The organism is Paenibacillus sp. D2_2 (assembly GCF_031199965.1).
Classification (GTDB): Bacteria; Bacillota; Bacilli; order Paenibacillales; family Paenibacillaceae; genus Fontibacillus.
The window spans coordinates 2,000,590-2,115,932 of sequence record NZ_CP133605.1; the positions used below are offsets into that span (position 1 = coordinate 2,000,590).

Consider the following 115,343-nt stretch of genomic DNA (forward strand, 5'->3'; position numbering starts at 1 on the left):
TCTCGTACCATGGAGCTCTTACCTAACAGGTGTTTCAGGCAAGGACCCTGGCTATGATCCACTGCAGTTCATGATTGACGAGACTCATCGCCGCGGTATGGAATTTCATGCTTGGTTTAACCCGTTCAGGGCAAGCACGGATACCAATACATCCAAGCTAGCGAACAATCATGTGGCTAACAGTCATCCGGAATGGACCGTGAAGTTTGCTAATAAGCTGTATATCAACCCAGGGATACCGGAAGCGCGTGAACATGTTATCGATGCGATTATGGAAGTAGTGAACCGCTATGATATTGACGGAGTTCATCTGGATGATTATTTCTACCCCTCAGGGGAGACGAAGACGAGCCAGTTCGCTGATGACAGCACTTTTAAACAGTATAATCCTAAGAGTTTGAGCGATAAGGGAGACTGGCGGCGTGACAATATCAACGAGTTCGTGAAGGACTTAGGCAGAAGTGTTCATCAGGTGAAACCAAATGTATCCTTCGGCATTAGTCCTTTCGGGGTCTGGCGCAACAAGAGCACGGATCCAACCGGCTCGGATACGAAAGCTGGCATGACCGCTTATGACAGTACTTATGCGGATGTAAGAGCCTGGATACAGAACGGCTGGATTGATTATGTAGCACCGCAAATTTATTGGAGTCTGAGCTTCAATGTTGCTAAATACGATACATTAGTTGACTGGTGGGCGAAGGAGGTTGCAGGTAGCTCCGTGAAATTGTATATCGGTCACGCTCCATATAAGCTGGGGACCTCCGAAGCAGGCTGGAACAGTGCCCAGGAAATCATCAATCAATTGAAATACAACAGCGGCGTACCAGAAGTTCGCGGAAGCATCTTCTTCAGCGCCAAGGAACTTAGAAAGAATCCGTTAGGACTTATACCTCTTCTGCAATCATATTACGGTTTATAATTCTAGTCATAGAAACAGCCCTCATTAACATACATAAGCAGTAGACTTATGTATGGAATGGGGGCTTTTTTATATGCTGATCAACGGTGTATTTGAAGGAGGAGGCGTTAGGGGCATTTCGCTCGCAGGCGCAGTTCGGGCTGCAGAGCTCCATGGTAAGGAGTTTCATAAAGTTGCAGGAACGTCGGCAGGTTCTATTGTAGCTTCCTTGATCGCGGCGGGTTATGACGCTGAAGAGATGAAAGAGATTATCATAACGACGTCGTTCAACAAATTTCTGAAGCGGGCTCCTATTTTTAATATAGCGATCATCGGACCGGCATTGAGGGTGCTATTGAAGGAGGGCTTATACTCAGGCGAGGCACTAGAGAATTGGATCAGGCAAATATTGCTTAGGAAAAAGGTACGGACCTTCAGCGATCTGGAGAAGGGGCGGCTGAGGATTATCGCTTCGGATATTACCAGCGGTAAAATTCTTGTATTGCCGGATGATCTAGAGAAAATCGGCATTAACCCGAGCGAATTTGAAGTGGCACGTGCTGTGAGGATGAGCTGTAGTATTCCCTATTTCTTCGATCCTGTCTTATTAAGGCTGCCTCCTATGGAAGCGAAGGGCAAGACGTTTGCAGACCAGTTTCTCCATATTGTCGATGGCGGTCTATTGAGTAATTTTCCATTATGGTTGTTCGATCGCGAGAGCCTTAGGGCTGGGGAGAAGAGAATTCCGACTGTCGGCTTCCAGATGGTTGGCAAGAACAGCAACCAGCCCCATATTATCCGAGGCCCGTTCTCCATGCTGGAAGCTATGGTAGCAACGATGCTGTCGGCCCATGACGAACGGTATATTGAGCAGACCAATCGTTACCGGACAATAAAGATCCCTACACTTGGTGTTGGTACAACCCAGTTTAACATCACACAAGAAGAAAGCCTGCTGCTTTATGAATCCGGACTCAGATCCGGGGAGCGCTTCTTCAAAGACTGGAATACCCAGTATTATGAAGCACAATTCAAAAAGTATCAGCAGGCGAAATGAGATTAAAAAGTTCAATTTTGATCACGAAGTTATTCAAGGAATAATCTCGACATCGAATCTTGAATTCAACCGGGCCCTCCGGTGCTCACGTACCAAAAACGTACGCTCCACTCCTCAGTCCCTAGTTTCATCCAACCTTCTCGGTGCTGAAAATCGAACTTTTTAATACTTATTCTTAATTTAAACCTATCCCTTAATGGTATTTCGGCAAGTCATCATCATTTTTCCCTTTTTGACCCTCGATGACTTGAAAAGGATAAGCTTTGCGTTTCTGTCCGGAAGATGCCGAGCGGCGCTCTGCTGCTAATTTGGACATTGTCCGGGCGGAAGGCTTCACTTTAGGATTCTGTCTTCTATATTTGCGTGGAGGATACTTGTAGAGTAGAAATACGATCCCTACGATAAGGGCAGGAATGAGTATTCCCATCCAGTCCGTCGTCCCTCTGCCAAACAGTCCATCAATAATTCCAAAAGCTGCTAGCGCGATCAGAGCCCAAAATACGATGGCCTGTTTCTTCATATCTTCATCATCCTTTCACGGGATCTAGAGCGGAGTGACTCGGAGTTGAATCGAGAGCTCCTTCACGTTCAACCTGCGCATCCAGCTCGCGCATCCGGTTGAAGGAAGCGATCGATACTTCAAGCTGCTCCAGATTCGGTTCCTTGGTCGTTAACATCTGCAACCATAGTCCGGGATATCCAAGATAACGAAGGATGGGAATATCTCTCATCGCATTTGTGATTCGCAGCATTTCAAAGGATACACCGATAACTACAGGGAGCAGCAGAAGACGAATGTAAATCCGCTCCCATAGCGTATCCCAACTGAAGATAGGCAAGGAGTAGATAACGACTCCGATAATAACCGTCAAGATAATGAAGCTACTGCCACAGCGATAGTGCAAGCGGCTGTATTTCTGTACTTTCTCAGGGATAAGCTCTTCGCCGGCCTCATAAGCTGTAATAACTTTATGTTCAGCACCATGATATTGGAACAGTCTCTTGATCACAGGGGTCTGTGACATGATCCATAAATAAGCGAGTAGAAGGGCGATCTTGATAACTCCTTCAACGAGCGTATGCAATGTTTGATTATTAAATGCGTGCTGGAACAAAAATTGCTCGACAACCGCAGGGACAAGCGTAAAAATAACTTTTCCGACGATAAAGGACAGTACTCCGGCGACAGCAACGCCAAATATCATGCCCATAGAGAGTCCGGATTCTTCTTCTCCTTCTGCTTGGCGCGTTCTTCCGGTTCCATCTCGTCTTCTGCCATCGCCTCGGCCGAATAATTCAAGTGCTTTGAGCCCTTGGCACTGGAATCGACAATGCTGACCAGACCACGAATGAGTGGGATTTTACGAAGCTTCTTCACCCAGTTCTTATCTTGCTTTGGTACTTCCAGAAATGTAATTTCTCCATCCTTACGGCGTACTGCCGTAACATTAACGTGTTTACCGCCGAACATGACTCCTTCAATGACGGCTTGACCGCCGTAAATCGCGGGTTTTGATTCCTCAGGCAAATATTTCACCTTCCCTAAAGTAGTAATTGGTGTTATGCAAGTTTAGCTAGTCTCTCGATTCCGGCGGACGAAAAAAGTATAGGTCTAACTGGAATGATTCCATTGTAACGAAATTCGCGGTCAAATTCTAGTTAGTTTAGATTAGTGCCTTTTAAATTGCGCATACTAACCCACAAACTATTAATAAGTGTTCAAAAAGGTCAGTTATAATACCGTGATCAGTAGCGGACTTTTTGAATTACTTCTTGTGAGAGAAAGGAAGATGAAGTGTGGATCCAAAAGGCCATAACCCCAAGAACGGGACAAGTATTTGGATGTTTACATTGGAGGTTGGATTTTTCGCCGGATTGCTATGGGGAGGAATCAAAGGAATTTTTTATTTTATGCGCTTAACGACGGTCGTGCCCGGATATATGGGGGAGCCCTTTTTCAAGAGCCAGTTCTTGAAGAGTCAGCCGGGTATTATGCTGGGTGGGGCTTCTTCATCCTCTTCTCGCTTCTGGCCACGCTAGTGTACATTCTTCTCTTCCGCAAGCTTAGAGGCCCGTTGCCCGGGATTCTCTATGGCATTGTTTGGTGGGTAATTCTGTTCGTATGGGCAGGCCCATCCCTGCATCTGATGGAGCCACTTCGTAAGTTGTCAATGAATACGATCATCAGCGAATTTTGCCTATATCTGTTATGGGGTATGTTTATCGGTTATTCCGTAGCACATGAGTATACAGATGAGAGAAAACGTGAGCCTGAGGAAATGTCGGATAAGACCGGAAAGAATTCCATGAAGAGGCCGACGGAGAATCCTCAGCATTAGGGACAAAATGCTTCTCAATTGACTCCTTCCTATGTTAAAATTACTTTTGGTTCATGTTCGAAAAGTACGGGTAATCTCTTTTTGAACGGTATCGTTACTGGTTATATCAAAGGAAGGGTGATCAGCAATGTTAAACATTCTGGTGCTGAACGGGCCTAACCTGAATATGCTTGGTGTTCGTGAGCCGGGTATTTACGGCTCTGAAAGTTTAAGCGATATCGAGGTCAAGCTGAGTAAGCTGGCAGAAACGGAAGATTTGTCCCTCTCGTTCTTTCAATCGAATCATGAGGGTGAACTCATCGATAAGATTCATGCGGCTTACGGATCATGCGACGGTATTTTGATTAACCCGGGGGCACTTACCCACTACAGTTATGCGCTGCGTGATGCGCTGACTACGGTGAAGCTTCCAGTGGTCGAAGTGCATCTATCCAACATTCACGCACGCGAAGCATTTCGCCATCACTCTGTTATTGCTCCAATTGCAATTGGACAGATTTCCGGCTTTGGATCGTACGGATACGAGATGGGTCTGTTGGCTTTGAAGCGTCATTTAAGCAAGTAGTGAATGCGGGATACGCATGGATTTGCAAGAGAAAGCTGATATTAAGGAGAGTTAATTATGGTGAGCACACGTGTTACTCGGTTCCGCGAAGCAATGGTAAGCCATCAAGTGGAAGCCGTTTTAGTTACCGGTGATGTGAACCGCCGCTATTTGACGGGCTTTACCGGAACCTCTGGTTATGTCTTAGTTACGCAGCAGAAGGCTTATTTGTTAACGGACTTCCGTTACACTACGCAAGCGGCAGAGCAGGCCAAAGGGTTCGAGATCGTGAAGCATGCTCCGGTCGTTATTGATACGATTAAGGAACTGCTTGCGGCAGAACAGATCAGCCGGCTTGGATTCGAGGAGGACAACGTGGTCTTCTCGACATACCGCAGCTATGAGAGCGGACTCGCTCCTTGCGAGTTGGTTCCTGTCAAGGGTCTAGTTGAAGGACTGCGGACGTTCAAGGATGCTGATGAGCTGGCGATCATGAAGCAAGCAGCGGACTTGGCTGATCGCACATTCGTGCATATGCTGGATGTAATCAAGCCGGGGGTTACCGAGCAAGACATGGCGCTGGAGATGGAAATGTTCATGCGCAAGAATGGTGCGACTTCAAGCTCATTTGATACGATCGTTGCATCTGGAGTACGTTCGTCTCTTCCTCATGGTGTTGCTAGTGGCAAGATGATTGAGAGCGGAGACTTGGTGACTTTGGATTTCGGGGCTCTACTAGGTGGATATTGTTCGGATATTACCCGCACAGTAATGGTAGGTACACCTGATGATAAGCAACGTGAAATATATGACATTGTTCTTGAAGCTCAGCTACATACGCTTGAACATTTGCGGCCGGGCATGACTGGGCGTGAAGCTGACGCTCTTGCCCGCGATATTATCACTCGCTATGGCTATGGTGAACAATTCGGCCATAGTACAGGACATGGATTGGGAATGGAAGTTCACGAAGCTCCTAATCTGTCCATGAGAAGCGATACCGTTCTTCAACCAGGCATGGTTGTGACTGTTGAACCGGGAATTTATATTCCAGGATTCGGCGGAGTGCGAATTGAAGATGACGTTGTCATGACGGAAAATGGCAACCGACGTTTGACGGAATCGAGCAAAGACTTTACGATTATTTCGTAGATTAATTCTTTAACCTATTTGAGGAGGTTCTTCTAGTGATTTCAGTAAACGATTTTAAAACAGGCTTGACCGTCGAGGTGGACGGCGATATTTATACGGTGCTTGATTTCCAGCACGTTAAACCGGGTAAGGGCGCAGCATTTGTTCGCTCCAAATTGAAAAACCTCCGTAACGGTAACACCGTGGAGAAAACATTCCGTGCTGGTGAGACGATTGGACGAGCTTTGATTGAGAACCGCGACGTACAATATTTGTATGCGAGCGGCCAAGATCATGTATTTATGGATAACGAAACTTACGATCAATTCAGCTTGACGGAAGAGCAGCTTAAATGGGAACTTAACTTCCTAAGAGAAAATATGAACGTTAAGATCGTTAGCTATCAAGGTGAAATTCTTGGGATTAACTTGCCTAACAACGTTGAACTGAAAGTCGTTGAGACCGAGCCTGGAATCAAGGGCAATACAGCAACTGGTGCAACTAAGAATGCGAAGGTTGAGACTGGCCTTAACGTTCAAGTACCTCTGTTTATCAATGAGGACGACGTTCTGCTTATCGATACTCGCGAAGGTAAATACATTTCCCGCGCGTAGTTTTGCTGTCTGCAAGAACGGTGATATGCTATGTATCAATTATTACCTCTCCATCTATAAATAGGTGGAGAGTTTTTTTGTACATATATAAATACGGCCTAAAACAACGATAAGAATCGAATATTTCGAAGCTATGGTTGGCCTTTTATAAGCTATTTCTTAAATATGTCTATAAAAAACATTGACTTCATTCGGGTTTCCCGTATTATACTGTGTTAAAGCATTACTGAAGCAATAGAAATTAGAAATGAATGAGACAACGAAATTAAAGAGTGTTGGATATCAGGGAGGGAGTTAGTTTGGCTGTATATGTTATGAAATTCGGGGCAGCTCGGTAGGAGATACGGAGCGTATGAAACGTGTCGCCCGGCGGGTAGTCGAGAAGCAGGACGAAGGCCATCAGGTGATGGTTGTCGTATCGGCGATGGGGGATACAACCGATGAATTGATTGATCAGGCGAATATGCTCAGCCATAATCCGCCGCAGCGTGAGATGGATATGTTGCTGACGACAGGGGAGCAAATTTCTATTGCACTGCTGTCGATCGCTATCCATGAGCTAGGCCGCAAGGCGGTATCCTTTACCGGATGGCAAGCCGGATTCCGAACAGAAGCGGAGCATGGCAAGGCGCGTATTACGGATATTAAACCGGAGCGCGTTCAACAGGCTCTGAATGATGGCAATATCGTCATTGTGGCTGGTTTTCAAGGGATGACCGAAGAAGGAGAAATTACTACCTTTGGTCGCGGCGGCTCCGACACTACGGCAGTAGCTCTAGCAGCTGCGACGGCTGCGGATTATTGCGAAATATATACAGATGTTGATGGCATTTATTCGACAGACCCGAGAATCGTGAAGAATGCTCGCAAATTAAATGAAATCTCTTATGATGAGATGCTAGAACTGGCTAACTTAGGTGCAGCGGTACTACATCCGCGCGCTGTTGAATACGCCAAGCAGTTCCAGGTCCGTCTCGTTGTTCGTTCGAGCTTTAATCATAATGAAGGCACAGTTGTGAAGGAGGAAGCTACAATGGAGCAAGGTGTAGTGGTTAGCGGGATCGCTTATGATAAGAATGTGGCAAGAATTAGTATTCTGGGTGTATCCCATGTTCCAGGAGTTCTAGCTAAAGTATTCGGTTCTCTAGCCGATGCGAAGATTAATGTAGATATTATTGTACAGAGCGGTGTCCAGGACGGCAAGGCTGATTTCTCCTTTACGGTAGGACTTGATGATCGTGAGAAAGCACTAGAAGTGCTTAGCGGCATTCGTCCAGAAATTCCTTTTGATGACGTAACCTCAGAAGAGGAACTAGTCAAAATTTCTATTGTTGGAGCTGGTATGGTTAGCCATCCAGGAGTGGCCGCGGAGATGTTCGATGTCATCTCGAAGCAGGACGTGAATATCAAGATGGTTAGCACTTCCGAAATCAAGGTATCCTGCGTGATTGAAGGAGCCAAGGTGAATGAGGTCATTAAGGCATTGCATACAGCTTACGGATTGGATACAGAAAGCCAAGTATTCGTCGGAGGTCCACAAGATCGCCGCTAAGCTCTAATAGAGGTTATTCAATATATTAAGGTGAAAATAAAGTAGAAGTCGTATGACCGAGCAATCGGTTATGCGGCTTCTTTCTTTTTTAATAGTATATGTTCAAAAAGTTCGGTTTTCAGCACCGAAGCTTATGCTTCCGAGGTGCGTTTCTTCGAAACGCTTCAGTTGGATAAAGCTAGGGACTGAGGAGCGGAGCGTAGGCAAAACCTACGTGAGCACCGGATGGCCAGGTTGAATTCAAGATTCGATGTCGAGATACTTCTAGCTTCACTTCGTGATTTTTGAACAACCTCTAATAAATAGAGATATTCGGGCATATGGATAAGAGAGTGCGATGGTGCGAGAGGAGGTTCATATGCTTGCTTGATAAATTCGTAACTAGTATGTCGTTGATTCGGATTCTATCAGGAACGATTGAAATCATGGCGGCTCTGCTTATGCTAAGGCTGGGGCGCGTGGATAAGGCGCTGGCCGTCAATTCAGCCCTGGCACTCGTCGGGCCAACTGTGCTGATTGTGACGACTTCCATAGGGCTTGCGGGAATGGCGGATAAGCTGTCATGGGGGAAGATGCTATGGATTGCTATAGGTGTCGGTTGTCTCTTAATCGGTATTTTAAAAAAATGATAGATTTCCGGTCATAATCACCAAGTACAGGCATACACATGAGATATGACAAAACACAAATAGATAATAGAGGTTCTTCAATGTAAGGAATTTTGCACAGCAATAAGAAAGAGAAAAGGCTTTGGGGGTACGAGAATGGACCCAAACTGGTTAATGGTATTTCCCGACAAACTTCGGCACCTGCTACTTAAGCTACCTCCCTCTATCTTTGCAAGACTTGAGGAAATTCGTATCCGGGAAGGGCGTCCGCTAGAAGTCAACACGGGAGGGCGATACTACTTCCTTACTGCGGACGGAGGAATGACGCGTGATACTGGAGCTGCATTCCGACCAGACAAGCAGGATAGCTTACGTCTGCTGGATCAAATTACTAACCACTCCATGTACACGATGGAAGAAGAACTACGGCGAGGCTTCATTACGATTGCAGGCGGCCATCGAATTGGACTGGCCGGGAGGACGGTGCTTAGTGGCGGTAAAGTGGAACACATCCGTGATATTAGTGGATTTAACATCCGCATCGCTCGCGAGGTGTGTGGAGCTGCTGACCCGGTATTACCTCAACTTCTGGATTTCAAGCAGAACAGTGTGCTTCACACATTGATTCTATCCCCGCCCCAGCATGGGAAGACAACCTTGATCCGCGATCTTGCCCGGCAGATCAGCAGCGGAACATGGGGACATCCAGAAGCGAGATGGCCTGGACTGAAGGTAGGAATCGTCGATGAAAGATCAGAGATTGCCGGAAGCAGGAATGGGGTGCCAAGCTATGATGTTGGTCCACGGACCGATGTGATGGACGGATGCCCGAAGGCGGAAGGGATGATGATGATGATACGCTCCATGTCGCCTGAGGTGCTGGTGGTCGATGAGATTGGAAGGTTAGAGGATGCCGAGGCTCTGGCAGAGGCACTACACGCAGGAGTACGCGTGATCGCTACGGCGCATGGGTCAAGCCTCGATGACTTAAGCTCCCGACCGGCGCTCTCCAAACTGCTCCAATCAGGATTCTTCCAAATGTATGTCGTATTGAGACGTAGTGATCAAGGCTTGTCATTTCGGCTCTGGGATGGGAAGCGAAGAGGCGTTCCGCTCTATAATCCGGGAATGAAGGGTAGGGAAGCGGATGCTTAAAATGCTGGGTGCTGTGCTGGTGATAGCCGCCACAACATTGGCCGGATGGGTACAAGCAAAGCAATATGCAAGCCGGCCGAGGCAAATTCGTCGTCTGATCCTTGCGCTAAAAAGGCTGGAGACCGAAATTATGTATGGCTTCACACCGTTGCCTGAGGCGCTTGTCAGAATTGGCGAACAGAGTGGTGGCGCGGTAGGCTCGATCTTTCATTCAGCAGCGGAGAATATGAAGCCTCCTGATAATAGAACAGCGCAGGATGCACTGCAGCTAGCGATCGAGTCCGGCTGGAACACGACGGCAATGAAGAAGGCGGAACAGGACATTATGAGGCAGTTCAGTTATACGCTCGGGACTAGCGATCGCAAGGACCAGCTTGGACATATAGCCACAGCGGTCCGTCAGTTGGAGAGTGAGGAGCATGAGGCGCGTGAAGAGCAGAACCGTTACGAGAAGATGTTCAGAAGTCTAGGACTGCTGTTCGGCGTATTTATCGTCATTGTGATGTACTGAGAGCAGGCCATCTTATCCAATTGTCACCGGTGAAACTAATTGTGAGGTGCCATATCAATGAACATAGAAGTGAACGCAATCTTTCAAATTGCAGGCATCGGAATCATTATCGCCATGATTCATACGGTACTGAAGCAGATGGGAAAAGAAGACATGGCCCATTGGGTGACTCTGATCGGATTTGTTGTCGTGCTGTTCATGGTCATCCGCCTGCTTGATAATTTGTTCCAAGAGATCAAATCGATCTTCTTGTTCCAGTAGGTGAACGGCTGTGGAAATGATTCAGATCGTAGGAATCGGATTATTAGCAACGGTGCTGATCCTCGTTATTAAAGAGCAAAAACCAATGTTTGCCTTCCTGATTGGGGCAAGCACGGGTATATATATCTTCTTGTATCTGATTGGCAAAATTGGCGGAATTATTGATGTGCTAGAGCAACTAGCGGCTTCCTCTGGCGTGCAAATGATCTATCTGAAGACGATTCTCAAGATTATCGGCATCGCCTACATCGCTGAATTCGGAGCACAAATCGTTAGAGATGCCGGCAGGAGGGCATTGCTTCAAAGATAGAACTGGCTGGCAAAGTCATGATTATGGTTCTGGCCATTCCGATTATCAGCATTATTATCGAGACCGTCATCAAGCTGCTGCCGACATAGCTAAGGTGGGACACGAGATGAGACCAATACAATTGAGCTTTGCATATAGGACGATGATCCTTCTCGTTCTAAGCTTTGTAATCCTGTGGCCGATCCGCGTGATGGCTGAAGGGCCAGACAATGGCTGGATCGAAAGGCAGGCCGAGCAATTGCCAACGGATGAAGTAGAATCGTACTGGCAGAAGCTGATGAAGGACTATGGCGGATTTTTCCCGGATCAGAAAGTTCCCTCTTTTATGGACATGTTGGTTCAGGGGGATCAGGGATTCTCTTTGAAGACAGGCTTCCTAGGTCTGATGCGATATATGTGGCATGAAGTGCTGTACAACGGTCATATTCTCGTCACCATCGTACTTCTGTCGATCTTCAGCATGATACTGGAGACGCTGCAATCGGCATTTGAGCGCAAGCAAGTGAGCAAGGTTGCTTACTCGATCTGCTTCATGGTCATTCTAGTACTGGCGATCAACAGCTTCCATGTGGCGATTAGTTACGCCACCGAGGCGATTACCGGGATGATAGACTTCATGATGGCGATGGTTCCACTGCTGTTCACCTTGCTCGCTTCTATGGGAAATGTAGCGACGGTGTCAGTCACTCATCCGCTAGTCGTCTTTATGGTCCATACCGTAGGTACTCTCGTTCATACAGTAATATTTCCATTATTGTTCTTCTCGGCCGTTCTGCATATCGTCAGCACTTTATCAGACAAGTATAAGCTGACTCAGCTCGGTAATCTGCTTCGGACGATCAGTATGAGCTTGCTAGGCATCCTGCTGACTGTATTCCTCGGCGTTATATCGATCAAGGGAATCGCTGGTTCCGTCGTTGATGGTGTAACGTTGCGGACAGCAAAGTACTTAACCGGTAATTTCGTCCCGGTCGTCGGAAAGGTGTTCGCTGATGCCACCGACACCGTCATATCGGCTTCGCTACTTGTTAAAAATTCAATCGGTCTGGTTGGGGTCATTATCCTGTTATTCTTATGTGCCTTTCCGGCCATTAAAATATTGGTTCTAGCGTTAATCTTCAATCTATCTGCAGCGGTGATGCAGCCGCTTGGAGATACGCCGATTGTGACCTGTCTCGATACGATCGGCAAGAGCATGGTATATGTATTCGCAGCCTTGGCTGCAGTAGGTCTGATGTTCTTCCTGGCGATCACAATTATGCTGACGGCGGGAAATGTAACGGTGATGATGAGGTGAGGAATTGCGGTAAGGCGGTGAGGCAAGCATGAGCTTCTTAGGAGATTGGCTGAAGCAAATAATTATTATCGTTCTGTTCGCGGTCTTTATTGACCTGCTATTGCCTAATCGGGCGATGGAACGTTATGTCCGCTTTGTTGTCAGTCTATTGATACTGTTAACGCTAATCACTCCTGTTGTTCGCATCTTTACACCGGAAGCCAAGCAGAAGCTGGAGATCGCGCTCACGGATAACCTGACCAATCAGGACAGTCGGGATACGAAGCAGAGTACACAAGCGATTTTACGCCAAGGCGAGTTACTGAGGCAGAAGCAGGAAGCCGAAGCTCTGCAGTGGACAGCGGAGGAGGCGGCTAGGCAGATGAAGCAGTCGATTGAGCAGGAGACAGGTCGCCCCGTTAGCCGCGTCACCGTCAAACTTGTCAATGAGGATCAGGATTCTCACACACGCAGTTCTTCAAACCTCCCTGCACAGCCCAAACAGTTGGTTTACACTGCGGTCGAAGTAGTCATGGCTTCGGAGGGGCAAGCCGCAGAGAACGGTGAAGAGAATCGGGCAACAGAGAAAATAGCGGTACAGTCGGTCGATCAGGTGAAAATTGATGTCGACTTGAAATCCAGAACCTTGGCTGATCCTTCGAAGAGCAACCTTCCGGACGAACAGTCGAAGGCCGTAATGGCAGGCAAAGATAATTCCGTCTCAGATGATTCTGAAGCGGCTGCTGAGACTCTGAAGAAGACAAGTTCCGGGCTGGAGAAGCAGATCGAAGACTTGCTTGGCGATAGGTGGGGGTTCCCCGCGAATCAGTGACGATATCGATGCAATGATTATCATTTTTTTCTGGGGGTGAAGAGATGCCTGGGTGGTTTAAGAAGCTGGAGCAATGGATTGGTAAGGGAGGGGACGGCAAGAGAGCACAGTCCTTCCGACTAGTACTAATTCTTGGACTTGTTGGTCTGGCGCTGATGATCATATATTCCTTCGTGAATGTGAAAAAGATCGATTCTGGTGGGGATGGAGAGAGCCGCCGGTATTGCAGAACGTATCCGCTCCCGCTACTCCTGGAACGGAAGGTGATGGCCCTTTCGCTGAGATCGAGTATTCTCTGGAGAGTAAGACAAAAGAAATGTTAGAGAATATCGTCGGGGTAGGTGCGGTTGATGTGATGGTTAGTGTGGACTCAACGGAAGAAGTTGTTGTACAGCGCAATATTAAGGATACACAGGAACTAACAGACGAGACGGATAAAGACGGTGGCAAGCGCCATGTTACGCAATATACCCGTGACGGTCAGATCGTTACTTATGAATCCTCTGGCAATGAACAGCCGATTATTACGAAGAAGATCAAGCCTACGGTTCGGGGTGTCCTAGTTGTAGCGAAGGGAGCCGAGAACAAGACGGTCAAAGGATTAATTGTAGATGCCGTGGAGAAAGGGCTGAATGTGCCGGCTTATCGGATCTCAGTCGTACCCCGCAAGCAATCACAATGATAGGGAAGTTCAAAAAGTCCCCTTTTGATTACGAAGTAACTCAGGAAGCATACTCGGCATCGAATCTTGAATTCACCCGGCATCAAATCTTAAATCAATAAATTTTAAAAAATGATTAGGAGGAATTACACAATGAAATCGAAAAGACAGACGATATGGCTCGTATCTATGCTTAGCTTGATGGTAATCTTGTCGGCCTATTACTTGTTCACGGAGGACAGCTCAACCAAAGGAAAGAATACGGATGGTCAGGTAGCGTCGATGGATCAAAAAGGTGGAACACAAAATGGACTTAACACCTTGGATAATCAGGATGACATGGTTATTACAGAAGTAGATCCAGGAAAGTCGCAGGATGGTAGTCTTGCAACTGATGACAATGCTGTAGCGAGCACAGATGAAGGAACCAAGGGTGGCGCTGCTGATGATGGGAAGGAACCAGCGCAAAAAGGTAAGGATGACAAGAGCAAGGACGACAAAGGCAAGCAGCCGGAAAATGCAGACAAGTCGAAGGATAGCTCGGCCACAGAAAATACAAGTGATGAAGATGTGCTGAAGCAGCTTGAGTCGCAAGGAGTTTCAGGCTTAGACAATATGACGTCCTATCAAGCTCAACGCGCCAATAACAACAATAAGAAGTACGATGAACTGATGAGAACCATCAATGATGAATCCAAGACATTGGAAGAAGCAACGATGGCTCAGAAAGAACTAAGCGCTCTGGAGGAGAAAGAAGATAGAATTTACGACATTGAGGAGAAACTTCAGCAGCAATATTCCAATGCGATTGTTAAAGAGAACGGAGATAATTATCAAGTTCTCGTCGTCAGCGAGAAGCTGGAGGCCAAAGACGCCGTAAGTATTATGGACTTGGTCATTAAGGAACTTGGCGTATCCCAGGATAAAGTTAGCGTTCAATATGTTACTCAATAATGAAGAATCACTCGACACTAGAAACCAATTCTTGAGTTTGCAAAATAAGTGAAAATGCGCTAAAAAAGCTGAAATTACGGGAAATAAGATGAAGAGTCCAAGAATGCTTGGACTCTTTCCATTTTGATTGATTGTGATATAATACATAAAGTTATATTGCTGAATAAGGCCAAGGCTTTGCGAAGCTGAAGGAGTGATTATGAAGATGATGTTTAATTTGGATGAAATCAAAGAGTTGATTGAATTGGTGGACAAGACGTCCGTACATGAATTAGAGCTTGAAAATGAAGGCTCCAGACTTTGTATCCGTAAACCGGGTAAGAGTGAAGTGGTACATGTTCAGCCAGTTGTTGAATCTGCGATGATTCAACCTGCAGGAGCTGTATCCATCAATGCTGCAGCAGGCATTCCAGCCGCTGCTGCCGAGCCTGCGCCTGTCCAACCAGCCGAACAAGATTCGAATCTACATACTATCGTATCTCCTATGGTTGGAACGTTCTATCGCTCCTCATCCCCGGATGCTAATTCTTTTGTCAACATTGGCGACCGGGTTGGAGAGAAGACAGTCGTCTGCATTATCGAAGCAATGAAGCTGATGAATGAACTGGAGGCCGAAGTCAAAGGCCAAATCATCGATGTGTTGGTTGAGAATGGCCAATTGGTGGAATATGGACAGCCTCTCTTTTTGGTGAAGCCTGAGTAATTATGGCTGTATCATCTAGCTTTTCCAAGGAGGATGGAAGACTGTGAAATTTAACAAAATATTAATTGCTAACCGTGGTGAAATTGCGGTTCGAATTATTCGCGCATGTCGCGAGCTGGGTATTTCATCGGTAGCCGTATACTCAGAGGCAGATAAGGAGTCTCTACATGTTCGTATGGCGGATGAGGCCTACTGCATTGGTCCGACGGCTTCGAAGGACAGTTATTTAAATCTAACTAATCTGATGAGCGTAGCAACGCTTACTGAATGCGACGCCATTCACCCAGGCTATGGGTTTCTGGCGGAAAACGCCGATTTTGCTGAAATCTGCAGCTCGTGCAACTTATCCTTTATCGGTCCTTCTCCAGAAGCGATCACGAAAATGGGCGATAAAGCGGTGGCCAAACAGACGATGAAAAATGCCAACGTTCCGGTCATCCCCGGATCAGACGGTCTGATTGAGGACGTGGAGGAAGCCGTTATGATTGCTCGCGATATCGGCTACCCAGTAATCATCAAAGCGACCGCCGGCGGTGGCGGCAAGGGAATTCGCATCGCTGAGGACGAGTCATCTCTGATCCAGCAAATTACGACTGCACAGCAGGAAGCGGAGAAGGCTTTTGGCAATGCAGGTGTATATCTTGAGAAATATTCGACCGGCATGAAGCATGTTGAGATCCAAATCATGGCCGACAAGCATGGCAATGCCGTATATTTAGGAGAACGTGACTGCTCCGTGCAACGTCGCCGTCAGAAATTGGTTGAGGAAGCACCTTGTCCGGTGTTATCACCTGAGAAGCGTCAAGAAATGGGAGAGGCTGCAGTAAGAGCAGCGCTCGCTGTAGACTATTCCGGGGCGGGGACATTGGAGTTTCTGCTAAGTCCTGATGGACAGTTCTATTTCATGGAGATGAATACACGGATTCAGGTAGAGCACCCAGTAACTGAAATGATTACTGGCGTCGACCTAATTCAGGAGATGATCTCTGTCGCAGAGGGGAATCCACTCTCTTTCACCCAGGATGATATTAAATTGAATGGCTGGGCGATGGAATGCCGGATTAATGCGGAGGACCCATCGCGTAATTTTATGCCATCTCCGGGTAAAATCGGCTTCTATCTTCCACCGGGTGGTCCCGGAGTCCGGATTGATAGTGCTGCATATCCCGGCTATATGATCTCACCACATTATGACTCCATGATCGCCAAGCTGATCGTCTGGGCCCCTACACGTGAGGAAGCCATTGCTAAGATGAAGCGGGCGTTGTCCGAATTTGTGATTGAAGGAATCCATACAACGATTCCATTCCATCAGAAGCTGTTGGAGCATCCAGTATTCATTCGTGGTGACTTCGATATTAAATTTCTGGAAGAACATGAGGTTTAATGTTGGACGGCCAGTTTGTCATAATGTGCTTGAAATGATATAGTATGTATAATAAGTGCGCGGTTTCTAAGACTTAGAGAGTAGCGTAAGACTTATTGAGAGGTGGATGAATAGAATGAGTGCATTGCCTACAGAGTTCGAACGGACTGAGATTGGCGAGATCCAAATTGCACCAGAGGTCCTTGAGGTTATTGCGGGACTTGCTACAGTAGAAGTAAAAGGCGTTGCCGGCATGAGCGGTGGATTTGCTGGAGGTATAGCCGAATTACTTGGTAGAAAGAATTTATCTAAAGGCGTTAAGGTGGAAGTTGGTCAGCGTGAAGCTGCTGTTGACGTATCCGTTATTGTGGAATATGGCAACCGCCTGCCTGAGGTAGCTACCGAAATTCAGCGTAATGTGAAGCGTTCAATCGAGACGATGACCGGCCTTAAGGTGATCGAAGTGAACGTGCAAATTCACGACGTTATTTTCAAAGCTGCTGAGAAGATTGAAGAAGTGGAACTTAACCATAGGGTGAAATAATATCAAGTAACGAACCCCCGACCGTTTGCGTCAGGGGTTTACTATAATTTTTATATGTAGAGAGAGCTTACAAGTGTACTTTCTGAACTCTCTCTACATACTAGAACTACCACCCGAGAAGGAGGCTATCCCTGTCGTGGCCAAAATTTTGGACAGAATCTTGCTGCTTATATACAGCTTGTGTGTTGGTGTATTATCTATTCTAGCTATTCTACTAATGACGGGATCGTACACGCTTACCCTTAATAAAGAGCAGGGGCATACCCTGTTGATTTCTTCTATCGTGGTAGCATCCGTACTTGTCCTGCTTAGCATCCGATTCTTCTACATTTCTGTACGTCGTGAACGTCATACGCAGTCATCAATTGATCAACGTACCGAATATGGCGATATTCAGATCTCCGTTGATACAATCGAGAACTTGTCCTATAAGGCAGCATCTCGTGTTCGCGGGGTGAAAGAAGTTAAGACGAGAATTAAGATTGCAGAGTCGGGTCTGGAGATTATGATTCGTGCTGTCGTTGATGGTGAATCTTCGATTCCTGTGATGACTGAGGAAGTACAGAAGCAAGTCCACGATTACGTGGAGGAGATCACGGGTATTCCGGTAGCCTATGTTTCAGTATATATAGCTAACCTCGTCCATTCGCCTGTTATTAAAAGTCGGGTTGAATAGGGGGAGTGGCTGTGTTCTGGAAGCAATTATGGGAGAGTCATAAGGGACGGCTGCTGGGCGTGGCTTCGGCTGTGTTTCTGTGTCCGATCTATCTGTTTTTCGGATTTTGGAATATGATGTTTTGCGCCCTGCTGCTGTTTGTAGGTTATACGGTAGGCAAGAATAGCGATCTGGATCAAGGTCCACTCGTTCCGTGGAAAGAGCTAAGAGAATGGCTGGCTACGCGTTGGCGCCCTTTTAAATGATTCCTGTGATATGTTTTCTCCGGAAAAGAGTTTGGTTTGTCATTTTTGTGGAGAAAACATTTTACAGGTTTTTTTTGTTTGAATGCAAGGATCATAAGAAATATAATGAGAATCGGTCGTATTTTAGTTCATAATAAATATATGGATATTTAACGATATGAGGTTGGACGGTTTTCTGTCATATTATGGAGTTCAAAAAGTTCAGTTTTCAGCACCGAGAAGGTTGGATGAAGCTAGGGTCTGAGGAGCGGAGCGTACGTAGTTTGTACGTGAGCACCGGAAGACCCGGTTGAATTCAAGATTCGATGCCGAGATACTTCCTGATTCACTTCGTGATCAAAAGTGAATTTTTTGGGCGAATCTTATTGGCAAGAAGGGGCCGAACCATTTAATCAAGGAGGAAATACATGAAACGGCGGTTAGCAAGAGAAATAGCGGTGCAAAGTCTGTATCAAATGGAAATGAACGAGGTTGAGGCTGTAGAAGCGGTGCGTATGTTGATTACTGAAGCTACCGGAGAGAACGAGAGTGAAGTGGAAATTAAGAATGTCGATCAGGCTGAAGAGTTCGTTCTAGAGCTAGTGAATGGCACGTGGAGCCATAAGGTAGAGATCGACCGTGTACTGTCTGACTATTTGAAGGGCTGGCAAATCAGCCGTCTGTCCAAGGTAGATCGTCAGGTGCTTCGTCTTGCTGTATATGAAATGGTGTACCGTGAAGATGTACCGGGTAAGGTAGCTGTAAATGAAGCTATTGAGGTGGCTAAGCATTTTGGTACTGGTGAATCCGGTAAGTTTGTTAATGGTGTGCTCGGTAAGATGGTCCATGAGATCGATCAAGTCAAAGAGAAGTTATTGTAATTAGGACAACTTTTAAACAACCTCTTTAATGGGAAAAGGAGATAGATGGATGACAGCACCTATAATTAGCGGTAAACAAGTGTCTGAGGAAATTCGCGCGGGTTTGCGTGCGGAGGTAGAAGCTCTGGTGGAGCAAGGCTTGACACCAGGCCTGGCCGTTATTCTTGTCGGTGAGGACCCGGCTTCACAAGTGTATGTCCGCAATAAAGAGAAGGCGTGCCATGATCTGGGCTATTATTCTGAAGTCCATCGCCTACCTGCTTCTACTTCCCAGGAAGATCTGTTAGCACTGGTCAATAAATTGAATCGACAAGAGAATATTCACGGGATTCTCGTGCAACTTCCATTGCCGAAGCATATTGATGAAAAATCTGTGATCGATGCGATTGCTGTTGAGAAGGATGTGGATGGTTTTCACCCAGTCAATGTAGGCAATCTTGTTATCGGCGATGATAGTCTGCTTCCTTGTACACCTGCCGGCGTCATCGAGCTTATCAAGCGCACGGGGATCGAGATGTCAGGCAAACATGCGGTAGTGATAGGACGCAGCAATATTGTCGGCAAACCGGTATCCTTACTATTGCAGCGTGAGAATGCCACGGTTACAATGTGTCATTCACGGACTGTGAATATGAAGGAATTGACGGAGCAAGCGGATATCCTTGTTGTAGCGATCGGCAAAGCTAATTTTGTTGATGCTTCTTTTATTAAACCAGGTGCCGTTGTGATTGACGTAGGTATGAATCGCCTCGATAACGGCAAGCTTGCTGGAGATGTTGATTTCGAGAGTGTGAAGGAAGTTTCCGGACCAATTACTCCGGTTCCTGGCGGAGTTGGCCCTATGACAATCACGATGTTGATGAACAATACACTCATTGCCGCTAAGCGGTTAGGTGGTCTGGCCTAAGCGATGGTATAGATTCATTTCTAACGAAACATCATATCGTTATTTGAAAGAAAATCAGGCGTAAAGCCCAAATTCTCTTCAATAACGATACTCTGTTTCGTTATATAATTTTTGGCAGCCCTTTTTGATTAAATAGCGATACCACGTTTCGTTAGTTCTGCTAGCTTAAGGGATGAGTGGATTTCTATATATATTAGCTTATGGGAAGGCTGGAAAGGGGGAGCCCCATGGAGCAACGTATTTTATCGATTAAGGAATTGAATCGTTATATTCGTATGAAGCTGGAATCGGACTCCTTAATGCAGGACGTGTGGATTCGCGGAGAAATATCGAATTTTACCCATCATTCCAGCGGACATATGTATTTTACTCTGAAGGATAAGGACAGTCGGATTAAGACGATTATGTTCGCTTCCCATAATCAGCGTTTGCCCTTTATTCCGAAGGAGGGCGCGCGCGTCATCGCCCGCGGCAACGTATCTGTCTATGAACGGGACGGGCAATATCAGTTCTATGCGACGCATATGCAGCCTGATGGAATCGGTAGTCTGTATCTGGCTTTTGAGCAACTGAAAGGTAAGCTAGAGGCGGAGGGGTTGTTTGCACCTGAACGCAAGCGGCCGATTCCACGTTATCCACGTGTAATCGGGGTTATTACTTCACCGACGGGAGCGGCGGTGCGAGATATTATGACGACGCTGGCACGCCGCTATCCGCAGGCAGCGATTGTCTTGTATCCGGTGCTTGTGCAGGGTAAGGCAGCGGCGCCTTCGATTGTGAAAGCGATTCGCACGCTGAACCAGATGGGTGAGGCCGATGTCTTGATCGTCGGCCGGGGCGGTGGCTCGCTTGAGGAGCTATGGGCGTTCAACGAAGAGCAGGTCGCGCGGGCGATCTATCAGTCGGAAATTCCGGTCATATCGGCCGTAGGCCATGAGACGGATTTCACGATCGCCGACTTCGTTAGCGACCTGCGAGCGGCTACGCCTACCGCGGCGGCAGAGCTCGCCGTGCCACATCGGGCCGAGCTGCAGTCTCAGCTGGGCCAATGCGAACGCGTGCTGCAGCGCAGCTTGCAGCACCAACTGGCCCAGGCGCGCGAGAGCTTACGCCGCCTGGCCAATTCGTCGGCGCTGCTGCAGCCGCGCCGCAATCTGTTCCAGCACGCGGAGCGGCTGGACATGCTCACGACGCGCCTCAAGGGGCGCGCGTCGGCACGCAAGGAGCTGGCGGTCAGCGCGCATGACCGCCTGAGCGCTCGCCTCCTGCGGTATCACCCGCAGGAGACACTGCTCTATGCCATGCGCAGACAGAGTGAGATTGAGCGGCAGATGAAGCAGGCAATGACAGGAATGCTCAAGGAGAACACACAGCGACTGCATACCAGCATACGTCAGCTGGATGCGCTCAGTCCGCTTAAGGTCATGGCCAGGGGCTACAGCCTCGTCTATGATGAACAGCATAAATCGTTAATCAAGTCATTGAATGATGTTGAACCAGGGGATATGGTCAAGATCAAAGTCACGGATGGCGAGTTGGATTGTCAGGTTTGGGGTATGAGACGGGAAGGAGATGAGAACAATCATGGCAGATAAACAGGAAATGAGCTTCGAGGATGCGATGAATCAATTAGAGACGATCGTGAATCAGTTAGAGCATGGTGATGTTCCGTTGGAGAAAGCAATCGACCTGTTCCAGCAAGGGATGCAGTTGTCGCAATTATGCGGTCAGAAGCTGGCTCAGGTGGAGCGTAAGATCGAGATGATTGTAGAGGAGGACGGCGAGGTTAGAAAACAGCCGTTCATTCCGCAGACAGAGGAGAGCGAGACGCTTGGGTGATACATTGATTGCACATTATATCGAAGAGATTTCCGGATTAGTTTCTACTCGTCTTCGCACCATCTTTCCGGTTGAATGGGAAATTCCCGTCAATCTGCAAGAATCAATGCAGTATTCCTTAATGGCGGGAGGCAAGCGACTACGCCCTTTACTTGTGATCGCTGCAGCGGAATCGCTGGGCGGCAGCCGCGAAGCGGCCTTGCCTGTTGCTTGTGCCGTGGAAATGGTACATACCTACTCACTCATCCATGATGATTTACCGGCGATGGATGATGATGATTTCCGGCGTGGCAAGCCGACGAATCATAAAGTATTCGGCGAAGCGATGGCGATTCTTGGCGGAGACGGACTACTGACACATGCTTTCTACAGCGTTGTTGAAGCTAATCGTAAGCATGGAGTTCCGGCAGAAGCCGTGCTCTCCATCGTGGAGGAACTGTCGCAATTCGCAGGTCCGTCTGGTATGGTTGGTGGACAAGCTGCCGATATGGAAGGCGAGCAAGGACTGACCAATTTGGAGCAACTTCAATATATTCATAAGCATAAGACCGGGGATTTGATCGTATTCTGTCTCAAGGCCGGCGGTTGGATCGCTGGAGCCACGGCTGCGCAGTTGGAAGCACTCGAAACCTATGGACGGAACATCGGAATGGCTTTTCAAATCCAGGATGATATCCTTGATCTGGTTGGGGATGAGAGCAAGCTGGGTAAGAAGACACAGAGTGATGTTAAGCAGGAGAAGGTGACCTATCCTTATTTTATAGGGCTGGATGCTTCTAGAGCTGAAATGGAGAAGTTGACGGAGGAAGCTAAGCAAGTCGTGTCGACAGGCTTGATCAGCGAGCCAAGCAGATTGCTGCAGATTGCTGATTATTTGCTGCGAAGAGATCATTAATTTGCAGTATAATTACATGAATCCATAATTCATATGGTATAATGTAGACTATTATCAACAATGAGAAATCCAGTTTAGGAAGCGGGGAAAAATAATGCTGCTTTCGCAAATAAATGATCCGTGCGATCTGAAGAAATTATCTGTCGATCAGCTGCCGATTCTCGCCGAAGAGGTACGGCAATTTCTGATCGAGAAATTGTCGGTGACCGGCGGACATTTGGCATCCAATTTGGGTGTGGTTGAGTTGACGATTGCTCTTCATTATTGCTATAACAGTCCACAAGATAAATTTTTGTTTGACGTAGGTCATCAGGCATATGTGCATAAAATATTAACTGGCCGGATGGATCGATTCGATAGTCTGCGTCAGCATAATGGCTTATGTGGCTTCGTGAAGCGCAACGAGAGCGAGCATGACGTATGGGAAGCAGGGCATAGTAGTACTTCGTTATCTGCTGCTATGGGCATGGCTCTCGCACGTGATCTCAAAGGCGAGGACAACAAAGTCGTGGCCATTATCGGCGACGGCGCTCTGACCGGAGGGATGGCTTTTGAAGCCTTGAATCATATCGGTCATGAGAAGAAAGACATGATGGTTATTTTAAATGACAATGAGAATGTCGATCGCTCCGAATGTCGGTGCGGTTCATAATTATTTAACGAAAATTCGTTCTGATCGCAATTACTTGCGAGCTAAGGATGAAGTTGAGCAGTTGCTTAAGAAGATCCCTGCTATTGGCGGCAAGTTAGCTAAGACAGCGGAGAGACTTAAGGACAGTCTAAAATACTTGATGGTATCAGGCGTCCTTTTCGAGGAACTCGGATTTAAATACTTGGGCCGGTAGACGGTCATGACGTTGAGGGTTTAATCGATGCATTTACTCAGGCTAATAATGTAAAAGGCCCTGTGCTTGTGCATGTCTTAACGACAAAGGGCAAAGGATATCAGCCAGCGGAAAAGACTCCTTCAAATGGCATGGAATTAGTCCATATAAGATGGAGTCAGGTCAGGTTCTAAAAGCGGTAGGAAATCCGAATTACACCGATGTATTCGGTCAGACCCTAATTGAACTGGGCGAGCAGGACGAGCGGATTGTAGCCGTCACTCCAGCGATGCCAGGTGGGTCAGGATTAGTCAAATTTGCCGAGCGGTTCCCAGACCGAATGATTGATGTTGGTATAGCCGAACAGCATGCGGCTACTATGTGTGCAGCCCTGGCGATGGAAGGCATGAAGCCGGTATATGCTGTCTATTCGACTTTTATGCAGCGTGCTTATGACCAAATTGTCCACGATATTTGCCGCCAGAACGCTAATGTAATGTTCGCGATCGATCGGGCAGGCTTTGTCGGTGCAGATGGTGAGACGCATCAAGGCGTATTCGATATTGCATTTTTGCGGCATATTCCGAATATGGTATTGATGATGCCAAAGGATGAGAATGAACTGCGTCATATGATGAAGACGGCGCTTGAATATAATGATGGACCAATCGCTTACCGTTATCCGCGAAGCAGTGTCCCTGGTGTGGAGCTTGATGAAGTATTGTCGCCGATTCCAATCGGCTCATGGGAGACGGTACGCGAAGGGGATGGACCGATCGTAATCGCGGTAGGCCCGATGATTCAGGTCGCCGAGGAAGCGGCCAATACGTTGAAGCGAGACGGCATTTACTTGAATATTGTCAATGCGCGCTTCATTAAGCCATTGGATGAGACCATGCTGTTGCAATTAGCGAAGTACAATAGACAGATGATCGTAATGGAAGAGGCCTGCGATGCGGGAAGCCTGGGCGGTGCTGTTCTGGAGTTCTACGCCAAGCAGGGAATTTCCGGACTGGATATCAGCCTGATGGGCATTCCTGATCGGTTCATCGAACATGGCAGTGTGAAGGATCAACTTCAAGAGGTCGGTCTAACTTCTGATAAGCTGATCGAGAAGGTTCGCAGCTATAGGGCAGGGCAGAAATTTGCCGTCACTCAAAAGGCGAATCAATAGCTGACAGAGTTCTTTCCATTAATTTCGCGAGAGATGATTTCGTTTCAGTCAGGAGAATTACATGTCTGTTACCAAAGAAAGATTACATGTCCTGCTTGTGGAGCAGGGGTATTTTGACAGTAGGGAAAAAGCAAAGGCGGCCATCATGGCTGGTCTAGTATATAGCGGGACGGAACAGTTGGAAAAGGCGGGAACGAAGATTCCCCGGATACAGCTTTATCTGTAAAGGGAGCGGTTCATCCTTACGTGGGCCGTGGCGGTCTCAAGCTTGAGAAGGCGTTGAAATGGTTCCAGATCGATATGAATGAACGCGTTATGCTCGATATCGGCTCTTCGACAGGTGGGTTCACGGACTGCGCATTGCAGCATGGAGCCAGCTATGTTTATGCCATTGATGTTGGTTATAATCAACTCGATTGGTCGCTACGTAATGATGAGAGGGTTAACGTAAAGGAACGTACTAACTTCAGATATATGACACCTGAGGATTTGGACGGTCCAAGCCCGAACTTTGCTAGCATCGACGTATCTTTTATTTCGCTCAAAATAATTTTGCCGCCACTTCGTGAATTGCTGCAGCGTCCTGCTGATGTTGTAGCACTGATTAAGCCACAGTTCGAGGCTGGGCGCGAGAAGGTGGGCAAATCCGGGTCGTTCGGGATCCGAAGGTCCATATTGAAGTGCTGGAGCAAGTACTAGAAGAAGCACTTGGTCTTGGATATATGCTTCAGGGGCTTACTTATTCGCCAATTACAGGCGGAGAGGGTAATGTTGAATTTTTGGCACATTTACGCCTGAACGAGGGTTTGCCTGTAGAGGCAGATTCAGCGGCGATTTCCAAACTTGCCCGTCAGGTTGTAGATGAAGCTGGAGCAGTGTTCAGTGTGAACCCGTCGAAATGACGGGTTTTTAATTTTTTTTGTGATTTAGCAATTACTAATATTGAAAATAGAACAAATGTTCCCTATAATAGAAGGTGAATAAAATGTTGCCTTCATGACAGGAGCTGGCCTTCATTCGTCGAATTAATCTCTGAGGTGATTTCGGATGGGAGATTACTCTGACGGTTTGCTAATGCTGTTGATTACGGGAATCATTCTGTTCTTGATTTACCGGACTTTTCGTTCCTGGGTACGTAAGCCTTTCACACTGAGGTCAGGCATTGGATTCGAGATGAACGAAGAGATTCTGGAGCATCCGGCGGTTTATATGCTGGAACAGGAAGGCTATGAGGTGGTCAGTGATAAGCTGAAGGTTCCATTAACCTTCAAGGTGGATGATCAAGTTTTTCACAGCCGTCTGTTTATCGACTATATTGTCGTCAAGAATAGGGAATTCTATATTGTTAGAACATCCCGTGAGCGTTTGCCTGTAGAATGGACAGGCAGTGGCATGCGCAAGGATTTTCTTAATTTTCTGCTGTTGTACCCAGATTGCTCCGGATTACTTTATATTGATTTAGAGCAGGGAACCATCCGGAAGATCGTCTTGACAGCAGGAGAATCCGAAGAGGATGAAGTAGCTAACGAATGAACATGGAGGATGTTATGAAAGGTCAACGACATATTAAAATAAGAGAAATTATTTCAAATCGGGAAGTTGAAACACAAGATGAATTGGTCGAGGCACTAAGGGAATCCGGCTTTCAGGTCACACAGGCTACGGTATCGCGTGATATCAAAGAATTGATGCTGATCAAAGTTCCTACGGATGACGGACGATATAAATATTCGTTGCCGACCGCCCAGCGCTATAATCCGATTCAGAAGCTGCAGCGTGCGCTTGTTGACAGCTTCGTTAGCATTGATCATACAGGGAATCTGGTTGTTATCAAATGTTTGCCGGGTACGGCCAATTCTGTTGCGGTTCTGCTCGATAATATGGAATGGCCCGATCTTCTTGGAACGATCTGCGGAGACGATACGATTCTGATGATCTGCCGGGATGAAGCGTATAGCCATTTTGTCATCGATCAAATTATGGGTTTCATTTCCTGATTTCGTGATATTGCTTTAATTGGGAAAGGGGTTGTCGTGCGTTGTTAGTCCATTTATCGATCCGAAATTTGGCGGTTGTGGAAGCGGTAGACGTCAAGTTTCATTGCGGATTTCATGTTCTTACTGGTGAGACAGGGGCGGGTAAATCGATTATTATCGATGCCCTTGGTCTTATAGCTGGAGGCCGCGGCTCTGCGGATTTAATTCGTTATGGCTGTGAGCGTGCAGAGATGGAGGCTTCTTTCGACCTGCCGCCAGCGCATTCAGTATGGACGACACTTGCGGATTTCGGCATTAGTGCAAGTCCCGAGGAGATGTTGATCATCCGTCGTGAGATCAGCTCTCAGGGCAAGAGCACAGCACGAATTAATGGTCAACTTGTCAACTTGTCCATGCTGCGCGAAGTCGGTGAGCAATTAATCAATTTGCATGGACAGCATGAGCATGGAACACTACTAAGGCCGGAACGGCATCTCGGACTATTAGATGCTTACGGCGCTGATACAATCCGTCCCGTTAAGGCGAAATACCAGGATACATATTCTGCCTACGCCAAGGTGGACAAGGAATACAATGAACTTCGTAATACCAGCCAACAAGCACTACAGATGCTTGATTTATATCGTTTTCAAATTGAAGAGATTGCTGCTGCTGGATTAAAAGCTGGTGAAGATGAATTATTACTGGAGGAAAAGAACAAGCTATCCCATAGTGAGAAAATGATGGACTCCGTATCAATGGCTTATGATTTGCTCTATGGGTCGCAAGGATTGGAAGCTATCGCGAAAGCGCTAGCCAAACTGAATGACGTTGCTGGCTTCGATCAGCGCGGAATTGGCCCATGTTAGAGCAACTACAGAGCGCGTACTATCAGCTTGAGGATGCCTCCTTTGGTCTGCGCAGTTACAGGGACAATGTTGAGTTTAATCCGGAGCGTCTTGAGGAAGTGGAAGAACGACTTGATCTGTTGTCTTCCCTGAAGCGCAAGTATGGTGACAATGCTGAGGATATTCTAGCTTATTATAATAAAATTCTCCGTGAGACCGAGACGCTGGAGAATAAGGATGAATTGCTCGATAAGCTTGAGGCCAAGCGTGAAGAGCTGCTTCAGCAGCTGCTTGAAGAGGCCGAGCAACTGAGCAGCGTACGCCGTCAGAAGGCAGAAGAGCTTGCAGCTCTAATTGAGATTGAGCTTAAGGAGCTGCAGATGGGGCGGACTTCATTTAAGGTGAGTTTAGCTTGGAACGAGGATCCTCAAGGCGTGGATTGGATGGGTAGAAGATCTGTCCTGGTCGTCATGGTATCGATACTGCGGAGTTTCTCATATCGCCTAATCCGGGCGAGCCACTTCGGCCACTGAGCAAGATTGCTTCTGGTGGGGAATTGTCACGGATTATGCTAGCGATGAAGAGCATCTTTGCGCGTCATGACAATGTACCGGTACTTATATTTGATGAAGTGGATACAGGGGTTAGCGGGCGAGCAGCACAATCGATCGCCGAGAAGCTGTTCCGCTTATCGAGAACTTGTCAGGTCTTCTCCATTACCCATCTTCCGCAAGTGGCATGTATGGCAGATCAACAATACTTAATTGAAAAGATCGTAGCGGATGGACGAACGATGACCCAGATCGAGGAGCTCAGCGAAGAAGGGCGTGTGGACGAGTTGGCCCGTATGCTTGGAGGCGTGGAGATTACTGAGAAGACGCAGCATCATGCTCAGGAAATGCTGAAGTTGGCGGCGGTCCAAAAGGATTCAATTTGAGGCCGGAACAATGATTGACAGTAATAAAAGACCTGCCCGGGTATCTTATAGGTACGCAATTGGCGACCACCTTTTCGTCAAGCGAAGAAGCTAAAGGGAGTGTGACAGCCATTGAACCCGAACCTAATCAAGAGATTACTCGGTCTTTTATTTGCTTTTTTCTTATGTTTTCTCGGTTCTACCGCGGTGAATGGACAATCCTTCAATTTACCGGATGAGCTGCGATTGTTCCAGGGGCAGGGCACACAGCTGCATTTAGCTTTGCCTGTACAAGCGTCTGTTAGCGTTGATCGGCCTGATGTACTTACGCTGAATGGGCAAGCTGTTCCAACCATGACAGTGTCCCTTGGCGAACCGCTCAAGCTAAATTCTGTGGGTAGTGGTGAAGCGAACATCCGCATGAAATTATTCGGACAGATTCCTCTTAAGACTGTAAAAGTCAACGTCATTCCAGACTTGAAGGTCATTCCAGGAGGGCAGACGATCGGAGTAAAAGTGAAATCCGCAGGTATTCTCGTCGTAGGTCATCATCAGGTGACGACTAACAATGAGAAGCTATCTCCCGGAGAAGTGGCTGGATTGAAGACAGGAGATTTAATCACCCATTTGAATGGTATCGAATTAAAGGATGTCAAAGATGTTGCCATTATTGCAGATCAAGCGGGTAAGAATAATCAACCGATCAAAGTCTCATACAAGCGTGACGGAAGAACTTATACAACATTGTTAACTCCCGCTTTTGACAATCAGGATCGCTCCTGGAGAATAGGGCTGTATATTCGTGATTCTGCAGCAGGTGTCGGAACATTAACTTTCTATGCACCTAAGCATGGGGTATATGGAGCTTTGGGGCATGTAATTACGGATATGAATACCCAGACACCGATTGTCGTAGGCAGCGGGCAAATTTTGCAATCCAGTGTAACATCAATTTCCAAGAGCGAGAGTGGAGAGCCTGGGGAGAAGAGAGCTCATTTTATCAAAGAAGGAAGAACTCTGGGAACAATTGAACGGAACACTCCATTTGGCATCTTCGGTAAAATGGATGAAAATCCAGAACATAGTGTGTATAAAAATGGAATTCCTGTTGCATTTGCCGAAGAGGTGAAGGAAGGTCCTGCTGAAATTTTAACGGTTGTTGAAGGGCAAAAGGTGGAGAGGTTTAAAGTCGAAATCATTCATGTATCTAGACAGAATGCTCCAGAGACCAAAGGCTTAGTGATCCGCATTACAGATTCACGCCTGATTGAGAAGACCGGGGGAATTGTACAGGGGATGAGCGGCAGCCCCATTATCCAGAATGGCAAGCTGATCGGTGCAGTGACCCATGTCTTTGTGAACGATCCTCGTTCGGGCTATGGCTGCTTTATAGAATGGATGTTGCAGGACGCAGGAGTTCTCAAACATAAGCAGACTCTCCAGGATCTTAAGGCTAGCTAGCCTTAGGATCTTTTGTTTAAGCAGAATTCAATGGATTACGCTAAGGAAAAAAGTAACTTGAGTCAATAAATATTTTGTCGCCGACCGGATAAGAATTATGTTTAGGTTTGTCGGAATTAACGGAAAGGTATCGCAATCTGTAAATAAATAAATTATTATATCTTAAACAGATAAAAAATTAAAGAAAAAAATTTTTCGACAGAAGGAATTTACTTTTGGATGTCGAATCCTTATTCTGGAAAGAGTGAGTAGTTATTATTTATTCAAGTACTTAAGGAGGACGTCGTCAGTGCAGAAAATTGAAGTGTTGTTGGCGGATGATAATCGGGAATTTACGAATTTGCTCGCGGAGTATATTTCGGAGCAGGACGATATGACCGTCTCGGGAATTGCTTATAATGGCGAAGAAGTGCTGGAGATGATCGACAACGCTTCTAAAATTCCTGACGTTTTAATTCTGGATATTATCATGCCGCATTTGGATGGTCTGGGCGTATTGGAGCGTTTACGCGAAATGAATTTGACCCCTCAGCCCAAAATCATTATGTTGACCGCTTTTGGTCAGGAGAACATTACGCAGCGTGCAGTACAGCTTGGAGCATCGTATTATATCCTTAAGCCCTTCGATATGGAGGTTCTCGTCAACCGGATTCGTCAATTGGTGGGTGTATCGACGGTAACGACGGGGTCTACGCTATCACCATCTTTTAGCAAGTCGAATGTTGTTCCAATCGGCAAAGGCAAAAACTTGGACGCGAATATAACGTCTATCATACATGAGATTGGGGTACCCGCACATATTAAAGGATATCAGTATCTTCGCGAAGCGATTACGATGGTTTATAATAACATCGAAATCTTAGGGGCAATTACGAAGACCCTCTATCCAGCTATCGCTGAGAAATTCAAGACGACGCCGTCCCGCGTTGAACGTGCCATCCGCCACGCGATCGAAGTCGCCTGGACCCGCGGCAACCTTGATTCGATTAGCCACTTGTTTGGCTATACCGTAAACATCAGCAAGTCCAAGCCAACTAATTCGGAGTTCATCGCGATGGTTGCTGACAAGCTGCGGATTGAGCATAAGGTGTCGTGAAAGTAAGGACAAAGCGCTTTGAGAATCTTTCAATTGCTATTAAGGCTATAAATATCGAAAAAAGAATCAATTGATACAACTTTGATTATGCTGTTTCAACCGTTAAATGTAGTGGTATTTCTTAAAACAGATGCGAAGGCGCCCAAGTGGCGCTTTTTCTGTTGCAACTATTTATGTTTTCAATAGATTAATCAATATTTATTTATGAAAGTAGGAATTAGATGAATGTAATCTCGTATAAAGGGATGTCAATTGAATCTTTAGATGATTGGTTAGCCTATTCTCCTCCTGCTAAAGGTGAATTGCATTGGAAAGATGGACGAAGTGCAAAGGAATTGGCAAAAGCATGGCTTCGTACGGGTAAGCCTTCTATACCCGATGAATTACAGGATTTATTGAATTCACATCATGATACAAAAGGGTTTACTTGGGAACAAGCCACACCCGAGGTTGTAACGAAATTGGATGACTTCAGGGGGAATGGTCGAAACCATGATATGATAATCTGGGGAAGGTCGCTGAACAAAATATGCTAGTCTCAATTGAAGCAAAGGTAGATGAATCGTTCGGTGAACTAATCTCAAAATATGTATCATCAAGGATTGCCTCAAACCCAAGGAGTAAAGTTCCTGACCGAGTAAGTCAACTCTCTGCCGCAATCTTCGATAATATGAATATTGGACATATTAGGTATCAGCTTCTACATGCTGTTGCAGGTGTATTAATTGAAGCCGCTGTACAAGAAGCATCGAGAGCGGCTCTATCGTTCATGAGTTCATTCCTACGACAGGTAAAACACAGAAGGCTCGGGAGAATGATGATGATTGGCATAACGTTACTTGCTTACTTACTGGTGGCTGCATTGAGGCTGGTCAATTGTACGGCCCTGTTTCGGTGCCAGGCGGTGGAAAGGTTCCTAATCATATACCGTTGTACATTGGTAAGATTGAAACATCCATGAACACTTAAGAGGAACAGTCTAAGCATCCGTATTGCCATTCTCCCCCTACCGTTCTATACTGTGTCTTGTACTTATATAATGCATTGTTTTAAAATTAAAGGTAGGGGTATTTGAAATGAACACAGCCCAGTTTCAGCAATATGTCAGAGAATTTAGTAAGGATAAAGGCTTCGATACGAGCACTATTGAACAGAGGATGCTCTACTTGATGTCCGAAGTGGGTGAGCTGTCAAAAGAAGTTCTTGAGGTATCCTTCGATCCGGCAGCAGAAAAAAAAGAGAATCTTGGCTTCGAGATGTATGATGTCGTCTGGAATATATTCGATTTGGCTAATAAGCTTGGCATCGACCTGGAGCAAGCCTTCAAGAAGAAGCTTGAGATTAACGAGAAGAGGACTTGGGAGTAGCACTACTAACTGATGAGTCCGCAAATCGATCCGTAATACATAACGTCAAGATTACCGGAGATGGAACTTGGCGTTTTTTGTTTGCAGAGATCCAGTGACTTATTTAAGATACGCATGTTATGATAAATGGAAATATTAAACAGGTGATATGCGGGTGGCATATTATGTAAGGTATAGGAATCATGTGAGTAATAACGAGAAGGAGATCGTATTCGGGATTGTGTTGATTGTTTCGTCCATAGTCATTGGGATGCTTGTAGGCATTAGAGACAGTTATCTATATGGCAGCCTCGATTGATTACTTATGTTACAATAAATGAGTCAATACGAAGTAAGTCAGATCTCATCGGCAGCTTATGAATAGCTATAATTGTGTAATGGAGAGGGCGAAGGAAGTTGGAAGAGACAAAGGAGATTCATTCGAAACTTGAACATTTTAGAGATATGCTGGGGCAAATGGATGAGAACGACTGCAACAGGCGATGGATTGGAGAACTGATTGATCAGTTGCAACTGCTGGAAGAGGAGAATAAGAGATTAAAGAAGACGATTCTCCGCATCTCCGCGAAGCATAACCCTAGGATGTCTACGAAATTGAAGGATGCTCTATATGAGTGATTTGTCCATAGAAAAAACTCTTTCCCAGTATGTATATAATACGGCAGGGAGAGAGTTTTTTGTTAAGTCTTTGATTACTCCGTAACGGTTTTCTTCTTGTGGCTCTTGCCGTAGCCGCGTTTGCGGTCGCGAAAATAAATCCAGCCCGCCAAGAAGCTGATGCCAGCCAGAAACAGCAATAGTCCAATAATAAAATTAAGCCAGTCAAAGGTAAGGGTAGTCAAGGTGTCATCGCCATGCTGGGAATAGTAAAGGAAAACGGCGTCCTTGATTTTCAAAAAGCCGATCATAGCTGCGATGCCGGGGATGACCAGAATAACAATCGCAATAAAACGGGAAATCATCAGCTTCATAATATATATATCCCTTTCCTTTCGCGAACAGTAATGATTTGGAATTATTCTAATCATACCTTCTTCTTAAGATTCTGTCTATTTGCAAGCCTCATTTGTAATCATTCAAAAACGAGGTAAAATGAAGAATATAGTAAATTAAATTATTCGAAATAGAATGGTGGAGATATATTCATGGCGATAAATTGCGATGTAGCTGTACTTGGTGGAGGAACGGGTGGTTATATTGCTGCGATCCGTGCTGCACAACTGGGCAAGGAGGTTGTAATTATTGAGCAGGACAAGCTGGGGGAACATGTCTTCACCGCGGCTGTATCCCGAGCAAAGCGCTACTGCGCAGTGCAGAGCTGTATGCACAAATGAAAGATAGCGCAAGCTATGGTATCGAGACGAGCGGTTTGTCGCTGGTGTTCCCGAAGGTACAGGAGCGGAAGCAAGCGATTGTCGATCAACTGTACAAGGGCGTTCAGTATTTGATGAAAAGAACAAGATTACCGTCATCCAAGGAAAAGGGCGGGTAACCGGTCCTTCCATTTTCTCACCAAAGAGCGGTGCTGTTGCAGTTGAGTTAAGTGACGGAGAGATGGAGACGGTCGTTCCAACGAATCTGATTATTGCCACCGGATCACGGCCGCGCAGCCTGCCAGGGCTTGTTCCTGATGGAGAACATATTCTTAGCAGCGATGAGGCACTCCTGTTGGAGGATTTGCCTGAATCTATGATCATCGTGGGTGGTGGCGTTATTGGCGTTGAGTGGGCTTCTTTGCTTCAAGATTTTGGCGTCAAGGTGACGGTAGTTGAAGCGGCGGGGCAATTGCTGCCAGCTGAAGACGAAGAGGTAGCCCGCGAGTTGCAGAAACATTTGCAGAAGCGTGGAATCAAAGTGCTGACGGGTGTGAAGGTACTGCCAGATACCTATGCTGTTATGGACGGCCAGGTACATATTTCGGCTCAGCAAGGGGATCAGACGATTGAATTACAAGGTGACAAGCTACTCATCTCTATCGGTAGACAAGCCAATGTGGAGAATATCGGCCTGGAAAATACGGATATCGCGCTGAGCAACGGGTTTATCCGTGTCAATGAGCATATGCAGACGACAGAGCCGCACATTTACGCGATCGGCGATTGCATTGGCGGGTTGCAATTGGCTCATGCAGCAAGTCATGAAGGCTTGGTTGCCGTGCATCATATCGCCGAAGAGGAGTTACATTATGACGAGAACCAGGTTCCACGCTGTGTCTATAGCCGGCCAGAAGTGGCATCTGTTGGCCTGAGCGAGAAGGAAGCGAGAGCAAAGGGACATGAGGTTAAGATTGGCAAAGCTCCGTTCTCGGTTATCGGCAAAGCACTCGTACATGGTGATAAAGAGGGCTTTGTAAAAATTGTGACCGATGCGAAGAGCAAAGATATTCTTGGTGTGCAAATGATCGGCAATCATGTTACCGAGCTAATTAACCAAACTGCGTTGGCAGCGGTGCTGGATGCTACACCTTGGGAATTAGGTCAGGTGGCCTTTGCTCATCCTTCACTTTCCGAAATCATTGGGGAAGCAGCGCTGGCAGTTGACGGTCGGAACATTAACTTTTAAGAGGTTGTTTAAAAAGTCCCTTTTGATCACGAAGTAGTTATGGTAGCTTAATCGGCATCGAATTTTGAATTCAGCCGGGCCTAAGCGAATGCTTACGAAGTCATGTTTCCTCCGGAAACATCTCAGGTGCTCACGTACCCAAAACGTACGCTCCGCTCCTCAGGCCCAAGCTTCATTCAACCTTCTCGGTGCTGAAAGTCTGACTTTTTAAACACGCACTTTAAGTGGTAAACCAACCTTTTGGAACACGTTCTTTTAAATGTTTTCTTTTTACAGGGAAAAGGTTTATAATAAGGTTAACCCAAGTCTTAGTACCAGGTTTTAAGATTAGGCAATATAGAACGTTTTAAGATGTGGGTAACAAATGAAGGAGGTAACTCCATGAACGCAAAAAGTTCAGTACAAATGAAGCCAAGACATGAGCAGCTCGGATTATCAGATACCGTAGTAGTGGACATGTACAAATATATGCTGCTTGCTCGTAAATTCGATGAACGCTGTTTGTTATTGCAGCGGGCAGGCAAGATCAATTTTCACGTTTCTGGCATCGGTCAGGAGACAACCCAGATCGCGGCGGCGTTTGCGCTTGATCGCGAGCGCGACTATTTTCTTCCGTATTATCGGGACTACGGTTTCGTGCTTTCGGTTGGAATGACCTTGAAGGAATTAATGCTGTCGGCCTTTGCTAAGGCGGATGACCCGAACAGCGGTGGTCGGCAAATGCCGGGCCATTTCGGCAGCAAGCGTCTGCGTATCGTAACGGGCTCAAGCCCAGTAACGACTCAGGTTCCGCATGCGGTTGGTATAGCATTGTCGGCAAAAATGCAGAAGAAAGATATTGTCTCTTACGTCACTTTTGGTGAAGGCTCCAGCAATCAAGGAGATTTTCACGAAGGGCTTAACTTCGCTGGCGTGCAGAAGCTGCCGGTTATTTTTCTGTGTGAGAATAACCAGTATGCGATCTCAGTGCCGGTCAAGAAGCAGCTCGGTGGCAAAGTGAGTGATCGTGCTCTCGGCTACGGGTTCCCAGGAGTTCGGGTCGATGGCAATGATGCCCTTGAAGTATACCGGGTCGTGAAGGAAGCCCGGGAGCGCGCAGTTCGTGGCGAGGGACCAACCTTGATTGAATCGATGATGTACAGACTCTCTCCGCACTCCACATCGGATAACGATCTGGCTTATCGTACCAAAGAGGAAGTTGATGAGAATTGGGAGAAGGATGGCCTTCCAAGAATGAAGGCTTATCTCTTGGAATGTGGTTTATGGAGTGAAGAGCAGGAAGCAGCATTCCTGGAAGAAATCAAGCAAGAACTGAAGATTGCTATTGATGAAGCCGAGCGTGCTCCGTTCCCGAACCCTGAGGATACGCTGCTGCATGTATATGCGAATGATGGGGAGGGACAGTGATATGCCGGTAATGGAATATGTTGATGCGCTTCGCCTAGCCATGAAGGAAGAGATGGAGCGTGATGAACGGGTATTTGTATTGGGAGAAGACGTTGGCGTCAAAGGCGGCGTATTCACGACCACGAAGGGGCTGCAGGAGCAGTTTGGCGAAGAGCGTGTTATCGATACGCCGTTGGCCGAATCTGCGATTGCTGGGGTAGCCATCGGCGCGGCGATGTACGGAATGAGACCGATTGCCGAGATGCAATATTCTGACTTCATGTTGCCGGCTACAAACCAGATTATTAGTGAGGCAGCTAAAATACGTTACCGCTCCAACAATGACTGGGATTGTCCGATCGTCGTACGTGCGCCTATCGGCGGAGGTATTTTCGGCGGATTGTATCACTCTCAATGTCCTGAATCGATCTTCTTTGGTACGCCGGGACTTAAGATCGTTGCTCCTTATTCGGCGTATGATGCGAAGGGGCTGTTAAAGGCCGCGATCCGCGATCCTGATCCAGTACTGTTCTTCGAGAATAAGAAGTGCTACAAGCTTATCAAGGGCGATGTTCCGGAAGAAGATTATACCGTTCCGCTCGGCAAAGCCAATCTGCTACGTGAGGGCGAGGACATTACAGTGATTAGCTACAGCTTGCCGCTGCATTTCGCTATGCAGGCTGCAGAGGAACTAGAAGCTGAGCAAGGCATCACATCGCATATTCTGGATTTGCGTACCCTTCAGCCATTAGACCGAGAAGCGATTATCGCTGCGGTTAAGAAGACCGGTAAAGTGCTAATCGTTCACGAGGACAACAAGACCGGAGGCATCGGCGCTGAGGTATCGGCGATTATTGCTGAGGAATGCTTGTATGATCTTGATGCTCCAATCCAGCGGTTGTGCGGACCGGACGTACCTGGCGATGCCGATAAATCCACCGATGGAGAAGTTCTTCATGCTGAACAAAGACAAGTTAAAAGAAGCCATGCTTCAATTAGCGCTATATTAAAAGTGCGTGTTCAAAAAGTCCGATTTTCAGCACCAGAGCATAAGCTTCCGATTTGTTTTTTCAAAAGCTAAGGTCTGAGGAGCGAGCGGACTTTTGAGCAACCTCTAAATGGGAGTGAGAGCATGTTATCTAAGAAAGTACTAAATGATATTGTGATGCCACAGTTGGCTGAATCGCTCGTATCGGCTACGGTTGGCAAATGGCTCAAACAGCCGGGCGATCCTGTAGAGCAGTATGAACCGATCTGCGAAGTCATTACCGATAAAGTAAATGCTGAGATTCCATCGACACTGGACGGAGTTATGGGTGAGCTTCTCGTTCAGGAAGGTGAGGAGATTGCCGTAGGGACGGTAATCTGCCGGATCGAGACCGAGGAAGCAGTGGCTTCTTCGGAGAGTGTGTCACAAGCGGCTGAATCTGTACAAACAACCTCGGTCACTTCTGTAGATAGCGGAGATGCACATCGTGCTAGATATTCACCTGCTGTTCAGACATTAGCGGCCGAGCACGGTATTAACCTGCAAGCAGTTCCTGGCACAGGATTAGGCGGCCGAGTGACACGTAAGGATGTATTGCATTACATCGAGAACCAAGGCTCCAAAGCTTCAGCCTCTGCTGCAGTTCAAGCAACCCCAGCGGTTCAGCCACAGGTTGCACCTGTTCAAGCTGTAACTGTGCCAGGAGTTATTCCTACTGCTCCAGTATCGGAACCGGTGCGTCATTCGGGCTTGCACTTGACCGAAACACCGCGTATTCCGACAATTGAGGTTGAGGGCGGACGCTCAGAATACTTAATTGACGTAACTCCAATCCGCAATACGATTGCCACTCGGATGCGTCAGAGTGTGTCGGAAATTCCACATGGCTGGATGATGATCGAGGTCGATGTAACTAATCTCGTACAGCTTCGCAATAAGCTCAAGAACGAATTCAAACAAAAAGAAGGCATCAATCTGACTTATTTGGCTTTTGTTCTTAAAGCCGTTGTGGGGGCGATTAAGGATTACCCAATCATGAATTCCGTCTGGGCGGTCGATAAAATTATCGTCAAACGGGACATCAATTTGTCCCTCGCCGTCGGCACCGAGGATTCTGTGCTAACTCCGGTTATCAAAAACGCTGACCAGAAGAGTATCGCTGGATTGGCCCGGGACATCGACGATCTGGCTTCCAAGGTACGCGCAGGCAAATTGAAATTGGATGATATGCAAGGTGGAACCTTTACCGTTAACAATACAGGTTCTTTCGGTTCGATCTTGACACAGCCAATTATTAATTATCCTCAAGCGGCAATCTTGACCTTCGAATCGATTGTGAAACGTCCAGTTGTTATCAATGATATGATTGCGGTTCGTTCGATGGCGAATCTGTGTCTATCACTAGATCATCGGATATTGGACGGTGTGATCTGTGGACGATTTATGCAGCGTGTGAAGGATAATATCGAAGGCTTTACGCTTGATACGCAAGTTTATTGATTCTTCTGGGGGACATCATCATGAACAGATCTTTATTAGTAAGCTATACTCCATTGATTGAATATGAGGAAGCTTGGGATAAGCAAAAAGAATTAGTAAAAGCGATCAGCGACGGACAGCAGCAGGAGCACCTGCTGCTTCTTCAGCATCCGCCGACATATACGATCGGCTCTCAGCAACATCCGGAGCACTTACTGCTCAGTCCTGAGCAGCTTAAGGAGCAAGGAATCTCTCTAGTCAAAATTGACCGTGGTGGGGATATTACATTTCACGGGCCAGGACAACTTGTTGGATACCCTCTATTACTGCTGGATGGCGAGCATGGCCTTGATCTACACGGTTATTTACGAAATCTCGAACAGGTGATTATCAATTATTTGGCTCAGTTTGGAATTGAAGGCTCAAGGAAGCCGGAATATACCGGAGTATGGGTAGGAGATGTCAAGATTACAGCGATCGGTGTGAAGTTTAATAAATGCCGTCATCGCCGAGGGTTCGTAACAAGCCACGGTTTCGCTTTTAATATCAAATCAGGCATACAGAATGAGGGGTTCCGCGGGATTATTCCGTGCGGTATTGAGGAGTACGGGGTAACTTCGCTGGAAGATGTCACGGGTAAGACATTTACAGTAGAACAGGTGGCCCATGACATCATTCCTTATTTCAATGAAGTCTTTGGTTATGAGTCGATATGGGAAGATGTTAACGCATAAGTAAAGGTTCAAGTAACGCAAATAAGGTAGAACCTACCATGGCAAACAACATCAGATAGACTACGATTTTCAACCATTTTTTAGACATACCTTAACTCCTTTTAAATATAGATTTGTTAGGTTGGTTTATCTTCTATAAGTGTATGTTCAAAAAGTCTGGTTTTCAGCACCGAGAAGGTTGGATGAAGCTAGGGGCTGAGGAGCGGAGCGTAGGCAAAACCTACGTGAGCACCGGAAGGCCCGGCTGAATTCAAGATTCGATGCCGAGATACTTCTTGATTCACTTCGTGATCAAAAGTGGACTTTATGAACAACCTCTATAATATCGTAAAAGCGAAAGAGAGGAAAGTCCAATGATCAATAAGGAAAGATTGATTCAAAGTTTCCTGGAATTGGTTCGTATAGATAGCGAGACAAAACACGAGCGGCAAATTGCCGATTATCTGATTAAGAAATTTACAGAGCTAGGTCTTGAGGTTGTTGAGGATGATTCCATGACCAAAACGGGACACGGTGCCGGGAATCTGATTGCGACCTTGAAGCCGAGTGTCCAGACGGATGCGGAGCCTTTCTTGTTCACTAGCCACATGGATACAGTGGCTCCTGGTGTGGGAATTAAGCCTATCGTAGGAGAAGATGGCTGGATCCGTAGCGATGGAACGACAATTCTCGGTTCTGATGATAAAGCAGGTGTAGCTGCACTACTGGAGGTCATCCAGGTGCTACGTGAGCAGAATTTGCCTCATGGGAAAATTCAGTTCGTCATTACCGTAGGCGAGGAAATGGGCATGATGGGTTCCAGAGCGCTGGATGCTAGCTTGCTAGATGCCAAATTCGGCTTTGCTTTTGATTCGAACGGAGATGTGGGTACGATCTGTGTTGCTTCACCTTCCCGTGCGTTGATCACGATCGAGATTTACGGCAAATCGGCCCATGCTGGGGTAAATCCTGAGGATGGTATTAGCGCGATTCAGGTGGCAGGCAAGACAATTGCTCGCATGAAGCTCGGCGGATTGACGAAGAGACTACAGCGAATATCGGCAAGTTCGAAGGTGGGGGAGAGACGAATATTGTCCCCGATCATGTGAAGCTGTACGCAGAAGCTCGTAGCACTTCGCAGGAGAAGCTCGATCAGCAGCTTGCTGGAATGAAGGAAGCGGTGGAATCCACCTGCCAGGACTATCATACACAGGGCGTGTTTAACAGCATGATTGTATACCCGTCTTTCCATCTCTCTGAGGAGGAGCCCGTTGTTACGCTTGCACAGAAGGCAGCAGGTAAGCTTGGTCTGTCGGGCACTACATTCATGTCAGGTGGCGGCAGCGACGCAAATATATTTAATGGGCTGGGATTCCGACTGTAAATCTGGCTGTCGGTTATGAAGATATTCATACGACACGCGAGCGGATTAAGGCTGAGGATATCGTGAAAACTTCAGAAATGGCTCTTGAGATTATTGCGCAGACCCTTAAGTAAATAACAAACAAAACCGTTCAATAGCCTATGGCTTATGAACGGTTTTGTTTTAAGTTGGCTTCCAAATGCTGCGGCAGATGAAGGCGCTGCTTGTCATTCCATGTCGTATGCCACTTTGTTCGCCCGATGAGTGACAGCAGATCCAGGAATCCCTGAATATATTTCTCGATTTTAAGCCGTTCATCTTGATCCGGGTGATACAATTCCATCCTTCTTGTTAGCCGTTGAATTTTCTCCTGAAGTTGGCAGGCCGCTACGGCATAACGTATATGGACCATAGACGGGCAGGACTCTGCCAGAGAAGTAAAAATAGAAGATGCTTCTTCAAATCGTGCTTGATCATATAGGATTTCTCCGTATATTTTAGCAACTTCTTGATATGGGGGCTTGAGGGGAATTAGTTCAGACGCTATTTCCAAGATATTCCGCTCCGCTAGTTCTGTATAACCTTCTTTATAGAGACTGTAAATCAGCATACATCGCAGTGCAGGGTCTTTATCTTCGACCAGCTTGATTGCTGCATTCAGCATCCCCGACGAGACTGAGTGTTGGATTAACTCGGATCGGTCATAATAAGTGTATTGTAGTGCCTCCACAGGTTCTCCATCTGCTTCCAGATGATTAAGCAGTGATATTAGCTCCTCACTTTCCACCATCATCCGTTCACCTCGCTCACAAGTTTTAGTCCTTTTCAATCATTTTCCTACTTACTAGTCCGTGTTCGAATCAGATCTATGACCTTGGTTGATTTACCTACTTCTTTTTGCAATTGGTTAAGCATGATGCGTACCTGCCAGGCTTTGCCTTGAAGATGAAACGATTTTTCCGAAAAATAGCTTTTCATAAGCGCGCTCCTTTACTGGAGGTTTGGTATAATAACACCATATGTCCGAAGTGGACAAGTTATGAATGACTTAATAAATGATCGATTATTTCATGAGGAGGATCATGTATCATATGACAAATAAGCTGACGGAGAAAACAATTACGACCGACCCAATTTTTACGGGCAAGGTGATTTCACTGCAAGTAGACACAGTAGAGCTGCCAGATGGAAGCACAGCAACGCGGGAGATCGTGAAGCATCCCGGGGCAGTGGCTGTGCTCGCTTTTCACAATGATCGTCTGTTGATGGTCGATCAGTTCCGCCAAGCTATGGGGCGCTGTGAGCTGGAGATTCCGGCTGGCAAACTGGAGAAAGGCGAAGATCCAATGGATGCTGCCGCTCGTGAGCTTGAAGAAGAGACGGGTTATCGCTGCGAACGTATGACACATATACATTCCTTCTTCACTGCCCCAGGCTTCTCAGATGAGATTATTCACCTGTATTTGGCCGAAGACTTGACGGGTGGGAGATGTCTCCGGATGAGGATGAGTTCCTTGAGGTGTACGAGGTAAGTTTTGAGGATGCACAGCAATATATCGCCGAGGGACGAATTGCTGATGCCAAGACATTGGTCGCATTTTATATCTGGCAGCAGCGAAGACTGAGCCAGCCAGTAGGGAATTAAAATAGAATGGACAGTTCATATGAAGCAGAAACCCGGGATCTCTCCTCGTATTTTGCTGATTTGCATATTCATATCGGAAGAACCGAAGCGGGGGCTCCGGTAAAAATTAGTGGCAGTCGTAACTTGACGTTTGCCAATATTGCCAAAGAAGCTGCTGAGCGTAAGGGCATTCAGCTTGTTGGTATTACCGACTGCCATTCTCCAGGCGTTCAGACAGACATTATTACCAGTCTAGAGCAAGGGCAGATGCGGGAGCTTGAAGACGGAGGAATCGCCTATCAAGGAACGACACTGCTGCTTGGCAGCGAACTAGAAATAAGAGAGCCAGGTATGGGTCCGGCACACCTGCTCGTGTTCTTCCCGTATTTCGATACGATGCGTTCGTTCACGGAATGGCTAAAGCCGAGAATGAAGAATGTTCAGCTTAGCTCCCAGCGCGTGTATGTACCTGCACGTGAGCTGCAAGAGGAAGTGTATCGTCGGGGTGGAATTGTGATTCCTGCGCATATCTTCACTCCACATAGGAGCATATATGGAAGCTGTGCGCCGAGGCTCGCTGATGTACTTGATCCTCAGTTGATCAGTGCGGTTGAGCTAGGCCTGAGCGCGGATTCAGAGATGGCTGGACTAATTAGCGAGCTGGATAACTACACCATTCTGACCAATTCAGATGCACATTCCTTGGGCAAGATCGGCAGGGAGTATAATGAATTAATCATGCAGGCCCCAACATACCGTGAGTTCATACAGGCAATTAGCGGCAAGGACGGCAGGAGAGTTGCTGGCAATTACGGCCTTAATCCGCGGTTAGGTAAGTATCACCGGACGTACTGTGGCAATTGCAGCTATATCATTGATGAGGCGGAAGTATCAGTGGATACATGTCCATATTGCGGTAGTACCAAACTTGTTCGCGGCGTTCTAGATCGGATTCTATCGATCGCCGACCGCGGAGAGCCGAGTATTCCAGCGTGTCGACCGCCCTATCATTATCAGGTTCCGCTGGAATTTATCCCGGGCTTGGGTCCGTCGAAGCTAAATCAGTTGTTAGCGTTGTTCGGTACAGAGATGAATATTTTGCATCATGTATCACAGGTGCAGTTGTCTGAGGTAGTTGGCGAGGAATTAGCTGATAAAATATGTGCTGCCCGGGCTGGAACGCTTCAGCTTCAAGCAGGTGGCGGCGGAATATACGGTAAAGTTGTGAAAGGATAGTAAGACATGCAGTAACATACGCATAAGGGAGTGGACATCTTCATAGCTTGTATTATCAGGATAATCAAAGCAATATCTTGAATCCTGAGGTTTTCAAGCTGGACTAGAAGGAGGCTCCCTATGCTACAACCAATTCGTCATTCGTTACGGGATCAGACGCCGCTCTATGTATTTGTCAGTGTGTTGTTTTTGATGGGGGTCGTGTTTGGCGCATTGATGGTTAATGCCTTAACATTTGAGCAGCAGCAGGATTTGTCACGCTATTTAGGAGATTTCTTCGTATCCGTGAATGATGGGGGAGCTGCATTTCAGACATTATCATTTTGGGCTGTAGCAAGTTTACATTTGAAGTGGCTCGGTCTGATCTGGCTACTGGGTCTTTCGGTCATCGGATTACCAGGAATTCTCATTCTCGATTTTCTCAAGGGTGTCCTGATTGGGTTCTCTGTAGGTTGTCTAGTGGGGCAATTTACTTGGAAAGGGCTGCTGTTTGCAATTGTTTCCGTTGCTCCACATAATTTGATCGTTATTCCTGCACTGTTGATTGCGAGCGTAGCGGCAGTTGGTTTCTCACTCGGAATTATCCGCAATCGGGTACTTCTGCATCGGAATGGAAGCGCGGCAAGGCCATTCTTCTCTTATACCTCGTTGACACTGGCGATGGCAGCGGTATTGCTCATTATTTCCACCTTTGAGACATGGGTATCCCCGGAGATTATGAGCTGGGTAACCCCGCTGTTAATATAGGTTCTCACTCTAGTAAAATGTTTGACTTTGTAGTTTAACTCCCCCTATAATGAAAGAAGCGAATTATTAAAGCAGCTTAATGTCGGCGATGCTTGGGGAGGGAGAATGTGGAAGTGAAAGTCGAGAAAATCAAACAACAATTACAATCCCATGGCTACAAATTGACGCCCCAGCGGGAAGCCACGGTTCGCGTACTGCTCGAGAATGAAGAGGATCATCTTAGTGCTGAGGATGTATTCATGCTCGTTAAAGATAAAGCTCCCGAGATAGGTTTGGCCACCGTGTACCGGACCCTGGAGTTACTTAGTGAACTTCATGTCGTAGAGAAGATCAACTTTGGCGACGGTGTTGCCAGATATGATTTACGAACCGATACGAATAAGCATCACCATCATCATTTGATCTGCGTTCAATGCGGTGCAATGGATGAGATACGTGAGGATTGGCTTGGACCATTAGAGGAACGTCTGGAGAAAGAATTCAATTTCACGGTACTTGATCACCGTCTTGACTTCCAGGGCATCTGTCATCGTTGCAAAGACAAGACGGATAAGAATGGAGATCAGCCGGGGAATGGTCAAAATACTTAAGGAATTTCAATAAGGTAGAGCGAGTTTTACTGCTCTATCTTATTTTTTTGCCTCATGTTGTACGATTGTTGAATCTGTTAATTGGATGCTTTTGCATGTACAATAATAGGAGTAGAAGCTCTCATAAACCTGGCGGAATGGATATATACTTGTACAAATGCTGTTTGCGATTCTATGGCGCTTCGGCAATCCATGATCAAAAGGTAGGGGAGAACGATGGTTATTTCTTTGCGCAAGAGTCTGCGTCTGATGAAGTATTTAATCGTATTTATCATGCTTGCTTATTCCTTGTACAAAGTACTTGGTTATTTGGATGTCGCTTTGCTTCCGATGGATAAATATCGAACTCCCGAGGGTTCAGCGGTGAAAGCATTCCATGCCGATAGTATGGAAGTGGTAGATCCGGAGACCCCACTACAGAGGTTGAAGCTGTTTTTTTGGTATGGGGAGTAATTAGTTCCGGCATCCATTCAGTTATTATAGATTAGGATGAGAGGGGGCGATGAATTGGAGCAGGTTATTGTCTCTTTTATTTCGCATTTAACGGATCGTAAAGGTCTAAGCCAGCGGACACAGGAAGCGTATGCCCGCGATTTACAGCAGTTTATTACTTATTTGCAGAGCAAAGGAATTGATGATTTCAATGAGATCACGAGGGCAGGGATATTGCTTTATTTCTCTGCGCTGAAGGATATGGGCAAGGCACCAGCGACGATAGCAAGGGTCTCTGTGACGCTTCGGTCTTTTATACATTATTTGTTACAGGAGCGGTTCATCGATCATGATCCGTTCCTAACGATTGAATCGCCGAGAATAGATAAAATTCCACCCGAGACGTTGACCATTGAAGAGACGGAAGCTTTGCTGGACATGCCTGACCCAGGCACTCCTTTGGGGCTTAGAGACAAGACGATGCTGGAGTTGTTATACGCTACGGGGATACGAGTAAGCGAACTGATCTCGCTGAACGTGAGCGATGTTGATTTGCAGTTTCGTTTTCTGCGCTGTGCAGGTGAGCATGGTAAAGAAAGGATCATTCCATTCGGGACATTAACGACAGAATGGCTTGACCGTTATCTGCAGGAGTGCCGTCCACGGTGGGCGAAGGAAGCGGGACAGGGACCGTTATTTCCTAATCGACAGGGAGAGACTCTGAGTCGGCAAGGATTTTGGAAAATCGTTAAGAAATACGGTGCAGAAGCTGGAATCAGCAAGCAGATTACACCCCACACTTTGCGTCATTCGTTCGCAGTACACTTACTCCAGGGCGGTGCGGATGTACGTGCTGTGCAGGAGATGCTTGGCAATCAGAGTGCTTCGACCATTCAGCTCTACTTGAACAAATCAGGTGGAAATCTAAAGTCGGTGTATGAGTCTTTTCATCCCCGGGCAAAACGGAAAATAGAAAATCAGTCAGCCAGCAGCACAGATTAAAGAAGTTGTGTTTCCTGACCAGTTTAAAAACATGAAGGAGAAGTGACAATGACACTTACCAAAGAGATGATCACAGAGGCGGCCGGGTATATTTCGACCGTAGCCAAAATGAAGCCGGAGGTTGGCCTTATTCTCGGCTCAGGACTAGGTATTCTTGCTGACCACATTGAACAGGCGATCAGCATTTCCTATAAAGATATTCCTCATTTCCCGCAGTCCACTGTAGAAGGACATGCTGGTGAACTATTAATTGGTTATGTGCAGGGTAAGCCGGTTGTTATGATGAAAGGACGCTTCCATATGTATGAGGGATACGGGCCTGAATTGACAGCATTCCCTGTACGGGTTATGAAAGAGCTGGGTGTGAAAACTCTGCTTGTTACTAATGCGGCCGGTGGTGTCAATACCTCCTTCAACCCAGGTGATCTGATGCTGATATCTGATCACCTTAATATGACGGGAAGAACCCGTTGATCGGTGCTAACGATGAAGAGCTTGGACCACGCTTCCCGGATATGTCGCAGGCTTATAGTCGTAGATTGCGTGAGCTGGCGCGGAATGTAGGGGACAAGCTGGGTGTCTCGCTACAGGAAGGCGTGTATGCTGGACTGCTTGGACCGTCCTATGAGACACCGGCAGAGATCCGAATGCTGCGTACACTGGGCGCGGACGCCGTTGGCATGTCTACCGTCTCGGAAGTCATTGTGGCCAGCCATGCTGGGCTTGAGGTGTTGGGTATTTCCTGTATCAGCAATATGGCCGCTGGTATTTTGGATCAGCCATTATCCCATGCTGAAGTTATGGAGACGACGGATCGTGTACGCGAGCAATTTCTAGGTTTGGTGCAGACTATTATTCCGCAACTATAATTACGAGAAATAATATAAGAGGTAGTTTAAAAAGTCCCCTTTGATCACGAAGTAAATTATGAAGCTATCAAGGCATCGAATCTTGAATTCAGCCGGGCCTTCCGGTGCTCAAGTACAAACTACGTACGCTCCGCTCCTCAGGCCCTAGCTTCATCAAACCTTCTCGGTGCTGAAAGGTCTGACTTTTTAAACACGAACTATAAGTTAAAACTGACCTTTTTGGACATGTACTATAAATACTATGATCAACGCGGCGTTCTTACGCGAGGCATAAGCCTCGTGAGGAACGCCGCTTTTTATTGGCAAGCGGCCGTGCAGGAATATAATGCCATGAAATGGAGCATACTAGGTTAGCAGAATCCACACTTTTAGTATAAAGGGGGAACATAGTTTGAAGAAGATGCTAATCAGCGGGCTAATGGCTCTTATAATGACAGTATCTGCATGGCCTATTGCAGCCCTAGCAGAGGACGGTGGGGCACGTAATAACACAGAGGTGTTGTCGCTAGCGGAGAATGCACGCTCCGCGATTCTGATCGATGCAGACACCGGCACGGTTATTTATGACAAACAGAGTCATGAGAAGCTGCCACCTGCCAGTATAACAAAAATCATGACGATGCTGCTGACGATGGAAGCTATCGATCAAGGTCGCTTGAAGCTGACAGATAAAGTAACGGCCAGTGAGCATGCTTCATCGATGGGCGGGTCACAAATCTTCCTCGAGGTTGGGGAAGAAATGACGGTCGATGAACTGCTGAAAGGGGTAGCAATGGCTTCAGGGAACGACGCCTCGGTCGCACTAGCAGAGAAGATCGCTGGTTCGGAGCAGGGTTTTGTCAAGTTAATGAATGATCGAGCCAAGGAACTTGGACTTTCGGACACACACTTTGCCAATTGCAATGGACTGCCGATAGCTGATCATTACAGTTCCGCTCATGATATCGCCATGATGAGTCGTGAACTCCTAAAGCATGATGGGATTACGAAGTATACAGGGTCCTATCAGGACTACCTGCGCAAGGACTCCGCTAAGCCGTTCTGGCTCGTCAATACGAACAAGCTTGTCCGCTTCTACAGCGGCGCGGACGGCCTTAAGACGGGGTACACTGCAGAGGCGAAATTCTGTCTGGCTGCAACCGCGAAGCGTGATGGAATGCGATTGATTGCCGTTGTGCTCGGGGAGCCGAATACGAAGACACGCAACAATGAAGTATCTGCAATGTTCGATTATGCGTTCTCGCAATATGCACTGCAGCCGATCTATAAAGCTGGTGAGGTGATCGGTAAAGTGAAGGTGCAGAAGGGGAAGCTGCACAGTTAGAGTTGACTGCTTCCAGGACGATGAGTGTTCTGGTCAAGAAGGGCTCCAAGCTAGAGAATATTACACAGAAGCTGGTTATTCCTGAGAAGATTGCTGCTCCTGTCAAGGAAGGACAAATGATCGGTCAACTAATAATCATTCAGGATGGACGGACCTTGGCAGAGTTCGATTTAAACGCAGCTTCAACGATCAAGAAAGCCCGTTGGTGGACCTTGTTCAAACGTACAGCCGCGCATATGTTTTTTGTAGATTCTTAGGTTTTTTCTTCTAGTTTTGTCATAGAGCAGGATTCGTCCGAGGATATGTAGAATTGTTGTGTTCATGTCAGGGAGGAGAGTGAACAACGTGAATTTGCATATGGAAACCGCTAGGCATCGTGAGACGCTTATTGTACGTTTATCCGGTGAGCTAGACCACCATACGGCGGATATGGTGCGCATGCGCATGGATGAGGAGATTGGGCGAGAGGGCTGCCGCAATCTGCTGCTCAGTCTCAAATCGCTGCAGTTTATGGACAGCTCAGGGCTTGGGGTTATACTCGGACGCTATAAGCTGATTAAGCAAAAGGGCGGGAAGATGGTTGTCAGCGACGTTAATCCACCGGTATTCCGCTTGCTGGAAATGTCAGGCTTGTTCAAGATTATGTCTATTTATGAAAATGAGAGCAGTGCGCTCTCTGAGTTGGAGGTCGCTCTATGAATGAAAATAACCGTAACTTTATGACCTTGCAATTCGCGGCAAAATCGGAAAATGAGTCTTTCGCCAGAGTAACGGTAGCCGCATTTGTCTCTCAACTAGACCCTACGATGGATGAGATTACGGATTTGAAGACCGTTGTATCTGAAGCGGTAACCAATTCAATCATCCACGGTTATGAGGAGAATTCTGAAGGTATCGTAACGATCTCTGCCTGGATTGAGGAGGATACAGTTACCTTGCTCATCGAGGACAAAGGCCGTGGGATTGAAGATTTGGAGTTGGCTAAGCAGCCGTTATTCACTTCCAAGCCGGAACTGGAACGGTCCGGAATGGGCTTTACGATCATGGAGAATTTTATGGATGAGTTTGACGTCGCAAGCGAGGTTGGCGGCGGCACTTCGATTCGGATGAAGAAGAGGATCGTATCGAAGAAAGCTTTATACAATTAGGGGTTGGAGCCATGGATGCCGAAGTGAAGCAAGCCTCGAGAGAGTATTTGGACGATGCGGAAGTGAAAAGGCTGATCGCCTTAAGCCAGGCCGGAGATAATGTAGCCAGGGATCGGCTCGTAAGCTGCAACACAAGGCTGGTCTGGTCGGTCGTACAGCGGTTCATGAACCGCGGCTACGAGCCGGAGGATTTGTTCCAAATCGGCTGCATCGGTCTGTTAAAGTCGGTGGATAAATTCGATCTAAGCTATGACGTTAAATTCTCAACCTATGCGGTTCCGATGATTATAGGAGAAATTCAGCGATTCCTTCGTGACGACGGAACGTTGAAGGTCAGCCGCTCGTTGAAGGAAATGGCGAATAAGGTACGTAAGAAGAAGGATGAGCTGTCCAAGGTGTTGAACCGTCTTCCGACAGTGAAGGAAGTAGCCGATGAGCTTGGGGTGACGCCGGAAGATGTCGTATTTGCCCAGGAGGCGAACAAGCCGCCAGCCTCTATTCATGAGACGGTGTTTGAGAATGATGGAGATCCGATCACACTAATGGATCAGATCGCAGATGAGTCTCAAGAACGCTGGTTCGATAAGCTGGCCCTGCATGAAGCGATCGACGGTTTGTCAGAACGGGAGCGACTGATTGTGTACTTACGGTATTACCGTGATCAGACGCAATCTGAGGTGGCGGCTAGGCTTGGAATCTCCCAGGTCCAGGTGTCCAGATTGGAGAAGAAAATATTGCAGAGCATTCGCGATCAGATCGCTCAGTAATTGTTCCAGAGGATGCAGGGAGATCATTGCTCTAAGATATAAGGCTTAATATGATCTTGATGCATTGAAAGACAGGGGCTGTCTCAAAGGTTGATTTTTCGACCCGGAGACGCCCCTTTTGTATGCCCAAAAATGCGACGATCCTCATGCTTTGGCCGGAGTACTCGGACACTTTTGGCCGTTAGCGCCCAATCTTTAGTACGCGGCCCTTGTAACGGACAATTTTGTCCAGTACAAGGGGAAAGATCGCGGGAAACCGTAATTTGAGCTTCTAATGGTCAAAAGTGTCCGTTAGGAATACGGGATTGTTTTTTTCTTGCTCTAACGGACATTTTTGACCGCCTCTATAGTGCCATAAGCCGCAAATGTCATACCCGTCGAGTAAATGTAAGTCTACATTGGCATACTATGGACATTATGAAAAAAGGGGTGGCTATCATGAACCAAATACCTCATCCCTGCATTTATGTACGTCTGCGCAAGCAAGTAAGGCTTCCACTCGGCTCATCTATTCGGCTCCGAGACATTGCTCGTGTGCTCGCTGATCCTCATCAGGAAGAAATTCTGCTTAATTTGGAGCTAGAGCGTCCGGAGAGGAACGATGGTAATTTGATCGTTATCGATACCCTGCAAGTGATTTCTGTTATTAAGCAGCGATTTCCTATGGCCCAGGTTGAAGTGATTGGCGAGCCGCATGTTCTGGTTGAGATGATCGTGAAGGAGAGGAAGCCGTCGCTTCTGCTATTCGCGGTCGTGTGGCTCCTGTTGTTCTTTGGGGCCGGACTGACGATCATGAATTTTCATGCCGATGTGAGTATGCCAGCTGTTCAGGTGCGGATTGTAGAGATGATTACCGGTCAGCGAGATGAGCATCCTTATCTTTTTCAGGGCGCGTACTCTATTGGCATCGGATTCGGTATGATTATCTTCTTCAATCATTTATTCAAGAAGAAATGGAATGAGGAGCCTACTCCCCTTGAAGTTGAGATGTTCCTGTACCAGGAAAATCTGAATCAATACGTTGTTGCCGAGGAGTACAAACGGATGGGCGAACAAGTGGACAAGGAGAAGGGGGAGAAGCCCTTTTGAGCAGCCTAGTCATATATGGTGGTCTTTTATTTCTCGGATTCGCCGGGGGAATCGCCGTAGGTGCCGGGGTTATCGCTTTATTTATCGTGCTCGATATCATTCCGCGCCTCGCTCAGATTACACGATCTTTTGATAAGGTTCATTGGTATGAGGGGGCGATGGTCAGTGGCTCATTTATCGGTACAATCGCTGATTTCTGGAATTGGAAAATCGCTGGGCCATGGTTATTCAGTGGAGTTGTCGGTTTGTTTAACGGCATCTTCGTTGGAATGCTTGCGGCAGCTTTAACTGAGGTGCTGAATGTTCTGCCGATCATCGCCAAAAGGCTTCATATGCAGCGATATTTATTCGGATTGCTGTTGGCGATGGTGTTTGGGAAGGTGGCCGGCTCGCTATTCGAATGGTTCATTTACAATCCGTAGAGGTAATTCAAAAATCCACTTTTGATTACGAAGTAAACCGAAGAAGCTGTTTCGACATCGAATCTTGAATTCAGCCGGGTCCTCCGGTGCTCACGTACCCAAAACGTACGCTCCGCTCCTCAAACCCTAGCTTTATTCAACCTTCTCGGTACTAAAAACCGGATTTTTGAATCTTGATTGAAAGAGGTAATTCAAAAATCCGCTTTTGATCGTGTAACAATTATTATTCGGCATGAAGAGCTCAGACATATTTTCTAAGGGGGCTAGAACCAATGGACCAAGAAAATGATCATATCCAGGAGCGTGAGAATAACGAGAACATGCCAGGCTTTATTCAAGAGTCTGAACAGTCCAGGCAGGATACAGATCCAAAGACTCGTCCGGCAGAGCCTCATATAGGCGTATGGACCAAAAAAGCGGTTCAGCAAAAAAGAGACGCAGAAAAGTCTGACTCCCTGGAGGATTCCATCATATATTGGCAGCAGAGCGATAGAATCAGCAGGAGTCTAGCTACGACGAAACGGACACTCGAAGAAGTCATGGGTCTTGGAAAGAGCTTCGATGTCATATTCCGCGAAATGAGCTTTGCCGGTAAGAAGACGGGGATGCTATTCATTAATGGCTTTGCAGAAAGTGAGATAATGCTGGAAATTATTAAGCGGCTCACCTATTTAACGCCGGATAATTTGTCTGCTGGGGCGATGCGTTCTTTTTTTGAAATGTATATACCACATATTCAAGTGGAGAAGGCGGAAGAATTAAGTGTTGTGATAAATAACGTCTTGATCGGGATGAGTGCTTTCTTCATTGAGGGCGAACAGACGGCGATTATTATGGATACACGCCAGTATCCGGTGCGTAGTCCGGAAGAGCCTTCGCTTGAGCGGGTAGTTCGCGGAGCCAGAGATGGCTTCACAGAGACGATGTTGACAAATGTGACCCTGGTGCGGCGGCGCCTTCGTGACCCCGGTCTGAAGTTCGATGCCTTTCAGGTAGGTAGGAGGACGAAGACAGATGTATGCTTGGCATATATCGATGATATTGCCGACAAGTTGGAGATTGAAGCGGTGCGCAAGAAAATTGAGGGTATAAATATGGATGGAATTCCGCTCGCCGATAAGCAGCTTGAAGAAGCTATTTTGCATAAAGGCTGGAGCCCGTATCCTAGTGTCCGTTATTCCGAGCGTCCTGATGTCGTCGCTTCACATTTGCTCGAAGGCAGGCTTATTCTGTTCGTTGATACCTCGCCTAGTGTCATTATTTTGCCTACGACTTTCTTTGATTTATGTCAACATGCTGAGGAGAATAGACAAACCGCGTTCATGGGCACGTATTTAAGATGGGTGCGCTTTGCTGGTATCTTTGCTTCGCTGTTTCTATTGCCAATCTGGCTGTTGATCGTGTTGCATCCGGAATTCAAACCGGCGATGCTGTCTTTTATTGGACCACATGAAAATGCAAAAATTCCATTAATCGCTCAATTTCTGCTCGTTGAGTTCGGGGTTGATCTGATGCGTATGGCTGCGGTACATACCCCGACGCCCTTGGCTTCAGCTATGGGCTTGATCGCAGCGATTATGATTGGCGATATTGCCGTGAAGACGGGCTTGTTCGTCAACGAGGTTATTCTGTATATGGCGATTGCAGCGATCGGAATGTTCGCAACACCAAGCTATGAATTGGGGCTAGCCAATCGAATGGTCCGATTGTTCCTTCTAGTTGCAGTGGCTATTTTTGGCGGACCGGGTCTGATCGTTGGAACGACCTTGTATATTCTGTTTCTGACTTTTCAACGCTCCTATAACTCGCCTTATTTGTGGCCGTTAATTCCATTTAACGCCAAGGCGATGGCTGCGATATTGTTCCGTGTTCCGGTCATGTCATCTAAGCAGAGACCGTCTTTCAACAAGCCGCGTGACCGTACACGCATGCCGCAAAACGAATAGATGGTGGGCGTGTCTACCAAATAATACAAATCATCTTCATAATAATCCATTTTTCAGTTCACCGTTTGTTTGCTATACTGGTGTAAAATTGAAAACAGTGGAGGATTGCATAGATGTATTTACACGGTACAAGCAAAATTAATACGAAAGGCCATCTGGAAATCGGCGGTTGTGACACGGTAGAACTCAAAGAGACCTACGGCACACCGCTCTATATTGTAGATGAAGACCTTATACGGCAACGGAGCCGTGAATATATGGATGCCTTTAGGGCATCCGGTTTGTCCTTCCAGGTTGCATATGCAAGCAAAGCCTTTTGTGTTATGGCTATGTGCCGGTTGGCTGAAGAAGAGGGCCTATCCCTGGACGTTGTCTCCGAGGGTGAATTGTATACCGCGCTGCAAGCAGGCTTCCCTGCACAGAGAATTCATTTCCATGGCAATAATAAGACTCCATTTGAGCTTGAGATGGCTATTGAAGCGGGTATCGGATGTTTTGTAGTCGACAATTTGGTAGAGATGCATTTACTCCAGGCCATTGCGGCTGAGAAGAAGGCTACGGTGAACATTTTGCTTCGCGTGACACCGGGTGTCGAAGCGCATACTCATGAGTATATTTCTACCGGACAGATCGATTCCAAATTTGGGTTTGATATTGGGAATGGAGCTGCTTTCGCAGCGGTTGAGGCAGCAAGCTTGTGCAACAATTTGAACCTGCTGGGGGTACACTCACATATCGGTTCGCAGATTTTTGAGGTAGAAGGGTTCCAGTTAGCGGTGGAGCGAGTCGCTGATTTTGCTGCTAAAGTCAAGGAACAGCTTGGAATTCTGTTTAAAGTCGTCAATCTTGGCGGTGGCTTCGGTATTCGCTATACGCAGGAAGATACACCGCTAAAAGTCGCTGATTATGTCAAGGCGATTACAGACGCGGTTAAACAGCACTTTAGCCTTAGCTATCCTGAACTTCCGGAGATCTGGGTGGAGCCAGGCCGCAGCATCGTAGGCGATGCTGGTACTACCCTATATACAGTCGGAACGAATAAGGACATTCCTGGCGTACGCAAATATGTTGCTGTCGATGGAGGGATGACTGACAATCCACGTCCGGCCCTTTATGAATCCAAATACGAGGCAATGTTGGCTAACCGTGCTTTTGATTCCAATGAAGAGACGGTATCGATTGCAGGGAAATGCTGTGAAACTGGCGATATGTTGATATGGGATATTGAACTGCCAACCGTCGAGACTGGTGACCTATTAGCTGTGGCTTGTACGGGAGCTTATAATTATGCGATGGCGAGCAATTACAATCGGATTCCACGTCCAGCTGTCGTATTCGTTAAGGATGGACACAGTGATATTGTAGTGAGACGGGAGACACTTAATGATATCGTTGCTTATGATATGATTCCTGAGCGGATCTCGAAGCAGCCCTCCTACAAATAATGTCTCAGAGGATTAAGAGCTGAACTTTTGTAAATAATGAGTAAGACCGTGAGGAGAACGCATCATTTGCGTATTCTTCACGGTTTTTCATTTTGCATGCTGGCTTTCTCTTTGCTCTGTCGGAGATTTCATAGTACACTGGAATAGGTTTGTCTAACAGATTAAATAAAAGGAAGTGACCGATATGAAAAAAGGTAAGATCGTATTGGAGAACGGTGGAGTTGTTGAAATTCAATTTCTGCCTGAAGAAGCACCAGGTACAGTAGCAAACTTTGAGAAACTGGCTAATTCTGGTTTCTATAACGGACTAACGTTTCATCGCGTAATTCCAGGCTTTGTAGCACAAGGTGGATGCCCAACTGGAAATGGCACAGGCGGCCCTGGCTACACAATCAAATGTGAGACTGCTACGAACGTGACAAAGCATGAGCGCGGTGTTTTGTCTATGGCTCATGCGGGTAAAGATACTGGCGGTAGCCAATTCTTTATCGTATACGAACCGCAACCACATCTCAACGGAGTACATACCGTATTCGGCAAAGTAACCTCCGGTATGGATCTTGTGGATCAAGTACGTCCAGGTGACAAAATGAAAGAAGTAACTGTCTGGGACGAATAGAATTTAGTATAAGTAAAGCCTGCGACATCGTCGCAGGCTTTTTTGCTATAATTGCTATTCAGACGATTGGCTTTCTTGCGGCATAAAGATAAGGGTTATCCTCTAGCTACTTTATGTCATGTTTGTAGCTCATTGTTGATCAGACTTTTCATCCTTGATTTCTTCACGGAATCCTTCAATGCTTCTTAATCGCTTTTCGTTCTTTGCCTCGATTTGCTGCTTCTCGGAGCTTGAGATTTCATCAGCATGCTCACTTAAGTAATCCTGGCCTTCACGAAAGTTTTTGATTGTGTTGTCTATGTGTTTGCTTAATTTTTGCACGTTGTCCGAACGATCGTCGGGCTTAGCCATGGAATATCCTCCTCTAGAATTCATTGATGACATTGACGTTGCTCGTCAATGCTTATCATCTGCTCAGCAAGAAATATTATTCACTGTATTTGCTCGTTTCTTGATTTTTAGGGATGATAGTGTTAACATTCGAATTGCAAGAACTGTTTTACACAATTGAATACTTTCCTTCGGGGTGGGGTGTAATTCCCGACCGACGGTGATGGCATGCACTATTTGATTAGCTTCTTAGACTTATAAGAGAGCATGCACGAGTCCGTGACCTGTATATCACATGTCTAATTATGAGATATATGGCTGAGCCGGTGAGATTCCGGGACCGACAGTATAGTCTGGATGGGAGAAGGAAGAACGCAGCAGAGCTTTTGACTAATATTATGCGTATGGACATAATTAGTTAATATCGCATATTTGCAGTCGATAAGTTCTAATTTTCACAAAGTTGATGTGCATCTATGTACATAGCTTCTGTTTCAGCATAGCCATATTGGCTTTGTCTGTTCAGTGATGTGATTTTTAAGCGTACTCACTCTCATAATAACCCTGATGGATTAGATTCCGTCGGGGTTTATTTTTTTGGATTCATCACAGCTAGACAGCGAAGGAGGTGGGGATATGCAACTGATGAACGATGAATTTTACATGGGTCTTGCTTTGGATATGGCTGAGAGGGCACTGGGGCAGACAGGAATCAATCCGGTGGTCGGAGCGGTCGTCGTAAAGAATGGTGCTGTTGTTGGTATTGGCACGCATTTGAGGAGAGGAACAGCTCATGCGGAGGTACATGCATTGGATATGGCAGGTGCTGAGTCTGAGAATAGTACAGTCTATGTCTCATTGGAGCCCTGTAGTCATTTCGGAATGACTCCTCCATGCTCGCAGCGGCTAATTCAGGAGAAAGTGAAGCGTGTCGTTGTAGCTTGTGAAGATCCGAATCCAAGTGTAGCGGGCCAAGGGATCGAGAGGCTGCGGAGGAGCGGCATTGAGGTGGAGGTCGGTGTACTGCGCGAGCGAGCCATTAAGCTCAATAAGAAGTTCAACAAGTATATTACGACGAGACTGCCTTATATCACGCTTAAGACAGCCAGTACTTTGGATGGCAAGATCGCTTCCAAGAGCGGCGATAGTAAATGGATCTCGAATGATGCTGCCCGCGAGCTTGTACACACCTTGCGACATCAGCATCAGGCTATCCTGGTAGGTGTTGGGACGATTATTGCCGATGATCCGCAGCTTACAACAAGGTTATCGGTTCCGGGATTATCACCTATTCGAATTATCGTTGATTCATCCTTAAGGATTCCCGGGAATAGCCAAGTGCTAACTGATGGCATGGCGCCAACGATTATTTTGACGACAAGCCGAGCGGATCAAAGCAGAATTGACGGGCTACGTGAGCAAGGCATTGAAATCATAATAAGCGGAGACGGCCCTGGGGTTGATCTGGAACTTGCAATGCGTCTTCTTGGCGAGCGTGAGATTGCTTCAATTCTAGTTGAAGGCGGAGGCAGGATCAACGGATCGATGCTGCAGCATCATCTGGTCGATGAATTGATGGTATTCATTGCACCTAAGCTTATTGGAGGCTTCGAGTCGCCAGGGAGCTTCGTCTTTGATGGTTATGAAAGAATGCGGGATAGCATTGTGCTAAATAATATGGAAGTAGAGCTCATTGGTGATAATATTTGCGTCAAAGGACAGCCAATGTATTCCGTATAACCAGTCGTAAGGTATCAAGGAGGCAAGATCATGTTCACTGGAATTGTTGAAGAAATCGGTACGATGAAATCGATCAGCCGAAAAGGAGAAGCGATGGTGCTCGGCATTCTGGCTAATCGCATTATGGACGATGTGAAGTTAGGAGATAGCATCTCTGTGAATGGCGTATGCTTAACCGCCACTTCCCTGGAAACTTCCGGTTTCACGGTAGATGTCATGCCACAAACTTATCGCCATACGAATCTAAGTAATCTGAAGCCTGGCAGTAAGGTGAATTTAGAGCGGGCTATGGCAGCAGGAGGAAGATTCGGAGGACATATCGTACAAGGACATGTGGATGGAACCGGAACGATCACAAGCATGCGTCAGGATCAGAATGCAGTCTTTGTCGAGATCGAACCTGAGGAGCCAGCTCTTTTTAAATACATTATTCCTCAAGGCTCCATAACGATCGATGGAATCAGTCTAACGGTCGCCAGCGTTGATGGAGGTAGGTTTATGGTATCGATCATTCCACATACCTGGAGTGAGACGGTGCTGGCTTTGAAACGAGCGGGAGATACGGTCAATCTGGAGACCGACGTGTTAGGCAAGTATGTAGAGCACCTGTTGAGATTCAATCATAGCCCAGCGGGTAAACCGCAGAACGGCAATCCTTCAAATGTAGATTTATCATTTCTAGTTGAGAATGGATTCGCTTGAGATCGTTAGGTCAATTTAGGTAGCAGATTGAACAAGCATTTGAAGTTATGTTTCCTGAGAGTCATTTGAAATTTGCAGCTATAGCAGGAGGGGATTCAAATGGAAGATATTCAATTAGATCGGATTGAAGATGCGATATATGATCTAATGCGCGGTAAAGTCGTTATCGTGGTCGATGACGAGGATCGGGAGAATGAGGGAGATTTTATAGTGCTGGCTGAGAAAGCGACTCCCGAAGTGATTAATTTTATGATTAAAGAAGGACGCGGTCTTGTCTGCCTGCCGATAACACAAGAGCGGGCGGAAGAGTTAGATCTGCAGCCAATGGTGGCACAAAATACGGATAATCACGGGACCGCCTTTACAGTGTCAATAGATCATCAGGATACTACAACAGGTATATCCGCCCATGAACGTTCTCTAACAATTCAGAAGCTGATGGACCCTGCGGCCAAGCCGAACGATTTTCGCCGCCCGGGGCATATGTTCCCGTTGATCGCTAAGAAAGGTGGCGTATTGCGCCGTGCTGGACATACGGAGGCTGCTGTTGATCTCGCCCGTATGTGTGGGGCTTACCCTGCGGGAGTCATTTGCGAAGTGGTCAAAGAAGACGGCACGATGGCGAGATTGCCTGACTTGGTTGAAATCGCTAGAACCTTCGATCTAAAGCTGATCAGTGTCAAGGATCTAATCCATTATCGCAATGAGAAGGAGAAGCTGGTCAATCGCGAGGTAGAAGTGCATATGCCCACGGATTTCGGTGAATTTAGAGCCGTCGCCTTTACGAATGAGGTTGATTCCAAAGAGCATGTTGCTCTGGTAAAAGGCGATATCGGCGGCGAAGAACCAACTCTGGTGCGTGTACATTCAGAATGTCTTACCGGTGATGTATTTCATTCACACCGTTGTGACTGCGGACCGCAATTGGCAGCAGCACTGCGTCAGATAGAGAAGGAAGGCAGAGGTGTATTGCTCTATATGCGTCAAGAAGGTCGCGGTATTGGCCTTATCAATAAATTGAAAGCTTACAAGCTTCAAGAGCAGGGCTTGGATACCGTGGATGCTAATCTGAAGCTGGGATTCCCACCGGATCTGCGAGATTACGGGATTGGTGCTCAAATTCTAAAGGACTTAGGTATCCGTGAAATTCGTCTCATGACCAATAATCCGCGCAAAATTACTGGCCTTGAGGGATATGGCTTGAAAGTGGTCGAGCGCGTACCAATCCAAATGGAAGCCAATGAGGACAATGCCAAATACTTGCATACAAAACAGGCAAGAATGGGACATTTGCTGAAATTTGATGACATTGAGCAGGATGAGTCCTCACAGCAGTAAGAATGGTTGATAAAGAAAATGCAGAGAGATCAAAAAAACATACAATTGAAGGGAATGGATATATATGGCACATGTATTCGAAGGACATTTAGTATCTGAAGGATTAAAATACGCGATCGTAGTTGGACGGTTTAATGAATTCATTACAAGTAAACTGCTAGGTGGTGCGCTAGATGCATTGAAGCGACACGGGTCAAAGAAGAGGAGATTAACGTAGCTTGGGTTCCGGGAGCATTCGAAATTCCATTCATTGCCCAAAAATTGGCAGAGAGCGGCAAATACGATGCAGTAATTACGCTGGGAACCGTCATCCGGGGTTCAACGACGCATTATGATTATGTCTGCAATGAAGTTGCTAAGGGTGTGGCAGCAATCGGCCTGAAGACAGGTGTACCAACCATCTTCGGGGTTGTAACAACAGAGAACATTGAGCAGGCCATTGAACGTGCCGGGACGAAGGCGGGCAACAAAGGCTGGGATTCGGCAATGGCGGCAATTGAAATGGCGAACTTGACGAAACAGCTAAAATAGTGCTTATTTAATGTAGTACCCTTTTTAGGGTACTGCATTTTCATTTTATTCGGGATGTTTATGTTACGTAGGCATTTTATGGGTGGAGGAAGTTCATTGACGACTGTATTATATAAACTGGATGCGTTCGAGGGACCACTTGATCTCCTCTTGCATTTGATCGATAAAGCGGAGATCGACATTAATCAGGTCTCGATTAGCGAGATAACCGACCAGTATCTTGAATATTTACATAACATGCAAGAGCTAGAGCTGGAGGTTACCAGTGAATTTCTCGTCATGGCGGCCACACTGTTGTCGATCAAGAGCAAACAGTTGCTTCCCAAACCGCCTGTGATCGAGCTTGATGAAGATTACGGCTATTATGAAGAGGAAGAGGATCCGCGTGAAGAACTGATCCGCCAACTGATCGAATACCGAAAGTACAAGGGGATTGCAGAGCAGCTGCATGAAATGGAGTGGGAGCGAAGCTTGATTTTTACGAAGGAACCCGAAGACTTAACTCCATTTATGCCAGAAATTCAGGAGAACCCGGTGAAGGGGCTGCATACCCAGGATTTAATTGAAGCCTTTCAGAAAGCGATCCGCAAAGCAGCCAAGCGCAGCGTGGTGGCCCGCATTCATCGGGATGAGATTTCGGTGAAGGACCGGATCAAGGAAGTAGTCTCTATCCTCGAAGATAGTGGAAAGGGAGGCAGACTGCTATTCTCCAAGTTACTGCATGAGGAGATGTATCGTCATGAGATTGTCGTTACGTTTCTGGCTATCTTGGAATTAATGAAGATGAAGCAAATCGTTTGTTATCAGAACAAACTATTTGATGATATAGTGATAGAGTGGAGAGGTGAAGTTACGGCCGATGAATTTTCAGGAATTGAAATCGATTATTGAAGGTCTGCTATTTCTTGCCGGGAGGAAGGAATCAGCGTAACGCAGCTGGCGGAAGTAACCGAGCAGCGTAAGGAGATCATTAATGATGCTCTCTTGGATTTGAAGAACTCCTTTGAACGGGCGGGACGAGGTATACAGGTTGTGCAAATTGCTGGTAATTATCAATTAGCGACATTACCACAACATGCACCTTATTTTGAAAGACTGGCTTATTCCCCTTCCAGGACTTCTCTCTCAAGCTGCGCTTGAGACATTATCGATTATCGCCTATCGTCAGCCAATTACTCGGATTGAAGTAGAGGAGATCCGTGGAGTCAAATCAGAACGAGCCATTCATACCTTGGTGAATAAAGATTTGATTGAGGAAGTTGGACGGGCTGAAGCGATCGGACGACCGATTCTGTATGGAACAACCAAGGCATTTCTCGGTTATTTTGGGCTTGCTAGCTTGAAGGACCTGCCAGTAATGGAGGATGTCCAACCATCGGATCAGCTTGAAGAGGAGACTCAGCTATTATTCAAGAAGCTAGAGGAACAGCAGCTGACATTTGATGATGTAGCGCGTGACAAAGTTAATGTGAATAGCGACGAAATGAAACTTGAATAAGCCCATAATTGACTAAAAAACCTTTACCGTAAGCGGGTAAAGGTTTTTTGCGTTTATTGCTATTTAGCGCGAGTTCTCCTGTTTCATTTCATGATCCAAAGTGGACCTTGCACAACCTCTAAATCGTAGCGAATGTTTCTCATAGTGAACAGACATACTATTAGGAGCTTGTTATCTGAATAGCATGGAGGGCGTTCTCGTGTGGATTTGGCTCGGAAGCAGCCTGTTCCTGCTGTTTCTCATCATTGTGTTACTCCTATCATCGCATATCAAGCTTCGGTTCTTAGCCAAGAAGAGGAACAAGAATGACTTGGTCAGAATAAATGTCACTTTTCTTTTTGGCATGATCTCGCTTCACTATAATATACCGGAGATTGAACTGAAGAATTTGCAAGATGGATTAATAATCCGGGAGAGAATAGCAATAATTTGAACGAGGGACAGACGGCAAATCACGAGCAGGCAATTAATAAACAGAAGATTGAGCAATGGTTTGATAATTTCAAAATGATGCTGGAAGCTACTCTAGGACTACGTAGATGGATGAAAACTACGCTGAAGCATGTTAAGGTAACACAACTGGATTGGTCTACCAATATTTCCCTTTCAAATGCTGCTCATACTGCCACATTGACCGGTTTTGCATGGGCACTCAAATCGACCATCATCGGCTTTTTGTCGTATCATATTTCACTTCGGCAGCGTCCCAAGTTATTCGTAGTTCCTAAATTCGGCGCTTCTCCTGCATTCGTTAGCGAACTGCAATGCACGGCACGGATTCGCTTGGGATATGCGGTATATGCATTGTTCATATTTGTCTTCCGGATATTACGGGAAAATAAAGGGTTGCGCAAATGGCTAAAGATATTAGCCAAATCGAAATCCGCCAAATCGAAGAAATCGCCGCCAGACAGTCATGATACTTCAAGGGCTTAAATCCCATACATACAACAGTTCCGGGATGAGCAGACTATGATAAGCGTAAGAAGTCCTTATTTAACCCATTTCTTAAGGAGGAAGAACAATGGCTGAACATCCAATTCAAGGATTAATGCAAACGGCGATGGAGAACATCAAAGATATGGTTGATGTGAATACCATCGTTGGTGAACCAGTACAAACACCTGATGGCAGTGTGATCTTACCAATCAGCCGCGTAGGCTTTGGCTTTGCCGCTGGAGGCAGTGATTTCTGTATTGATAATGATAATGAGAAAAGCCATTCCGACAGTTCCGCTAAAGACGGTAAAATAAGACCGTTCGGCGGTGGTAGCGGGGGCGGTGTCTCGATTAATCCAATCGCTTTTCTCGTTGTTGGCACTCAAGGCGTGCATATTGTTCCACTCGATAATCAGACTCATTTAGCTGAGAAGATGATTGATGCGTTGCCTAACGTCATCGACAGAATCCAGGCGATGATTCCAAATCGCAAGGATGATGAGCCTCACATTGAAGTGCATACCGATCTTTAAAAATTCGCTTTTGATAAGAAGACCGATCGATGTAATTCAAGGATGAGCGACCGCGATTAAAGAAGTGAATCAAGAAGTAAACTCGGCATTAGAGGCCTAGCTTCATCAAAGGGGCAATAAACGATCCTTTCCGGAAGCTCCGGGAGGGTTCTTTTTTGTAGATAACGAACCTTTAGTCGTGGCCCTGCTGAATGCAAGATTCGATGCTGAATAAGCGTTCAGTGTTACATCGGAATCAAAAGTGGTCTTATTGACAACCTCTAACTGGGACATACTATTTTGGTGAAATGCATATAATGTTACAAGCTCACCAAGCAATTAGCCGAAAGGAAAACGACGATGAGAATGACATCCAAGATACGCTTTATATCTTTGTTGATGGGCTGCTTACTATTATTATGTCCGTTAGCAGTACAAGCTCAAGAACAGGATAATCAGAAGAGTCCGCAGCCCCCGGTGAACCATGCCCAGGCGATAGCCTTGATCGATGTGACTTCCGGCAGGATTCTATATGAGCATCATGGAAATGAAGAGCTTCCGATTGCCAGTCTGACAAAGATCATGACGGCTATTGTCGCCATTGAACAAGGAAAGTTATCTGATAAGGTCAAAGTTGGCCGGGCCTCGTACGGTAAAGAAGGCTCATCGATTTATCTTCATTTGGGCGAAGAGATGACGCTTGAAAACATGTTATACGGATTAATGCTGCGCTCAGGGAATGATGCGGCTTCAGCGATTGCCGAGCATGTAGGTGGATCTGAGGACGGATTCGTCCGACTAATGAATGAGAAAGCGTCTCTGCTTGGACTTGCCCATTCTCAATTTCAAAATCCTCACGGGCTTGACGCCAAAAATCATTACTCCTCTGCGATTGATCTGGCCAAGCTAACAGCTTATGCGATGCATAATCCTAATTTTAAGGAGATTGTTAAGACACCGGTCAAGCAAGCTCCAAACCCGAATGATCCTTGGGATTATAAATGGATTAACAAAAATAAAATGCTTCGCTTTTATGAAGGGGCAGATGGGGTTAAAACAGGCTTTACGAAAATAGCTAGGCGCTGCCTGGTAAGCTCAGCCACCCGAAACGGCCAACAACTCGTCGTTGTAACGATAAATGATGGGGACGATTGGAATGATCACCGTAAATTGCTTGATTATGGCTTTGCCCATTTTCCGCTGGTGGAGATCATTAAGAGGGGACAAACCTTACAAAGCGGAATCGTCGCAGGTACAGGCTTTAAATATGCACTGACCCCGGAAGAATCCAAACAGATCGGGAAAAATCTTGTATTGCAAGATGAAAACGAGGTTAGCTTCGGCAAGCGAGGGGAGCTTCACATATTGATAGACCAGCATCCAATCGGCAAAATTCCGGTGTATAAGCGCGGCAGCATTCCACCGCTCTCAAAGCAGTATCAGCAGGTATATAGCACTGGCGGCTTGCAGCCGGATTGGTTCACATCATTTCAGCAAGCACTAAGATCATTGTTATTTTCGGGGATTAGGGGAAGGTCCAGGTTTGGCTGAAAGATAGGGGAAGAGGGATATGGTAAATAAAATATGGCTGGGACTCATCATCATCGGCTTTTTATTCGCTGCGGTCAAGGGCGATATCAATACGGTGACTCAAGCGGCCTTCGATGGCGCTGCAACCGGTGTAACGGTATGCTTCGGTCTGATTAGCGTGCTCGTCTTTTGGCTAGGAATGATGCGCATTGCGGAAGATGCAGGTCTGATTAAGACGATCTCCAGACTACTTGGACCTGTTGTGTCTTATCTGTTCCCCGATGTACCTAAGAATCATCCTGCGATGGGTTTTATTCTTACCAATATGAGCGCGAATTTGCTGGGTCTTGGAAATGCCGCTACGCCGATGGGGATTAAAGCAATGCAGCAGCTCCAGGAGCTGAATCCGGATAAGGATACAGCATCTCCAGCGATGTGTACGCTGCTTGCGCTAAACACAGCGAGCATTACACTTATTCCTACGACATTAATCGCAATCAGACTTAATTATAACTCGGCGAACGCGGCAGAGATCGTAGGCTCTACGCTCATTGCGACCATGATCGCGACGACCGCTGCGATTGTTGCCGATCGTTTCTACCGCAGACGCTACACAAGGAAGACACCGCCGCTAAGCCCCTCAAAGACCATTACTTTGAAAAGGTAGAAAGGGGTGAGCTTCTTTGTTGGAGTGGGTTAATCTACTGTCGTCCTGGGCTGTTCCTGTCATGATCGCATTTATTCCCTTATATGCCTATTTTAAGAAAGTGCCTGTATACGAATCCTTCGTCGATGGAGCGAAAGACGGCTTCAACACAGCGATCGGGATTATTCCCAATTTGGTAGGCATGATGGTGGCTATCAGCGTCTTTCGAGCCTCGGGAGCGCTAGAGTTCTTTGTCGGACTAATATCGCCCTTATTCGAATCCTTCCGTATTCCTGCTGAAGTGCTCCCACTAGGCCTACTGCGTCCGCTAACAGGCACAGGATCTCTAGCTTTCACAACAGATCTTATCAAAACCTATGGTCCGGACTCTCTGATCGGAAGGATTGCTTCGACCATTCAGGGGAGTACAGATACCACCCTGTACGTGTTGACCGTATACTTCGGGGCTGTAGGGATTCGCAATGGGCGTTATGCGCTTAAAGTTGGTTTGTTCTCAGATATTGTCGGATTCTTCGCTGCGGTCTTTATTTGCCTAATTTTATTCGGCTAAATTATGATATAGTGGATACATATTGTTTAACCGCCTTAATGAGGGAGTATTCCTACTTTGGCGGTTATATTTTTTGGAATGTGAATAGCTTAATTGCGGCCTATTGTGAATTTCATCTCCTATAGGTATCATGTGTATTGAGGTGACTAAAGAAAAGATGGAAAGATTACAGAAAATACTAGCAAATGCTGGCGTAGCTTCACGCCGAAAATGTGAGGAATTGATTTTGAACGGTAAAGTGATGGTGAACGATGAAGTCGTGACCACGCTTGGAACGAAAGCTGATCCGAATGTAGACGTCATTATCGTGAACGGCAAAACAATCGGTGCAGAGAAGAAAGTATATATCGTAATCAATAAACCGAAGGGCGTTATTACGAGCGCTTCAGATCCGCAAGGAAGAAAAATAGTCACCGACTACCTGAAAGGTATTAAAGAGAGATTATATCCAGTTGGACGTCTCGATTACGATACTGAAGGCCTGCTTATTTTAACAAATGACGGGGATTTTGCCCATCTGCTGACTCATCCTAAGCATCACGTCTCCAAGACTTATTTGGCAACGGTGAAGGGTGTACCTCATGGTACTGAGTTAGAGAAGCTTAAGCAAGGTATTATGCTCGAAGATGGAATGACGGCCCCAGCAGAAGCGGAGTACCACGATATCGATCCAGAAGGTAAGCAATCGACGATTTCGATTACAATCCATGAAGGAAGAAACCGTCAGGTGCGACGTATGTTCGATGCGATATCACACCCGGTTCTCAAGCTGAAGCGGATCTCCTTCGGTGATCTATTTCTCGGTAATTTGAAGAGAGGGCTCTATCGCCACTTAACGAAGGAAGAAGTAGAAGGACTGTATAAGCTGGCTGAAGCAGCTGGTAAAACGAGCAAACCTTTTAAAAGAGAAGGCTCGGACAAAATGGACAAGACGGACAAGACGGACAAGACAGATAAGTTGGACAAGCCTTTCAAAAAGAGAGGAAATTTCAAACCGCGGAAAAAAGTTTAGCCTATTCAGACACATAATATTCATAATTCCCCTTGCGAAAAATATGGCAATTTTCGTTATAATGTTCATAGGATGTTCACTATTTGTTCATTGATGTATGAAAATTGTCATAGTGAGGAGAATTGATATGGGGAAGGCGAGACGTCCTGTACAAATTTTTGTATTGCTCTGTATCGTAGTGTTAGGAGCATATGCCATCAATTCAGCAGTGTTCAGCAGAGGTAGCGATAAGCCTGTGGTGGGCGGCAAGCCTCCAGCTGTCAAGCTGCTTGGACTTGATGGCAAAGTACATACCCTGGAAGAATATAAAGGCAAGGCTATAGTTATCAATTTCTGGGCTACTTGGTGTACTTATTGTGTAAATGAGATGCCAGCTTTGCAGCAGCAGTGGGAGAAGTGGCGTGATTCCGGAGTGGTTGTGCTTGGAATCAACACCGGTGAAGATAAGATGACGGTAGCCAATTTTACGCAGCAAATAGGGACGGATTTTCCGATTCTATTTGATTCTGATAACGAAGCTGTTCGCGAATATGGAGTCGTACCGATGCCGACTACCTTTTTGTTGATAAAAAAGGTAAGATCGCTTCCATTCTTGAAGGTGAGCTGAATCTGAACACTTTGAATGAACAGATTAAGAAGCTTGTTCAGACTGAGGGGTAAAGACGATGGCATTGATTGAGAATACCAAATGCGAATGTGGTCATCAGAACCGGGTCGGTACGGTGCTGTGTGAGTCCTGTGGAAAACCGCTGGACGATCGCGGTGACTCCAAGGAATTACTGGAAATGCGTTATGATGGTGTAGCAAGGCGTTCCCAACGTGTAAACCCCAATTTCATTGATAGGATCTGGAACTTTTTCTCGTCCGTGAAGGTTGCGGTTTATTTGATTATCTTTACCCTGCTGGGCGCGATGTTGGGCACTATTTTTGAGCAGGAGAGTAGCTTCATTAATTTTGATCCGACTACCTTCTATAAGAACAAATATGGGCAACTCGGTGAGATATACTATAAATTAGGACTCTCTCACACTTATGAATCTTGGTGGTTTGTACTACTGCTAGTGATGATCGGTGCGTCCCTCGTCATTTGTAGCCTGGACCGAGTGTTGCCACTTTACAAAGCGCTTTCAAAGCAGCGTATCCCGAAGCATCTGCAGTTCCTTACACGTCAGAAGGTTGTCTATCAGGGACCTATCCAAGTGGAGGAAGATGACTGGGTTGAACGTGCCGTCAAGCCTCTCAGACAGAAAGGTTATCGGGTTCATAAAGAGAAGAATGCAATTCTCGCCGAGAAGCAGCGTTTTAGCCGCTGGGGTCCCTATATTATACATATCGGACTGATCGTGTTCCTATTGGCCGTATTGTTCAGGGGCTTGCCTGGATTGCATTATGATCAGCATTATTGGTTCCCCGAAGGGGAGAAGACGAAGATTCCCGGGACGAACCTATATCTGGAGAATGAGAAGTTTAGAGTGGAATATTATTCGGAAGATGAAATGTCCGAAGGCTTCCGTAAGACAGGTAAAGTAGTAGCAAAGCTGTTCGAGACGAAGGCGGTTCTGTATGAATGCACCGCGAATTGCGATGATCCTTCCAAGGAGCCTCAGCTCAAAGAAGTGCAACGACACGCGATTCAAGTGAATGATCCTCTAACTTATAAAGGGCTTCGTGCCTATCAATTTGATTTCGACTTAACCCCTAAGCTGCGTTCGGTTCAGCCTATATTGGTGAATAAAGTAACTGGGGAGCAATATGGAAAGTTCAAGCTTGAAATGAAGAATCCGCAGCAGGAATTCAAGCTTGGTCCGTATACATTGGAATTGAAAAATAAATTTATGGATTTCTCCTTAAATGAACAAGGGCAGCCGATATCGAAGTCCAAGGATCCGAATGCACCGGCATTTCTTTTTGTGGTGAAGGGACCGGATTTCCCTGAGGAAGGCAGCCAGTTCATCTATTTTCCGAAGCAAATCGATAAAGAACGATTCCAGCAGGATGCCATTAATGAGAAACTTGGCGGTGTAGAGAACAAACTGGAATTTGTTGTAGAGTCGATGAAAGACGTTGATATTATCGCTTCATCGAGCTATATGAATATTCGCATTGATCGGGCCATGCCATTTGTCTGGCTTGGACTTGGGATCGTAATGCTCGGTTTGATCTTGAGTTTCTATTGGCAGCATCGGCGGATATGGCTCCGCATAGATGATGGAATATTGACGCTTGGCGCGCACACCACCAAGAATTGGTTCGGTTTGCGGCGTGAGGTGTTATCCTTCTTAAGCACGATGGATATAGAAGCGGATGAAAAGTCATTGGAAAATGGGGGAGAATAGGTATGGATTTTTTGGAAATTAGCCGATATGGATTTATGGTAGCTTTTTTCTGTACTGTGCTTCTTTTATTTTTTATGTAGTTGCCGTAACGGGGAAGACGTGGAAGAACAGAGATCCGCAGCGTCATGAACGTAAATGGGGAAAAATCTCCTTTGTGACCTCTTCACTGGGATTATTATCGCATCTTATTTATTGCGCATTCCGCTGGGCTTATAGCGGACACGTTCCGGTTAGCAATATGTATGAGTTTATGACATTCCTGTCTATGATGGTGATGATAGCTTTCACCGTAATCTTCTTGATCTATCGTAAAATATTACTTGGTATGTTCGCACTGCCGATTGCTATTATTATTATGGCATACGCTGCTGTATTCCCGCAGGATGTCCAGCCACTGATTCCTTCGCTGCGCTCCATCTGGCTATATATACATGTGACGTTGGCAGCGACGAGCGAAGCCTTCTTTGGAGTAGGGTTTGTGGCCGCATTGATCTACCTGCTGCGCACGATCGAATTCGACAGTAATGAGAAATCTGCACGTCGCCAAAAATGGTGGATTGAATTTACGCTATTTTCTATTATTATAGTAGTGGGCTTTATTGTGTCGGTCTTTGCCTTCCGAGCAGTCGGATATGAAGCTGTGTTCACGCAAAATGAGACAACGATTGACAGCCAAGTACAACAAAATAGTACAATAGAACAACCGGGGGTTTACCAGATGCCACCTATCGTGGCGCCTTATCAGAGCAAGGTCAAGTCAATTCCGTCCTTCCTTGGAATGGATCGTCCTTGGTTCGAAGCACCGTCTTGGATCAGTGGAACCAGTTCGGCTCGTAAATTGAATACGGTGATATGGGCCGTAATTACCGGGATTGTGCTATATTTATTACTAAGGCTTATTCTTCGCCGTCCATTATGCAAAATCATAGCACCAGCTGTGAAAGGAATTGATCCGAATGATGCGGATGAGATTAGCTATCGGGCGATAGCTATCGGATTTCCCATCTTTACACTTGGGGCACTTGTATTTGCTATGATCTGGGCTCAGCAAGCATGGGGCCGTTTTTGGGGTTGGGATCCAAAAGAGGTTTGGGCACTCATTACGTGGCTCTACTATAGCGCTTATCTGCATTTGCGCTTGTCCCGTGGCTTTCAGGGGCGTAAAGCTTCTTGGATCGCCGTAATTGGTTTCCTTGTGGTAATGTTTACGCTCGTGGGTGTTAATCTTATTATTGCGGGTTTACATTCTTACGCGGGCACAGACTAACAATATTATTAATCCTATAATTCGCTCTGGTGAATGGGTAAGATGATGAAGGGGTTGTTGTTGATGTCAGAAGAGAATCGCATTTTGGTAGTTGATGATGAGGAGCGTATTCGTCGATTGCTTAAAATGTATTTGGAAAAAGAGGGTTATGAGATCGATGAAGCTGAAGACGGAGAGATCGCTCTGAGAAAAGCGACGTCCAACGATTATGGCTTAATTCTACTTGATGTGATGCTGCCGGGAATCGATGGTATTGAGGTATGTAATCGATTGAGACAGGTAAAAGCCACACCGGTGCTTATGTTGACAGCGAAGGGTGAAGAAATGAACCGGGTTCAAGGCTTTGAAGTCGGGGCTGATGATTATGTCGTTAAGCCTTTTAGCCCGCGTGAAGTCATTTATCGCGTCAAGGCGATTATGCGCCGCGCTTCTGCGACAGCCTATTTAACCAAAGAAAGTGGAACCAGCAACAACATTGTGTTCCCTCATCTTATTATTGAACATGACGCTCACCGTGTTACGGCGAATGGGCAGGAAGTCAGCTTAACACCTAAGGAATATGAGTTGCTACATTATTTAGCTGTATCGCCGGATAAAGTATTCTCACGCGAGGAACTGCTCAAGGATGTATGGAATTATGAATTTTTCGGCGATCTTCGTACGGTAGATACGCATGTGAAGCGCCTGCGCGAAAAACTGAATAAAGTATCTCCGGAATCAGCGGCAATGATTACAACGGTATGGGGCGTAGGTTATAAGCTGGAGGTTGCTAAGTAAGTGAGCTTCTGGAGATCGCTGGTCGGCAAGTTGTGGATAACGATCATTGGCCTGGTTGCTTGCGTATTACTCATATTAGGTTTGTTCCTGCTGCCATATATCGATACGAATTTTACGAATTCTGCCGCGATTAAGAAGATGTTTGTAATCGTATGCGTGATTGGGTTTTCGCTTACAACCTTCTTTGCGCTATTCCTATTCACGAAAATTACACAGCCGATGCAGCAACTGATCCGCGCGACAGACTCGATTCGCAAAGGAAAGTATGATACAAGGCTGTCACTTCGCACAAGCGATGAGATCGGGACTTTATCGGTTACCTTTAATCATATGGCTGAAGAGCTGGAGAGTACGATCAGAAGCTTGAGGCATGAGAAGGAACATCTGTCCAGCGTTCTAAGAAGTATGCATGATGCGGTTATTACACTAGACCGTAGCGGTGCGATTATTCTGACGAATCCTCCAGGTGAGAAGGTACTTGAGCTCTGGGTGATCTGCCAGATTCTGCCTCTGAGATGGAGGAATTGACGGAGGATGACTATTGGAGCGGAATTCCGAAGCCGCTTATTCCCATGTTCCACCGTGTACTTGATCAGGAAGGCGACCAGAGCATGAATATCCATGTGAAGAAAGGCGTATGGTCCGTACATATGACTCCTCTCGCTTCGGATGGGGAGGTTCGTGGTGCAGTAGCTGTTGTACGAGATGTGACGGAGCAAGTTAAGCTGGAGAAGATGCGCAGTGACTTTGTCGCTAACGTCTCCCATGAGATCCGTACACCGCTCTCAATGATGCAAGGATATAGTGAAGCGCTCCTTGATGGTATGGCGGCAACGCCTGAAGAACAAGCAGAGCTTGTACAAGTCATTCATGATGAGTCACTTCGTATGACCAGGCTCGTCCGTGATTTGCTTGATCTGGCCCGCATGGAGGCGGGATATATCGATATGCCGATGGCACAGATGGACTTCCAAGAGCTAGCCGAGCGGATGCATCGCAAATTCCTGGTACGAGCCAAGGAGCATGACATTACACTAACACTTGATGTTGATGAATCGCCGATGTACTTGGAGCAGGCCAATGAAGATCGACTGGAACAGGTACTCACGAACTTGCTTGACAATGCATTCAGGCATACGCCGGATGGGGGAGAGATTGGAATCAGCGCCCACATCCGCGATAGCAAGCTCGGTAAGGAGCTACACGCCTCGATCAAGGACAGTGGGGCAGGCATCCCTTCAGATGATCTTTCGTTCATCTTCGAGAGGTTCTACAAGGCTGACAAGGCTCGTGTCCGGGGCGAAACCGTAGGAACCGGATTGGGGCTGTCGATTGTGAAGAATATCGTGGATTCGCATCAAGGAACAATTCAAGCAGAGAGCGAACTAGGCAAGGGTACGATATTTCATATGATACTGCCTGTCGAAGGGCATCAATAAATTGTAGTTATGACCATCCTGTTTGCAGAAAGGATGGTTTTTTTGTTGAACAAACAAGAGAAATCTTGTTCAACGTGGAACAAGTTCTGTTAGACCAAATAAAAGGGGCTGTCTCTTAGCAGTGAATAACTACTTGAAGTGACCCGAAAAGTTAGACAGTTTATTTTCATTAAGCAGTTTGTTGGGCATGAGTCCGGTATTGTACCGGACTCATGCCTTTTAATTTTGATTTAATCCGCTTGTAATTATAGTAGTTAATATACTTGGATAATTCCTCTTTAAAATGTTCAATACTTTTAAATTCCTTTATATAAAGGAATTCTGATTTGAGAATACCGAAGAAGTTCTCCATCACAGAATTATCATAACAGTTGCCCTTTCGCGACATACTCTGCGTGATTTGTTTTCTTTGTAATGCCTGACGGTATTGCTTCATCTGATAGTGCCATCCTTGATCTGAATGCATGAGAAGCTTGCCTTCTATCGTTAGCCTTTCAAAAGCTTGCTCTAGCATATCTGATACAAGAGAGTAGGTAGGTCTAAATCCTATCGTATACGAAATGATTTCACCGTTATATAAATCCAGAACAGGTGACAGATACAGTTTTTCTCCCAGTAATTTAAATTCTGTAATGTCTGTCACCCATTTCTGATTTGGTCTCTCTGCTTTAAAATTACGGTCTAATAAGTTCGGTGCAATCTGACCGACCTTACCTTTGTACGAGCGGTACTTTTTCACACGGACTATTGATATTAATCCTAGCTCTTTCATAATACGTTGGACCTTTTTATGGTTCACCTGATGCTCACGATTCCTTAATTCATCACGAATACGACGATAACCATAGCGGCCTTCATGCTCGTCATAAATGGATTGAATGAGTACCTTTAGCTCGCCATCTGGATCGGGACGTCCGAAGCTTTTAATCACGTAATAATAGGTGCTGCGCGGAATACCTGCAAGCTGCAGAAGTGCTATCACCGGAAATTCACGCCTTAATTCATAGACTACTTGCGCTTTGTCTTGTTTGGTGATTTTTCCTTGTTTTGAACTAAGGCATTCAACTTTTTTAAATAGGCATTTTCCATACGTAAACGTTCGTTTTCTGCCTGTAGTTTCTCAAGTGACCCTTCATCTTGTTTTGTTGGTTTCTTTGTTTCTTTGTTCATGGATGTACGCCCCTTTTTCTTTGCTTTGAAGGCGTCAAATCCCTTTCTTTCAAACTCTTTAACCCATCTTTTGATAGGTGAAGGTGAGGGAATACCAAAATGCGCAGCGATATCTACATATGAGGCCTTCGTTTTTAACCGATATTCAAGTACCTCTAGTTTAAACTCTGGTGAATATGAAGCATAGTCTTTTATTCGAAAACCTTCAATCCCCCACTCGCTGTACAGCTTTGCCCAAGAGTAAATTTGAGTTTTGGATACACCATATTTTCTTCCAATGGATGGCGCAACTTCGTTACCTTCCAAATATCTTAATACAATTTCGAGCTTCTCTTTTACAGAAAATTTCCACATAAAAAACTGCACCTCCAATTGTTAGTTGTGTCTAACAATTGGGGTGCAGTTCAACTAGGAGACAGCCCCTTTTGAGATTATACAATAATTAGATGAATGCGATTTGCTGTGCTTTGTTTATCTCAGGTAATTGAGTCAATTTGTTGATGACTTCGGCTGGAGCAGCCTTATCCACCGTAAGTACCATGATGGCAGCGCCGCCAACGATCTTACGTCCAACCTGCATCGAAGCGATATTGACTTCATTGCTACCAAGCAGGGTTCCGACATGACCGACCATCCCTGGTTTGTCATTGTGGGATACGAAGATTAGGTGGCCTTCTGGAGCGATATCCACTGGATACTTGTCAATTTGTACGATTCTTGCACCGTAGCCGTTAAGCAAGGTTCCAGCGATGCAGTGCTCTGTGCCGTCCGGTGCTTTCAGCGTTACACTGATTAAATTCGTGAAACCTTTTGTAGCCGAAGCTTGGGTTACAGCTACCTTGATATCGCGAACCTTAGCCAGATGGATCGAGTTGACGATATTGACGTCGTCTCCGAAATGACGGGACAGTACGCCTTTGATAATGTAGCGGGTTAGTGGCTGTGTATCAACTTCAGCAAGATCCCCTGCATAGTCTACGTGGATCTCTTGTACTGCTTGCTGATTCAATTGAGCAGCAAGCATACCGATCTTCTCGCCAAGTTCGAAATAAGGGGTCAACTTGTTCATTACACTAGGCGCTACCGGCGGCATGTTAACGGCATTCTTGAACGGTTCGTTACGCAGAATGTGCAGAACTTGCTCGGATACGTCGATCGCTACATTCTCTTGTGCTTCAACCGTAGAAGCGCCAAGATGCGGAGTAACGATAATCTTCGGGTTGTTCAGGAATGGATGATCCGCTTCTGGCGGTTCCTTCTCAAATACGTCGAAAGCAGCTCCGGCAACGATTCCTTGATCGATAGCTTCTACAAGGGCCAATTCATCTACAACTCCGCCACGGGCGCAGTTGACGATCCGCATACCTTTCTTCATGACCTCAAACTGTGCACGAGAGATCATATGCTTCGTCTCAGGAGTAAGCGGAGTATGAACGGTAATGAAATCAGCATTGCGGACGATATCGTCGACACTGGACAGCTTGACCCCAAGCTTCTCGGCGCGGTCTTCGGTCAGGAATGGATCATAACCGAGGATATCCATCCCAAATGCCTTGGCCCGCTTGGCGACTTCCGAACCGATCCGACCCATACCGAGTACGCCGAGCTTCTTGTTGCGAAGCTCTACGCCCAGGAATTTACGATCCCAAGTACCGGAGATGGTCTTGGCGTAAGCTTGTGGGATGTGGCGAGCAAGGGCCATCATCATGGCGAAAGCATGCTCGCAGGTCGTAATTGTGTTACCGTCCGGTGCATTGATGACGATAATTCCTCGTTTCGTTGCTGCTTCGAGGTTGATGTTATCAACGCCAACACCTGCGCGACCGATTACCTTGAGATTTTTACCAGCTTCCATAATCTTGTCGGTGACCTTCGTCTGGCTGCGAACAAGCAATCCGTCGTATTCAGGAATAATTTGAACCAGTTCATCTTCGCTAAGTCCTGTCTTTTTGTCTACTACGACGTCACTTGCTTCCATAAGCTGTTGAATCCCCAGGTCACTAATAGGATCCGATACAAGAACTTTAAACATGATTTCTTTTCCTCCTAAATATGGTCTTTTTTTTGTATATATAAGTTGAACCTAAGAATACACGGATGCCGCCGGGTGAAATGTGTCTTTGGCAATACGTTGTTCTAGTCTTCAGTTCAACTTCTATAAAATTGCTTGTTCACTCGCGTTGTAGAAGCATTACACATTGTCTCAGCGGATTCCCGTTATACTGCGACAAAGGCGCACGGTGTGCTCCAAGGTAGCTAGGTGTGTATCAGGGCAACAAAAAAACTCTCAATCCGCACACTACTACCGTAGTAAGGGACGAGAGTTGTTCGTGGTACCACCCTAGTTCACCGCCTCTTCACAGAGGCAGCCTCATTTGTCGTTAAGACAAAACTGATAACGGAGTTCTCCGACTGCGCCTACTAGAAGTTCAACGCAATGACTCAGGATCGCTAAAGCTGTTACGTACACTACCGGTTCGCAGCACCACCGGCTCTCTGGAAGCCCTCATAGCAACTTTGTTCCTTCATTGTTTTTCACGAGTATGATTTTTCATAATGTACCATGGTCCGAGAAAGGTGTCAATACTGTGAATGATACAATATACCCGGGTGGTGGGGCGCTCTTGAATCTACTCGTTTTTTTAGTTATGATTTTGTTAATGTCGAATAAACACAGTTTTTTTGTCCGATCCTTTAGTCTTCGAAGAAAAAAGGCAACTCAGGAAGGGACTCGGATTTATAAAAAGCAGGTTTCCATTTTAGAAATTCATTTTCCTGGATAGCTTCTGTTTCTGTGAGAATTTTCACAACAGAGAGCACAGAATTAAGGTTGAGTGATGATGCCTTTCCGCTAGTAATCATCTGATCGATCTTCGCTGTCATATCTTGAGGCAGATAATTAACATACATTTTGTCCTTAAGCATTATATCAGCAACGGCTTTATTCTTTGTGGCAAAGGAATACTTCTTCCATTCTTTGATTGAAGTGTTTGCTTTGAAGTTGAACGAGTCAGGAATGGATTTATCGTATTTGGAACTCCATTTCAGAATAGAAGCATAAAATTTATTTTGAGACTGAAGACCGAAGTTCACAGCGCTATCCAGAAATTCATCCTGATTATCCGAGTTTTCTGACAACTTGGCTAATGTGATCCTGCTAGTTTGTTTCACCGAACGGTCGATCGACTCTTCAAAGAGCCGAAGACTCTTAAGGATGTCGGCCTGGGCTTCAAGCAGAAGCGGAGAGTTGCTGGACACCTGGTAGGATGAAATTTCCTTATATTGATCTTGGGCGGATTTACGCAAATCCTTTAATGTTTGATTGGAGATCAGATTCCCGTCATCGTGTGCGCCTCTGTGGAATTCATCCATGGTAGACACGTAGCTGTTTTTGAAATTCTGATACGGCTGAAAGACAGTGAAATAAAAAGTAACCAAATCCTGCTGCTGATAGGAACCGTCGGATTCAAGCACATAGTCGTAACTGGCGAGGCTGGAGTATTTCGCCTCCGTCTTGGTGACACCGATTTGAAGGCCTAGAAAGAATGTTCCGAAGGCAGCGATCAAGGTGAAGAGAAAGCCCATTGTAAACATCATTTCACTGCGGGAGGATTTCGATTTGCGATTCATGAGTACCGCTCCTTACAATATATTTTTCAGTCCATGAGCAACAAATATGTACTTATCTCAATTTCATTTTAAAGGACAGGGTTTGACAAATTATATGAAAAAGTTCAAATTCGGCAAAATCAAGATACAAAAGGTCGATCCCGGTCAACTAAATGAGCGAATCTTGTTGATCAATTTGTATCTTACTCAAGGACTTACCTTATTTATCGGTCTAATCATTCTATTATTTCAGAAGCGAAACCCACTAACTGTGTTAACATTTCCTGAACATCCTGAATTTACATACTATAGCATCGGATTAGCTGGTGTTATGTTCTGTGTAGATATGCTCATTTCCAGATTTGTCGGAGAGGACAGCATGGACGATGGTGGAATTAACAACATGCTGTTCCGGAGCCGGCCTATATGGCATATTATTGTGATCTGCCTAGTTGTGGCGGTATGTGAAGAACTGTTGTTCCGGGAGCTATCCAGCATGGATTTGGCATCTATTGGACAAGTATTCTTTTTGCAGTGATTCATGTCCGTTATTTGAAGCATTGGATTCCGACTGGATGGGTATTTTTGAGCAGTTATGGCCTAGGTTACATTTATGTACTGACAGGGACACTTTGGGCGCCTATTTTATGCCATTTCATTATCGACCTTGTATCTGGGCTAGTCATTAAATATCGGAGGGAATCATGAGTGAGCGTTTGAGCAGGGTTGAACGGTATGATCGAAGCCGTGAGCCTAAAGACACCAAGACCAGACACCGCCGTTCATCAGCAACTAGAGCCAGTAGAACAAGACCGGATTTCTTGGCGGAATACCAGGAAGAAGTTCATGAGGATATATCCCAGAATGAAATTCTGTTTGCGACCGAAGCTCAGGATGAAACATTCAAGGAACAGGACGAAGCAGATGGAACTAACTTGAAGGACTTGCCAACACGGAAGCAGATGTTTCCATCTCAGCGGTTGAAACTGCAGAAGTGGTTCCTCAACTCGCTATTGTATATCTTTATTGGACTGCTCGTCTTTTTGTTGTGGTGGGGTATCAGTAAATCCCCCTGGGGCCAAAAATACGGACTGTAGGGGAAGTTCAAAAAGTCCACTTTTGATAAGAAAACCGATCGAAGTAATTCATGGATGAGCGACCACGATTCAACGGTAGGTTTCCTTGCGATATAGAATTTCATCAGCTCCGCTGATAACGAATAAATTCTATATCTAACACGAAGTAACTCAGGAAGTGAACTCGGCATCGAATCTTGAATTCACCCGGGACCTCCGGTGCTCACGTACCAACTTACGTACGCTCCGCTCCTCAGTCCCTAGCTTCATCCAACTGAAGCGTTTTGGAAAAACGCACATCGGAAGCAGAAGCTTCGGTGCTGAAAACCGGACTTATTAAACAGTTATTTAAACATGGCTTGACTTTTTGAGTGAGCTGCATATATTATGTTGAACACAAGAACATAACCGGAAAAAATGCCGATGAAGAGAATCCAACTCAGAGGCGTTCTCGTCAAGATAGAGATGTCTATCCTAAGTTAAACGGACCGCCCGTTATCGCGGAACCAAGTGATTGAAGCTGGCTTAATATGCTTCAGTAAATTGGGTGGCACCGCGAGCAGAGCGCTCCTCGTCCCAACGGATGAGGGCGCTCTTTGTATTTTTATCAGAGCCAAAGGAGTGGTTGTATATGCTGGATATTCGTTGGATTCGTGACCATGCTGCCGAAGTGCAAGAGGCTGCAAAGAAGAAAGGGATCGATGTATCTGTAGAAGAATGCTTGCGGAAGGACGATCACAGAAAAGAACTACTGCGGGAAGTTGAAGGTATGCGGAATTTGAGAAATGAAGGATCTTCTCAGGTAGCAGGGCTACTACAAGCAGGAAAGGTTGAAGAAGCGGAGCAAAGCAAAACCGAGCTTAAGCTACTTAACGGGAAGATCGCTGATATTTCGCAGAAGCTGGATCAAGTGAACAACGAACTTGAACGTCTCATGATGCTCATTCCGAATGTTCCTTCACCTGATACGCCGGAAGGAAGTTCGGATGCGGACAATATCGAGATTCGAAGATGGGGAGCACAGCCAGAGTGGCAGTTTGAGCCATTGGATCATGTAGATTTGGGCATCCGCCACGATATGATTGATATACCACGTGGAGTCAAGGTCGGTGGGAGCCGTAGCTATTATTTGAAGGGAATAGGGCTGCTACTTCATCGAGCTGTTCAGCAGCTTGCGCTGGATCTGCTCTTAGAACACGGATTTACCCCGTTTGATGTTCCTCTGATGGTAAGGGAAGAAACTATGGTTAACACCGGCTTCTTCCGACTGGACGGGATCAGGCTTACGCAGTACAAGATGAATCGTTATGGATGGTTGGGACGTCCGAGGTACCGCTTGTATCATATTACGGGGAGAGATCGTTGACGTGGAAAGGCCGATAAAGCTAGCTGGCGTCTCGAATTGTTTCCGGAGTGAAGTCGGATCAGCGGGAAGAGATGTACGTGGATTATACCGAGTTCATCAATTCGCCAAAGTGGAGATGGTCATTATTTGTAAGTCGGATCCTGCGATATCGGAACAATTACTTCAAGAGATCACATCCCATTCCGAGCAATTGCTTCAGATCTTGGAGCTTCCGTATCGGGTAATGGCTGTATGTGCAGGAGATATGTCGCAGAAGACCTACAAGCAGTATGACATTGAGACATGGATGCCAAGTCGTGGTGATTATGGTGAGACACATTCCGCATCGGATCTCCATAGCTTCCAGGCGAGAAGGTCGAATATCCGATATCGGGATGAGCAAGGGAAGCTGCAGTATTGCTATACGCTTAATAATACGGCTGTTGCTTCGCCCAGAATATTAATTCCGCTGTTGGAGAATCATCAACGTGAGGACGGCTCGATTTATGTTCCACCTGCGCTACGCAAATATTTGGGCGGTCGCGCAGAGCTGATCCCGCAGGGGTAAGCCTAATCAGTTTGCCAAGGAATGCTTTCCTGTATTTATGCCGCATGAGTTTGTTTTAAAGGGCAAACAATAAGTGTGATTTTATCATAACTTAGGAGGTTGTTCAGGTGAGATCTTCCACATTCTTATGCGGAGTTATCCTCGGCGCTGCCGCCGGAGTCATGGCATCTAAGCGTAAAATGAATTGGATGGCCATGATGAGTGAAGCAGGCTCAGCCTTGAGTCTGGCGGGTATGAAGACGGGGAAGGAATGTCATAATGGGCAGGCTAGGTCAACAAGTAGCCGTGGGAGCACGCTAAGTGCCCAGGTGTTTCCCAGTCAGAGTTCATCGTCCACAGCGAATCATTCGAAGGAATACACTGTAAATCAGATCAAAGATTTTATTAAAGGGAATCCTGAGGTGCGGCTGGAAGTAGAAGCCATCCTCAAGGAGAGCAACACAAAAATTCCGGGATTGTAACAGTGAATAGATGAACAAGTAGAATGATATTTCTAATGGGATCATTTTTCGCAGAATGTTATGTTCAGCGAAAAATGATTCTTTTTTGCCTAGATTATTACGTGCATTTACTTAAAATAAATGATAACATACATACAAAGAACCATTTCCATCACATATTAAAGCACGTTTCATAATTTGTAATAACAACGGCATGAGAGGAGGATCCTGTATGAGGATAGAAAGACTTGGCCAGGATAAGATACGGATTTTCCTTACTTTTGACGATCTAAGTGAACGCGGCATTCAGAAAGAGGATATGTGGCAAGAGATTCCCAAAGTTCATGACTTGTTTACTGAAATGATGGATCAGGCATACAAGGAAGTTGGATTCGATGCTACTGGTCCTTTGGCTGTTGAAGTGATCGCCTTACCTGCTCAAGGGATGGTTGTGATAGTAACACGCGGGAAATATGACCATCACCACCCTGGGTTTGGATCGCCTTATGAGGATGAATTGCCGGATGAAGTGTATGAAATGGAAGTTACCTTAGAGAGCAGTGACACTATTCTGTATTCTTTCGATGACTTTGAAACATTGATCGATGCGGCTCATGTTCTTAAGCATATGCTTCAAGATATCGGCAGATTGTATAAATATAATAATAAGTGGATTCTGCAAGTAGATCCCGAACCTCTTGAGGAAGCTAAGATTCAGGCTATCATCGCTGTGATGGCGGAATTCGGAAATGCTACTCCAGTAACTTCGGCTGTGCTTGAAGAATACGGAAGCTTGGTCATAGCAGAGAATGCTGTGGAAGTAATTAGCAGTCATTTCAAATTACAAAATTAAGCATGACAGTTAGAGGTCTGCTATTTTGAGATAAGGGACGATAGTAAGGAGGAATCCCGTTTGCTTTTTTTCTCAATTTTAACTGCAGCGGTCGCTCCTGGTATCGCCCTGCTTACTTATTTTTATCTGAGGGACAAGTACGATGCTGAGCCGTTGCAGATGGTTCTCAAAGTGTTTCTGATCGGATTTCTGATCATCTTACCGGTTATGGTATTGCAACGCGGTCTAACGATATGGCTGGGAGACGGTCCACTAGTTCAAGCTTTTGTCGTCTCTGCTGGTGTTGAAGAAGCGTTAAAGTGGTTCGTTCTATTCTATTATATATATCACCATACCGAGTTCGATGAGCCTTATGACGGTATTCTTTATGCGACAGCGATCTCGCTCGGCTTTGCAACTGTTGAGAATGTGATTTACGCCTTTGCTAGTCACGCGACGATGGGAACGATGATGGTCCGAGCTTTGCTTCCAGTGTCAGGACATGCGATGTTCGGCGTCATGATGGGATATTACTTGGGCCGTGCGAAATTCTCGTCTGGGTGGAGCAACCGTAAGTATTTACTCTTCTCGCTTTTACTGCCGCTGTTCTGGCATGGGGTATATGATTGGATACTAGATAACTTATCGCAATATTGGATATGGTATATCGTTCCGCTAATGGCTTTCTTCTGGTATGGCGGCTTAGGCAAAATATATCGGGCAACGAAACGTTCCCCTTTCCGTCTTACCGAGGCGGGAGGACAAGATTAATAAAGTCTCAAATAGGGCATCCTAATTCCAGGTACTATGGATTTATAATCCGTTAACTGGGGGGTGCCTTTTTACTGTGCGGATCAAAGTTTGTATAACCTGCAAAACATGCGGAGAACGTTTTGTTTTGCGGGGACGAAAAGATAAGGATAAAGATTTGATCGAGACGGGTTTTAAGCAGTGCCTATGCGACAATCGCGATGAATTTGTCATTGAAGAAGCACTATAGTTCGGTGCGGATATCCTAATTTTCCAGACAGTATGAATAAAGCTTCTTTTTTCAACTCAAAATAAGCTCAGCTTAGATGAAGAAAGGAGCTTTAGCCAATGTATAAACGTTTGAGTGCGATTTTATTTCCTATTGCCACTCTTTTATTAATCGGCGCATTGGTATGGGGATATCAGGAGAATCAGGAGAAGAACGCGATCTTGATTAAAGCCGAGAACCAGTATCAGCGCGCTTTCCACGACTTGTCGTATCATGTCGATAGGCTTCATAGTCAGCTTGGCAATACGCTGGCGGTTCATTCGGCATCGTCCGGCTCCCAGCGCAAGGGACTGGTCAATGTTTGGAGAATTACAAGTGAAGCGCAAAATGAGATCAACCAACTTCCACTGACGATGTTGCCCTTCAGCAAGACTGAGGAATTGTTGTCGAGAATCTCTAACTTCTCATATCAGACTGCAGTTCGTGACTTAACCAAGCAGCCGTTAACAGATAATGAGATGAAAAATTTGAAGGAGCTATATAAGAACTCTGAACAAATATCGAAGGATCTACAAGGCGTTCAAGACAAAGTAATCTCCAATCGTCTGCGCTGGATGGATGTAGAGACCGCATTGGCCACGAATAAAGAAGCGAAAGACAATACAATTATTGATGGCTTCAAGACAGTGGATAAGAAGGTGGGAGAATATCCTGAGCTTGACTGGGGACCTTCCGTCTCTAGCATGTATACGAAAAGATCGGTGAAGAAGCTTGGTGGAACTCCGATTACTACTGAAAATATCAAGCAGAAAACAGCTAAGTTTATTGGGCATCAAAGCGGAAATATCAAGGTTATAGAGAATGGGCGTGGCACGGAATGGGCTTCCTTCACAGCCAAGTCCAAAGGTAAGAGGGATGAGACCTATACGCTGGATTATACTCGTAACGGTGGGCATCTGATATCCTATTCCTGTGATCGGACAGTTGGCTCAAGGTCTCTAGGCTATAAAGAAGCGAGAGCTGAGGCACAGAAATTCCTGAAGGAGAAAGGGTACCCTGACATGACCGCGGTATCCTATGATCAGTACGATAATATTGGCAGCCTAAACTTTGTAAGTAAACAAGGGGATGTCCTGATTTATCCCGAGAAAGTCACTGTTCGTGTAGGTCTAGATAATGGACAGGTAACTGGCTTTCAGGCGAGCGATTACGTATATGAGCGTGATATAAAACAGAAAATCCCTAAGCCGAAGCTGACAGTTGAGCAAGCACGGAAGCACCTGAATTCTGATTTTAAGGAGAAATACAACCGACTTTCGCTCATTAAGAATGATCTGTCTGACAAAGTACTTACTTATGAGTTCGGTGGTTCGATCAACGGTTCAGATTATCGCATCTATATTAATGCCGAGAATGGAACCGAGGAGAATATTGAAGAAATTAGAAGTAATAAACCAACGAACAAAACGGAGAAGCAGCAAAACCAACCAAAGCAGCAAAAGAACCAAAAGCATCAGAAGCATAGATAACATCTTATAGTATTAACAAGAGCTGGATCAGAAGGCCTAATTATCACGGCCTGATCTAGCTCTATTTTTTGTCCAACGTAATGATTCAAAATAATGTATCTCCAGTATGGGGACAAGCATGATATAATTTACTGTGTATGTTGACATAGGAGGTGAAAGCTTGTATCCGAAAGTAAATGATCTTGTCTACATCCATGTCGCTTCTGTCGACAAGAAGGTGCAGGACAAAGAGTATAAATCGCGAATCGCCGACGATAACGAAGATTCATTTTTGATTGAAGTTCCGATCGAGAGCGGAACAGGAAGACTCAAGCGGCTTGTTGTTGGGGATGAGCTTTCTGTATATTTTCTGACCGAGGGCGGGATTAAGAACTTTTTTAATACATATGTAACCGGATTTGCAGATGATAAGGTACAGATGGTGCGAATTCGCAAACCAGAGCCAGAGACGATTACCAAGATTCAACGCCGGGATTTCCTTCGGGTTGTGGCTGATCTTGAGATCGCTGTAAAAACGAAGGACAATACCCGTTTTATTGCATATACCGAGGATGTCGGTGGCGGCGGCGTCTCATTCAAATGCGAAAGTAAGTATAAGATCGCGCAAGGTGATCAGTTGTATTGTTGGCTGCTGATCCCGTATAAAATGGTTCCATCGATCACGTACCTTTTGAGGCCGAGGTTGTTCGGATTAAGAAGCTGGAGACGGACAAAGTAATCGTCATGTTGAAACTGGTCAGTATTTCCGATATGGAGCGTCAGAAGGTTATACGTTACTGTTTTGAACGACAGTTTGATTTCAAGAACCGTTAATAGAGGTTTGAACACGCACTAATAGTGAAATGATTCCCCTAGCTCAAATTAGGAAATACCTAATAATGAGTGTAAGGGGGCGAATTAGAATGAATGACAAAGAAAAGGCACACGAATATACTGAGCTATTTCTGCAACTTTGCAGACCTGGTCGAGCGGTGGATGAAGAGGCTCGTTCTGCTACTGGTGGTAAGTTTGTGTTTGGTGCAGGCGGCTCTCCGTATACCTGAAATTAGGCATATGTTGTCATCCGCAGATAAGTTCGAGGGTGTGCCAATTCAGTGGGAAAATAGGCGATAATATTGCGCTTTTCGCGCTATTCGCTTTTGCATCCCTAAGTTATGTGTGGTATAATTTTCACGTCGCAGGCAAAGCCTGCTTTTTTCTTGAGACCCGTTTTTGAGGAGGAATACCCCATTGGCAAGTGCAGCGTCTAAGGCTAACGGCAGAATCAACATCGCGATTGACGGGCCGGCCGGGCAGGTAAGAGTACCATCGCCCGTAGAGTAGCAGGCAAGTTATCCTATGTTTATGTAGATACCGGTGCGATGTACCGGGCTGCCACCTGGTTTATGCTCCAGCATGGGATATCTTCGGAAGATGTGGATCAAGTGTTGCAAGCGGTAAATAAACTGGAAATTGAGCTGGTTCCTGGAGAGAACGGACAGCAGGTGCTGGCCTGTGGCTTACATGTCACCGAGGAGATTCGTTCGCTTGCCGTTAACGCCAAAGTATCCAAATATGCAGCAATTGAAGGGCTGCGGAGCAGGCTTGTCTCACTTCAGCAGCAAATGGCTTCGCGTAAAGGTGTTGTTATGGATGGTCGTGACATAGGAACTACGGTGCTGCCTGATGCCGAGGTGAAAATTTTCATGACCGCCAGCATTGAAGAGAGAGCTCTTCGCAGATACAAGGAAATGAAGGAACAAAGCGACATTACTCTGAAGCAGCTTGAACTTGATATCGCAGAGCGTGATCGCCTCGACCAGGAACGGACGATATCTCCGCTTCGCCAGGCTGAGGATGCGATTCTTCTGGATACGACACATATGTCGATTGATGAAGTTGCTGAATTTATCGTATCCCATGCGAGAGAGCATTCAAGGAGAGAGGGAGAAGTTTAGATGATTTATAGATTTTGTCGCGCAGTGCTTCGGATAATCTACAAGGCGCTGTTCCGCTTGGAAGCGAAGGGACTTGAGAACATTCCTCAAGAGGGAGGAGTGCTGCTGTGCGCGAATCATATCAGTCTGCTCGATCCTCCAACGATCGGCATTTTGCTAGATCGCAAGGTACATTTTATGGCCAAGAAGGAATTATTCGATATTATCGGCTTTGGCTGGCTAATTAAAGAGCTAGGAGCGTTCCCTGTCAAACGCGGTAGCGTGAGCAAGGAATCGATCAAGACTTCTCTGACCCTGCTTCGCGAAGGACATGTAATGGGTATTTTCCCTGAAGGTCATCGAGCTAAAGGGGAAGACATGGGAATAGGCCAGAAAGGGGCGGCAACCTTTGCGCTCCGTGGCGATGCGGTTGTTGTTCCTGCTGCTATCATCGGTAATTATAAGCTTTTTCGTAAAACGAGAGTGGTATATGGCGAGCCAATCGATATGGCTCCATTCAAGGAAGCGCCGAAGACTGAAGCTGCCGATTTGGCAACAGATGCCATCATGTCCCGGATTGCTGAATTGAAACAATCGATATAGCTGTAAAACCTATTTTATCGCGAATGCATGAAGATAGGGGATAATTGGTAAGCTATATTCGTGAATTGTTTTGAACTACGCTAATAGCGAGTTTAAATAAATGGTTTTTTTGAATTGAGGAGGTTATTGACATGTCGGAAGAAACAAAGAATGGCTTGGAAGCCGTAGAGGCAAGCCAAGAAGAAATGGAGCAAATCGTATCCTTGAAAAAGGGGACACCGTAAAAGGGACGATCGTCAAGATCGAGGATAACCAAGCTTATGTCAGCATTGGATATAAATATGACGGCGTTATTCCTATTCGTGAATTGTCCTCCGTTCACCTGGACAGCATTGCGGACGCCGTACAGGTTGGTCAAGAAGTTGAGACCAAGGTTGTCAGCATCGACGATGAGAAGGAGCGTCTTGTACTCTCCAAACGTGCCATCGACAGCGAGAACGCTTGGGATGAATTGCAAGCTCGCTTGGACAGCCAAGAAACCTTCGAAGTTACTGTTGCCGACGTGGTTAAGGGTGGCCTTGTAGTAGACGTAGGTCTGCGCGGTTTCATTCCGGCTTCCATGGTAGAACGCCATTTCGTTGAAGATTTCAGCGATTACAAAGGCCGTACGCTTCGCGTAAAAGTGAAAGAAATGGATAAAGAGAACAATAAAGTTATCTTGTCCCAAAAGGACGTTCTTGATGAAGAGTTCGAAGCAAACAAGATCAAGGTTATGGCTGGCCTTCAGGAAGGTCAAGTAATCGAAGGTACGGTACAGCGTTTGACCCAATTCGGCGCATTTGTTGATGTGGGTGGCGTGGACGGACTTGTACACGTGTCGGAAATCTCTTGGAGCCATGTAGACAAACCTGGCTGATGCTCTCTCTGAAGGAGACAAAGTTAAAGTTAAAGTTCTGAAGGTTGATCCTGAAAAAGGTAAAATCAGCCTGAGTATCAAAGCTGCTTTGCCAGGACCTTGGGATTCAGCGAACGAGCAATTCCATATTGGCGATATCGTGAGCGGTGAAGTAAGACGTCTTGTTAATTTCGGAGCTTTTGTAGAAATCGCTCCAGGCGTTGAAGGACTTGTTCATATCTCGCAAATTTCTCATAAACATATCGGCACTCCGCATGAAGTGTTGAAGGAAGGCCAAACGGTTCAAGTTAAAATTTTGGACCTGAGCGCAGCTGAAAAACGTGCGAGCCTGAGCATCAAGGAAACAGAAGAAGCACCAGCTCAAGCACCTAAGAGCGAGAAGCCTTCGAAGGGTAGCAGCGTGAGAAAGAAGATCTGGGCGATAACCCTAATGTTTCCCTTAGTAACCAAGGACTTAGCTTTACTCTGGCCGAGCGTTTCGGAGACAAGCTGAGCAAATTGAAATAAGCGGATATAAGCTTTAGACATCATTATCGGCGGACCCCTTATGCGGGTTCGCTGTTTTTTTTGGTAATACTATAGTTAGCCAATTCAGTGTTTTTTTGCTATGATTATTTAGGCGTATTTTTTACACGATAAAAAAACGTAAGTGAATATAGATTTTAAGTAATTTTAGGAGGAATGCGTATGGCAAGACCCGTAGTGGCCATTGTCGGTAGGCCGAATGTAGGTAAATCTACAATCTTTAACCGCTTGATTGGCGATCGTCTGGCTATTGTTGAAGACAAGCCGGGGATTACTCGGGACCGAATCTACGGTACAGCAGAATGGAATGGGGTACCGTTCAGTGTGATCGACACAGGAGGTATCGAGCTTAGCGATGAAGAACCGATTCTGAAATTGATTCGGATGCAGGCTGAGCTTGCGATTGAGGAAGCCGATGTGATCGTGTTTATGTGTGATGCCAAGACCGGGGTGACCGGCGCGGATGAAGAGGTAGCCACTATGCTCTATCGGAGCGGAAAACCTGTCATCGTCGCTGTTAACAAGGTTGATAACCTTGGTCGTCAGGATTTTATTTATGAATTTTACAACCTCGGATTCGGCGAGCCCATTGGCGTATCGGGCAGTCATGGTACGGGAATCGGCGATCTTCTGGATGCCATTGTTGAGAATCTGCCGGAGCAGACGGACGATGAGTACGACGATGATGTAATCCGAGTAGCCTTAATAGGGCGTCCGAACGTGGGTAAATCCTCGCTTGTCAACGCTATATTAGGCGAGGAGCGCGTTATTGTCAGCGATATTGCTGGAACAACCCGCGATGCTGTCGATACTCCGTTCGAGAGAGATGGCCAGAAGTATGTATTGATCGATACCGCAGGTATGCGTAAGCGCGGCAAGGTGTATGAGACGACCGAGAAATATAGCGTTATGCGCGCTATGAAGGCGATCGAGCGGGCCGATGTTGTGCTGGTGCTGATTAATGGGGAAGAAGGAATTATTGAACAGGACAAGCATATTGCTGGCTACGCATATGAGGCTGGTAAAGCTTCTGCATTTGTCGTTAACAAGTGGGATATCGTCGAGAAGGACGATAAGACGATGCAGCAGTTCGAACAGAAGATTCGTGATCACTTCTTGTTTATGACCTATGCGCCGGTAGTCTTCCTGTCGGCCAAGACGAAGCAAAGACTTCACAAGCTGCTTCCGGTTGTACAGCATGTTGCCGATCAGCATACGAAGCGGATTCAAACCCATTTGCTTAACGATGTTGTCTCGGATGCAGTGGCGATTAACCCGCCACCTACGGATAAAGGCAGAAGGCTGCGGATTAATTATGTAACTCAGGTTGCTGTTAAGCCTCCGACAGTCGTTGTATTCGTCAACGATCCAGAGCTGATGCACTTCTCCTATGAGCGTTATCTGGAGAATAAGATCCGCGCCGCTTTTGATTTTGAAGGTACGCCGATCCGTCTGTTCACACGGCGTAAGTCTGATGAGGGTTAGGAGAGGACGATAAGTTGATTTTATCCGTCATTGCAGTTCTTACTTCTTATTTACTAGGTTCGGTCAGCTTCAGTGTTGTGCTTACCAGGGCGATCAAGGGGATTGATATCCGTCAACATGGCAGTGGCAATGCGGGCGCCACGAATACGCTTAGAGTGCTCGGTAAAGGTCCAGCGATCCTCGTATTAGCGCTTGATGTGCTAAAAGGGATTGCCGCAGTTTGGATAGGCCGCTGGCTTGGAGACGGCTCTGTATGGGTGCCTGCTCTTTGCGGTATTGCGGCAATCATCGGTCATAATTGGCCGGTCTATTTCCGTTTTCGTGGAGGGAAGGGGATTGCTACGACGATCGGAGTCATGGCGACCCTGTTCTTCTTTCCGGCTTTTTATGCCGGAATTATTGCAATTCTATCGATCGTATTCACGAGATATGTGTCGCTCGGCTCGCTGATATTCGTATTGTTGACGCCTATCTTTCTCGTGATTTTCGAAGGCGTTGGTCCTTATTTTTGGGTTAGTCTGCTCATATGCCTCTTTGCTGTATGGAGACATTGGACGAATATCGTCAAGCTTGTAGAGGGCAGAGAGAATAAGCTAGGTTCAAAAGGAGGAAGCAAAGTTGGCTAGGAAGGTTGCTGTACTGGTAGCGGGAAGTTGGGGACAGCGCTCGCAAGCGTGCTGGCGGATAAGAAAATGAATGTTGTCGTCTGGACTCGCAATGAGTCGCAAAAGGACGAAATCAACAATCTCCATAGCAATGAGCGGTTTCTGCCGGGAGTTACTCTATCCCCAAATCTGAGCGCTACGACGGACATGCATGAGGCGATGAACGGGGCTGAAGCTGTTGTTATCGTCGCTCCTTCGGCTGCGATTCGAGATGTTACCCGGCAAATGCGTCCTTATTGGACGGAAGAGATGCTGGTGGTACATGCTACGAAAGGCTTTGAAATCGAATCGCTCAAGCGGATCTCCACGGTAATTGCGGAGGAGCTCGGATGTGAAGAAGGACGTATTGTCGTCCTCTCCGGACCAAGCCATGCCGAGGAAGTCGTGAAGCGCTGCCCAACGACGGTTGTCGTTGCCGCACAGGACGATACACAGGCTGTTCGTGCTCAGGATCTGTTCATGAATCCTTATTTCCGCGTCTATACGAATCGTGATATGGTTGGCGTTGAACTGGCCGGTGCATTGAAGAACATAATCGCGCTTGGAGCGGGTATGTCGGATGGTCTTGGCTTTGGAGACAATGCCAAAGCGGCTTTGTTAACCCGCGGGCTTGCTGAGATTACACGGATTGGCGCGGAGATGGGAGCAAATCCACTTACTTTTGCCGGTCTAGCTGGAGTTGGTGATCTTGTCGTAACGGCGACGAGCCGTCATAGCCGCAACTGGCGTGCTGGTTATATGCTTGGCGAAGGCAAGAAGCTGGAGACAGTGCTAAGCTCTATGGGTATGGTTGTAGAAGGAATTCGCACGACGAAGGCTGCTCATACGCTCTCTGGTAAGTACAAGGTACAGATGCCGATTACCCAACAGATCTATCAAGTTTTGTTTGAGGATCTGGATCCGAGGACAGCGGTAGAGGCACTGATGGGCCGCAATAAGAAGACAGAGATGGAACTGATGTCCATCGAGACATGGGAGACCTGGCATAAGTAATGAAGTGATAATATGGCATAATAACTTAGCTGGAAGCCTACTCACCTTTTCCGTTCCGTTCTCATACTATGGGGAAGAGGACAACGGAGGAGGCGAACGTATGAACAATTTTTCCAAGGATGCTCTGAATGCCATCAACAAAAAAAGTGGTAAAAATATAACAGAAGGCACGGTCAAGAAGTTGGCTAGCAATGTGAAGCCGTCTACGATGCAGAATGAAGATGAGCTGCGCAAGTTGATCAAGCAGGTATCAGCGGCTGCCAAGGTGCCTGTTACGGAAAGTACAATTAATGATATCGTCAGCGCAGTGAAGAAGAGCGGCATGAATTCGAACAATATGCAAGCTCTGATGAAAATGATGATGAAGAAGTAATCCGTTCATATAGTCATTTAACATTGCTATGTCGGGAATAGTCCTGCAGGAGAGTAAAATCCTGTAGGGCTTTTTTGTTATTTATATTTATTCAATCGCGTAGCCTGTTTCCAGTTGAAATGCTATAATATTCATCATATGAAATTGATGGAAATTTATAGTGCGTATTCAAAAAGGTCGGTTTTCTTATCAAAAGTGGACTTTTTGAACAACCTCTTATAGGAGTGTATGAATATGGTTCTGGATGCAATGACCAAGATGTGGCTATCGATCGCAGCGATTCTTGTCATGGGCTTGTCCGTATTTCTGATTACGTTTGCAAGGACCAAGACAAAGGGGTTACTGAAGGGAATTCTCTCGCTGGTCGCTTTTGTGATTATGTTGGCGGGCTTCCTGACGGGACTTATATCAATTACATAAATCGACGGGTTCAGGCAGATTAAGGAAAGAGGGAATAACATGACGGATGGGATCAAGTCTGACACTATTAAGTATCCGGGATGATCCCCGCATTAACAGAGTTAGCTATCAGATTGCACGAAGCGGAAGGCGCTTGGATGCTGGGGGGTAGCTGTAGCTTGATGTTGCAAGGAGTAGGGATCACCGAGGCACCACGGGACATTGATGTGTATGCAGATTTATATGATGCGAGTCAAATCCATGAATTACTGCGGGATATTGCGGTAGATGAACCCCATTACGATCGTACCGAGCGGTATGTCTCTGTGTTGAGCCATTATGCTCTGGATTCGATTTCGATAGAGCTAGTGGGAGGGTTTGAGGTAAGGTCGGAAGGGGGCCTCTATAAGACGGAGATCGCTGAGGTACTTGCCTCATATGCCGTTCAGACAAAAGTACAAGGTCAGTCGCTTCAACTCATGCCTCTTGCCCATGAATTCGTCTTCAATGTACTGAGGGGCCGTCCTGACCGCTACGTTAATATTGCAGCCGTGATGCGCAAGGAACCACAGAAGCATATGCCGCTGCTAGCTGTAATTCTGCAACGAAATCTATGGTCCCGGGAACAGGTAGTAAGGATGGCTGAGCTATTGGATCAGCCATTGTTATCGTGGCCATGGCAAGAATCTGACATCAAGCCTAGATAAGTTCAACTAAGATAAATCATTAGTTCAACTTATATAGTACATCACGATAGGAGGCGAAGCGGTGATGGGACAGACACAGATAAAATTTAATCCACCGCAAAAAGTAGTAAAAGTACGTCCCGGAACAAGCGTACTACGCGCCGCCCGGGAAGCCAGAGTTCATATCACGACACGCTGCGACGGTAAGGCGGCCTGCCTGATGTGTAAGGTCAAGGTTGATCCCGAGCATGCAAATGCGCTACGGCCTCCTACGGAAGCTGAGAGACGCAAGCTTGGCTCACTGCTTGACGAAGGATACCGTTTGGCTTGTCAAGCGATCATCTGCGGCAGCGCCGAGGTCGAGCTGCCCGAGGACCCTCTGAAGGCGGCCATTAGAAAGCAACTGGAACAGCAGAAGCTGGATGATATATAAATAAAGGGGGATGCTCGTTGAGACGCTTGATACATCAAATTGTGAGCATACGATTCAGGCCCTTTCTGGTCCTGGTTATGCTTGCAAGTCTGCTAATCGTATTATCAGGATGTATGTATCCTGGTGATCAAGGGCAGGCCAATACAAGATCTTATAGGGAGAGCGTCGATCGTGTTCAACGAGCGCTTGATCAATTCCAGGCCGATACGGGCATACTGCCGATCATTACCGCCTGTCCAGAGACACCGAGGTATGAGAAATACCGAATTAATATGATTCAACTGCATGATAAGGGTTATATGGAGGAGATTCCAAACTCTGCATTTGAGCAGGGGGGAAATGTATATTTTCTTGTCTTAAATGAGGAAATAGACCCGACAGTCAAGGTCATGGATCTGTTAACGGTGCAGAAGGTCAACGATGTTCAACGGCTGGTCGACAGCTATCGCAGCAAGCATGACGGGGGCTTGCCCGTGCAAGATGGGCCAGAAGCTTATCCTGGTCTGTCCGTGGTTGATTTGAAGCTTGCTGGTGCGCAGAATTATAAGGTGAGCAGTGTCTTCTCGGGACAGGAACAACCATTTCTCATTAATGATGCGGGTAATGTCTATCTTGATTATGCGTTTGATATTATGCAGGTGATCGATACATCGAAGCTTGATCCAGAGGCGGATCAGGTGGAAGATCTTCGAACATTTTTGACTGATCATTCCTATTATGTTCCCGTCAAATCATTGCCATATATTTGGCAGAATGGTGCCCCTGTAGCTGTTGCAAATGGGGTTTAGTGGTTACTCTGTATTCATATGATGAAAACCAAATATAGGATTTTAGGAAGATTGCCAGATATTTTTTTGGCAGTCTTCTTTTTTATTCGTCATAACTAAACTCATATAATCATATGGATTTTATGTGGCGGAATCATGCCTCCATGGTATCTAGCGCGCTTCAAGTTAAAAAAATGGTTTCTCTTGATAATTCCGTCATAAATCCGCGTCTGGTACATATTATGGTACTAGTCCAAATGCATGTACGAGTTAACGCCGCTTTCGTTCAGACTCACTCCGCAGCGGTTCGCGGCGGCGGGCACGGGCAAGAGGAGCTGCCGCTCCTATTATAGCAGTAGGCGTTAAGGAACGAGAATGACGAAGCGGATGCTCTCAAGGCATTTTTCCTTCGGCAAAATTTGAGGAGGGGATATCATTGGTATTGGAGAAAGTAGACATTTATAAGGACATTGCCGAACGAACTGGAGGCGACATTTATCTCGGTGTTGTAGGAGCTGTCCGCACAGGGAAATCAACATTTATCAAGCGTTTCATGGAGACTGTCGTACTTCCGAACATCACCAACGAAGCGGATCGAGTCCGCGCTGTAGATGAACTTCCGCAGAGCGCGGCTGGGAAGACGATTATGACAACAGAGCCTAAATTTGTACCTAATAATGCGGTAAAGATCAAGGTCTCTGAAGGTCTCGAAGTGAATGTAAGATTGGTAGACTGCGTCGGATACGCGGTAGAAGGTGCTAAAGGCTATGAGGATGAGAATGGTCCGCGCATGATTTCTACGCCTTGGTTCGAAGAACCAATTCCGTTCCAGGAAGCGGCGGAAATCGGCACGCGCAAAGTCATTCAAGAGCATTCCACGCTAGGCGTTGTTGTTACAACAGACGGGACAATTGCTGACATTCCGCGTTATTCCTATGTGGACTCGGAGGAACGGGTAATCGCGGAATTGAAGGAAGTTGGCAAACCGTTCGTACTGGTGATCAACTCTACAAAACCGAATAGCGAAGAAGCCCAACAGCTTCGAGGAGAACTCGCCGCTAAATATGATATTCCGGTCATTACACTCAGTGCAGCTACGATGACTGAGGAGGACGTTACAGGCGTTCTGCGTGAGGTGCTATACGAATTCCCGGTTCATGAAGTTAACGTCAATCTGCCGAGCTGGGTTATGGTGCTGAACGAGAATCACTGGCTGCGTAGCAATTACGAGAATTCTGTACGGGATACGGTCAAGGATATCCGGCGTCTGCGGGATGTGGATCGTGTCGTCAGTAATTTTATGGAATACGACTTCATCGATAAGGCCGGGCTCAGCGGTCTCAATATGGGGCAAGGCGTGGCGGAGATTGATCTCTATGCACCGGATGACTTGTATGACCGTATCTTGATGGAGGTCGTTGGTGTTGAGATTCGCGGCAAGGATCATCTCCTTCAGCTAATGCAGGAATTTTCTCATGCGAAGAGAGAGTATGACCGCTTTGCAGAGGCGCTGGAGATGGTCAAGACAACGGGCTATGGTATTGCCGCTCCTTCGCTCGCCGAGATGGCTCTCGATGAGCCGGAGTTGATTCGTCAAGGTTCAAGATTCGGTGTGCGCCTAAAAGCAACTGCCCCATCGATTCATATGATTCGGGTCGATGTGGAATCAGAATTTGCACCGATTATCGGTACAGAGAAGCAGAGTGAAGAACTGGTTCGTTATTTGATGCAGGACTTTGAGAATGATCCGATTAAGATTTGGGAATCCGATATTTTTGGTCGCTCATTACATTCGATCGTAAGAGAAGGAATTCAGGGCAAGATTGCCATGATGCCGGATAACGCTCGTTACAAGCTTCAGGAGACACTCGGCCGCATTATCAACGAAGGCTCCGGTGGTTTGATCGCAATTATCTTGTAATCATATGTTCTAATGAGATGATCAAAAGTGAACTTTTTGAACTACATCTACTGTAAATCCAATTGAATATCTGGTTTCCTCCTCTAAGTAACCGTGTGCCGCCAATGCGCTGCATGCGGTTACTTTTTACCTATTCATGGCTTTTAGAACTTAAAGAGCTTGAAAATATTGATTTCCTGTATTACTATAAATTTGTTCCGCGTCACTGAAAAGGGTGAAAAAATCAACTTTTATCAGGTATTAACAGGGCAATAACGCGGTTTAACGTATATTCTGCGGCAAAACGGAAACACAGAATATCAGAGTAAGTATTAGTTAGGGAGGTGAATCGAAATGAATAAATCTGATTTGGTATCCAAGGTAGCTGAGAGTACAGAATTGTCCAAGAAGGATGCAACCAAAGCGGTTGACGCTGTATTCGAGGCCATTTCTGAAGCACTTCAAAGCGGAGACAAAGTACAATTGGTTGGCTTCGGTAACTTTGAAGTTCGTGAGCGTTCCGCACGTAAAGGACGCAATCCGCAAACCGGAGAGGAAATCGAAATCCCTGCGAGCAAGATCCCTGCTTTCAAACCAGGTAAAGCGCTCAAAGACGGAATTAAATAAGATTTCTACATATCTTCTTTTGCGAAAGACCGTGGGCGTTAGTTCACGGCCTTTTCTTTTAATGAGAGGTATTGAAAAGGAGCGGTTGATCATGGAGCAGCGGCATCAAGCTGATGAAGTCCCAGATGTAAATGGCGGGGATTACTTCGTCGTCAAGGCCAAGGACCAAGGCGTAACGGTCATCGGCTTAACTCGTGGCAAAGACACACGGTTTCACCATACGGAGAAGCTGGACAAGGGTGAAGTACTGATAGCGCAGTTTACCGACCACACCTCTGCTGTTAAGGTAAGAGGCAAGGCGGTTGTATATACCAAGCATGGCATCATCGATACGGAAGAGTGATTTTGTGATTGCAGGCATAGCCTGCTTTTTTCTTTGTACAATGGGAATAGGGACAGTATAAATATGTGTTTAAACAACCTATATTAGACTGTGAATTCCTTGATACAGAAGAAGGGGGATAGCCTTGTGAGACGAAAATGGCTGTTTCAACTGATCATAATATCAATTTTGAGTGTTGTCCTTTTGGTGGGACTATCCAAACTGGATGGTCTACTGCTGAACAATACGGCGGTCCATACGGTCTTTGCTGCTGGCCAGCCAGGAGAACTTAATGATGAGAATCTGGTCGATGGGTTAACTGCCCTCCACCTTCCAGTGTCGATTTCAAAGGTGGATCTAAACGGAGGGATCCTATCTGTGGATTTAAAGGTCACAGAGGATCAATTCGACAAGAGTAAACTGTATACGGGAATGGCGGAGCTCATCTCATTCGCGTTCGAACGTACAACTAACGTTGATCAGCTGTTGCTGCGCTTAGTTGCTGAAGATCGCTGGTTAGGTACAAAGTATTTGCTGCTCGCTTCGGACGTCCATAGAGATGACCTACCACAAGGTGCGTTGGAAATGCTGCGAAATACTGGGGAACAGGAGTTGTCTGATGATTTGCTGCAATGGTTCCATATTACGAAGACAAATTTATGGCGGTAGTCTGTAAATTGAGACAGGTCTTTCGTGCGCTGGGAAATAACATATGATATAATATACAAGATTATGGCATCGCTATTTTAAACGATTTGGATGCCAGTATTAGGTGCTCGGAGGCAGAGGATGAGATTTGATCGCATAACGGAACTGGCAAGAAAGTATGTTGAATATGACATGATTTCAACTCACACGGAGCTTCCGGAGTTTCCGGTACCCGTGTTCGTTTGCTTTATACCTTTCTCATGGACAGGGAGTGCGCTACACAGAAATCAGCAGAGAACTGTGCACTGGCGGCTTTTCTCGTACAGTCAGGAATGGATACGCACGATCTGATCGATCTTGACGGTGGGGAGCAACAGGAGAGCAAGATGCGCTCCAGACAGATGAAAGTGCTGGCCGGAGACTACTTCAGCAGTGTATTCTTTGCGCTGTTGGCAGGGGTCGGAGAGATCGATATGATATCGGCGATGAGCTCGGCGATTTGTGAGGTTAACTCGCTCAAGGTTAAGCTCTATACGAAGCTGAAGCAGGTGCTGTTGTCAGCCGAGGATTACCTGAAAGAGAGTACTCAGGTGAAGATGAGCCTGTTCTTGTCTTTCTCCGGATTGCTGGAGAAGTCCAAACAGAATGTATGGCGATTGCTACTTACGGAGTTAAGCCGTTGCGAGGTTGTGATGGAAGAAATGAAGCACAGCTTGAGCATACCGGAGCAGCGCCTTGGTTACGCCTACTTACATATTCTTGAGACTGGGACGTCAGAGGATAAAGAAATGCTGCGGCGCTACACCGTCGGGAACGTGAATGGGGCGCTATGCTTATTAAATACAACATGAAGGAACAATTGACTGGGCTACTGCAGCAATCCGTTGAACGGGTTCAGATGTTGATTCAAGAGTGCAGAGGGGACAAGCTCCGCGCTGAGATCGCTTCAGTTCTGGAGCCGTTTCAGACTGCACTTTCGACACAGCGCCGAACGGCGCAGGAAGGTTGAGGTGATTACCAGAACATGAGTAACGTAACTTCCAAACCGAAGGAACAATTCGTTCACTCCGTATTCGAGAGCATCGCTCCGAAATACGATATGATGAACGATCTTCTAAGCTTCCGGCGTCATAAGGCTTGGCGTAAATTTACGATGAAGAAGATGGATATGCAGCCGGGAAATACGGCGATCGATCTGTGCTGCGGCACCTGTGATTGGTCCATTAGTATGGCAGAAGCAAGTGGAGGTCAGATTACCGGGCTTGACTTCAGCGAGAATATGCTGGAATTCGGTCGCAGGAAGGTGAACGATCGCGGTCTAGACGAACGAATCTCGCTCGTACAGGGCAATGCGATGGCCCTACCATTCGAAGATAACAGCTTCGACTACGCAACGATCGGCTTTGGGCTTAGAAACGTGCCTGATCTGTATCAAGTGCTGCGCGAAATGCGCCGTGTCGTGAAGCCTGGGGGTATGGTCGTATGCCTTGAATTGTCCAAGCCGACCTGGCAGCCGTTCAAGGGTATTTATTATTTTTATTTTCAGAAGATGCTTCCTATGCTAGGCAAGCTAGTTGCTAAGAGATATGAGCAGTACAAGTGGTTGCCAGACTCGTTGGCATCGTTCCCGGGGCGGAGGAGCTTAAGGAAGCTTTCCGCGAGACGGGATTGGAACGGGTTGAGGCATATCCACTTACCGGTGGTATAGCTGCTCTACACATTGGAATCAAGGAGTCACCATAATGCTAAAAAAAACGATCACATTTCTGCAGATGATCAAATTTGAACATACTGTATTCGCATTACCTTTCGCTTTTATGGGGGCTCTGCTTGGCTCGGTCGCCATCAACCATGTGCTACCTACCTGGGCACAAATCGGATGGGTGCTCATGGCCATGTTCGGAGCGCGGAGCGCAGCGATGGGGCTAAACCGCCTGATCGACAGGGTCAGCGATGCCAAGAATCCACGGACAAAGGGGCGCGCAATCCCAGCTGGGCTGTTAAAGATTGGTGAGGTTATTGCATTTATTATTTTCTCATTTGCACTCTTATTCTGGGCGGCAGCGGAGCTGGAGCCTCTCTCTTTCAAATTGTTACCGATCGCAGTCGTGATGCTAGTGTTGTATTCCTATACTAAGCGCTTCACATGGCTCTGCCATGTTGTGCTTGGGCTTACGGTTGCTTTAGCCCCTCTAGGTGGCTGGGCAGCGGTAACTGGCAAGGTCGATGCTTCAGCTATCATCCTTTATCTGACGATTTCCTTCTGGATCGCCGGATTTGATATTATTTATGCTTGTCAGGATGTAGAATTCGATGCAAAGGAAGGGCTTTATTCGATTCCAGTGAAATTCGGAGTAGCGGGTGCACTCAAAATCGCTAAGGCCTTCCATATTGCTACCGCAATCGGTTTTGTATTGCTCTTGTTCATGGCCAATCTAGGCTGGTGGTACATCGCTGGTATGGTTATCGCTTATCTGATTCTGTTCTACGAGCATCATATCGTGTCACCTACGGATCTCAGCCGTCTGCAGACTGCGTTCTTCAATATGAATGGCGTCCTGAGCATTGTTGTCTTCACCTTTACGCTGATCGATTTGGTGGTGCAGAGCCGCTAATGAATCAGATTAGACGCAAAGCAATGGTTGTGGGCATCACAGGAGCAAGCGGATCGATCTATGGGGTGAAGCTGATCCAGACCTTGCTCGGGATCGGTTATGATGTTCATCTGGTCGTTTCGAATGCCGGCTGGCGGGTGATTAAGGAAGAACTCGGTTGGGATGTGTCAGATCGCAATCGGGTTGTTGAAGAACACTTTGCCGGTTATACGGGAGATTGTATTTACCACCCGGTTAGTGATATCGGAGCTTCAATTGCTAGCGGGTCTTTTCTGGTGGAAGGGATGATCATCATGCCTTGCTCAATGGGCACCTTGTCGTCGATCGCCTGTGGCGCATCTGATAACCTGATGGCCCGGGCAGCTGATGTTATGCTGAAGGAAGCTCGTCCGCTCGTGCTTGTTCCACGGGAGACACCGCTCCATGCCATCCATCTAGAGAATATGTTGAAGCTGGCCAGGCTAGGAGTAAGAATGATTCCTGCTATGCCTGCGTTTTATTTTGGCCCTACCAGTATTGATGATTTAGTATCCTTCCTGGTGGGGAAAGTTCTAGACAATTTAAGAATTGAACACACTCTGTTTACGAGATGGGGGATCACAATGAACAACCGGGAGAATGAAGATATCCTCATTGGTAAAATAAAATATACAAACTGTTGGCCGATGTTCCATCACTTTAAACCGGATGCTCTATCACAGAAGTCAAGGCTCGTTACGGAAGTGCCGTCAATATTGAATCGTAGGATGCTTGAGGGATCGCTGGATATTTCACCGGTCTTTTCCTTTGCTTTTGGATATGGTGCGGAACAGTTCGTTCTGCTGCCGGACCTGTCGGTTAGCTCTAACGGACAGGTTAATTCCATTTTGCTCTTCTCGCGCAAGCCGCCGGAACAAATCCGGAACGGAGTTATCGCGTTGACGAATACTTCGGCTACATCGGTAAACCTATTGAAGATCATCATGGAGAAAGCGTATGGAGGGAGCCCAACCTATTGGGACAGCGAGCCTGATCTGGATCTTATGATGGCAAATAGCGATGCCGCCTTGCTGATCGGAGATAACGCCATTTCGGCCTCCTGGTCAAATGAGGAGTTTATCGTCACGGATCTAGGGGAAGTCTGGAAACAGTGGACAGGTTATGGGATGACCTTTGCCGTATGGGCGGTTCAGAGATCATTCGCAGAAGACCAACCAGAGCTGCTTACTGAAGTAAGCCGTGCTTTTCAGGAGAGTAAGCATCAAAGCCTTAGAGATTTGTCACCACTGGTTGAAGAGGCGTGCAGTGAAATCGGGGGCACGCGGGAATACTGGCGACATTATTTTAATAACTTAAGCTATGATTTTAATGAGCCAATGCAAAAAGGATTAGCCATGTACTTCTCATATGCTTATGAGTTGGGGCTCTTGAAGCACAAGGTTCAAATGAATGTATGGAATGAGAATATGCTGACACGGGTGAAAGAATGAAGCTAATAGACATTTTCGGCACGCTGAAAAAGGATATGGATTTTATTGAAAAGCAGCTGTACAACAGTATCGAAGGCGGCGACAAGCTACTGAGTGAGACGAGCCTTCATTTGCTAAAGGCGGGTGGTAAGCGACTTCGCCCTGTATTTGTTTTGCTCGGCGGGAAGTTCGGACAATATGATCTGGAGAAGTTGCAGCATGTGGCTGTACCACTGGAACTAATCCATTCCGCTTCTCTCGTCCATGACGATGTCATTGATGATGCGGGGACACGTAGAGGCAAGCCTACAGTCAAGGCGAAATGGGATAATAAAATCGCAATGTATACAGGCGATTACATATATGCAAGAGCTTTGATGATTGCTACTGAATTGAAAAATCCGGAGATTCATCGGATTCTCGCTAAAGCGATGGTTCAGATGTCGATAGGCGAAATGGAGCAGATCCGTGACTTTTTCAATACGGATCAATCGGTACGCCATTACTTACTAAGAATCCGCCGCAAGACGGCGCTTCTTATCGCTATCAGCTGTCAACTGGGAGCCCTTGCTGCAGAGGCCCCTAAAGAGGTGCACTCGCTGCTGTATCAATACGGATACAATGTCGGAATGGCCTTTCAAATTCGCGACGATCTGCTTGATCTGTGTGGCACCGAGAAGACGATTGGCAAACCACCCGGCAGTGATATGCGGCAGGGTAATATTACATTACCGGTCATCTATGCGCTACAGGAGGAGAAGCTACGGGAACCGCTGCTCGCGGAAATTCGCGGAATTCATGCCGCCGACGGAAGCGGAGATGTGTCCAAGGCAATCGAGATGATCGTCTCAAGCAATGGGATTACCCGTGCCGAACAGCTAGCAGATCGCTTTATAGATAAGGCGATGGATGCTTTGGCAGGGTTACCGGAAATAAAGCCAAGAAACCATCTGAAAGAAATAGCTTTATTTATTAACAGACGTACCTATTGATACCCCTTAACGGAATGCCACTTTTCTGATAAAATACGAATGAAACCGCTATCTATATCTTTGATCATGAACAAATGACATTGTAAAATCGGGGGAGATTGCCTTGGAACGTACTTTTTTAATGGTAAAACCGGATGGAGTACAACGCGGACTCATTGGTAGAATTATTAGCAGATTTGAAGACAAAGGTTTCAAGTTGGTATCCGGTAAGCTGGTTCAAGTTACTGAAGAGCAAGCCAAACGTCACTACGCCGAGCATGAAAGCAAGAACTTCTTCGGTGAATTGGTTGACTTTATTACGTCCGGTCCTGTATTTGCCATGGTCTGGGAGGGTGATGATGTCATCGCTCTGTCAAGGCTCGTTATCGGTAAGACGAAGGTAACAGAGGCGCTTCCAGGTACGATTCGAGGTGACTTTGCGGCTCACACGCCGTTTAATTTGATTCATGGTTCTGATGGCCTTGAGAGCGCAGAGCGGGAGATCGCTAACTTCTTCGAACCGGAAGAACTTCTCGGTTATCAGAAGACAATTGCCTCATGGATATGAATCAACTCGGATTTGGCGCACTTCAGACAGAACCAACAGATCATGATGCTGCCGATTATGCGGGTTTCATTCAAAATGTAAAGAAAAGCACTGGTATCGATTTGGCACAATACAAAGAAGCGCAAATGAAACGGCGTCTAACGACGCTGCGCAATAAGAACGGATATTCAACGTTCACTGCTTTCTTTAAGGCGATGATGGAGAATAAGGCTCTGTTCTATGAGTTCCTGGACAAGATGACGATCAATGTGTCCGAATTCTGGCGTAACCCGAACCGCTGGGAGGTTCTGCGTGACAAGGTGCTGCCTGTGCTCGGCGATGGAAGATCGCGACTCAGGATATGGAGCGCTGCTTGTTCAACCGGAGAGGAACCTTACACGCTGGCGATGATCCTCGCTGATAAAGGGCTGCTGCAGAGTACATATTTGCTGGCAACGGACATTGATGAAGGGGCGTTATCCAAGGCGGCGCAAGGCTTATATCTGGAACGCTCTCTCAAGGATGTTCCGGCTGACGTAAGTAAGCGGTACTTCACTCAGGATGGCATGATGTATCGATTCGACGAAGGTCTCAAGAAGCATGTAACCTTTAAGAAGCAGAACATGCTTGCCGATTCTTTTGAGGAAGGCTTTGATCTGATCGTATGCCGCAATGTGATGATCTATTTTACGGAAGAGGCAAAGCATGAGCTGTACCATAAATTTGCCCGTTCATTAAGGCCGGGTGGTGTTCTCTTCGTTGGTAGTACAGAGCAGATCTTCTCGCCTGGTCAATATGACCTGGAGACGTCGGAGACTTTCTTCTACCGCAAAAAAGCTTGATTCCACGCAGTATATTCCTGACTCTCTTATCCGATAATGAGAGTATCAGAGGTAGCACGATTAGGTATCACGTGGAGGTCAGCTTATGGACAAGAGAAAGGTGATTAACGCATATCGACGTGGGTTCCTTACCCCGCAGGAATGCGCTCAGGTACTAGGGATTGAGAGGAAACAGCTCGACGATTTGCTTGCGAACGGCGCAGAAGATTTGTATGGGCATTCTTCTGCTACCGCTGGGCATAGAAAGTCGGCAACGAAATAAACGAAAAACGCACCATCCTTCTGTAAATTGAAGGGGGTGCGTTTTGTTATAGTGAAATCAAAAGATCGATCTCCTATATAGTCACATTTCGATGGAGATGCTAGAATAGAATCTAACTTCGATCAGGTTGCTCTTTGTAGCCTAACGGTTTTCTTGTCAAACAGAAAGATCATATACTATAATGAGTAATTATCGGATTTTAGTTCTTTACAGTTTAACAGTTTAAAGGGGGAACGCAGCATGACATTGCGTTATTTAACGGCTGGGGAGACACATGGTCCTCAGTTGACTGCTATTATCGAGGGATTGCCTAGCAATCTGCAGCTGGATTTCGAGGCGCTTAATTATGAACTCGCACGCCGTCAGAAGGGCTATGGCCGTGGCAGACGGATGCAAATCGAGAAGGATACCGCCAATATTGTGGGTGGCGTTCGCCATGGATATACGACCGGTGCACCCGTCGCTATTGTAGTTGAGAATAATGACTGGACGCATTGGCGCAACATTATGAATATTGAGCCTATTGAAGGCACTGACGAAGAGAAACGCCGGGTTCACCGGCCTTGTCCTGGTCACGCTGACTTGAATGGCGGACTGAAATATGATCTGAAGGATCTGCGTAATGTGCTAGAACGCTCCAGTGCACGCGAGACCGCTGTCCGTGTCGCTGTTGGCGCAATTGCCAAACAGTTCCTCGGTCACTTTGGCATTAAGATCGGCGGTCAGGTGAAGAGAATCGGTGAGATCGAAGCGCCTCCTCATCAATTGTCGCTGGATGAGCTGATAGAGATTACTGAACAGTCCTCTGTGCGTGTAGCGGATAAGGCTACAGAGAAGAAGATGGAGGAATATATCGATAAAATTAAGGCTGAAGGCGATTCAATCGGCGGAATCGTTGAATGTATCGTGGAAGGCGTGCCAGTTGGACTCGGTAGTCATGTGCAATACGACCGCAAGCTGGATGGACGAATCGCTCAAGCGGTTATGTCGATTAATGCTTTCAAAGGTGTAGAGATTGGGATTGGCTTTGAGGCAGGCACGATACCTGGTTCTAAGGTACATGATGAAATTCTATACAGTGAAGAACATGGATACTACCGGGCGAGCAACCGTCTCGGCGGCTTCGAAGGCGGTATGACGAACGGCATGCCCGTTGTTGTACGTGGCGTAATGAAGCCAATCCCGACGCTATATAAACCGCTGCAAAGCGTGGATATCGATACGAAAGAGCCCTTCACGGCTCAGGTAGAGCGTTCTGATGCTTGTGCTGTTCCTGCTGCAAGCGTGGTGCTTGAGCATGTTGTAGCCTGGGAAGTTGCGAAGGCGTTCTTGGAGAAATTCGGTGGCGATTCCATCGAGGAGATTGAACGCAATTATAAGGGCTACCTGGCTCAGCTGGAGGCCTACTAATGAGAACGCTGGAAGTAGATTTGGGAGATCGATCCTACCCGATCTATATTGGCGGAGGCTTGTTGGAACAAGCGGGCGATTATTTTGAACGGCATGGGCTATCGAAGAAGAGTCCGGTGCTAATCGTTACAGATGATAATGTGGCGCCTCTTCATTTGGCGAAGGTTGAAGTCTCGCTACAGTCCTGCGGCTACCGAGCCGTTCATCATATTGTCCAGGCCGGAGAACCCTCAAAGTCACTTGTTGTATTCGAGGAAGTGATGACGACGGCGATCGAGAACGGACTAGACCGTAAATCGACTGTCATTGCCCTCGGTGGTGGAGTAGTCGGTGATTTGGCAGGCTTCGTTGCCGCCTCTTACATGCGAGGTGTCAATTTCGTGCAGATGCCGACGACGATTCTAGCTCATGACAGCAGCGTTGGAGGAAAGGTAGCGGTCAACCATCGCTTAGCTAAAAATATGATCGGTGCTTTCTATCAGCCTGAGATGGTTCTCTATGATGTTAGTTCTTTGCAGACTCTGCCGGATCGCGAAATTCGTGCTGGCTTGGCTGAGATGGTGAAGCATGGCTTGATCTGGGACGAACAGTTCGCAGTCTGGTGTGAGGACAATACTGATAAATTGCTGTCGCTGGACCCGGAAGCTTTGGAATATGGATTGATTCAGGGCTGTGGAATTAAAGCGAAGGTTGTAGCAGCCGATGAGCGGGAGCAAGGACTTCGCGCGATCCTCAATCTCGGCCATACGCTTGGCCATGCGATTGAGGCAACCGGAGGCTATGGTGAGTATTTGCATGGTGAGGCCATCTCCATTGGTATGGCCGCTTCAGCCTTGATTGCCGTTCATCGCGGCAAAGAGGAAGCACTTTATGAGAAGACAATAGAGCTTCTGCAAGGCTTTGGACTTCCAATAGCCATGCCAGAGCATTTGGACGAAGAGCAACTGATCTCGGCCATGATGCATGACAAGAAGTTTACAGAGAACAAAATAGTATTCGTACTCCCGGTTCAAATTGGAAAAGTGGAAATCGTCTCCGATGTGACACTAGATGAGGTGCGCCGGGTTATCAAGGAATTGAAAGGGGAAAGACAGAATGTATAATCGCGGCATCCGCGGAGCAACGACGGTAGCTCATAACGAAGAACAAGAAATACTGGACGCTACTGCAGAGCTATTGAAAAAAGTCGTCGCTGCCAACGAGATTTTGCCTGAGGATATTTGCAGCGTTTGGATTACTGTTACGCCGGATCTTGATGCTGTTTTTCCTGCTAAGGCAATTCGTGTGCTGCAGGGCTGGGATATGGTTCCGCTGATGTGTTCGACCGAGATTCCGGTAAAGAACGCGCTTCCGAAGTGCATCCGATTGTTGATTCATGTAAATACGAATAAGACACAACGGGAAATGAAGCATATCTATATGAATGAGGCTAGAAGCCTTCGTCCAGATATCAGCGGGCAAGCTTAATACCCGAATGTTGTTTGGATTAGGTAAAAAAAGAAAGTTGCCAACTGGCAAAGAATCATGTATATTAATTTTAAGATTTTGGTTAAGAATGGTTTTTGAGCTGAGTAGAGTTGAGATGAGCAGAGCAGAGTTTAGCTGAGAGAATAGTCTGGTTCAGATAGTATGTCTGAATAGTTAGGATATACAGAAGAATGAATCTATGGGTAACTTATGTGCGGGACAGGTGTATTTTCTGTTCCATGGGAAGTTATAAGACCACGTTTGTTTAGGGACTTGTAATTTCTGTGACCCTCATTCCGTATGCCTGACGGTTTAGTACAGGATCAGACATCACTTCATACTGCGAATCTAAGTAACCTCTACTTCGGTAGAGGTTTTTTTGTTTTCCTATAAGAGGAAGTTCAAACCGTTTATAAATATTGAGAAGAAGGAAGTGATCGAGCATGACAACCCCACAGGTTGAGCAGGTAATTGCACTGGCGAAAGAATATAACTTGATTCCGATTGTGCGCACATTACTGGCGGATATGGAGTCGCCTATTCGTATTTTTCGGCGAATCGCTGAGCGGGAACGGGCATTTTTGCTGGAAAGTGTAGAGGGTGGCGTGAACTGGGCGCGCTATTCCTTCATCGGCAAAGATCCATTCATGATGATTACCGCTAAGAAAGGCCAGCTAGTTGTAGAGCGCGGCGGTGTCAAGGAGAAGAAACAGTCGCAAAAGCCTGTAGAGGAGCTTCGCTCCATCCTAAGGGGATTTCGAAGCCCGATGCTTCCTGAATTGCCACCATTCACCGGAGGAGCGATTGGTTTCTTCGGATATGATCTGCTGCAATACTATGAGAAGCTGCCGGAGCACCGGATTGATGATCTTAATATGAATGACCTGCAGTTCATGTTCTGCGATCAGATTATCGTATTCGATCACGTGAAGCAGCGTATTCTGCTGATTGCCAATGTGCATGTCAAGGATGGCGATCACGAGGAAGATATCCGCATGGCTTATCGTGAGGCAGAGCTAAAGCTTGATGAAGCAGCTGCTTTTCTACAAGAGGAGGATCCGGCCGAGAAGTTCAACCGCAAGCCGATTCCTTCGCAAGTAGAACTCGGAGATGTACGTTCCAATCTGACAAAGGAGCAGTTCATCGCGAACGTTGAGAAAGGTAGAGAGTATATTCGGGCAGGTGATATATTCCAGGTTGTATTATCGCAGCGGTTCCATATAGAGACAGATGTCGATCCACTTCATGTATATAGAGTACTGAGGACACTGAATCCCTCACCATATATGTATTATCTCAAAATGGACGACGAGATTATTGTTGGTACTTCGCCTGAAGTGCTAGTGAAAGTGGAGGGAGATCGCGTTGAGACAAGACCGATTGCTGGTTCCAGACCGCGCGGCGCTACCCCTGCAGAGGATCTAGCGCTCGAAACCGAGCTACTGCAGGATGAGAAGGAACGGGCGGAACATCTGATGCTAGTTGACTTGGGACGCAATGATCTCGGCAGAGTATCAGAGTTCGGCAGTGTAAAATGTGACTCGTATATGAATATCGAACGCTATTCGCACATCATGCATATGGTCTCCAAGGTATCCGGTAAAATGCGGAGCGACAAGGATTTCTTCGATGCTTTTCTGTCCTGCATGCCAGCGGGAACCGTATCAGGCGCGCCGAAGTTGAGAGCGATGGAGATTATCGCCGAGCTGGAGCATCAAGCTAGAGGAACTTACGCAGGAGCGATCGGCTATCTCGGTTTTTCGGGGAATATGGATTCTTGTATTACAATCCGAACGATCGTATTCAAGAACGGCAAGGCTTATGTGCAAGCTGGGGGCGGGATCGTATGGGATTCTATACCGGAGAATGAATATGAGGAATCAGTCAATAAGGCGAAGGCTTTGTTAACGGCGATACGGATTGCTGAGCAGATGTTCCCGGTACCGGAGAAGGATGAAGCGGTAATCAATCAGGATTATTTATATGAATATACGCCTGCAGGGCTAAGAAGGGAGTAGAGAATATGAACGGACAGCAAATTGTGCAATCCGGGTTACAGCGAGTCATTGCCGGCCAGCATTTGGCGAGACAAGAAGCGAAGGACGTTATGGAAGTCATTATGAGCGGTGAATCAACTCCGGCGCAAATTGGCGGTCTTCTGACGGCACTTAGAATTAAGGGTGAGACGATTGAGGAGATTACCGGATTTGCCGAGGCCATGCGCTTACAGGGGAACCGGATGCACACAGAGACAACACGGCTGTTGGATACTTGCGGCACCGGTGGCTCTGGAATTCATAAATTCAATATTTCAACGACATCGGCGATTGTTGCCTCCTCGGTGTCTGTTCGGGTAGCTAAGCACGGCAACCGCTCTGCTTCTGGTCGTGCTGGCAGCGCGGATGTGTTAGAAGCGCTAGGAGTGAACATCCACCTGGATCCAGATCAGGCGAAGCGTTGCCTGGACCAGATCGGAATCTGCTTCCTGTTCGCGCAGATTTATCATCCGTCTATGAAATACGCGGCAGGACCGCGCAAGGAATTGGGAGTACGGACCGTATTCAATATGCTCGGTCCGTTGACGAATCCTGCCGGTGCTGATCGGCAAGTGTTGGGAATATATGATGCCGACAAGACTCAGACGATTGCTAGCGTGCTTCGTGAGCTAGGTTCCAAGCGTGCGCTCGTCGTAACGAGTCAGGAAGGGCTTGATGAGATCAGTATCTCATCGCCAACCCGAATCTCCGAACTTAAGGACGGAGAAGTAAAAACTTACGAGATCCAACCGGAGGATATCGGTTTAAAGAGTTATCCGCTTAGCGAGATGATGGGAGGAGATCCTGCTACGAACGCTGAGATCATCTCGCGAGTGCTTCAGGGTGAGAAGGGGGCATATCGTGATGTGGTGCTGGCGAATGCAGGGGCTTGCATTTATGTGTCCGGTCTGGCTGACAGCATTCGTGAGGGAGTCGTCATTGCCGCCGAGTCGATCGATTCAGGAAAAGCTTCCAGTAAGTTGGAACAGCTTATTCATACAACGGAGGAATTTAGTTATGTATCTTGATAAAATTGTGGAGACGAAGAGACTGGAAGTTCAGAAGCTGACCGACCGGTTAACACGAATGGAAGCAGAGCGTCAAATCGCTCTGCTTCCGCCAACACGTGGATTTCATCGGGCACTCTCCGTAAGAAACAAGCGGGAATTAGGGCTGATCGCCGAGGTGAAGAAGGCATCACCGTCCAAAGGGTTGATCCGTTCCGATTTCAATCCAGTGGAGATCGCGCGCAGCTATGAGACTGCAGCAGCGGATTGTATTTCGGTCTTGACCGATGAGATCTACTTCCAAGGAAGCAGCTCCTATTTGCAGCAAATCCGTGATCATGTTAAGCTTCCGCTGCTGCGTAAGGACTTCATCATCGATGAAATTCAGATTTATGAGGCAAGGCTCCTTGGCGCGGATGCGATTCTGTTGATTGCAGCGATCCTGGATGACGGGCAGCTTCGTAGATTTATGCGGACGGCCGCCTCTCTAGATCTGGACGTTTTACTTGAGGTTCATGATCGGAATGAAATGGAACGGGCTTTATCGCTAGGAGATGCGCCATTAATCGGGATTAATAATCGTAACCTGCATACCTTTGAGACGCGGCTTGAGACAACGGCTGAATTGTCCTCGATGGTACCTGCAGAGGTGACATTAATTAGCGAGAGCGGAATTCGTACTCCTGAGGATGTTCGGTATTTGGCTCAGGCAGGTGCGAAGGGACTCCTCATTGGCGAGACTTTTATGAGACAGGCTCGTGTTGATCAAGCGGTGAATGAGTTGATGGGCGCGCTAGAGCAAGATGGCGTTCGAGCTGTTTTCGGAAAGGGCGTTCATGAAAATGAATGAAACTACAATAAAAATATGTGGACTTCAATCCGTTGAAGTGCTAAAATCGATGATACATTTACCCGTGGATTATGTTGGATTTGTCTTTGCCAAGAGTAAGCGACAAGTGAGTGCAGCCCAAGCGGCTGAGCTAACGGCGCAGCTCAAGGAATGGAAGACATCAGAAATCCCAAAGAGCGTTGGCGTATTTGTAAATCCCGAATTAACGGAACTTTCCGATATTGTAAAGACAGCCGGGCTGGATGTCGTTCAACTGCATGGCAGTGAGAGTCCAGAGTTTTGCTTGGGGATACGGGAACGACTGGGTGTTCAGGTGATCAAGGCCTTCTCCGTACAGGAGAGCGGGTCATTGAGCGGAGAACTGAAGATCGAAGATTATGCAGGTGCTATAGACGGCATTCTGTTGGACACATATGACCCGATTTATGGCGGCGGTTCGGGGATCTCTTTTGCCTGGGAGAGGGCTATACCTTATCAAGCTTGGGCCAAGGCACAAGGCATTCCTTGCTGGATCGCTGGTGGGCTTAATCCCGATAACGTAACTGAACTGATGAGGAAGATACAACCGGAAGGCGTAAATGTCTCGAGTGGTGTAGAGATAAATGGAAGCAAGGATATAGATAAAATAACAGCATTCGTGGAGAGGGTGAAGGGAAAGATGGCACAAGTTCCTGATGAGAACGGGCGGTTCGGTCCATTTGGTGGCCGCTATGTCCCGGAGACGTTAATGAACGCGTTAATTGAGCTTGAGGAATCCTACAATAAATACAAAGATGATCTCGATTTTCAATCGGAAATTGCTTATTTACTGAAACAGTATTCTGGTAGGGAGACCCCATTATATTATGCGGAGCGGTTGACGGAGAGTTTGGGCGGGGCGAAGATCTACTTGAAGCGTGAGGATTTGAACCATACCGGAGCCCATAAAATCAACAATGCGATCGGTCAGGGAATTCTGGCAAAACGTATGGGTAAGAAAAAAGTCATAGCTGAGACAGGAGCAGGCCAGCACGGCGTGGCTACGGCTACGGTCGCAGCACTGCTCGGTCTGGAGTGCAAAGTGTTCATGGGAGAAGAAGATACGAAGCGTCAACAGCTTAATGTATTCCGCATGAAGCTGCTCGGGGCAGAGGTAGTACCTGTCGTGTCCGGAACACGCACCCTGAAGGACGCTTGTAACGAGGCTTTGCGCTATTGGGTCAGTCATGTCGAGGACACCTTCTATATTCTTGGCTCGGCTACTGGACCACATCCGTATCCGATGATGGTTCGCAATTTCCAGCGGATCATCGGCGATGAGACCCGCCGCCAGATCCTGGATGCTGAAGGTAGACTGCCGGATATGCTCGTCGCAGCGGTTGGCGGTGGCAGCAATGCAATCGGTATGTTCTATCCATTTATCGAGGATTCGATGGTGCAATTGATTGGTGCAGAGGCAGCTGGCAGAGGCATTGATACGGAGTATCATGCAGCAACTATGACGATGGGAAGCAAGGGAGTATTCCAAGGCTCGCTTAGTTATTTGCTGCAGGATGAATATGGACAGGTTAAGCCGGCGCATTCGATTTCAGCCGGTCTCGACTATCCGGGTATCGGACCTGAGCACTCTTACTTAAAAGATATAGAACGAGCGCGTTACTATCCGATTACCGACAAGGAGGCGCTTGAGGCTCTGCAGTTGCTAAGCAGAACAGAAGGAATTATCCCTGCGCTGGAGTCGGCACATGCTGTAGCTCAAGTTATGAAGATGGCGCCGGAGATGAACAACGAACAGATCATTGTTATTTGTCTGTCAGGGCGCGGTGACAAAGATGTAGAGTCGATCATGGCTTACACTGAAGGGGGAGCTGCGCTATGAAGACTGCGGAAATGAATCTGATGGATCAGACCTTTGCCCGGCTTCGCAAGGAAGGCAGAACAGCACTGATTCCGTTCATTACGGTTGGCGATCCTGATGTAGAGACAACACTGGATATATTACAAGCAGTTGAGCAGGCAGGTGCGAACATCGTTGAGCTAGGCGTCCCTTATTCCGATCCATTAGCTGATGGTCCCGTTATTCAGCGTGCTTCTGAGCGTGCACTTGCCTATCATGTAACGATCGAGACCTGCATCGATGTAGCCCGCCAAGCTAGAGAACGGCATTAAAATGCCGATTGTGCTATTTACTTACTTCAATCCGGTTCTGCAGACAGGGCTTGAACGCTTCTTCCAGCTCGTTAAGGAAGCGGGAATTAGCGGGCTCATCATTCCCGATTTGCCGTATGAGGAATCGGAAGAGGTCTTACAACTGGCTGATGAGGCGAATGTTCATCTCGTGCCTCTTGTCGCTCCGACCTCGAATGAACGGATTCATCGCATAGTGTCCCGGGCACGTGGATTCATATATTGCGTATCCTCGCTCGGCGTTACAGGAGAAAGGGCTTTTTTTGCCCAAGGAGTGGATGATTTCATCAAGACCGTGAAGGACGACACCGATCTTCCTGTCGCCGTTGGCTTCGGCATTTCAAGTCGAGAGCAGGCTCAGCATTTTGCTGAGTTCTGTGATGGGGTCGTAGTCGGTAGTGCTATTGTGCGTACTATCGAGGAAGCATTACCATTATTACAGAGTGAAGCGACGAAGGAGCAGGGCTTGTTGCAAATTCGTGACTTTGTGGCAAAATTAAGAGTGTAATTTCATTTAGAACGAAGGGAGAGATATACATGTTGCCAAAACCGCAAATTGTGAACCTTCCGGTCTACCAACCTGGTAAGCCGATCGAGGCAGTCAAGCGGGAGCTTGGTCTTACTGAAGTTATCAAGCTCGCATCTAATGAGAATCCATATGGCTGCTCCCCTCGCGTTCGTGCAGCGATCGAAGCGGAGCTTGCTAATATCAGCATTTATCCTGACGGAAGTGCGGTGGAATTAACCGAAGACTTAGCGAGTCATCTTGGGGTAAATTCTAATCAAATTATTTTCGGCTGTGGTTCGGATGAGATAATTGCCCTTATTACCAGAGCTTTCTTCCTTCCGGGAGACGAGACTATCATGGCGGATCAGACTTTCTCCGTCTATAAGAGCAATGCCGATATCGAGGGCGCAGTCAGCATCGAGGTTCCTCTGCTAGAGGGAACGCATGATCTGGAGGCGATGCTTCAGGCGGTTAATGATCGAACCAAGGTTGTATGGATCTGTAATCCTAACAATCCGACGGGGACTATCGTACCTAAGGCGGATTTGATCGCTTTTCTGGACCGTATTCCTGGCCAAGTGCTCGTCGTTTTGGATGAAGCATATGCCGAGTTTGTTACTGATCCGTCTTATGCAAATGGTATCCAGTTGTTGGATAAATATCCGAACTTGGTTGTGCTGCGCACATTCTCTAAAATCTACGGTCTGGCCTCCTTGCGCATAGGTTATGGTGTGGGCCAGCCTGCCGTTATCAAACTAATCAATCAGGTGCGTGAGCCATTCAACACCTCCCGAATCGGTCAGGCTGCAGCGAGAGCATCAATTGCAGATCATCAGTTCGTAGTAGAATGCCGCGAGAAGAATGCCAAAGGAATTGAATACTTATATGGTGAATTCGATCGTCTGAAGCTGTCATATTTCCCGGCTCATGGCAATTTCATTATGGTTGACGTGGAGACTCCCGCACAAGAGATGTTCCAGGAACTGCTTAAGCTAGGAGTCATTATACGTGGTGGCTTCTCTAAATATCCGAATTACATTCGGGTAACGGTTGGTTCAGAGAACCAGAATCAGAAGTTTATTGCGGCTCTGGAGCAGGTGCTTCAGCAGCGCAAGGTACGAGTCTAGCGAATGCATACATCTAGCCA

The 115,343-nt window shown here is 46.5% G+C and carries 105 protein-coding genes, 28 pseudogenes, 1 riboswitch and 1 other annotated feature (1 of these 135 running past the window's edge); of the genes and pseudogenes, 123 read left to right on the plus strand and 10 right to left on the minus strand.

What is annotated here, in order from left to right:
- On the plus strand, positions 1-922 hold the 3' portion of the coding sequence (locus RE628_RS09900) for a family 10 glycosylhydrolase (RefSeq protein WP_309158545.1). The gene continues 707 nt to the left of window position 1, outside the view; 922 of the gene's 1,629 nt are visible here — the last part of the coding sequence; the start codon falls outside the window, past its left edge; its stop codon occupies positions 920-922.
- A gap of 73 nt (positions 923-995) precedes the next feature.
- On the plus strand, positions 996-1,958 hold the full coding sequence (locus RE628_RS09905) for a patatin-like phospholipase family protein (RefSeq protein ID WP_309158546.1): 963 nt from the start codon (positions 996-998) through the stop codon (positions 1,956-1,958).
- Positions 1,959-2,151: 193 nt separating this feature from the next.
- On the opposite strand, the gene RE628_RS09910 is transcribed toward RE628_RS09905, so the two are convergent.
- Positions 2,152-2,478 (minus strand): hypothetical protein, encoded by a 327-nt coding sequence (locus tag RE628_RS09910; RefSeq protein WP_309158547.1) that lies wholly within the window; start codon positions 2,476-2,478, stop codon positions 2,152-2,154.
- Between the two features lie 7 nt (positions 2,479-2,485).
- Positions 2,486-3,486: pseudogene (locus RE628_RS09915) on the minus strand (DUF1385 domain-containing protein).
- A 310-nt stretch (positions 3,487-3,796) separates the two neighbouring features.
- On the opposite strand from RE628_RS09915, the gene RE628_RS09920 reads away from it, so the two are divergent.
- The 36 genes and pseudogenes from RE628_RS09920 to RE628_RS10090 all read left to right on the plus strand — a co-directional run bounded on the left by RE628_RS09920 (position 3,797) and on the right by RE628_RS10090 (position 33,021).
- A complete protein-coding gene (locus RE628_RS09920; protein ID WP_309158548.1) occupies positions 3,797-4,297 on the plus strand; it encodes a YqhR family membrane protein in 501 nt (166 codons plus the stop codon).
- Between the two features lie 127 nt (positions 4,298-4,424).
- On the plus strand, positions 4,425-4,862 hold the full coding sequence (gene aroQ, locus RE628_RS09925; protein WP_309158549.1) for a type II 3-dehydroquinate dehydratase: 438 nt from the start codon (positions 4,425-4,427) through the stop codon (positions 4,860-4,862).
- Positions 4,863-4,919: 57 nt separating this feature from the next.
- Positions 4,920-5,993: a M24 family metallopeptidase gene (locus RE628_RS09930; protein ID WP_309158550.1), complete on the plus strand. Its 1,074-nt coding sequence runs from the start codon at positions 4,920-4,922 to the stop codon at positions 5,991-5,993.
- A gap of 35 nt (positions 5,994-6,028) precedes the next feature.
- Positions 6,029-6,586, plus strand: coding sequence for an elongation factor P (gene efp, locus RE628_RS09935; protein ID WP_309158551.1), 558 nt, complete (start codon positions 6,029-6,031; stop codon positions 6,584-6,586).
- Positions 6,587-6,885: 299 nt separating this feature from the next.
- A pseudogene (locus RE628_RS09940) lies at positions 6,886-8,138 on the plus strand (aspartate kinase).
- 362 nt (positions 8,139-8,500) lie between these two features.
- Positions 8,501-8,767, plus strand: a complete 267-nt coding sequence (locus RE628_RS09945; protein WP_068781852.1) for a YqhV family protein — start codon at positions 8,501-8,503, stop codon at positions 8,765-8,767.
- A gap of 135 nt (positions 8,768-8,902) precedes the next feature.
- Positions 8,903-9,901, plus strand: coding sequence for a stage III sporulation protein AA (gene spoIIIAA, locus RE628_RS09950; RefSeq protein WP_309158552.1), 999 nt, complete (start codon positions 8,903-8,905; stop codon positions 9,899-9,901).
- On the plus strand, positions 9,894-10,412 hold the full coding sequence (gene spoIIIAB, locus RE628_RS09955) for a stage III sporulation protein SpoIIIAB (RefSeq protein ID WP_309158553.1): 519 nt from the start codon (positions 9,894-9,896) through the stop codon (positions 10,410-10,412). Before spoIIIAA ends, spoIIIAB begins: the two co-directional genes overlap by 8 nt.
- 57 nt (positions 10,413-10,469) lie before the next feature.
- Positions 10,470-10,673: a stage III sporulation protein AC gene (gene spoIIIAC / locus RE628_RS09960; protein ID WP_036621734.1), complete on the plus strand. Its 204-nt coding sequence runs from the start codon at positions 10,470-10,472 to the stop codon at positions 10,671-10,673.
- Positions 10,674-10,689: 16 nt separating this feature from the next.
- Positions 10,690-10,983 (plus strand): SpoIIIAC/SpoIIIAD family protein, encoded by a 294-nt coding sequence (locus tag RE628_RS09965; protein ID WP_375143104.1) that lies wholly within the window; start codon positions 10,690-10,692, stop codon positions 10,981-10,983.
- A pseudogene (locus tag RE628_RS29585) lies at positions 10,954-11,072 on the plus strand (SpoIIIAC/SpoIIIAD family protein); the annotation flags it as partial. The gene RE628_RS09965 and the pseudogene RE628_RS29585, both read left to right, overlap by 30 nt.
- 17 nt (positions 11,073-11,089) lie before the next feature.
- Positions 11,090-12,280 carry a stage III sporulation protein AE gene (spoIIIAE, locus tag RE628_RS09970; protein ID WP_375143105.1) on the plus strand — a complete coding sequence of 397 codons (1,191 nt, stop codon included), beginning with the start codon at positions 11,090-11,092 and terminating at the stop codon, positions 12,278-12,280.
- Between the two features lie 28 nt (positions 12,281-12,308).
- Entirely contained in the window at positions 12,309-13,091 is a 783-nt protein-coding gene (gene spoIIIAF / locus RE628_RS09975; RefSeq protein ID WP_309158554.1) for a stage III sporulation protein AF, read from the plus strand.
- A gap of 44 nt (positions 13,092-13,135) precedes the next feature.
- A pseudogene (gene spoIIIAG / locus RE628_RS09980) lies at positions 13,136-13,773 on the plus strand (stage III sporulation protein AG).
- 132 nt (positions 13,774-13,905) lie between these two features.
- A complete protein-coding gene (locus RE628_RS09985; protein WP_309158555.1) occupies positions 13,906-14,706 on the plus strand; it encodes a SpoIIIAH-like family protein in 801 nt (266 codons plus the stop codon).
- Between the two features lie 208 nt (positions 14,707-14,914).
- A complete protein-coding gene (gene accB / locus RE628_RS09990) occupies positions 14,915-15,409 on the plus strand; it encodes an acetyl-CoA carboxylase biotin carboxyl carrier protein (RefSeq protein WP_309159428.1) in 495 nt (164 codons plus the stop codon).
- A 43-nt stretch (positions 15,410-15,452) separates the two neighbouring features.
- On the plus strand, positions 15,453-16,796 hold the full coding sequence (accC, locus tag RE628_RS09995; RefSeq protein WP_309158556.1) for an acetyl-CoA carboxylase biotin carboxylase subunit: 1,344 nt from the start codon (positions 15,453-15,455) through the stop codon (positions 16,794-16,796).
- Positions 16,797-16,911: 115 nt separating this feature from the next.
- Positions 16,912-17,319, plus strand: coding sequence for an Asp23/Gls24 family envelope stress response protein (locus tag RE628_RS10000; RefSeq protein WP_309158557.1), 408 nt, complete (start codon positions 16,912-16,914; stop codon positions 17,317-17,319).
- A gap of 136 nt (positions 17,320-17,455) precedes the next feature.
- Positions 17,456-17,995: an alkaline shock response membrane anchor protein AmaP gene (amaP, locus tag RE628_RS10005; protein WP_309158558.1), complete on the plus strand. Its 540-nt coding sequence runs from the start codon at positions 17,456-17,458 to the stop codon at positions 17,993-17,995.
- Positions 17,996-18,006: 11 nt separating this feature from the next.
- Positions 18,007-18,240 carry a DUF2273 domain-containing protein gene (locus RE628_RS10010; RefSeq protein WP_309158559.1) on the plus strand — a complete coding sequence of 78 codons (234 nt, stop codon included), beginning with the start codon at positions 18,007-18,009 and terminating at the stop codon, positions 18,238-18,240.
- Positions 18,241-18,647: 407 nt separating this feature from the next.
- Positions 18,648-19,100: a transcription antitermination factor NusB gene (gene nusB, locus RE628_RS10015; RefSeq protein ID WP_309158560.1), complete on the plus strand. Its 453-nt coding sequence runs from the start codon at positions 18,648-18,650 to the stop codon at positions 19,098-19,100.
- A gap of 49 nt (positions 19,101-19,149) precedes the next feature.
- The gene (folD, locus tag RE628_RS10020) at positions 19,150-20,007 is read left to right on the plus strand and encodes a bifunctional methylenetetrahydrofolate dehydrogenase/methenyltetrahydrofolate cyclohydrolase FolD (RefSeq protein WP_309158561.1); all 858 of its coding nucleotides are present in this window, start codon (positions 19,150-19,152) and stop codon (positions 20,005-20,007) included.
- Positions 20,008-20,234: 227 nt separating this feature from the next.
- Entirely contained in the window at positions 20,235-21,602 is a 1,368-nt protein-coding gene (gene xseA / locus RE628_RS10025) for an exodeoxyribonuclease VII large subunit (protein WP_309158562.1), read from the plus strand.
- Entirely contained in the window at positions 21,592-21,846 is a 255-nt protein-coding gene (gene xseB / locus RE628_RS10030; protein ID WP_309158563.1) for an exodeoxyribonuclease VII small subunit, read from the plus strand. Before xseA ends, xseB begins: the two co-directional genes overlap by 11 nt.
- A gap of 7 nt (positions 21,847-21,853) precedes the next feature.
- Positions 21,854-22,741: a polyprenyl synthetase family protein gene (locus RE628_RS10035; protein ID WP_375143106.1), complete on the plus strand. Its 888-nt coding sequence runs from the start codon at positions 21,854-21,856 to the stop codon at positions 22,739-22,741.
- Between the two features lie 94 nt (positions 22,742-22,835).
- Positions 22,836-24,739, plus strand: a pseudogene (gene dxs / locus RE628_RS10040) (1-deoxy-D-xylulose-5-phosphate synthase).
- 61 nt (positions 24,740-24,800) lie between these two features.
- A pseudogene (locus tag RE628_RS10045) lies at positions 24,801-25,641 on the plus strand (TlyA family RNA methyltransferase).
- 145 nt (positions 25,642-25,786) lie between these two features.
- Positions 25,787-26,272: a hypothetical protein gene (locus tag RE628_RS10050; RefSeq protein ID WP_309158564.1), complete on the plus strand. Its 486-nt coding sequence runs from the start codon at positions 25,787-25,789 to the stop codon at positions 26,270-26,272.
- 14 nt (positions 26,273-26,286) lie between these two features.
- Positions 26,287-26,736, plus strand: a complete 450-nt coding sequence (ahrC, locus tag RE628_RS10055) for a transcriptional regulator AhrC/ArgR (RefSeq protein WP_068781838.1) — start codon at positions 26,287-26,289, stop codon at positions 26,734-26,736.
- Between the two features lie 41 nt (positions 26,737-26,777).
- Positions 26,778-28,500 (plus strand): annotated as a pseudogene (gene recN / locus RE628_RS10060) (DNA repair protein RecN).
- A gap of 111 nt (positions 28,501-28,611) precedes the next feature.
- Entirely contained in the window at positions 28,612-29,940 is a 1,329-nt protein-coding gene (gene spoIVB / locus RE628_RS10065; RefSeq protein ID WP_309158565.1) for a SpoIVB peptidase, read from the plus strand.
- A gap of 289 nt (positions 29,941-30,229) precedes the next feature.
- Positions 30,230-31,036, plus strand: coding sequence for a sporulation transcription factor Spo0A (gene spo0A / locus RE628_RS10070; RefSeq protein ID WP_309158566.1), 807 nt, complete (start codon positions 30,230-30,232; stop codon positions 31,034-31,036).
- A gap of 245 nt (positions 31,037-31,281) precedes the next feature.
- A pseudogene (locus RE628_RS29590) lies at positions 31,282-31,997 on the plus strand (hypothetical protein).
- Positions 31,998-32,112: 115 nt separating this feature from the next.
- Entirely contained in the window at positions 32,113-32,403 is a 291-nt protein-coding gene (locus tag RE628_RS10080) for a MazG nucleotide pyrophosphohydrolase domain-containing protein (RefSeq protein WP_309158568.1), read from the plus strand.
- A gap of 154 nt (positions 32,404-32,557) precedes the next feature.
- The gene (locus RE628_RS10085; protein ID WP_309158569.1) at positions 32,558-32,701 is read left to right on the plus strand and encodes a hypothetical protein; all 144 of its coding nucleotides are present in this window, start codon (positions 32,558-32,560) and stop codon (positions 32,699-32,701) included.
- Between the two features lie 98 nt (positions 32,702-32,799).
- On the plus strand, positions 32,800-33,021 hold the full coding sequence (locus RE628_RS10090) for a hypothetical protein (RefSeq protein ID WP_309158570.1): 222 nt from the start codon (positions 32,800-32,802) through the stop codon (positions 33,019-33,021).
- 74 nt (positions 33,022-33,095) lie between these two features.
- On the opposite strand, the gene RE628_RS10095 is transcribed toward RE628_RS10090, so the two are convergent.
- Positions 33,096-33,374, minus strand: coding sequence for a DUF2627 domain-containing protein (locus RE628_RS10095; RefSeq protein ID WP_309158571.1), 279 nt, complete (start codon positions 33,372-33,374; stop codon positions 33,096-33,098).
- A 174-nt stretch (positions 33,375-33,548) separates the two neighbouring features.
- Here RE628_RS10095 and lpdA point away from each other — a divergent pair.
- The 5 genes and pseudogenes from lpdA to lipB all read left to right on the plus strand — a co-directional run bounded on the left by lpdA (position 33,549) and on the right by lipB (position 39,552).
- Positions 33,549-34,965: pseudogene (lpdA, locus tag RE628_RS10100) on the plus strand (dihydrolipoyl dehydrogenase).
- A 381-nt stretch (positions 34,966-35,346) separates the two neighbouring features.
- Entirely contained in the window at positions 35,347-36,372 is a 1,026-nt protein-coding gene (locus RE628_RS10105) for a thiamine pyrophosphate-dependent dehydrogenase E1 component subunit alpha (protein WP_309158572.1), read from the plus strand.
- A 1-nt stretch (position 36,373) separates the two neighbouring features.
- Positions 36,374-37,361: pseudogene (locus tag RE628_RS10110) on the plus strand (alpha-ketoacid dehydrogenase subunit beta).
- Positions 37,362-37,483: 122 nt separating this feature from the next.
- Positions 37,484-38,839 carry a dihydrolipoamide acetyltransferase family protein gene (locus tag RE628_RS10115; RefSeq protein WP_309158573.1) on the plus strand — a complete coding sequence of 452 codons (1,356 nt, stop codon included), beginning with the start codon at positions 37,484-37,486 and terminating at the stop codon, positions 38,837-38,839.
- A 20-nt stretch (positions 38,840-38,859) separates the two neighbouring features.
- Positions 38,860-39,552: a lipoyl(octanoyl) transferase LipB gene (gene lipB, locus RE628_RS10120; RefSeq protein ID WP_309158574.1), complete on the plus strand. Its 693-nt coding sequence runs from the start codon at positions 38,860-38,862 to the stop codon at positions 39,550-39,552.
- Here lipB and prli42 read toward each other — a convergent pair.
- Complete coding sequence (gene prli42, locus RE628_RS10125; protein WP_082790156.1) at positions 39,542-39,640, minus strand: stressosome-associated protein Prli42; 99 nt, start codon at positions 39,638-39,640, stop codon at positions 39,542-39,544. The two genes, lipB and prli42, sit on opposite strands and share 11 nt — an antisense overlap.
- 265 nt (positions 39,641-39,905) lie before the next feature.
- On the opposite strand from prli42, the pseudogene RE628_RS10130 reads away from it, so the two are divergent.
- A pseudogene (locus tag RE628_RS10130) lies at positions 39,906-41,028 on the plus strand (M20/M25/M40 family metallo-hydrolase).
- A gap of 32 nt (positions 41,029-41,060) precedes the next feature.
- On the opposite strand, the gene RE628_RS10135 reads toward RE628_RS10130, so the two are convergent.
- Together RE628_RS10135 and mciZ are read right to left on the minus strand one after the other, a co-directional pair.
- Positions 41,061-41,687 (minus strand): tetratricopeptide repeat protein, encoded by a 627-nt coding sequence (locus RE628_RS10135; RefSeq protein ID WP_309158575.1) that lies wholly within the window; start codon positions 41,685-41,687, stop codon positions 41,061-41,063.
- A 44-nt stretch (positions 41,688-41,731) separates the two neighbouring features.
- Entirely contained in the window at positions 41,732-41,872 is a 141-nt protein-coding gene (mciZ, locus tag RE628_RS10140) for a Z-ring formation inhibitor MciZ (RefSeq protein ID WP_309158576.1), read from the minus strand.
- A 104-nt stretch (positions 41,873-41,976) separates the two neighbouring features.
- Between mciZ and RE628_RS10145 the strand changes: the two are divergent.
- The 16 genes and pseudogenes from RE628_RS10145 (at position 41,977) to RE628_RS10220 (ending at position 56,154) form a co-directional block, all read left to right on the plus strand.
- A pseudogene (locus RE628_RS10145) lies at positions 41,977-42,539 on the plus strand (NUDIX domain-containing protein).
- A 6-nt stretch (positions 42,540-42,545) separates the two neighbouring features.
- Positions 42,546-43,754, plus strand: a complete 1,209-nt coding sequence (locus tag RE628_RS10150) for an endonuclease Q family protein (RefSeq protein WP_309158577.1) — start codon at positions 42,546-42,548, stop codon at positions 43,752-43,754.
- A 120-nt stretch (positions 43,755-43,874) separates the two neighbouring features.
- A complete protein-coding gene (gene spoIIM / locus RE628_RS10155; RefSeq protein WP_309158578.1) occupies positions 43,875-44,501 on the plus strand; it encodes a stage II sporulation protein M in 627 nt (208 codons plus the stop codon).
- A gap of 107 nt (positions 44,502-44,608) precedes the next feature.
- Positions 44,609-45,091 carry a ferric iron uptake transcriptional regulator gene (locus RE628_RS10160; RefSeq protein ID WP_309158579.1) on the plus strand — a complete coding sequence of 161 codons (483 nt, stop codon included), beginning with the start codon at positions 44,609-44,611 and terminating at the stop codon, positions 45,089-45,091.
- A 216-nt stretch (positions 45,092-45,307) separates the two neighbouring features.
- The gene (locus tag RE628_RS10165) at positions 45,308-45,544 is read left to right on the plus strand and encodes a DUF4227 family protein (protein ID WP_309158580.1); all 237 of its coding nucleotides are present in this window, start codon (positions 45,308-45,310) and stop codon (positions 45,542-45,544) included.
- Positions 45,545-45,598: 54 nt separating this feature from the next.
- Positions 45,599-46,525 (plus strand): site-specific tyrosine recombinase, encoded by a 927-nt coding sequence (locus RE628_RS10170; RefSeq protein ID WP_309158581.1) that lies wholly within the window; start codon positions 45,599-45,601, stop codon positions 46,523-46,525.
- 48 nt (positions 46,526-46,573) lie between these two features.
- Positions 46,574-47,394, plus strand: a pseudogene (locus RE628_RS10175) (purine-nucleoside phosphorylase).
- Between the two features lie 391 nt (positions 47,395-47,785).
- Positions 47,786-48,975, plus strand: a pseudogene (locus RE628_RS10180) (D-alanyl-D-alanine carboxypeptidase family protein).
- 88 nt (positions 48,976-49,063) lie between these two features.
- The gene (gene spoIIAA, locus RE628_RS10185) at positions 49,064-49,417 is read left to right on the plus strand and encodes an anti-sigma F factor antagonist (protein WP_309158583.1); all 354 of its coding nucleotides are present in this window, start codon (positions 49,064-49,066) and stop codon (positions 49,415-49,417) included.
- Entirely contained in the window at positions 49,414-49,866 is a 453-nt protein-coding gene (spoIIAB, locus tag RE628_RS10190; protein WP_309158585.1) for an anti-sigma F factor, read from the plus strand. The genes spoIIAA and spoIIAB overlap by 4 nt, the downstream gene beginning before the upstream one ends.
- Before the next feature lie 11 nt (positions 49,867-49,877).
- A complete protein-coding gene (gene sigF, locus RE628_RS10195; protein ID WP_309158586.1) occupies positions 49,878-50,633 on the plus strand; it encodes an RNA polymerase sporulation sigma factor SigF in 756 nt (251 codons plus the stop codon).
- Between the two features lie 438 nt (positions 50,634-51,071).
- Entirely contained in the window at positions 51,072-51,722 is a 651-nt protein-coding gene (locus RE628_RS10200) for a stage V sporulation protein AA (protein ID WP_309158587.1), read from the plus strand.
- Complete coding sequence (locus tag RE628_RS10205; RefSeq protein WP_309158588.1) at positions 51,719-52,144, plus strand: stage V sporulation protein AB; 426 nt, start codon at positions 51,719-51,721, stop codon at positions 52,142-52,144. Before RE628_RS10200 ends, RE628_RS10205 begins: the two co-directional genes overlap by 4 nt.
- Before the next feature lie 272 nt (positions 52,145-52,416).
- Complete coding sequence (locus RE628_RS10210) at positions 52,417-54,090, plus strand: spore germination protein (protein WP_309158590.1); 1,674 nt, start codon at positions 52,417-52,419, stop codon at positions 54,088-54,090.
- 113 nt (positions 54,091-54,203) lie between these two features.
- Positions 54,204-55,535, plus strand: a complete 1,332-nt coding sequence (gene lysA, locus RE628_RS10215) for a diaminopimelate decarboxylase (protein ID WP_309158591.1) — start codon at positions 54,204-54,206, stop codon at positions 55,533-55,535.
- Between the two features lie 184 nt (positions 55,536-55,719).
- The gene (locus RE628_RS10220; protein WP_309158593.1) at positions 55,720-56,154 is read left to right on the plus strand and encodes a peptidylprolyl isomerase; all 435 of its coding nucleotides are present in this window, start codon (positions 55,720-55,722) and stop codon (positions 56,152-56,154) included.
- Between the two features lie 129 nt (positions 56,155-56,283).
- On the opposite strand, the gene tlp is transcribed toward RE628_RS10220, so the two are convergent.
- Positions 56,284-56,505 (minus strand): small acid-soluble spore protein Tlp, encoded by a 222-nt coding sequence (gene tlp, locus RE628_RS10225; RefSeq protein ID WP_309158595.1) that lies wholly within the window; start codon positions 56,503-56,505, stop codon positions 56,284-56,286.
- Between the two features lie 162 nt (positions 56,506-56,667).
- Positions 56,668-56,857, plus strand: a riboswitch (FMN riboswitch).
- 263 nt (positions 56,858-57,120) lie between these two features.
- Between tlp and ribD the strand changes: the two genes are divergently transcribed.
- The 18 genes and pseudogenes from ribD to RE628_RS10315 all read left to right on the plus strand — a co-directional run bounded on the left by ribD (position 57,121) and on the right by RE628_RS10315 (position 73,321).
- Entirely contained in the window at positions 57,121-58,224 is a 1,104-nt protein-coding gene (gene ribD, locus RE628_RS10230; RefSeq protein WP_309158596.1) for a bifunctional diaminohydroxyphosphoribosylaminopyrimidine deaminase/5-amino-6-(5-phosphoribosylamino)uracil reductase RibD, read from the plus strand.
- 30 nt (positions 58,225-58,254) lie between these two features.
- Positions 58,255-58,926 carry a riboflavin synthase gene (gene ribE / locus RE628_RS10235; protein ID WP_309158598.1) on the plus strand — a complete coding sequence of 224 codons (672 nt, stop codon included), beginning with the start codon at positions 58,255-58,257 and terminating at the stop codon, positions 58,924-58,926.
- Positions 58,927-59,025: 99 nt separating this feature from the next.
- Positions 59,026-60,264, plus strand: coding sequence for a bifunctional 3,4-dihydroxy-2-butanone-4-phosphate synthase/GTP cyclohydrolase II (locus RE628_RS10240; protein ID WP_309158599.1), 1,239 nt, complete (start codon positions 59,026-59,028; stop codon positions 60,262-60,264).
- A 64-nt stretch (positions 60,265-60,328) separates the two neighbouring features.
- Positions 60,329-60,795: pseudogene (gene ribE, locus RE628_RS10245) on the plus strand (6,7-dimethyl-8-ribityllumazine synthase).
- 78 nt (positions 60,796-60,873) lie between these two features.
- Entirely contained in the window at positions 60,874-61,686 is an 813-nt protein-coding gene (locus RE628_RS10250; RefSeq protein ID WP_309158600.1) for a segregation and condensation protein A, read from the plus strand.
- Positions 61,655-62,293, plus strand: a pseudogene (gene scpB / locus RE628_RS10255) (SMC-Scp complex subunit ScpB). The gene RE628_RS10250 and the pseudogene scpB overlap by 32 nt, the downstream one beginning before the upstream one ends.
- A 199-nt stretch (positions 62,294-62,492) precedes the next feature.
- The gene (locus RE628_RS10260; RefSeq protein ID WP_309158601.1) at positions 62,493-62,726 is read left to right on the plus strand and encodes a hypothetical protein; all 234 of its coding nucleotides are present in this window, start codon (positions 62,493-62,495) and stop codon (positions 62,724-62,726) included.
- Positions 62,723-63,229, plus strand: coding sequence for a DUF2953 domain-containing protein (locus RE628_RS10265; protein ID WP_309158602.1), 507 nt, complete (start codon positions 62,723-62,725; stop codon positions 63,227-63,229). Before RE628_RS10260 ends, RE628_RS10265 begins: the two co-directional genes overlap by 4 nt.
- 88 nt (positions 63,230-63,317) lie before the next feature.
- Positions 63,318-63,764 carry a GerW family sporulation protein gene (gene ytfJ / locus RE628_RS10270; RefSeq protein ID WP_309158603.1) on the plus strand — a complete coding sequence of 149 codons (447 nt, stop codon included), beginning with the start codon at positions 63,318-63,320 and terminating at the stop codon, positions 63,762-63,764.
- 345 nt (positions 63,765-64,109) lie between these two features.
- The gene (locus RE628_RS10275; RefSeq protein WP_309158604.1) at positions 64,110-65,294 is read left to right on the plus strand and encodes a D-alanyl-D-alanine carboxypeptidase family protein; all 1,185 of its coding nucleotides are present in this window, start codon (positions 64,110-64,112) and stop codon (positions 65,292-65,294) included.
- A 19-nt stretch (positions 65,295-65,313) separates the two neighbouring features.
- Positions 65,314-65,940, plus strand: coding sequence for a nucleoside recognition domain-containing protein (locus RE628_RS10280; RefSeq protein ID WP_309158605.1), 627 nt, complete (start codon positions 65,314-65,316; stop codon positions 65,938-65,940).
- 16 nt (positions 65,941-65,956) lie between these two features.
- Positions 65,957-66,490 carry a spore maturation protein gene (locus RE628_RS10285; RefSeq protein ID WP_309158606.1) on the plus strand — a complete coding sequence of 178 codons (534 nt, stop codon included), beginning with the start codon at positions 65,957-65,959 and terminating at the stop codon, positions 66,488-66,490.
- A gap of 157 nt (positions 66,491-66,647) precedes the next feature.
- Positions 66,648-67,502 carry a pseudouridine synthase gene (locus tag RE628_RS10290; protein WP_309158607.1) on the plus strand — a complete coding sequence of 285 codons (855 nt, stop codon included), beginning with the start codon at positions 66,648-66,650 and terminating at the stop codon, positions 67,500-67,502.
- Positions 67,503-67,629: 127 nt separating this feature from the next.
- Complete coding sequence (locus RE628_RS10295) at positions 67,630-68,109, plus strand: redoxin domain-containing protein (RefSeq protein ID WP_309158608.1); 480 nt, start codon at positions 67,630-67,632, stop codon at positions 68,107-68,109.
- Positions 68,110-68,167: 58 nt separating this feature from the next.
- Positions 68,168-69,838 (plus strand): cytochrome c biogenesis protein ResB, encoded by a 1,671-nt coding sequence (locus RE628_RS10300; protein ID WP_309158609.1) that lies wholly within the window; start codon positions 68,168-68,170, stop codon positions 69,836-69,838.
- Positions 69,839-69,992: 154 nt separating this feature from the next.
- Positions 69,993-71,105 carry a cytochrome c biogenesis protein CcsA gene (gene ccsA / locus RE628_RS10305; RefSeq protein ID WP_309158610.1) on the plus strand — a complete coding sequence of 371 codons (1,113 nt, stop codon included), beginning with the start codon at positions 69,993-69,995 and terminating at the stop codon, positions 71,103-71,105.
- 63 nt (positions 71,106-71,168) lie between these two features.
- Positions 71,169-71,882: a response regulator transcription factor gene (locus RE628_RS10310; RefSeq protein ID WP_309158611.1), complete on the plus strand. Its 714-nt coding sequence runs from the start codon at positions 71,169-71,171 to the stop codon at positions 71,880-71,882.
- Positions 71,883-73,321, plus strand: a pseudogene (locus tag RE628_RS10315) (ATP-binding protein).
- A 169-nt stretch (positions 73,322-73,490) separates the two neighbouring features.
- Here RE628_RS10315 and RE628_RS10320 read toward each other — a convergent pair.
- The 3 genes from RE628_RS10320 to RE628_RS10330 form a co-directional block, all read right to left on the minus strand.
- A protein-coding gene (locus tag RE628_RS10320; RefSeq protein WP_309158099.1) for an IS3 family transposase occupies positions 73,491-74,845 on the minus strand; the annotation gives its coding sequence in 2 pieces (ribosomal slippage) (positions 73,491-74,395 and positions 74,395-74,845; 1,356 coding nt in all).
- An 88-nt stretch (positions 74,846-74,933) separates the two neighbouring features.
- Entirely contained in the window at positions 74,934-76,523 is a 1,590-nt protein-coding gene (gene serA, locus RE628_RS10325) for a phosphoglycerate dehydrogenase (protein ID WP_309158612.1), read from the minus strand.
- Between the two features lie 278 nt (positions 76,524-76,801).
- Positions 76,802-77,029 (minus strand) — a binding site (T-box leader).
- A 156-nt stretch (positions 77,030-77,185) separates the two neighbouring features.
- On the minus strand, positions 77,186-78,121 hold the full coding sequence (locus RE628_RS10330) for a hypothetical protein (protein WP_309158613.1): 936 nt from the start codon (positions 78,119-78,121) through the stop codon (positions 77,186-77,188).
- A 94-nt stretch (positions 78,122-78,215) separates the two neighbouring features.
- Here RE628_RS10330 and RE628_RS10335 point away from each other — a divergent pair.
- The 45 genes and pseudogenes from RE628_RS10335 to hisC all read left to right on the plus strand — a co-directional run bounded on the left by RE628_RS10335 (position 78,216) and on the right by hisC (position 115,323).
- Positions 78,216-78,808 (plus strand): annotated as a pseudogene (locus RE628_RS10335) (lysostaphin resistance A-like protein).
- Positions 78,805-79,197 carry a hypothetical protein gene (locus RE628_RS10340; RefSeq protein WP_309158615.1) on the plus strand — a complete coding sequence of 131 codons (393 nt, stop codon included), beginning with the start codon at positions 78,805-78,807 and terminating at the stop codon, positions 79,195-79,197. The pseudogene RE628_RS10335 and the gene RE628_RS10340 overlap by 4 nt, the downstream one beginning before the upstream one ends.
- A gap of 610 nt (positions 79,198-79,807) precedes the next feature.
- A pseudogene (gene serS / locus RE628_RS10345) lies at positions 79,808-81,089 on the plus strand (serine--tRNA ligase).
- Positions 81,090-81,196: 107 nt separating this feature from the next.
- Positions 81,197-81,550, plus strand: coding sequence for a hypothetical protein (locus tag RE628_RS10350; protein ID WP_309158616.1), 354 nt, complete (start codon positions 81,197-81,199; stop codon positions 81,548-81,550).
- Between the two features lie 211 nt (positions 81,551-81,761).
- The gene (locus tag RE628_RS10355) at positions 81,762-82,382 is read left to right on the plus strand and encodes a genetic competence negative regulator (protein WP_309158617.1); all 621 of its coding nucleotides are present in this window, start codon (positions 81,762-81,764) and stop codon (positions 82,380-82,382) included.
- Positions 82,383-82,442: 60 nt separating this feature from the next.
- Positions 82,443-83,157: pseudogene (gene prsW / locus RE628_RS10360) on the plus strand (glutamic-type intramembrane protease PrsW).
- A gap of 302 nt (positions 83,158-83,459) precedes the next feature.
- On the plus strand, positions 83,460-84,869 hold the full coding sequence (ypeB, locus tag RE628_RS10365) for a germination protein YpeB (protein ID WP_309158618.1): 1,410 nt from the start codon (positions 83,460-83,462) through the stop codon (positions 84,867-84,869).
- Between the two features lie 160 nt (positions 84,870-85,029).
- Positions 85,030-85,682 (plus strand): annotated as a pseudogene (locus RE628_RS10370) (flagellar brake protein).
- 89 nt (positions 85,683-85,771) lie between these two features.
- Positions 85,772-85,912, plus strand: a complete 141-nt coding sequence (locus RE628_RS10375; protein ID WP_309158619.1) for a hypothetical protein — start codon at positions 85,772-85,774, stop codon at positions 85,910-85,912.
- Positions 85,913-86,099: 187 nt separating this feature from the next.
- Positions 86,100-86,806: pseudogene (gene cmk, locus RE628_RS10380) on the plus strand ((d)CMP kinase).
- Positions 86,807-87,388: a lysophospholipid acyltransferase family protein gene (locus tag RE628_RS10385; protein WP_309158620.1), complete on the plus strand. Its 582-nt coding sequence runs from the start codon at positions 86,807-86,809 to the stop codon at positions 87,386-87,388.
- A gap of 131 nt (positions 87,389-87,519) precedes the next feature.
- Positions 87,520-88,751, plus strand: a pseudogene (gene rpsA, locus RE628_RS10390) (30S ribosomal protein S1).
- Between the two features lie 180 nt (positions 88,752-88,931).
- Positions 88,932-90,254 (plus strand): ribosome biogenesis GTPase Der, encoded by a 1,323-nt coding sequence (gene der, locus RE628_RS10395; RefSeq protein ID WP_309158622.1) that lies wholly within the window; start codon positions 88,932-88,934, stop codon positions 90,252-90,254.
- Positions 90,255-90,268: 14 nt separating this feature from the next.
- The gene (plsY, locus tag RE628_RS10400; RefSeq protein WP_309158623.1) at positions 90,269-90,880 is read left to right on the plus strand and encodes a glycerol-3-phosphate 1-O-acyltransferase PlsY; all 612 of its coding nucleotides are present in this window, start codon (positions 90,269-90,271) and stop codon (positions 90,878-90,880) included.
- Positions 90,873-91,912 (plus strand): annotated as a pseudogene (locus RE628_RS10405) (NAD(P)H-dependent glycerol-3-phosphate dehydrogenase). Before plsY ends, RE628_RS10405 begins: the two are co-directional and overlap by 8 nt.
- Positions 91,913-92,012: 100 nt before the next feature.
- Positions 92,013-92,285 carry a stage VI sporulation protein F gene (locus RE628_RS10410; protein ID WP_309158624.1) on the plus strand — a complete coding sequence of 91 codons (273 nt, stop codon included), beginning with the start codon at positions 92,013-92,015 and terminating at the stop codon, positions 92,283-92,285.
- Positions 92,286-92,525: 240 nt separating this feature from the next.
- Positions 92,526-92,705, plus strand: a complete 180-nt coding sequence (locus RE628_RS10415) for a DUF2768 family protein (RefSeq protein WP_068781831.1) — start codon at positions 92,526-92,528, stop codon at positions 92,703-92,705.
- 80 nt (positions 92,706-92,785) lie between these two features.
- Positions 92,786-93,391 carry a nucleotidyltransferase domain-containing protein gene (locus tag RE628_RS10420; RefSeq protein ID WP_375143066.1) on the plus strand — a complete coding sequence of 202 codons (606 nt, stop codon included), beginning with the start codon at positions 92,786-92,788 and terminating at the stop codon, positions 93,389-93,391.
- 64 nt (positions 93,392-93,455) lie between these two features.
- The gene (locus RE628_RS10425) at positions 93,456-93,803 is read left to right on the plus strand and encodes a 2Fe-2S iron-sulfur cluster-binding protein (RefSeq protein ID WP_309158625.1); all 348 of its coding nucleotides are present in this window, start codon (positions 93,456-93,458) and stop codon (positions 93,801-93,803) included.
- A gap of 17 nt (positions 93,804-93,820) precedes the next feature.
- The gene (locus RE628_RS10430; protein ID WP_309158626.1) at positions 93,821-94,591 is read left to right on the plus strand and encodes a YphF family lipoprotein; all 771 of its coding nucleotides are present in this window, start codon (positions 93,821-93,823) and stop codon (positions 94,589-94,591) included.
- Positions 94,592-94,704: 113 nt separating this feature from the next.
- Positions 94,705-94,923 carry a hypothetical protein gene (locus RE628_RS10435; RefSeq protein WP_309158627.1) on the plus strand — a complete coding sequence of 73 codons (219 nt, stop codon included), beginning with the start codon at positions 94,705-94,707 and terminating at the stop codon, positions 94,921-94,923.
- A gap of 89 nt (positions 94,924-95,012) precedes the next feature.
- Positions 95,013-96,491, plus strand: coding sequence for a stage IV sporulation protein A (gene spoIVA, locus RE628_RS10440; protein WP_309159431.1), 1,479 nt, complete (start codon positions 95,013-95,015; stop codon positions 96,489-96,491).
- A 333-nt stretch (positions 96,492-96,824) separates the two neighbouring features.
- Positions 96,825-97,097 (plus strand): HU family DNA-binding protein, encoded by a 273-nt coding sequence (locus tag RE628_RS10445; protein WP_068781750.1) that lies wholly within the window; start codon positions 96,825-96,827, stop codon positions 97,095-97,097.
- 91 nt (positions 97,098-97,188) lie between these two features.
- Positions 97,189-97,440, plus strand: a complete 252-nt coding sequence (mtrB, locus tag RE628_RS10450; RefSeq protein ID WP_309159432.1) for a trp RNA-binding attenuation protein MtrB — start codon at positions 97,189-97,191, stop codon at positions 97,438-97,440.
- A gap of 126 nt (positions 97,441-97,566) precedes the next feature.
- Positions 97,567-98,088, plus strand: coding sequence for a hypothetical protein (locus RE628_RS10455; protein ID WP_309158628.1), 522 nt, complete (start codon positions 97,567-97,569; stop codon positions 98,086-98,088).
- 221 nt (positions 98,089-98,309) lie between these two features.
- Complete coding sequence (locus RE628_RS10460) at positions 98,310-98,918, plus strand: heptaprenyl diphosphate synthase component 1 (RefSeq protein ID WP_309158629.1); 609 nt, start codon at positions 98,310-98,312, stop codon at positions 98,916-98,918.
- Positions 98,915-99,076: a hypothetical protein gene (locus RE628_RS10465; protein WP_309158630.1), complete on the plus strand. Its 162-nt coding sequence runs from the start codon at positions 98,915-98,917 to the stop codon at positions 99,074-99,076. Before RE628_RS10460 ends, RE628_RS10465 begins: the two co-directional genes overlap by 4 nt.
- 15 nt (positions 99,077-99,091) lie before the next feature.
- Positions 99,092-99,810, plus strand: a pseudogene (locus tag RE628_RS10470) (demethylmenaquinone methyltransferase).
- A complete protein-coding gene (locus tag RE628_RS10475) occupies positions 99,810-100,682 on the plus strand; it encodes a UbiA-like polyprenyltransferase (RefSeq protein ID WP_309158631.1) in 873 nt (290 codons plus the stop codon). Before RE628_RS10470 ends, RE628_RS10475 begins: the two are co-directional and overlap by 1 nt.
- A pseudogene (locus RE628_RS10480) lies at positions 100,682-101,278 on the plus strand (UbiX family flavin prenyltransferase); the annotation flags it as partial. The gene RE628_RS10475 and the pseudogene RE628_RS10480, both read left to right, overlap by 1 nt.
- 6 nt (positions 101,279-101,284) lie before the next feature.
- Positions 101,285-102,151 carry a menaquinone biosynthesis protein gene (locus RE628_RS10485; protein WP_309159433.1) on the plus strand — a complete coding sequence of 289 codons (867 nt, stop codon included), beginning with the start codon at positions 101,285-101,287 and terminating at the stop codon, positions 102,149-102,151.
- Complete coding sequence (locus RE628_RS10490; protein ID WP_309158633.1) at positions 102,148-103,122, plus strand: polyprenyl synthetase family protein; 975 nt, start codon at positions 102,148-102,150, stop codon at positions 103,120-103,122. The genes RE628_RS10485 and RE628_RS10490 overlap by 4 nt, the downstream gene beginning before the upstream one ends.
- Positions 103,123-103,225: 103 nt before the next feature.
- Complete coding sequence (ndk, locus tag RE628_RS10495) at positions 103,226-103,669, plus strand: nucleoside-diphosphate kinase (protein WP_309158635.1); 444 nt, start codon at positions 103,226-103,228, stop codon at positions 103,667-103,669.
- The gene (locus RE628_RS10500; RefSeq protein ID WP_309159434.1) at positions 103,666-104,490 is read left to right on the plus strand and encodes a CheR family methyltransferase; all 825 of its coding nucleotides are present in this window, start codon (positions 103,666-103,668) and stop codon (positions 104,488-104,490) included. The genes ndk and RE628_RS10500 overlap by 4 nt, the downstream gene beginning before the upstream one ends.
- Positions 104,491-104,575: 85 nt before the next feature.
- Positions 104,576-104,752, plus strand: coding sequence for a hypothetical protein (locus RE628_RS10505; RefSeq protein WP_309158636.1), 177 nt, complete (start codon positions 104,576-104,578; stop codon positions 104,750-104,752).
- 240 nt (positions 104,753-104,992) lie between these two features.
- Entirely contained in the window at positions 104,993-106,162 is a 1,170-nt protein-coding gene (gene aroC / locus RE628_RS10510; RefSeq protein ID WP_309158637.1) for a chorismate synthase, read from the plus strand.
- Positions 106,162-107,265 (plus strand): 3-dehydroquinate synthase, encoded by a 1,104-nt coding sequence (aroB, locus tag RE628_RS10515; RefSeq protein ID WP_309158638.1) that lies wholly within the window; start codon positions 106,162-106,164, stop codon positions 107,263-107,265. The genes aroC and aroB overlap by 1 nt, the downstream gene beginning before the upstream one ends.
- On the plus strand, positions 107,258-107,629 hold the full coding sequence (gene aroH / locus RE628_RS10520) for a chorismate mutase (protein WP_309158639.1): 372 nt from the start codon (positions 107,258-107,260) through the stop codon (positions 107,627-107,629). Before aroB ends, aroH begins: the two co-directional genes overlap by 8 nt.
- Positions 107,630-108,072: 443 nt before the next feature.
- Positions 108,073-109,647, plus strand: coding sequence for an anthranilate synthase component I (gene trpE / locus RE628_RS10525; RefSeq protein ID WP_309158640.1), 1,575 nt, complete (start codon positions 108,073-108,075; stop codon positions 109,645-109,647).
- A 5-nt stretch (positions 109,648-109,652) separates the two neighbouring features.
- Complete coding sequence (trpD, locus tag RE628_RS10530) at positions 109,653-110,693, plus strand: anthranilate phosphoribosyltransferase (RefSeq protein ID WP_309158641.1); 1,041 nt, start codon at positions 109,653-109,655, stop codon at positions 110,691-110,693.
- Positions 110,683-111,522 carry an indole-3-glycerol phosphate synthase TrpC gene (gene trpC / locus RE628_RS10535; RefSeq protein WP_309158642.1) on the plus strand — a complete coding sequence of 280 codons (840 nt, stop codon included), beginning with the start codon at positions 110,683-110,685 and terminating at the stop codon, positions 111,520-111,522. Before trpD ends, trpC begins: the two co-directional genes overlap by 11 nt.
- Positions 111,515-112,153 (plus strand): annotated as a pseudogene (locus tag RE628_RS10540) (phosphoribosylanthranilate isomerase); the annotation flags it as partial. The gene trpC and the pseudogene RE628_RS10540, both read left to right, overlap by 8 nt.
- 27 nt (positions 112,154-112,180) lie before the next feature.
- Complete coding sequence (trpB, locus tag RE628_RS10545) at positions 112,181-113,380, plus strand: tryptophan synthase subunit beta (RefSeq protein WP_309159435.1); 1,200 nt, start codon at positions 112,181-112,183, stop codon at positions 113,378-113,380.
- 11 nt (positions 113,381-113,391) lie between these two features.
- Positions 113,392-114,196: pseudogene (gene trpA / locus RE628_RS10550) on the plus strand (tryptophan synthase subunit alpha).
- Positions 114,197-114,225: 29 nt separating this feature from the next.
- Positions 114,226-115,323, plus strand: coding sequence for a histidinol-phosphate transaminase (gene hisC / locus RE628_RS10555; protein ID WP_309158643.1), 1,098 nt, complete (start codon positions 114,226-114,228; stop codon positions 115,321-115,323).
- The last annotated feature ends 20 nt before the right edge of the window (positions 115,324-115,343 follow it).

Excerpts from the sequence above, each read along its gene's own strand:
- RE628_RS09905 (WP_309158546.1), top strand. The coding sequence starts at position 996 with ATGCTGATCAACGGTGTATTTGAAGGAGGAGGCGTTAGGGGCATTTCG.
- RE628_RS09910 (WP_309158547.1), bottom strand. The coding sequence starts at position 2,478 with ATGAAGAAACAGGCCATCGTATTTTGGGCTCTGATCGCGCTAGCAGCT.
- aroQ (WP_309158549.1), top strand. The coding sequence starts at position 4,425 with ATGTTAAACATTCTGGTGCTGAACGGGCCTAACCTGAATATGCTTGGT.
- RE628_RS09930 (WP_309158550.1), top strand. The coding sequence starts at position 4,920 with ATGGTGAGCACACGTGTTACTCGGTTCCGCGAAGCAATGGTAAGCCAT.
- spoIIIAA (WP_309158552.1), top strand. The coding sequence starts at position 8,903 with ATGGACCCAAACTGGTTAATGGTATTTCCCGACAAACTTCGGCACCTG.
- spoIIIAB (WP_309158553.1), top strand. The coding sequence starts at position 9,894 with ATGCTTAAAATGCTGGGTGCTGTGCTGGTGATAGCCGCCACAACATTG.
- spoIIIAC (WP_036621734.1), top strand. The coding sequence starts at position 10,470 with ATGAACATAGAAGTGAACGCAATCTTTCAAATTGCAGGCATCGGAATC.
- RE628_RS09965 (WP_375143104.1), top strand. The coding sequence starts at position 10,690 with ATGATTCAGATCGTAGGAATCGGATTATTAGCAACGGTGCTGATCCTC.
- spoIIIAE (WP_375143105.1), top strand. The coding sequence starts at position 11,090 with ATGAGACCAATACAATTGAGCTTTGCATATAGGACGATGATCCTTCTC.
- spoIIIAF (WP_309158554.1), top strand. The coding sequence starts at position 12,309 with ATGAGCTTCTTAGGAGATTGGCTGAAGCAAATAATTATTATCGTTCTG.
- RE628_RS09985 (WP_309158555.1), top strand. The coding sequence starts at position 13,906 with ATGAAATCGAAAAGACAGACGATATGGCTCGTATCTATGCTTAGCTTG.
- accB (WP_309159428.1), top strand. The coding sequence starts at position 14,915 with ATGTTTAATTTGGATGAAATCAAAGAGTTGATTGAATTGGTGGACAAG.
- RE628_RS10000 (WP_309158557.1), top strand. The coding sequence starts at position 16,912 with ATGAGTGCATTGCCTACAGAGTTCGAACGGACTGAGATTGGCGAGATC.
- nusB (WP_309158560.1), top strand. The coding sequence starts at position 18,648 with ATGAAACGGCGGTTAGCAAGAGAAATAGCGGTGCAAAGTCTGTATCAA.
- folD (WP_309158561.1), top strand. The coding sequence starts at position 19,150 with ATGACAGCACCTATAATTAGCGGTAAACAAGTGTCTGAGGAAATTCGC.
- xseA (WP_309158562.1), top strand. The coding sequence starts at position 20,235 with ATGGAGCAACGTATTTTATCGATTAAGGAATTGAATCGTTATATTCGT.
- xseB (WP_309158563.1), top strand. The coding sequence starts at position 21,592 with ATGGCAGATAAACAGGAAATGAGCTTCGAGGATGCGATGAATCAATTA.
- RE628_RS10050 (WP_309158564.1), top strand. The coding sequence starts at position 25,787 with ATGGGAGATTACTCTGACGGTTTGCTAATGCTGTTGATTACGGGAATC.
- ahrC (WP_068781838.1), top strand. The coding sequence starts at position 26,287 with ATGAAAGGTCAACGACATATTAAAATAAGAGAAATTATTTCAAATCGG.
- RE628_RS10080 (WP_309158568.1), top strand. The coding sequence starts at position 32,113 with ATGAACACAGCCCAGTTTCAGCAATATGTCAGAGAATTTAGTAAGGAT.
- RE628_RS10095 (WP_309158571.1), bottom strand. The coding sequence starts at position 33,374 with ATGAAGCTGATGATTTCCCGTTTTATTGCGATTGTTATTCTGGTCATC.
- RE628_RS10105 (WP_309158572.1), top strand. The coding sequence starts at position 35,347 with ATGAACGCAAAAAGTTCAGTACAAATGAAGCCAAGACATGAGCAGCTC.
- RE628_RS10115 (WP_309158573.1), top strand. The coding sequence starts at position 37,484 with ATGTTATCTAAGAAAGTACTAAATGATATTGTGATGCCACAGTTGGCT.
- lipB (WP_309158574.1), top strand. The coding sequence starts at position 38,860 with ATGAACAGATCTTTATTAGTAAGCTATACTCCATTGATTGAATATGAG.
- prli42 (WP_082790156.1), bottom strand. The coding sequence starts at position 39,640 with ATGTCTAAAAAATGGTTGAAAATCGTAGTCTATCTGATGTTGTTTGCC.
- RE628_RS10135 (WP_309158575.1), bottom strand. The coding sequence starts at position 41,687 with ATGATGGTGGAAAGTGAGGAGCTAATATCACTGCTTAATCATCTGGAA.
- mciZ (WP_309158576.1), bottom strand. The coding sequence starts at position 41,872 with ATGAAAAGCTATTTTTCGGAAAAATCGTTTCATCTTCAAGGCAAAGCC.
- RE628_RS10150 (WP_309158577.1), top strand. The coding sequence starts at position 42,546 with ATGGACAGTTCATATGAAGCAGAAACCCGGGATCTCTCCTCGTATTTT.
- spoIIM (WP_309158578.1), top strand. The coding sequence starts at position 43,875 with ATGCTACAACCAATTCGTCATTCGTTACGGGATCAGACGCCGCTCTAT.
- RE628_RS10165 (WP_309158580.1), top strand. The coding sequence starts at position 45,308 with ATGGTTATTTCTTTGCGCAAGAGTCTGCGTCTGATGAAGTATTTAATC.
- spoIIAB (WP_309158585.1), top strand. The coding sequence starts at position 49,414 with ATGAATGAAAATAACCGTAACTTTATGACCTTGCAATTCGCGGCAAAA.
- sigF (WP_309158586.1), top strand. The coding sequence starts at position 49,878 with ATGGATGCCGAAGTGAAGCAAGCCTCGAGAGAGTATTTGGACGATGCG.
- RE628_RS10200 (WP_309158587.1), top strand. The coding sequence starts at position 51,072 with ATGAACCAAATACCTCATCCCTGCATTTATGTACGTCTGCGCAAGCAA.
- RE628_RS10210 (WP_309158590.1), top strand. The coding sequence starts at position 52,417 with ATGGACCAAGAAAATGATCATATCCAGGAGCGTGAGAATAACGAGAAC.
- lysA (WP_309158591.1), top strand. The coding sequence starts at position 54,204 with ATGTATTTACACGGTACAAGCAAAATTAATACGAAAGGCCATCTGGAA.
- RE628_RS10220 (WP_309158593.1), top strand. The coding sequence starts at position 55,720 with ATGAAAAAAGGTAAGATCGTATTGGAGAACGGTGGAGTTGTTGAAATT.
- tlp (WP_309158595.1), bottom strand. The coding sequence starts at position 56,505 with ATGGCTAAGCCCGACGATCGTTCGGACAACGTGCAAAAATTAAGCAAA.
- ribD (WP_309158596.1), top strand. The coding sequence starts at position 57,121 with ATGCAACTGATGAACGATGAATTTTACATGGGTCTTGCTTTGGATATG.
- ribE (WP_309158598.1), top strand. The coding sequence starts at position 58,255 with ATGTTCACTGGAATTGTTGAAGAAATCGGTACGATGAAATCGATCAGC.
- RE628_RS10240 (WP_309158599.1), top strand. The coding sequence starts at position 59,026 with ATGGAAGATATTCAATTAGATCGGATTGAAGATGCGATATATGATCTA.
- RE628_RS10250 (WP_309158600.1), top strand. The coding sequence starts at position 60,874 with ATGGGTGGAGGAAGTTCATTGACGACTGTATTATATAAACTGGATGCG.
- ytfJ (WP_309158603.1), top strand. The coding sequence starts at position 63,318 with ATGGCTGAACATCCAATTCAAGGATTAATGCAAACGGCGATGGAGAAC.
- RE628_RS10275 (WP_309158604.1), top strand. The coding sequence starts at position 64,110 with ATGACATCCAAGATACGCTTTATATCTTTGTTGATGGGCTGCTTACTA.
- RE628_RS10280 (WP_309158605.1), top strand. The coding sequence starts at position 65,314 with ATGGTAAATAAAATATGGCTGGGACTCATCATCATCGGCTTTTTATTC.
- RE628_RS10290 (WP_309158607.1), top strand. The coding sequence starts at position 66,648 with ATGGAAAGATTACAGAAAATACTAGCAAATGCTGGCGTAGCTTCACGC.
- RE628_RS10295 (WP_309158608.1), top strand. The coding sequence starts at position 67,630 with ATGGGGAAGGCGAGACGTCCTGTACAAATTTTTGTATTGCTCTGTATC.
- RE628_RS10300 (WP_309158609.1), top strand. The coding sequence starts at position 68,168 with ATGGCATTGATTGAGAATACCAAATGCGAATGTGGTCATCAGAACCGG.
- RE628_RS10310 (WP_309158611.1), top strand. The coding sequence starts at position 71,169 with ATGTCAGAAGAGAATCGCATTTTGGTAGTTGATGATGAGGAGCGTATT.
- serA (WP_309158612.1), bottom strand. The coding sequence starts at position 76,523 with ATGTTTAAAGTTCTTGTATCGGATCCTATTAGTGACCTGGGGATTCAA.
- RE628_RS10330 (WP_309158613.1), bottom strand. The coding sequence starts at position 78,121 with ATGAATCGCAAATCGAAATCCTCCCGCAGTGAAATGATGTTTACAATG.
- RE628_RS10340 (WP_309158615.1), top strand. The coding sequence starts at position 78,805 with ATGAGTGAGCGTTTGAGCAGGGTTGAACGGTATGATCGAAGCCGTGAG.
- RE628_RS10355 (WP_309158617.1), top strand. The coding sequence starts at position 81,762 with ATGAGGATAGAAAGACTTGGCCAGGATAAGATACGGATTTTCCTTACT.
- ypeB (WP_309158618.1), top strand. The coding sequence starts at position 83,460 with ATGTATAAACGTTTGAGTGCGATTTTATTTCCTATTGCCACTCTTTTA.
- RE628_RS10375 (WP_309158619.1), top strand. The coding sequence starts at position 85,772 with ATGAATGACAAAGAAAAGGCACACGAATATACTGAGCTATTTCTGCAA.
- RE628_RS10385 (WP_309158620.1), top strand. The coding sequence starts at position 86,807 with ATGATTTATAGATTTTGTCGCGCAGTGCTTCGGATAATCTACAAGGCG.
- der (WP_309158622.1), top strand. The coding sequence starts at position 88,932 with ATGGCAAGACCCGTAGTGGCCATTGTCGGTAGGCCGAATGTAGGTAAA.
- RE628_RS10410 (WP_309158624.1), top strand. The coding sequence starts at position 92,013 with ATGAACAATTTTTCCAAGGATGCTCTGAATGCCATCAACAAAAAAAGT.
- RE628_RS10420 (WP_375143066.1), top strand. The coding sequence starts at position 92,786 with ATGATCCCCGCATTAACAGAGTTAGCTATCAGATTGCACGAAGCGGAA.
- RE628_RS10425 (WP_309158625.1), top strand. The coding sequence starts at position 93,456 with ATGGGACAGACACAGATAAAATTTAATCCACCGCAAAAAGTAGTAAAA.
- RE628_RS10435 (WP_309158627.1), top strand. The coding sequence starts at position 94,705 with ATGGATTTTATGTGGCGGAATCATGCCTCCATGGTATCTAGCGCGCTT.
- RE628_RS10445 (WP_068781750.1), top strand. The coding sequence starts at position 96,825 with ATGAATAAATCTGATTTGGTATCCAAGGTAGCTGAGAGTACAGAATTG.
- mtrB (WP_309159432.1), top strand. The coding sequence starts at position 97,189 with ATGGAGCAGCGGCATCAAGCTGATGAAGTCCCAGATGTAAATGGCGGG.
- RE628_RS10465 (WP_309158630.1), top strand. The coding sequence starts at position 98,915 with ATGAAGGAACAATTGACTGGGCTACTGCAGCAATCCGTTGAACGGGTT.
- RE628_RS10475 (WP_309158631.1), top strand. The coding sequence starts at position 99,810 with ATGCTAAAAAAAACGATCACATTTCTGCAGATGATCAAATTTGAACAT.
- RE628_RS10485 (WP_309159433.1), top strand. The coding sequence starts at position 101,285 with ATGAACAACCGGGAGAATGAAGATATCCTCATTGGTAAAATAAAATAT.
- RE628_RS10490 (WP_309158633.1), top strand. The coding sequence starts at position 102,148 with ATGAAGCTAATAGACATTTTCGGCACGCTGAAAAAGGATATGGATTTT.
- RE628_RS10500 (WP_309159434.1), top strand. The coding sequence starts at position 103,666 with ATGAATCAACTCGGATTTGGCGCACTTCAGACAGAACCAACAGATCAT.
- RE628_RS10505 (WP_309158636.1), top strand. The coding sequence starts at position 104,576 with ATGGACAAGAGAAAGGTGATTAACGCATATCGACGTGGGTTCCTTACC.
- aroC (WP_309158637.1), top strand. The coding sequence starts at position 104,993 with ATGACATTGCGTTATTTAACGGCTGGGGAGACACATGGTCCTCAGTTG.
- aroB (WP_309158638.1), top strand. The coding sequence starts at position 106,162 with ATGAGAACGCTGGAAGTAGATTTGGGAGATCGATCCTACCCGATCTAT.
- aroH (WP_309158639.1), top strand. The coding sequence starts at position 107,258 with ATGTATAATCGCGGCATCCGCGGAGCAACGACGGTAGCTCATAACGAA.
- trpE (WP_309158640.1), top strand. The coding sequence starts at position 108,073 with ATGACAACCCCACAGGTTGAGCAGGTAATTGCACTGGCGAAAGAATAT.
- trpD (WP_309158641.1), top strand. The coding sequence starts at position 109,653 with ATGAACGGACAGCAAATTGTGCAATCCGGGTTACAGCGAGTCATTGCC.
- trpC (WP_309158642.1), top strand. The coding sequence starts at position 110,683 with ATGTATCTTGATAAAATTGTGGAGACGAAGAGACTGGAAGTTCAGAAG.
- trpB (WP_309159435.1), top strand. The coding sequence starts at position 112,181 with ATGGCACAAGTTCCTGATGAGAACGGGCGGTTCGGTCCATTTGGTGGC.
- hisC (WP_309158643.1), top strand. The coding sequence starts at position 114,226 with ATGTTGCCAAAACCGCAAATTGTGAACCTTCCGGTCTACCAACCTGGT.